Here is a 114,227-nt window from a genome sequence, read left to right as displayed (position 1 = left end):
GCGACAATACCCAGCGGCACGTTAATCAAGAACAGCCATTGCCACGACGCCACGGAGAGTATGGCTGCAGCAACAGTTGGACCTGCAGCAGATGAAACCGCCACAATGAAGGAGTTGATTCCCATCCCACGGCCTAGCTGCCGCTGGGGATAGATAAGCCTTATCAGCGCCGTGTTGACGCTCATTAACGCAGCGCCACCAAACCCCTGCGCAATACGCGCAATAGTCAGCGTATGCAACGAATCTGATAGTGCGCAAAAGAGAGACGTCAGGGTGAAGACGGCGAGCCCGCACTGATAAATGCGGCGATAACCGAACATATCGCCCAGGAAAGAGAAAGACAGCAAAGAAATAACAATGGCTATTTGGTAGGCATTAACGATCCAGATTGAACTCGCGGGTGATGCGTGAAGATCGCTAGCAATCGTCGGCAGCGCAACGTTGGCAATTGCGCCATCAAGAACGGCCATCGAAATACCAATAATAATGGTGGCAATCGCGCCATAACGTTGCGGCAACGGCAAGCCGTCAGAGGGAATTTTTTCCATAGGAAATGAAACGCTCAGGATGTAATATTTGTTAGTGTCACTATTTTAGCACCGATATTTCGGTTTTATGTCGCAGATTTGTAACGAAGTAAACGCAGAACGATTGCAGCAAGGCAAAGGCGAATTTATAATAAAAACCGGTTCTGATTTTTATAAAACACTCGCAATGAGGTGATAAATGGCAATCGCAGATTTGGACAAGCAGCCAGATTCTGTTTCTTCCGTGCTGAAGGTGTTTGGCATCTTACAGGCGCTGGGTGAAGAGCGCGAAATTGGTATTACAGAGTTGTCGCAACGTGTGATGATGTCAAAAAGCACTGTTTATCGCTTTCTGCAAACCATGAAATCCCTGGGTTATGTTGCTCAGGAAGGCGAGTCTGAGAAATATTCTCTGACGCTGAAGCTCTTTGAGCTGGGCGCTCGCGCACTACAAAATGTCGATCTTATTCGCAGTGCTGATATCCAGATGCGCGAACTTTCTCGTTTGACGAAAGAAACCGTTCACCTTGGGGCTCTCGATGAAGACAGCATAGTTTATATCCATAAAATAGATTCTATGTATAACCTGCGCATGTATTCGCGCATTGGTCGTCGTAACCCGCTTTACAGTACTGCTATTGGTAAGGTACTGCTGGCGTGGCGTGACCGTGAGGAAGTTAAAGAAATCCTCCAGGATGTCGAGTACAAACGTAGCACCGAGCGCACCATCACCAGCACAGAAGAACTCCTGACAGTGCTTGATAAAGTGCGTGAACAGGGTTATGGCGAAGATAATCAGGAACAGGAAGAGGGGCTGCGCTGCATTGGCGTCCCGGTATTTGACCGTTTTGGTGTAGTCATCGCAGGGTTAAGTATTTCTTTCCCGACGCTTCGATTCTCGGAAGAGCGTCTGCACGAGTATGTTGAAATGCTGCATACTGCTGCGCGTAAAATTTCTGAACAGATGGGTTATAACGACTATCCATTCTAGCGTGTGAATCATATGAAACGCCGCATCACTGCGGCGTTTTTATTTGTTGTAAGGGCTATTAAGCGGTGCTTAATTAACCGTTATCCACCACCACCTGGCTTTTGCGCAGAATCGGGCAGTTAGACAAACCAATCACACCGCTGTCAGTGTGTAAATATTGCGCAGTGCTGGTGCCTCTGGCGGTGAGGTACTTACACTGAATACCCAAGCCGGCGGCGTTCTCTTTGCTTCCCACCAGTACGCCATAGCCTGATAATAATAAGCCGATCCAAACAATGGCAAGGACAACAATTGTCCGAATGATTAACCGCATTGCTGCCTCTTTTTTTTACTAATAATAGTATTCAGCCTAATAGTTTCGCTATATAAAACAAGTGCATAATTCTTAAAAAAATTTGATGAACGTAGAGTTAGTCCTTGTTTAAGGTAGCCGTGATAACCTGGACACATCAGGTCAAAAAACGGAGTGTGGAGTGAAAAAAATACGCTGGGTAATTCTGATTATAGTCCTGATTGCCTGTGTCATTCTATGGACGCAGACAATCAATGTGATGTGCGATCAGGATGTACAGTTCTTTAGTGGCATTTGCGCGATCAATCAATTCATCCCTTGGTAGAACACTTTTTCTATAGATCGTTACCTTCCTCTGCGTCAGTGTTAAAATAGATGTTTTTATTGAGGTGGTAGAATGGGTGAGTTACAAAATTCGGGGCTACTGAACGTAGCCTCACTGGCGATCTCTGCAATCATTATGGTCATTGGTCTGGTTTTGTGGTTCTTTGTGAATCGCACCAGCTCACGTACCAATGAGCAGATCGAGCTTCTGGAAGCGCTGCTTGATCAGCAGAAACGCCAAAATGCGTTGCTTCGCCGTTTGTGCGAAGCCAATGAGCCTGAAGAAAAACCGGTGGCAAAAGCCCCTGAAGCCGTGGCCGAAGAAGACGAGGATGATTTTATCCGTCTGGTTGCTGAGCGTTAATCTGCAAAATTAGGGAGGCGGCTGTATCCCGTTATGACCCCTCCCTTAATGCCTATCCAACGATTTCAAACAAATACTTTCGATGCCAGCCGCCTGTGCATTACTCAAACCTTTCCCACTTCTGCACCAGGATGGTTCAAATCCCTCTATTACGCTTTCAGCTGTTCCATGGGCGCAGGGACAGGAGTTACTTCTCCGATGCTACTGTAGCTGATGAGACGTACGAGAATTCCTACGGCAGGCTTCATGAAGCGCAAAAGAGTTTAGCGGTAATGAATAAACATTTTAGAATATAAAAAATTGGTTACTATTTGCGCTTTTGACGTCATGCCATGCCGTAACTATATATTCTGTATTTTTCACGTACCTCTATAGTTTTATTTTTATCGAAACGTTTTGCTTGCCTTGTTATGAAGCAAAGTCACAAAAAGTTCATTATTTTGGTGCAAAGCCACTTTTTCCCATGCGTATTCATTATGCGAGAACTGCGGCGCGAATAAGCATTGTTATTTCAATGTAAACATTTTATCGCTGAGTTGATTTGAGCATAACTTTTCACAAATTGTTCTAACTGTAACAGTGAACCTAATAAACATTATCGGCTTTCTGTCACACCTTAAGTATAGGGAAAACGCTAAAAAATCCTTAAATTACAGTGGCTATGAATTGGATGGCGATACTGAGTGTCTTATTCAGAGTGATATAATGATAACGTTGAGTTGCTCAAAATTTAGCAAGGCGGCATCAGAGTTTGTGCGGCGGATCTTGTCATGTTTAAAAATGGCTTGCCATGATTAACGTTGTATGTGATAACACGGTTTGGGTCAAACGAGGTACAGTTCTGTTTATGTGTGGCATTTTCAGTAAAGAAGTTCTGAGTAAACACGTTGTCGTTGAATACCGCTTCTCTGCCGAACCTTATATTAGTGCCTCAAGCAGTAATGTCTCAGTTTTATCTAGGTCAATGCCTGCGGGCTAAGAAAACAATCTAAGGAATTTTGCAAATGGCAAAGATTAAAGGTCAAGTTAAGTGGTTCAACGAGTCTAAAGGTTTTGGTTTCATTACTCCTGCTGATGGCAGCAAAGATGTGTTCGTACACTTCTCTGCAATCCAGGGTAACGGCTTCAAAACTCTGGCTGAAGGCCAGAACGTTGAGTTCGAAATTCAGGACGGCCAGAAAGGTCCGGCTGCTGTTAACGTAACCGCTATCTGATCGAATCACTGCTGATTCAGAAGCGCTACGGCGCCTCATACTCTGACATCAAGCCTCGCATTTTGCGGGGCTTTTTTATGCACTATTTTTCAAAATGTAACCCTTTACTGTCTGGTTAGCAGTTTGTTGCAAAGCTGCGAGATTAGAATCATTGTTTTCTCCATGCTGATTCGTTTTTTACCGTTAAATCAGGGCGTTGTTTCATTGACCTGGAGCCAGGGTGAAAACGAAACCCTCTAGTTCTGCCGGTAATTTTACCCCGGCACGTTTTGCATTGCTTTGCCTTGCCATTTTTGTGAGCCTTGCGTTTCTTCTGGGACGCGTTGCATGGCTACAAATTATTAAGCCTGACAACCTGGTCAAACAGGAAGACATGCGCTCATTACGTGAAGTGTCGATTGACGCACCACGCGGGATGATTACCGACCGTGATGGCCGACCGTTAGCGGTCAGTGTACCGGTCAGGGCGGTGTGGGCCGATCCTAAAACCGTGTTGGCTAAGGGCGGCGTGGGCTTTGACGAACGCTGGCAAGCGCTCGCGTGTGCATTACATATTTCACTGACGTCGCTGGCTTCTCGCATTAATCACGATCCTAACGGGCGTTTTATCTATCTTGCGCGTCAGGTGGACCCCTCGCAGGCCAAATGGATTGATAAGCTCAACTTGCCAGGGATTAACCTGCGGGATGAGTCACGCCGTTTTTATCCGGCAGGACATGTGGCGGCAAATCTGCTTGGATTTACGAATATCGATGGGCAGGGGATTGAAGGGGTTGAAAAGAGTTTTAACGCGCAGTTGACCGGTCAAGCGGGGATCAGGCGAGTCAGAGAAGACCGCTACGGTCATGTGATTGAGAATTTAACAGAAGTCTCACCGGTTCCTGCTCATAACATTCAACTGAGTATTGATGAGCGGCTGCAGACGATCGCTGAAGATGCGTTAGATAATGCCGTCGCCTGGAACAAAGCAGAATCCGGCGCAGCGGTGTTAATCAATGTTCAAACCGGCGAGATACTTGCCATGGCCAGTTTCCCGGACTTTAACCCTAACAATCGGGATGGCGCCTCGCTCAACGACTTCCGCAATCGCGCCATCAGCGACACCTTTGAACCGGGGTCGACCGTCAAGCCGTTGGTTCTCATGACGGCGCTACATTATGGCATTGTTAAACCTGATAGCGTTCTCGATACCCATCCTTATACGCTAGATGGGCACCGAATCCGCGACGTGGGATATTATCCGGAATTATCGCTGACCGGCATTTTGCAGAAGTCGAGTGATACGGGGGTGTCACGTCTGTCGCTGGCCATGCCGATACAGCACTTGCTCGATACGTATAAGAGCTTTGGTTTTGGTACAACGACAGGTCTGGGTCTCACGGGCGAAAGCAGCGGGCTCCTTCCTCAGCGTAAATTTTGGAGCCAGCTCGATCGTGCCACCTTTGCGTTTGGTTACGGTCTGATGGCGACACCGCTCCAGCTGGCGCATGTTTACGCCACGATCGGAAGTTACGGCCTGGAGCGGCCCTTGTCGATAACGCGCATTGACCCGCCAGTTGTGGGTCATCAGGTTATGCCTGAAGAAATCGTTCATGAAGTTGAACACATGATGGAAAGCGTTGCTTTACCGGGCGGCGGTGGCACAAAGGCTGCCGTGCGCGATTATCGCGTGGCGGTCAAAACGGGCACGGCCAAAAAAATCGGTGATGACGGCAAATATGTCGACAAGTATGTGGCGTATACCGCGGGTGTGGCACCAGCAAGCCATCCGCAGTATGCATTGGCTGTGGTTATTAACGATCCGCAAAATGGTCGATACTATGGCGGGGCCGTTTCGGCACCGGTATTTAGCCAGATTATGGGTGACGTATTGCGGCTCGAGAACGTTGAACCTGATGGATTAGCACCCGATTCCAGCCATCTTGTCGTGATGCGCTAAGGCAGACGTTTTATACCAGAGCGAATAGGGGTACACTTTCGGCCTTTAATATTGCACGGAGTTACCATGTCATTCAGCTGTCCCTTATGCCACGCGCCGCTCACGCCGGCCGAAAATAGCTACATCTGTCCACAGGGGCACACGTTTGATAAGGCGAAAGAAGGGTATGTAAATTTGCTGCCCGTGCAACATAAACGCTCCCGCGATCCGGGCGATAGCGCGGAGATGATGCAGGCTCGACGCGCATTCCTCGACGCCGCGCATTATCAGCCGCTGAGGGACGCGGTTGCGCAGTGGTTAGCCACCGCGCTCAGTGAAAGCGCGACCTCGATTTTGGACATTGGCTGTGGCGAAGGCTATTACACGGCGGCGTTTGCCGAAGTAGCGGGGAGTGTCGGTGCAGCAACCGTAGGTCTCGATGTCTCGAAAGCGGCCATTCGCGCAGCCGCAAAACGTTATCCGCAGGTCACATTCTGCGTCGCTTCCAGCCATCGCCTTCCGTTTGCCGATGTGAGCCAGGACGCCATTATTCGCATCTACGCGCCGTGCAAAGCGCAAGAGCTGGCACGCGTGGTGAAACCGGGCGGCTGGGTCGTGACCGTTACGCCGGGTTCGCGGCATCTAATGGAAATGAAAGGGCTAATTTACGACGACGTGCGTTTGCATGCGCCGCATTCAGAGCAGTTGGCTGGGTTTACTCTCAAGCATGAACAGTCATTGGGTTACGACATGCAGCTGACAGGAAAAGAAGCGGTTGCGTTGTTACAGATGACGCCGTTCGCCTGGCGCACAAAACCAGACGTTTGGGAAGCGTTAGCAAACGAAAAAGAATTTCACTGCCAGACGGATTTCAGTATCCACTGCTGGCAGCGCGACGCGTTAACCGGCGAAATGCGACCAGAGAATTTGCCCACCAATCCCGATTAAAACAATCCCGCCCAGGATTTCGGCTCGCTTGCCTAGCAGCGGGCCGATGAAACGTCCAACCATCATCCCGATTGTTGACATAATTAGCGTGGCGCAACCAATCGCCAGTGCTGTAGCGATAATATTCACCTGAAGAAATGCCAGCCCGACGCCCACTGCCATCGCATCAAGACTGGTTGCAATAGCCGTGGTCACCAGTATCCAAAAGCCATGTCGATACTGCGGCGCATCGTCTTCATCGGGAGTATTGCGAAACCCTTCGATAACCATTCTTCCGCCCAGGAAAACCAGCAGCGTAAAGGCAATCCAGTGGTTCCATTCCAGAATGAACTGGCTCGCCAGCATGCCGAGTGACCAGCCGATAAGAGGCGTGAGTGTTTCGATTGCGCCGAAAATAAGACCGGTACGCAGCGCTTCAGAGAATTTGGGTTTGTGGAGCGTAGCACCTTTACCAATGGAAGCGGCGAACGCATCCATGGACATGCCGAAAGCGAGAAGGATCGTGGCGGAGATATTCATAACAGCGTCCAGACCGGGGATATCCATATGACACATCACTGCCCCCAGTAAACAGCAGTTGATGCGTCTATGGTCTCGCCTGATTTTTACGCACAAGGAATGTGCAGTAAGTAATCCGTACGCACCACGTTTTTCAACGAGTATGTTGACACGTACATTTCCTTAGACAGGAAATCGGCTACTCCCCAACGACGGCGCAACCTTAACATATTTTGAGAATATAAAACAACAACAGGGATGTATTATTCCGTTAACTTGTTGATAACGATTTTCATTTAGATTTATTGGTAAACTTAACGTTAATAAATATAAGGTAAATACAGAAGGGAATATAGCGATGGCTATATATTGCCCGCGCAAAATGGCGACAAAATATAGCCTCTGCTATAATTTCAACTCATTGAGTTTTAACCATTATTTTGTATATTTTTTCCAGGTCATCAATATTCTTCACCCGAACCAATAAACGACGTTGTTCCAGTTGTATGACCAGCACGCCGTCTTCAGATAAATTCATCTCTTTAATACGGTTATATTCTATCCATATGTTGGCGAAGAAAAAGCCATGGCTTTTGAAGATAATCTTAGGCGCTCGGATCCAAAACAGATAAAAAGCCATTAATGCCAGCACACATAATAACCATGTGGTTAATAAAGCACCTTGGCTCATGACGTTGTTATAAATCAGGATGGCTAACAGTCCGGCGAAGATGAAGGCATCAACGCGCCCACGGCGCAGAAGAGGAACGGCCAAAAGAGTCTCGCCGTTGCGGCGGGGCATAATGAATTCGTCATAGAAGGCATAAGCCAGAAGGGCAACAATAAACAAAACCAGTACGATATCCGTGACCGTCATTCATCCTCCAGATAAAAAAACCGGGGGCATGCCCCCGGTGTCGAACCACTAAACTTATAGACCCAGCAGACCGATCGCGTAACCGACGATACCGATGACGAAGAAGCCCACGATGATCCACAGCGCATTCACTTTCTTACGCAGCAGCCACATACAGGCGAAGGTCAGCAGCAGCGGCACCAAGCCTGGCATCAACTGATCAAGAATAGTTTGCACAGTGGTCACGCGAGTCTGACCATCCTGACCGGTGATGGTCGAGACCACCAGCGGGATGTTCACATGCGTCCACTTGTTCACCAGCGCCCCCATGACAAACAGGCCGAGGATAGAAGCCCCCTCAGTCAGTTTTTGCAGGAAGCCGCCGCCCATATCCTTAACGATATCGACACCTTTGCTGTAGCCGTAGGCAACGCCGTAATAACGGGTCAGCAGTCGGACTGCGTTGAACAGGATGAAGAACAGAAGAGGACCCAGCAGGCTGCCGCTCATGGCGATGCCCGCACCGAGTGCCGCAAATACCGGGCGCACCGTACCCCAGAAGATTGGGTCACCCACGCCTGCTAGCGGTCCCATCAGACCGACTTTGATGCCGTTAATAGCACCATCGTCGATCTCCGCGCCGTTCGCACGCTGCTCTTCCATCGCCAGCGTCACGCCCAGAACAGGTGCGGCGACGTAGGGATGCGTGTTGAAGAATTCCAGGTGACGTTTAATCGCCTGACGACGTGCTTCGTTGTTTTCCGGATACAGGCGTTTGATTGCCGGGACCATGGAGAAACAGAAGCCCAGCGCTTGCATACGTTCGAAGTTCCACGAACCCTGGAAGAGGTTTGAACGAAGGAACACGCCACGAATATCACCCGGAGTCAGTTTCTTCTCAGGGGTAGTTTTAGTCATATCAACCATTTCGCTCACCTGCTAGTCCAGTTCGTTATCGAGATCGTTGCTACCCGGAGCTTGCGCTGGGGCACCTGCGACGCGGTTATATTTCGGGCTCAACTGGATGTACAGAATCGCCATCACTGCACCAATCACACCCAGTGCAACCAGGTTGAAGTTGGTGAAGGCCGCAGTCACAAAACCGAGGTAGAAGAACGGCATCAGGTAGCCTGCGCGCATCATGTTGATGACCATCGCGTAACCGACCACAACAATCATGCCACCCGCGATATTCAGACCGCCGGTCACCACTTCAGGAATGGCGTTCAACAGACCCTGGACTTCGCTGGTACCCACAGAAATTGCCACGATAACCGCAGGAATCGCAATACGCATTGCCTGGAGGAACAGCGATGAAACGTGGATCCACGAAAGGGCCGTCAGATTTCCGCTATCCGCCGCTTTATCTGCCGCATGCTGGAAAGCAACGGTAATGGTACGAACGATAATGGTCAGAACCTGGCCCGCTGCGGCCAGTGGAATTGCCAGGGCGATACCCGCACCGATGTTTTGGTGTCCGGCAATAACCAGAACGGTAGAAATAATGGACGCCAGTGCGGCATCAGGCGCAACCGCCGCACCGATGTTCATCCAGCCCAGGGCGATCATTTCCAGCGTACCACCGATGATAATACCGGTTTTCATATCGCCAAGAACGGCGCCAATCAACGTACAGGCCACCAGAGGACGGTGGAACTGAAATTCATCAAGTACGGATTCCATACCCGCAATACACGCGACGATGAACACCAGCACAATCTGAAGAGTGGTAATCTCCATTGTACTTCTCCTATAACATAAGCTTTGTGTAAAAAATCAGCGCAGGGCTATTTCCCAACTTTGCCGATCAAATCCATCATTTTCAGTTTCTGATCGGTGGAAACCTTACGGGCTTCCAACTCAATACCGCGCGCATTCAATTTTTTGAATGCTTCGATATCTTTTTCGTCGACTGAAATCGCATTGTTGACCTGAGTTTTACCCTGACGGAAAGCGATCCCGCCAATGTTCACCGTGGTGATGTTCACGCCGCCTTCAACCACGCGTTCGACATCGGTCGGGTTGGTAAACAGCAGCATCACACGCTCGCCCGCATATTTCGGGTTGTTGTAAACGCGGATCATTTTGGCGACATCCACGACGTGCGCGGTAACGCCCGGAGGAGCAACCTGGGTAAGAAGTGTTTTACGTACGGTATCGGCGGCGACTTCATCACTGACAACAATGATGCGTTTGACGTTGGTTTCTTTCGTCCAACGCGTTGCGACCTGGCCGTGGATCAAACGGTCATCGATACGGGCAAGCCCGATAATCATGTAATCGTTCGGTCCCATCGGTTTAGCAGGGATGGCGGCTTTGACCGCGGCAGCGACCGGAGCGGGTTTCTCTACCGGTTGTGCTTTGAGAGCTTTTACGCCTTCACGGCCTGTTTCGACAGCCAGTGCGACCAGTTCGTCGAAACTCGGATTGTCATCACGGGCCATCAACGTTTCCACGAGCATGGGAATATTGACGCCTGCAACGACCTCATGATGCTCTTTATCGACGACAATGCGGCTGGCGGCATTGAACGGGCTGCCACCCCATGTATCGACGAGAAACAGCACGCCTGAGCGAGTATCCAGCTTCTCCAGTTGAGCCGTATATTTCTCGATTAGCGTTTCCGCGTTTTCACCTGGAACGAAATCGATCCAGCCCACGTTTTCCTGTTCACCCAACAGCATTTCTGCCGTTTTGAGTAACTGCTCTGCAGCCCAACCATGTGTGCCTATCACAATAGCAATGGTCACTTGCTACCTCCTTTATTATCATTAATACGCCTGCCAGGCAGTCGTACTGAGAATCTTCCCCGGCGAACCGAATCGATTCAGATAAGGGTTAGAGTTCAATTAAATAAGACTTCCGGGAATTATTTTAGACAGTGAAAAAATAATTTATGTGATGAAGATCCGTAATTTAGCGATGTAGAACAGATTTATCCCAAATCAAAATCGACTCTGTTACAGAACTTTGCAAAGGAAAGTAAATCTTTGCTAAAAACCTATTGTCTCTGATATGTTTAGCCTCCGTTTAATTGACAGGAGTAAAGGGCTTAGCCCACTGTATGGACCGTCACCGACGTCAGTCATCTACCAGGCCATTTAGCGCCTCGCTCGCCGGCGATTCTCGCCACACGTTGAACATGTCTACCGCCATTTCGCCCACTTCTTCCGTGGCGCCGTTTTGTCATTCCTTTAGCAGGAGCTTGTCATGGAATTCTTAATGGACCCGTCAATCTGGGTGGGATTACTCACGCTGGTTGTGCTCGAAATTGTTCTCGGTATCGACAACCTGGTGTTCATCGCCATCCTCGCGGATAAGCTGCCGCCAAAACAGCGCGACAAAGCGCGTTTAATCGGTCTTTCGCTTGCGCTGATCATGCGTCTTGCGCTGCTATCCGTTATTTCGTGGATGGTCACGCTGACCAAGCCGCTGTTCACCGTCTGGGATTTCACTTTCTCCGGTCGCGACCTGATCATGCTGGTGGGGGGCCTTTTCCTGCTTTTCAAAGCGACGACGGAGTTGCATGAGCGGCTGGAAAACCGGCAACACGACGATGGTCACGGCAAGGGCTATGCGAGTTTTTGGGTCGTCGTCATGCAGATTGTGGTGCTTGATGCCGTCTTCTCACTGGATGCGGTGATTACCGCGGTCGGCATGGTTAACCATCTGCCGGTGATGATGGCTGCGGTCATTATCGCGATGGCCGTGATGCTGCTGGCTTCTAAGCCGCTGACGCGTTTTGTGAACGAACATCCAACAGTGGTTGTCCTGTGTTTAAGCTTCCTGTTGATGATTGGCCTGAGTCTGGTCGCTGAAGGTTTTGGCTTCCATATTCCGAAAGGCTACCTGTACGCTGCAATTGGTTTCTCGATTATCATCGAGCTGTTCAACCAGATTGCGAGCCGTAACTTCATCAAGCAGCAGTCTAACCAACCGCTGCGCGCCCGCACCGCCGACGCCATTTTGCGTCTGATGGGGGGCCGTCGTCAGTCTGTGCAGCCTGAATCTGCGGGTAATGCCCCGGTTCCTGTGCCGGTTGGCGCTTTTGTCGAACAAGAACGTTACATGATTAACGGCGTGCTTTCGCTGGCGTCCCGTTCACTGCGCGGCATCATGACGCCACGAGGTGAAATCAGCTGGGTTGACGCCAATCTGAGCGTGGACGAAATCCGTCAGCAACTGCTGTCGTCACCACACAGCCTGTTCCCGGTGTGTCGTGGCGAACTGGACGAAATCATCGGCGTGGTTCGCGCTAAAGAGATGCTGGTCGGTCTGGAAGAGGGCGCGAACGTTGAAGCGATTGCCGCCGCAACGCCAGCGATTGTGGTTCCGGAAACGCTGGACCCTATCAACCTGCTTAGCGTTCTGCGTCGTGCTCGCGGTAGCTTTGTTATCGTGACCAACGAATTTGGTGTGGTGCAAGGTCTGGTTACGCCGCTGGACGTGCTCGAAGCGATCGCGGGTGAGTTCCCGGATGCCGATGAAACGCCAGAAATCGTTGCGGATGGCGACGGTTGGCTGGTTAAAGGCGCGACGGACCTGCATGCGCTGCAGCACACGTTGGGTCTTGATAACATCATTAATGATGAAGAAGACATCGCTACGGTTGCGGGTTTGGTCATTGCCATCAATGGGCAGATCCCGCGTACGGGCGATATCCTTGAGCTTCCACCGCTACAAATCACGATCGTGGAAGCGAATGATTATCGCGTTGACCTGGTGCGTATTGTTAAAGAACAGTCTGCCCACGACGACGAAGAGTAAACGGACTTAACGTAACGGCATAATTCTCAAAAAAGGCTTGTTACGCTGTGCTGGCGGAGGTGAACTCTCCGCCAGCCATTTCGGAAAATCCTTGAGCGGCATCGGCCGCGCATACAAAAATCCCTGTAATGTATTCACACCGTGATGGCGCAAATAACGTGCCTGTTCCTGTGTTTCCACGCCTTCCGCCACCAGCTCAATATTTAGCCGTTGACCCAATGCGATAATAATATCCGTCACCGTGGAATTCACCGCGTCCGTTCCCAATGCCATCGTGAAAGACTTATCAATTTTGAGCACGTCAGGGCGCAATTTCTCTAACCAAGACAGGGAGCTGTTTCCCGTACCAAAATCATCGATGGCAAGTTTCACCTCTTTGCGATGCAACTCGCGCACCAGGCGATAATCCCCGTCCAGCAGGGCATCGCGCTCGGTAAGTTCAACGATTAACTGTTGTTTTGGATGCGCGCTGAACCAATAACGATTCAGATCACGCAGCAAGGTACCGTTGCGAAAATGGCTGGCCGCTACGTTAATGCCAATATGAAACCCTTTGTTGGCAGGGAAATAGCCAATCTGGCGGACCGTTTCGGTCATCACGTAGCGCGTCAGGGGAACAATCAAATGATGTTCTTCCGCCAGCGGAATAAACACGTCCGGGGATATCCAGCCCTGACGGGGATTATTCCAGCGCAAAAGGATCTCCACGCCGACGCATTTTTGCGTGCGGGCATTGAGTAACGGTTGGCAAAAAAGCTCAAATTCCCGCGCGGCTAATCCGAGATTGATCTCCCAGGTAAAGCTCATCCGGCTGGCGGTGGCAAGCCAGGCTATATAGCCCAGCAGCAGGCTTATCAATACCGCCAGCGGAAGCTCTGAGGGCAAGTTTTTCAACGCCAGCTCACTGGCGCCAGGGCCACTGACCAGGATAGTAAAAGGGAAATGCGCAGAGGTCTGGCGCAAAATCATGGTGTCTTCTGGCACGTTCAGCATATCGGTGACGCTTTGACCATCGCGAAGAAATTTATCTCCCACTTTCAGGCTGACGTCGGTGATCAGCGGATTCTGCGGCTCAAGTATCATTTTGGTGATGAGATCGATATTCACTACCTGCATGACGCCGTCTTCTCCGGCGTCAGACACGGGATACCATTGAATTAAAATGGGGCTGCCTTTGAGCAACGACTGGTCGGTAGATAAGATGAGCTGAGGCTGACTGGAAGGCAACGCGGGTTGAGTCAGGCGTATCTGGACGTTACGGTCGCCAAAAATACTGGAGCAATACAGAACGCCCTCTTTAACGAGCGTAATCGAACGCACCGTTTGCAACGTCGCCGCCCGTTTACGCAGCATTAGATGAGCCTCAGAACAGGGGACACCGACCAACGATTGCAGCTCATCGCGCCCGTTTTGTAAGGGAAGCAGAATCTTATCCAGCGCAGTCACGGAATGGGTCGCAAAGGCCTGGATGCGTTCCTGATTTAAATTGCGCTGCGAAATAAAGCGGATGCCCAACGTCAAAATGAGCGTAAGGAGTGCCACCATCACACAGACGATAACGCGTTTTTGGCGATATTTTTTTATGATCCTTTGTGCAGTTTGCATGAAAGGCCGCCCGATACGCCGCCGGCACCCAATGCCAGAGGCAACAAAGCAAGTGTAGTGGGGAAATATTACGCTGACGAGAAAGGCGAAAAATATCGCCCATCCGTTGCAGATGGGCGAGGGGAGATATCAGGCGCTGCGCTTAGTCACACTGCACTTTGATCGCCAAACCACCGCGAGAGGTTTCACGGTATTTAGCGTTCATGTCTTTACCGGTTTCGTACATGGTTTCGATCACTTTATCCAGCGAAACGCGGGGCTCACTGGTACGGCGCATCGCCATACGTGTGGCGTTGATCGCCTTGACGGACGCAATCGCGTTACGCTCGATACAAGGAACCTGTACCTGTCCGGCAACCGGGTCGCACGTCAGACCCAGGTTATGCTCCATGCCGATCTCAGCTGCCACACAAACCTGTTCCGGGCTTGCGCCTAGCAGCTCAGCCAGACCTGCCGCCGCCATTGAACATGCCACACCCACTTCACCCTGACAGCCTACTTCAGCACCAGAGATAGACGCGTTCATTTTATACAGCGCGCCAACTGCACCCGCTGCGAGGAAGTAGCGGATGTAAATATCTGCGGTGACCGGTTCGATAAAGTGATCGTAATAAGCCAGAACTGCCGGGACGATACCGCATGCGCCGTTTGTTGGCGCGGTGACCACACGGCCGCCTGCAGCGTTTTCTTCGTTTACCGCCAACGCAAACATATTCACCCAATCGATCACATTCATCGGATCGTTGGAGAATTTGTCCGTGGTGACTAGCATACGACGCAGCGCTGACGCACGTCGTGGAACGCGCAGCGGACCTGGCAACACGCCTTCGGTGTTAATTCCCCGGTCGATACACGCCTGCATGGTTGTCCAGACGTTGCCGAAATAGGCTTCAATTTCGCTTTTGCTGTGCAATGCCAGTTCGTTTTGCATCACCATTCCGGAAAGGGACAAGCCGGTTTCGTGGCAATAATCCAGCATCTCTTTGGCGGATTTGAACGGATACGGCACGTTAACGTCGCCCGTAGCGTCTTTCCCAAAGTGCTCTTCATCGACGATAAAACCGCCGCCGATAGAGTAATAGGTTTTGCTGTAAACCACTTTGTCGCCGTTAAAGGCGTGGATCTGCATTCCGTTCTCATGCAGTGACAGGTTATCACTGCGAAAACGCATACCGTCGTCCTGCGGGAAATCCACTTCGTGCTGACCTTTTGCCAGCAGCAGGCGACCGCGTGTTTCTACGTCTCGAATGAACGCCGGAATGGCGTCAATATCAACGGTGTCCGGCATATTTCCAGCCAGACCCATAATAATGGCGATATCGGTGTGGTGGCCTTTACCCGTCAATGACAGCGAACCGTAAACATCTACAGCTACACGGGTAACGCTTTCCAGTAATCCTTTTTCGACCAGATCATCGACGAACTGTTTACCGGCCTTCATCGGCCCTACAGTGTGGGAAGAAGATGGACCAATCCCCACTTTGAACATGTCGAATATACTAATCACTTTCTCACTCCTGACAGGGTTACTGGGGTTCCAGTAACGATGTTATAACTGCGCATAGTGTAAGAGGGAACCCCGGGATCGGCTGAACTATTCACATGAATAAAACTAATGATAATGAGTGAATTTACTAATGCCGAGACCGCTACGGTAAACTTGTGTCAGCAATCATTGAGTAAAGTATATATGCTCATGATTTCGGCAGGCAGGAGAAGGATGCGCGTCACAAAGTTCGCGCACCCGGCGTAGAAATGCGTAACGGAGAATTAAGGCTTCATTCCAATTTGCAGGGCCAGTTCGCGAATAATTCCCGCCGTCATGCCCCAAACAAAATAATGCTGATACCAGGATAACCACACGCGGTGATCGTGCCCACGACGTTGAATATCCAGCGGATGATAGCGGCTCAAACGCAGCGCTTCGCTGAGGGGCATTTCGAATACGGCGGCGACTTCTTCTTCACTCGCGTGATAATGCAGGTCGGGGGGAATAATGCCTACGACTGGCGTGACTTGAAATCCGGTCACGCTATCCACGGGCGGTAGCACGCCAATAATTTCAACCACTTCCGGTGGAATGGCGACCTCTTCGTGAGCTTCTCGCAGCGCGGCGGCAATCAACGATGCGTCAGTGGAATCCACAGCACCACCGGGAAACGCCACCTGACCCGGGTGCTTACGCATGTGGGATGCGCGTTTGGTGAGTAACAGGCCTGGCTGTTCGCGACGCACCACAGGGATCAACACCGCGGCTTGTCGGCGGTTCAACACGTCGCGACTCATCTTCGGGCGCAAGAGCTGAAAACGCGACAAAAAATCATCCAGAGTTAAATCGTGAGTCTCCATCCGTTAGCTCTCCAGTTGTTGCAGGATGCGGTTTACTTTATCAAACGTTTCCTGATATTCAGCATCGACCTGACTGTCGGCCACGATGCCGCCCCCTGCGGAACAATAGAGTTGTCCGTCGCAGGCCGTCAGGGTACGAATGGTAATGCTAGTGTCCATGGTGCCGCACACGCTCACATAACCAATGCTTCCGCACCAGGCGTTACGACGATGCGGCTCCAGTTCGTCGATAATTTGCATCGCACGGACTTTTGGGGCACCGGTGATTGATCCGCCAGGAAACGCCGCGCGCAGCAGATCGCAGGCGGAACGGCTGGCAGGAAGCTGGGCTGTAATGGTGCTGACCAGATGATGAACCGCCGGGAACGGCTCCACGACAAACAGTTCCGGGACGCGTACGCTCCCCGGCACCGCAACACGCCCAATATCATTACGCATTAAATCGACAATCATCAGATTCTCGGCACGATCTTTCGGTGATGCGGCCAGTTTTTCGGCCTGCTCGCGATCGGCTTCGGGGTCTGACAGACGCGGAAGCGTGCCCTTAATCGGGCGCGTCTGAATAGTTCCATCAGCCAGATGTATAAACCGTTCAGGCGACAGGCTCAAGATTGCGCCCTGTTCCAGGCGCAGAAACGCGCTGAACGGCGCACGATTGTTCGCGTTTAAATGCGTAAACGCCTGCCACTCATCACCGCGATACGTAGCCTGGAATCGTTGGGCGAGATTTACCTGATAGCAGTCACCGCTGTGTAAATACGCCTGAACCTGCCCGAACTTTTCAGCATAGTCCTCGGCGCTCATATTTGAGCGCCACGCAGGCGTCAGCGAAAACTCAGCCGTCTCGGGCACGGGTTGTGCGTCAAGCCATGCCAGTCGGGCATTCACGTCCGAATGGCTGAGAAGCGAAACCACTTTTTTGTGGTGATCGACAATGATTGCCCAGTCATACAACCCCACCGCCATATCCGGCAGCGAAATATCATTCTGCGCCATATTAGGCAGCGTTTCGAACCGACGACCCAAATCGTAACCAAAAAGGCCCAGCGCCCCGCCCTGAAAAGGCAGGTCAGGATGGGAATCCGTAGACAGTGCCAGCGCGTGGATCTCGTGTTCAAGTAACGTCAGCGGATCTTCATGAGACAAACGAGAGCGCGCAGAGGTAATGCGCGTGGTATCGCCCTCGGTGACCAGCGTCGTCAGCGGGTCAGCCACCAGAATATCAAAGCGGCTATAAGGATGATCCGCGTACCCGGAATGCAGCAGCATTGCCCAAGGGAGAGGGCTTAAGCGCGTGAACCAGAATTCGGCGGCGTCATGGCGCCACGGCAATGTAATGACAGTGGGGGGTAATGTCTTCATGTGTGGCATACTACCGGGCAGCGTGAAATAATGAGCGCAGATAATTTAGCAGGAGTTGACAATGTTTGCAGGTTTACCTTCCCTGAGCCACGAACAGCAGCAAAAAGCGGTAGAGCGAATTCAGGAACTCATGACCCAGGGCATGAGCAGCGGAGAGGCCATTACAACGGTGGCTCAGGAAATTCGCGCCACCCACACCGGCGAGCGGATTGTGGCGCTTTTTGATGATGAAGACGACGAAGAGTAATCGGGCTTAAACCGCCGCGATGATTTTGATCTCGACCTTGTATTCCGGCTTCATCAGCGTGGCCTGTACGGTACAACGTACAGGCGCGTGACCCGCCACAACCCACGCATCCCAGGCTTTGTTCATCGCCGCAAAATCGTCTTTGTTTGCCAGGAAAATCGTCGCATCCAAAATCCGCGACTTTTCGCTGCCCAGTTTTTCCAGCATGGCATCAATTTGTGCCAGTGTATTGGCGGTTTGCTCAAATGCGTCTGCGTCCAGATTTTCCGGTACGCCAGTGTAGTAAATGGTTTGGTTATGTACGACGACGTCAGACCAGCGGGCTTCGGCATCAATGCGCAAAATTGTCATCACTTTTTCCTCATTATTTTCCATCGCAATGGGCAAGACTGCCACATTGTTCTGCACTCGTCACTATTTCGACTGGCACAGAAGAGAGCAGGCTGACATAATCCCTGTGCAAAAATACAGTGAGAGAGAAACGTGGCAGACGATTTTGCAGCAGAAGGCCAGTTAGCGCAGGCGATTCCCGGTTTCAAGCCGCGTGAGCCACAACGGCACATGGCGGAAGCGGTAACCCGCGCCATTCAAAACACCCAGCCCCTGGTAGTTGAGGCGGGAACCGGCACGGGCAAAACGTATGCCTATCTCGCGCCGGCGTTGCGTGCAAAAAAGAAAGTGATCATCTCTACCGGCTCGAAAGCGTTGCAGGATCAGCTCTACAGTCGCGATTTGCCGACGGTGGCCAAGGCCCTGAAATACAAAGGCCGTCTGGCGCTGCTAAAAGGCCGCTCAAACTATCTCTGTCTGGAGCGCCTCGAAGCGCAAGCTCTTGCTGGCGGTGACCTGCCGGTACAAACCCTCAGCGACGTGATTATTCTGCGCGCGTGGGCGAATCAAACCACCGACGGGGACATCAGCACTTGTGCGAGCGTCGCGGAAGATTCTCAGGCGTGGCCGTTGGTCACCAGCACCAACGATAACTGCCTTGGCAGCGACTGCCCAGTGTATAAAGATTGTTTTGTCGTCAAAGCGCGTAAAACCGCGATGGACGCCGACGTGGTGGTGGTTAACCACCACTTATTCCTGGCGGATATGGTGGTTAAAGACAGCGGCTTTGGCGAGCTGATCCCCGAAGCGGAAGTGATGATCTTTGATGAAGCGCATCAGTTACCGGATATCGCCAGCCAGTATTTCGGTCAGTCGCTGTCCAGCCGTCAGTTGCAGGATCTGGCTAAAGATTTCACCATTGCCTACCGCACCGAATTACGGGATACCCAGCAGTTGCAGAAATGCGCCGATCGTCTCGCGCAAAGCGCGCAGGATTTCCGCCTGCAACTCGGTGAGCCGGGTTTTCGCGGTAATCTGCGGGAACTGCTGGCGGACAGCAATATTCAACGCGCGCTGTTGCTTCTCGATGACGCGCTGGAGTTGTGCTACGACGTGGCTAAACTATCGCTTGGCCGCAGCGCCTTGCTGGATGCGGCATTTGAACGCGCCACGCTCTATCGCACGCGTCTGAAACGCCTGAAAGAGACCAACCAGCCCGGTTTTAGCTACTGGTACGAATGCACCGCTCGCCAGTTCACGCTCGCTCTGACGCCGCTGACCGTGGCGGATAAATTCAAAGAAGTGATGGCCCAGAAACCGGGCAGCTGGATTTTCACCTCCGCCACGCTGTCGGTGAATGACGATCTCCATCACTTCACCGAACGTCTGGGCATTGAAAACACAGAATCACTGTTGCTGCCCAGCCCGTTTGATTACGAAACGCAGGCGTTGCTGTGCGTCCCACGTAATTTACCGCTGCCCAATCAACCGGGCGCAGCGCGGCATCTGGCGGCGATGCTTAAGCCGATGATCGAAGCCAACAACGGCCGCTGCTTTATGCTGTGCACGTCGCACGCGATGATGCGCGACCTGGCGGAACAGTTTCGCGCCACGATGACGCTGCCTGTCCTGTTACAGGGAGAAACCAGCAAAGGCCAACTTCTGCAGCAGTTCGTCACCGCCGGTAACGCATTGCTGGTGGCGACCAGCAGCTTCTGGGAAGGGGTGGACGTGCGCGGCGATGCGCTGTCGCTGGTCATTATCGACAAATTACCGTTCACCTCTCCTGACGACCCGCTGCTCAAAGCGCGCATGGAAGATTGCCGTCTACGTGGCGGCGACCCGTTTGATGACGTGCAGTTGCCGGATGCGGTGATCACCCTGAAACAGGGCGTTGGACGTCTGATTCGTGATATCGATGACCGCGGCGTGCTGGTTATTTGCGACAACCGTCTGGTGATGCGTCCATACGGCGCGACGTTTCTGGCGAGTTTGCCGCCCGCGCCACGCACCCGCGACATCAATCGTGCCGTGCGTTTCCTGGCGAATCCAACGGCGGAGTAATTCGCCGTGGAGTGTGCTAAGATGCGCGCCATTTTCTGACTGACCACTGCGAGAGCGCGAGACCCATGCGAATTCTGGCTATTGATACCGCAACAGAGGCGTGTTCTGCCGCCCTCTGGGATAACGGTAACCTCTTTGCCCATTTTGAAGAGTGCCCCCGGGAACATACCCAACGTATTCTGCCGCTGGTAAAAGACATTTTGAACCAGGGTAACACCTCCTTAACTGAACTTGACGCGCTGGCGTTTGGCCGTGGGCCAGGCAGCTTCACCGGCGTGCGCATCGGCATCGGCATTGCGCAGGGCCTGGCGCTGGGCGCGAATCTTCCGATGATCGGCGTATCAACGCTTGCCACTATGGCGCAAGGCGCTTTCCGAAAAACTGGCGCAACGCGTGTGCTGGCGGCTATTGACGCGCGCATGGGTGAAGTCTACTGGGCGGAATACACCCGCGATGAGCAGGGTATCTGGCACGGTGAAGAGACCGAATGCGTGCTCAAACCGGAAGCCGTTGGCGAGCGGTTGAAACTTCTTTCTGGCGATTGGGCTACTGTGGGAACGGGATGGCCAGCCTGGCCGGACATGGCCAACGAAAGTGGCCTGACGTTGGTCGATGGCAACATGTTGCTGCCTTCGGCAGAAGATATGCTGCCGATCGCGTGTCAGCACTTTGCTGCGGGAAAAACCGTTGCAGTTGAACAGGCTGAGCCAGTTTATTTGCGAAATGAAGTCGCCTGGAAGAAACTTCCAGGCAGAGCGTGAATCTCAGTAATAAGAGCTGAGAAAAGGGAGTCGCATCATGGCGGTTCAAAAGAAAGTTGTACGTCTGATTATGGCGAGCGCGATTGCCGTGGCGTTGAGTGGTTGTGTGACCGTCCCTGACGCGATCAAAGGAACCAGCCCAACGCCGCAGCAAGATCTGGTGCGAGTGATGAATGCCCCTGAACTGTACGTCGGGCAGGAAGCGCGTTTTGGCGGGAAAGTGGTTGAGATTATCAATCAGCAGGGCAAAACCCGGCTCGAGATTGCAACGGTTCCGCTGGATAGCGGCGCACGGCCCGTGCTGGGAGAAGCCTCCCGTGGGCGTATTTACGCTGATGTGAATGGTTTCCTCGATCCGGTTGATTTCCGTGGACAGCTGGTCACGGTTGTCGGGCCAATCACCGGCGCGGTTCAAGGCAAAATCGGCAGCACGCCGTACAAATTTATGACGATGCAGGCGAACGGCTATAAACGCTGGCGCGTCACGCAGCAGGTTATGCTGCCGCCGCAACCGATCGATCCCTGGTTCTGGGGTCCGCATCCCTACCGTTACGGCTACGGTGGATGGGGCTGGTATAACCCAGGTCCGGCGCAGGTACAGACCATCGTTACAGAATAACTCATTGTTATTATTAGATAAGAGACAGCGGCTCAGCCGCTGTCTCTGTTTTTTACGGCGATAACACAAAAAAAAGAGTGACGCGCTTCGCAACCTTAAATCTGAACAATTAATAAACTGGTACGCTGAGTTAATATAATGTTAACGAACTGTTTATTATCGGGGTTGTGATGACGACGAACGCTCATTTCAGAGGTGATGCATTGAAGAAGGTTTGGCTAAACCGTTATCCCGCAGATGTTCCTGCGGAGATCAATCCTGACCGTTATCAATCCCTGGTTGAATTATTTGAAAATTCCGTCACGCGCTACGCCGATCAGCCTGCGTTTGTGAACATGGGCGAAGTGATGACCTTCCGCAAACTGGAAGAACGTAGCCGGGCGTTTGCGGCTTACCTGCAGGAAGGCTTAGGGCTGAAGAAAGGGGATCGCGTCGCGTTGATGATGCCAAACCTGCTTCAGTATCCGGTGGCACTTTTTGGAATTCTGCGTGCGGGCATGATCGTGGTCAACGTCAACCCGCTCTATACACCACGCGAGCTGGAACACCAGTTGAACGACAGCGGTGCAGCGGCGATTGTCATTGTCTCCAACTTTGCCCACACCCTGGAAAAAGTGGTCGAAAAAACGCAGATCCGCCACGTTATCCTGACGCGCATGGGCGATCAGCTTTCGACGGCCAAAGGTACGCTGGTTAACTTCGTCGTCAAATACGTTAAGCGTCTGGTCCCGAAATACCATCTCCCGGACGCGATTTCTTTCCGCCGCGCGCTGCACAACGGCTACCGTATGCAGTACGTGAAGCCAGACGTGGTGCCAGAAGATCTGGCGTTCCTGCAATACACCGGCGGGACGACCGGCGTGGCGAAAGGTGCCATGCTGACGCATCGCAATATGCTGGCCAATCTTGAGCAGGTGAATGCGACCTATGGCCCGCTGCTGCATCGTGGCAAAGAGCTGGTGGTCACGGCATTGCCGCTGTATCACATTTTTGCGCTGACCATGAACTGCCTGCTGTTTATCGAACTGGGCGGACAAAACCTGTTAATCACCAACCCACGTGATATTCCAGGCCTGGTTAAAGAGCTGGCGAAATATCCGTTTACGGCGATGACGGGCGTGAATACGCTCTTTAATGCGCTATTAAATAATAAAGAGTTCCAGCAGCTCGATTTTTCTACCCTTCATCTTTCGGCGGGCGGCGGGATGCCGGTTCAGCAAGCCGTGGCCGAACGCTGGGTAAAACTCACGGGCCAATACCTGCTTGAAGGCTACGGCCTGACGGAATGCGCGCCATTAGTCAGCGTGAATCCGCATGATATTGATTACCACAGCGGAAGCATCGGTCTGCCGGTTCCCTCAACGGAAGCCAAGCTGGTCGATGACGAAGATAACGAAGTTGCGCACGGGGAACCGGGCGAACTGTGCGTCAAAGGTCCTCAGGTGATGCTGGGCTACTGGCAGCGACCTGACGCCACTGATGAAATCATGAAAGACGGCTGGCTACATACCGGTGATATTGCGGTGATGGATGACGATGGATTCTTACGTATCGTCGATCGTAAGAAAGACATGATTCTCGTCTCCGGCTTCAACGTCTATCCCAACGAAATTGAAGATGTCGTCATGCAGCACACCGGAGTGCTGGAAGTGGCTGCCGTTGGCGTTCCTGCGGGGAGCAGCGGCGAGACGGTGAAGATTTTCGTGGTTAAGAAAGAATCCTCACTGACCGAAGATGAACTCATCACCTTCTGCCGCCGTCAGCTCACCGGATATAAAGTGCCGAAGCTGGTCGAGTTCCGCGATGAACTACCAAAATCGAACGTCGGGAAGATATTACGACGAGAATTACGTGACGAAGCGCGCGCCAAAGTGGACAATAAAGCCTAAGCTTCGAGTAAGTCGCCATGAGACGCCGGTTTAGCCGGCGTTTTTTATGGGCGCAAACCTAAGAGAAACCGTTTTGAATTACCAGATGATCACAACCAACGACGCACTGGCAACGCTGTGCGATGTCACCCGCGACTTTCCCGCCATCGCTCTGGATACCGAGTTTGTCCGCACGCGGACCTACTATCCGCAGTTAGGTTTGATCCAGATGTACGATGGCAAGAATGTGTCTCTCATCGACCCTCTCGGCATCACCGACTGGTCGCCGATGCGTGAACTGCTGCTCAATACGGCCATCACCAAATATCTGCATGCGGGCAGTGAAGATCTGGAAGTGTTTCTCAACACCTTTGGCATCATGCCGGAACCCTTAATCGATACGCAAATTCTGGCCGCATTCTCGGGCCGCCCGCTCTCCTGGGGTTTTGCCGCGATGGTTGAAGAGTACACCGGCATTGCGCTCGACAAGAGCGAATCGCGCACCGACTGGCTGGCGCGCCCCCTGACTGAACGTCAGCTTGATTATGCTGCCGCCGACGTTTTCTATCTGCTGCCTATCGCCGGTCAGCTGATGAAAGAGGCTGAGGCCGCCGGTTGGCTTGATGCGGCGCTGAATGAGTGCCGAATGACTCAGCAGCGCCGTCAGGAAACGGTTGATCCGAAAGATGCCTGGCGCGATATCACCAACGCCTGGCAGCTGCGCACCCGTCAGCTTGCCTGTCTGCAACTGCTGGCCGACTGGCGTCTGCGTAAGGCGCGTGAGCGCGATTTGGCCGTGAACTTTGTGGTTCGCGAAGAGCACCTCTGGGCTGTGGCGCGCTATATGCCGGGCAGCATGGGTGAACTGGACAGCATTGGCTTGTCCGGAAGTGAGATCCGTTTCCACGGGAAAACCTTATTGGCGTTGGTCGCGCAAGCGCAACAGCTGCCAGAAGACCAACTGCCTGAACCGCTGTTAAATCTGATGGATGTGCCTGGCTATCGTAAGGCGTTCAAAGATATCAAAGCGCTGGTGCTGGAAGTGGGGACGGAAAAGAAAGTGAGTCCTGAACTGCTGGCGTCACGTCGTCAGATTAACCAACTGCTGAACTGGCACTGGAAGCTGAAAACGCAAAATGGCCTGCCGGAAATGATGGCGGGCTGGCGTGGTGATTTGATGGCCGATCGACTGAAAGTGCTGCTGGAAGGCTATCCGCGTTAAGAAATGATAACCCCGGCACGCGACGCGACGCCGGGGTTAATTATCCGTCACACGTCTAGGGACGCGACTCTTCTGCTTCTGGCAGCGTGACGTTCAACTCCAGAATCGAAATATCCCCGTCCTTTTGCTCAAGCTGCACGGTGACCATTTCCGGGTCGATCTGCACGTACTTACAAATCACTTCCAGAATGTCTTTGCGCAGCTGCGGCAAATAGTGCGGTTCTGCATCGCTACGGCGACGCTCCGCGACGATAATTTGCAGTCGCTCTTTTGCGATGTTAGCGGTGCTTTTTTTCCGCGAGAGAAAAAAGTCCAGTAATGCCATAACTTATCCTCCGAACAGGCGTTTGAGGAAACCTTTCTTCTCTTCTTCAATGAAGCGGAAAGGACGTTCTTCTCCCAACAGACGGTCAACGGTATCAGCGTAGGCTTTACCCGCGTCTGCCATGATGTCGAGGATCACAGGCTCACCCTGGTTAGAGGCGCGCAATACGGACTGATCTTCCGGAATCACGCCCAGCAGTTTGATACGCAGGATCTCGAGTACGTCTTCCATGCTAAGCATGTCACCTTTGTTGACACGACCCGGATTATAACGGGTCAGCAGCAGGTGTTCTTTGATGGGTTCCTGACCATTTTCCGCACGGCGGGATTTGGACGCCAGGATTCCCAGGATTCGGTCAGAGTCACGCACGGACGACACTTCAGGGTTAGTGGTGATGATCGCTTCATCAGCGAAGTAGAGCGCCATCAACGCACCGGTTTCGATACCTGCAGGGGAATCACAGACAACGAAATCGAATTCCATTTTCTTCAATTCTTCGAGGACTTTTTCAACGCCTTCGCGAGTCAGAGCGTCTTTATCACGCGTCTGAGAAGCAGGCAGGATAAAGAGGTTCTCGGTGCGCTTATCTTTAATCATCGCCTGATTTAACGTGGCGTCGCCTTGAATAACGTTGACGAAGTCATACACCACGCGACGCTCGCAGCCCATAATCAAATCCAGATTACGCAGGCCGATATCGAAATCGATAACAACGGTTTTCTTTCCCTTCTGGGCCAAACCAGTAGCGATGGCCGCGCTGGAGGTGGTCTTGCCAACGCCTCCTTTACCCGAAGTCACAACAATAATGCGTGCCATAGAAATTCCTTGTTAAAAGGGATCAATTCAACGGTTGAACAGTCAAAGCGTTCTCTGCCAGTAACAGACGGGCCGCTTTGCCATAAAATTCAGCTGGGATTTTATCGCTCAGCCAATATTCACCTGCGATGGAAACCAGTTCCGCCGTCAGATGGGTACAAAAAATTTGCGCATCCCGATCGCCACTGGCACCTGCCAGCGCGCGGCCTCGCATCATGCCGTAGACATGGATATTGCCATCGGCGATAAGCTCTGCGCCAGCGCTAACGTGGCTTGTCACAATCAGATCACAGTTTGGTGCATAAATGCGCTGACCGGAACGAACCGGCACATCAATCATTCGCGTTTTTGTGACTGAGGTTACAGTTTGCGTTTGCGGCGGGGGTGTTGGGGCTTCTTTTGGCGCAGAACGCGCCGTTTTTTCTTTCCCTTCATTCAGAAGGGGAAGGCCCGCGCGCTCAATTTCATTTTTTAATTGGGCATCTTTACAGCCACTGATGCCCACAATCCGCAGACCGGTGGATGAAACCGCCTGCTGAAGATGCTGCCAGTTTACCGGCGCATCCAGACCACTGACGTTCACCACCACGGGGGCGTGTTTTAGAAAAGCAGGGGCCTCTGCGATTTTGTCTTCTAACGCCTGACGAATAACCTCGGGTTTTGCATCATGCAAATGAACCACTGATAAGGTGAAGCTACTGCCTTTAAGCTCGATGGGCGTGTTTGACATCCTGGCCTTACTCAATTTGCTGTTAATCGCAGCACATTCGCCGCGATATTCCGAAGAGTATCAGGCATGTTATAGTCACTGGTATATTGAGGCAAGCAACCACCCGTTAATTCAGAGTAAAAACATGTTTTGTGTGATCTATCGAAGTGCTAAACGCGACCAGACCTATCTTTATGTCGAAAAGAGAGATGATTTTTCCCGTGTGCCTGAAGAATTAATGAAAGGGTTCGGCACGCCACAGTTGGCGATGCTGTTGCCGTTGGACGGGCGCAAGCAGCTGGTCAACGCCGATCTGGAAAAAGTCAAAACCGCATTGAAAGATCAGGGCTATTATTTACAGCTTCCGCCACCGCCTGAGAATTTATTAAAACAGCATCTCGAAGGCGAAGGGAAAAATTAACGCCGGAGAAATCCGAGGACGATATATCAACCGTTTAGGGGATGAGCATGTATCAGCATCATAACTGGCAAGGCGCATTACTGGATTATCCTGTGAGCAAAGTCGTTTGTGTTGGCAGTAATTATGCGAAGCACATTCAGGAAATGGGCAGTGCCGTGCCAGACGAACCGGTTTTATTTATTAAACCCGAAACCGCGCTGTGTGATATTCGCCAGCCGCTGGCGTTGCCGCAGGGACTGGGGTCGGTTCATCATGAAGTTGAACTGGCCGTGCTGATTGGCGCGACGCTGCGCCAGGCTTCAGAAGAGCATGTGCAGAAAGCGATTGCGGGATACGGCATTGCGCTGGATCTGACGCTTCGCGATGTGCAGGGCAAAATGAAGAAAGCCGGGCAGCCATGGGAAAAGGCCAAAGGATTTGATAATTCTTGCCCGATTTCCGGTTTTATCCCGACGGCTGACTTTAAAGCTGATCCGCAGAATACGTCGCTCAGCTTGAAAGTGAACGGCGATATCCGCCAGCAGGGTAATACGGCCGATATGATCCATAAAATCCTGCCGCTCATCGCCTACATGAGCCGCTACTTCACCCTTAAACCGGGCGATGTCATTCTCACCGGCACGCCGGAAGGGGTTGGTCCGCTTAGCAGTGGCGATGAACTCGACATCGAATTTAACGGCCAGTCTGTTAAAACCCGCGTGCTGTAAAATCCTTTTGCCGCCTTTAATCGGCGGCAAAACTTGCATCCACGTGCCAGACTCGTTATAAGGTGCGCTTTCTGTTGACGTGTGGACATCATCCTTATGAGCGAAATCCTTTTCTGGCAAAGCAAAACTCTCGACGAAATGACCGACGGGGAGTGGGAATCGCTGTGTGACGGCTGCGGACAATGCTGCCTACATAAGTTGATGGATGAAGACTCCGACGAAATCTATTTTACCAACGTCGCGTGCAAGCAGTTGAATATCAAAACCTGCCAGTGCCGTAACTATGAGCGTCGTTTTGAGTACGAGCCTGATTGTATCAAGCTGACGCGCGATAATCTCCCCACGTTTGAATGGTTGCCGCATACCTGCGCATATCGTCTGCTGGCCGAGGGGAAAGGGTTACCGACCTGGCATCCGCTGCTCACCGGTTCAAAAGTGGCGATGCATGGCGAGCGTATTTCGGTTCGACATATAGCGGTGAAAGAATCTGAAGTGCAGGACTGGGAAGATCATATTCTGAATCATCCCAAGCGGGCATAAAAAAACCCGCCGAGGCGGGTTATTTCAAACGACCGAACAAGTCTCGTTGTTTCGGCTTGAACGGTTGGGCAATCAGCACTAGCAGCGCTATGACGAAGTAGGCAACAAAAATACCCACCAGCCACTGCGGCATCTCCAGCGTCAGGAATTCCCACTGACGTACGGAGCAATCACCTGAAGCAACGAACACCTGCGGCAGCCATTTGTCCAGTGGCAGCCAGCTTGGGAAGCGAGCGGCAAAATCACAGGTCAAGAACGGCGAAGGATGCAGCTGCATTGCAGTGTGCTGCCACGCAAGCTCAATGCCTTTCCAGGCACTGTATAACCAGATAGCGATCCCGGCGTAGCGCAGCGGTGATTTCGGAGCAATTGCACCGACAAGCCCTGCACCCATAATGCCGAAAAGCGCACAACGTTCGTAAATACATAACACACATGGTTTCAGCAACATCACATGCTGGAACCAAAGCGCTACCATTTCCAGCGCAAAGGCGGTCAGGGCCATCAACAACCACGCCCCGCGACCGCGAGAGCACTGGTTCAAATATCGCAACATAATTATTTCCCTGGAACTTGCTTAGAAAGCGCAGTGTAAACCAAAACGTTTTATGCGCCACCTGCTCCTGGCAAAATAAAGCGTAATTGGATATTTATAATGCAGAAAGCCAAACCGGGCAGCGAACTGCCCGATATCAGGGACTTAATGCGCCGCCAGTATACCTATTTGCATGAGCCATTGCGTATAGGGAATTAGGGTAAATTTGACGCACAGCAAACCTACCAGCGTTAATACGACCGTATAAGGCAGCGCCATCCACACCATTCTTCCATAGGAAAGTCGAATGAGTGGTGCGAGAGCAGACGTTAACAGGAACAAAAAGGCCGCCTGACCATTCGGTGTCGCGACGGAAGGCAGGTTAGTCCCGGTATTAATCGCCACCGCCAGCAGCTCAAATTGGTTGATGCCAATCGCACCGCTCTCCAGAGCCGTCTTCGCTTCGTTGATATACACCGAACCGACAAACACGTTATCCGAGATCGACGACAGCAGACCATTAAACAGATAAAACAGCGACAGCTGCGAATCTGGCGAGGCCTGCAACACGAAGTGAATAATGGGCGTGAACAACTGCTGGTCGATAATCACCGCCACGATGGCAAAGAAGACGGCCAGCAGGGCGGTGAAGGGCAGCGCTTCGGTAAAGGCCTTGCCGATCGCGTGCTCATCAGTCACGCCCGTAAAGGACGTCGCCAGAATAATCACCGACAGGCCGATTAAACCCACCTCCGCCAGATGAAATGCCAGAGCGAAGATCAGCCATGCACCGATAATCCCTTGTGCGATTAAGGCCAGCTTTTCCTGACGGGTACGCTGGCTGCGGCTTTTCAGGTCGAACTCATGCAGCACATCGCGTACCGCTCCAGGAAGCTGCACGCCGTAGCCGAAGGTTTTTGTCCTTTCGAGCAGGAAACAGGTCAGCATTCCGCAGATAAAAACAGGCACGCTGACGGGCGCGACGCGCAAAAAGAACTCGGTGAAATTCCACCCAGCTGCTTTCGCAATAATCAGGTTTTGTGGCTCCCCGACTATCGTCATCACACCGCCCAGCGCAGTCCCCACACCTGCATGCATCATCAGGCTGCGCAAAAATGCGCGGAATTGTTCCAGAACGTCACGCTTGTTGATGTCGAGCTGGCTGTCATCCTGAAGATCGTTATCGCTGCTGGACGACGCGACGCGGTGGTAAATGCCGTAAAATCCGATTGCGACGCTAATCACCACAGCCACCACGGTCAGGGCGTCGAGGAACGCGGAGAGAAACGCAGCAGCCAGGCAGAACGAGAGAGAGAGCACCGTTTTGGAGCGAATACTCAGCAGCAGGCGGGTAAAGATGAAGAGTAATAACTGCTTCATGAAGTAAATCCCTGCCACCATAAACATCAATAGCAAGAGCACTTCAAGGTTGGTCGCCAGTTCGTCTTTCACCCGTTCGGCGCTGGTCATGCCGATGACAACGGCTTCAATCGCCAGCAGGCCGCCAGGCAGCAGCGGATAACACTTCAGTGCCATCGCCAGCGTAAAGATAAACTCGGCGACCAGCAGCCATCCGGCCATAAACGGCTGAAAGATGAACACCAGCGGGTTAATAATCAGAAAAGCAAGCAGCGTCAGCTTGTACCAGTCAGGAGACTGGCCTAAAAAATTGCGCCACAGGGCGCGCCCATAAGAAATTTCCACGACAGACTTCCTTCCCCGCCAAAGTTAAGCAAAACATTATTATACGCATAATCGGCGTGAATGCCCCACGCGGGCAGGGACGGGTATTTGATAAAAATGAAACAGTGATCCCTTTTTTCCGTCTTCGCTGCGCTACCTGCCTTAGCAAGCCTCTGGTATGATGAGTCCATTAGCTAAAGCTGTGTAATGGAAATCTCACTATGGTCATAAAGGCGCAAAGCCCGGCGGGTTTCGCTGAAGAGTACATCATTGAAAGCATCTGGAATAACCGTTTTGCGCCTGGAACGATTCTTCCCGCTGAACGCGAACTCTCTGAACTTATTGGCGTCACACGAACCACCTTACGCGAAGTGTTACAGCGTCTGGCACGTGATGGCTGGTTGACCATTCAGCACGGCAAACCCACCAAAGTGAACAACTTCTGGGAAACGTCGGGTCTGAATATTCTTGAAACGCTCGCACGCCTCGATCATGAAAGTGTTCCTCAGCTGATTGATAATCTGCTGTCAGTGCGCACCAACATCTCGACCATTTTTATTCGCACCGCCTTCCGCCAGCATCCCGATAAGGCACTGGAAGTATTGGCAACGGCGAATGCCATTGAAGATCATGCCGACGCCTTTGCGACGCTGGACTACAACATTTTCCGCGGTCTGGCGTTTGCCTCAGGTAACCCGATTTACGGGCTGATCATCAACGGCATGAAAGGGCTGTATACCCGCATTGGACGTCACTATTTCGCCAATCCTGAAGCCCGCAGCCTGGCGCTCGGCTTCTATCATAAGCTCAGCGAAATCTGTTCCGAGGGGATGCACGATCAGGTGTACGAAACGGTACGTCGTTACGGTCGTGATAGCGGGGAGATCTGGCACCGTATGCAGAAGAATCTGCCCGGCGATTTAGCGATTCACGGACATTAACAGTAAAAAGCCTCTCAAATGAGAGGCTTTTTTTAGCGGTATTTTAGAGAGAGTTAGTACGCGCCGGGCAACGTTCCAGTAATTCCACGCTACCATCTTCGTTTTGTTGCTCCATCATCACGTCAAAACCCCACAGGCGATGAACATGCTTGAGCACCTCTTTGCGCCCTTTATCCAGCGGGGCACGGTTATGCGGAATATACCGCAGCGTCAAGGAGCGGTCGCCGCGCAGATCCACATTCCAGACCTGGATATTCGGCTCCAGATTGCTCAAGTTATACTGAGAGGACAGGCGCGAGCGGATTTCACGGTAACCCTCTTCGTTGTGAATCGCTGAGATCTCGAGATAATTGTTGTGATCGTCATCCAGCACCGTAAAGAAGCGGAAATCACGCATAATCTTTGGCGACATAAACTGGCTGATAAAGCTCTCGTCTTTGAAGTCGCGCATCGCAAAATGCAGCGTTTCCAGCCAGTCTGATCCGGCAATATCCGGGAACCAGTATTTATCCTCTTCCGTCGGCGACTGACAAATGCGTTTGATGTCCTGGAACATCGCAAACCCGAGCGCATACGGGTTAATCCCGCTATACCACGGGCTGTTGTAAGGCGGCTGGAACACCACGTTGGTGTGGCTGTGCAGGAACTCCAGCATAAAGCGCTCGGTCACTTTCCCTTCGTCGTACAGATGATTGAGAATGGTGTAGTGCCAGAACGTCGCCCACCCCTCATTCATCACCTGCGTCTGTTTCTGCGGATAGAAATACTGGCTCACCTTACGCACGATGCGCAGGATTTCACGCTGCCAGGGTTCAAGCAGCGGCGCGTTTTTTTCCATAAAGTAGAGAATGTTCTCCTGCGGCTCGGAAGGATAACGCCGTGCTTCGGCAACGGTTTTTTCTTCTTCGCGTTTCGGCAGGGTGCGCCACAGCATATTTACCTGGCTTTGCAGATACTCTTCACGACTTTTCTGCCGTGCTTTTTCTTCCTGCAGAGAGATTTTTTGCGGGCGTTTGTAGCGATCAACGCCGTAATTCATCAGCGCATGACAGGAGTCGAGCAGTTTCTCCACTTCATCCACGCCGTAGCGTTCTTCGCACTCGGTAATGTATTTCCGTGCGAAAATCAGATAATCGACAATCGAACTGGCATCGGTCCAGCTGCGGAACAAATAGTTATTTTTGAAGAAGGAGTTGTGCCCGTAACAGGCATGCGCCATCACCAACGCCTGCATAGTGATGGTATTTTCTTCCATCAGATAGGCAATACACGGATTTGAGTTGATAACGATTTCATACGCCAGCCCTTGCTGACCATGTTTGTAGAGCCGCTCTGTCTCAATGAATTTTTTGCCGAATGACCAGTGAGGATAGTTGATAGGCATCCCGACGCTGGAATAGGCGTCCATCATCTGTTCGGAGGTAATCACTTCAATCTGGTGGGGGTAGGTATCCAGCCGATACAGTTTGGCTACCCGGTCAATCTCGGCCAGGTAAACATCGAGTAATTCAAAGGTCCAGTCGGGTCCATCGCTGAGACGTGTGCTGTCCTTGTTCATCGAATCAATGGTAGCCATTAGCGCGCCCTCGTTGTCGGTGCTCTCTCTGTCTGGAGAGCCTCCTTTCAAGCATAGAACAACGCTTTCAAAAACGTGCTGGCGCAGAAATGTTTTCTTTACGATTTCGCGTTTCTGATCTGATAGAAAACGTCACGTCGACAGAGCATTCTGCTGGTTAACGATAAAGCGTAGCACGAGATGCCAGATTACCCCTCACCCAGTCTGTCAGGGAAGGTGTGAGGTAAGTCACCATAAAAAAGTCGTATGTTGAATAATATTTTCAACTAGGTTATCAATCTGTAATTAGATGATTATTCTTTTGCACATAATGGAGCCGATATGCGTGTTGTCGTCCTGGGAAGTGGAGTCGTTGGCGTGACCAGCGCCTGGTATTTATGTCAGGCTGGACATGAGGTGACCGTCATTGATCGTGAGCCGGGATCAGCGCTTGAGACCAGTGCGGCGAATGCCGGGCAGATTTCCCCCGGTTACGCTGCGCCGTGGGCAGCACCCGGCGTTCCGTTAAAAGCCATTAAATGGATGTTCCAGCGCCATGCTCCGCTGGCGATCAGCCTCGATGGCACGCCGTCTCAGCTCAAGTGGATGTGGCAGATGTTGCGCAACTGCGACACTCGCCATTACATGGAAAACAAAGGCCGTATGGTGCGTCTGGCGGAGTACAGCCGCGACTGTCTGAAAACGCTGCGTGCGTCAACGGGTATAGAGTATGAAGGGCGTCAGGGCGGCACGCTGCAGCTGTTTCGCACCGCACAGCAGTATGAAAACGCCACCCGGGATATCGCAGTCCTGGAAGATGCCGGAGTGCCTTACCAACTTCTCGACGCGAGCCAACTGGCACAGGTTGAACCGGCGCTGGCCGAAGTGGCACACAAACTGACTGGCGGGCTGCGTTTGCCCAATGATGAAACTGGCGACTGTCAGCTTTTCACCCAGCGTCTGGCGAAGATGTGCGAGCAGGCTGGCGTCACGTTCCGCTACAACACCCCCGTCGATAAATTGCTGTCCGAAGGCGGAAAAATCTACGGCGTAAAATGTGGCGATGAAGTGATCAAAGCCGACAGTTACGTCATGGCGTTTGGCTCTTACTCCACAGCGATGCTGAAGGGACTGCTGGATATTCCGGTCTACCCCCTTAAGGGGTATTCGCTCACAATCCCGGTCAAAGAGGATAATGGCGCGCCAGTTTCAACTATCCTTGATGAAACTTACAAAATCGCCATCACCCGCTTTGATAACCGAATTCGCGTGGGCGGCATGGCTGAAATTGTCGGTTTTAATACGGAATTGCTGCAACCGCGCCGCGAAACCCTGGAGATGGTGGTGCGCGATCTCTTCCCTCGGGGAGGATTTGTCGAACAAGCCACTTTCTGGACCGGATTGCGTCCGATGACCCCGGACGGCACGCCTATTGTCGGGCGCACGCCGTTTAAGAATTTATGGACCAATACGGGCCACGGAACGCTGGGCTGGACGATGGCCTGCGGCTCGGGGCAGTTGCTCAGTGATTTGATTTCGGGCCGTACGCCGGCGATTCCGTTCGATGATTTAAGCGCTGCGCGCTATCAGTCGGGTTTTACACCCTCTCGCCCACAGCATTTGCACGGCGCGCATAATTAACAAGGAGTTGTCATGTCCCGTCCTATTCTGGCTCAGCTGGATTTGCAGGCCCTGAAAAACAACCTGCAGATTGTCCGCCGTGCTGCGCCAGGCTCCCGCGTTTGGTCGGTTGTAAAAGCCAACGGCTACGGCCATGGTATTGAATCCATCTGGAGCGCGCTAAGCGCCACTGATGGTTTTGCCTTACTGAATCTGGAAGAGGCGATCCTGCTGCGTGAGCGCGGCTGGAAAGGCCCGATTCTGCTGCTGGAAGGCTTCTTTCACGCCGACGAACTGCCGCTGCTGGATAAGTATCGTCTGACCACCAGCGTGCACAGCAACTGGCAAATCAAGGCGCTGCAAAATGCGAAACTGCATTCGCCGCTCGATATCTACCTCAAAATGAACAGCGGCATGAATCGCCTGGGCTTTCAGCCCGAACGCGTGAACACGGTCTGGCAACAGCTGCGTGCGATCAAAAACGTCGGTGAAATGACGCTGATGGCGCACTTCGCTGACGCGGAAAAGCCAGACGGCATTACGGATGCCATGGCGCGGATTGAGCAGGCGGCAGAGGGTCTAGACTGCGCACGTTCGCTGTCGAATTCCGCCGCGACGCTCTGGCACCCGGAAGCGCATTATCAATGGGTACGCCCGGGAATTGTGCTGTATGGCGCATCGCCGTCCGGTCAGTGGCAGGACATCGCCAACAGCGGGCTTAAACCGGTTATGACGTTGCGCAGCGAAATCATCGGCATCCAGACGCTGAAAGCGGGGGATACCGTGGGCTACGGCAGTCGCTACCGTTCAACGGGCGAACAGCGCATTGGGATTGTGGCAGGGGGCTACGCAGACGGCTATCCGCGTCTTGCGCCGAGCGGCACGCCCGTGTGGATTGACGGCGTGCGTACCGGCACCGTGGGTACGATTTCAATGGATATGATGGCGATAGACTTAACGCCGTGCCCGCAGGCAGGCATCGGTTCTCCGGTCGAACTGTGGGGCAACGAGGTGAAAGTCGATGACGTTGCGTCGGCGGCGGGCACCGTAGGATATGAACTGTTAACAGCGCTGGCCCCGCGCGTGCCTGTTGTGACGGTGTAACCACCAAAAACAAAGGCAACCGTAAGGTTGCCTTTTTAGTCTGTTCTAATCGGAATGCGCCGAGGTGACGTTACTCAGGCTCATCCTCTGTAGGGCGCACGCCCACTTTGCGCACCGCGTTATCTTCTTTCTCCGCGACGGTCCAGATCATCCCGGCAAATTCAACCTGATCGCCGACGACGGGTGCAGCGCCCAGAAGTTGCTGCACGATCTCGCCCAGCGTCTGCTGTTTATCGCGGTACTCCAGACCCTCATCCAGCCCGTAAATCAGAGCCACATCGGCAAATTTCGCGCTGGCCTCCAGTATAAAATCGCCGAAGAAACGCTGATCCAGCGCCACCGGTGGCGACTGGCTGAACAGCTTGCCGAGCGCCGGAAGGTCGGTTTCACGGCCGATTACGCAGAGAATATCCCCCTCGCGCAGGCGGGTACTGCCAGTCGGGTGCAGCAGGGCATTATCACGAAACAGCGCGGCAATACGCGTTTCGGTGGGCATATGCAGATCGCGAAGCGACGCGCCCACGCACCATTTATCAGCACTCAGCTGATAGACAAACTGCTCCCACGGATTTTCTGGATGAATATCGAGCCCTACGCGTGAAACCGGTAGACCGACAGGTGGAACCACCACTTTCGCTTTTTTGGCCGCCCATCCCAGAGACGTCCCCTGGAAGAGCAGCGACACCAAAACCACGAAGAATGCGACATTGAAGAACAGCCGCGCGTTATCCAGACCTGCCATCATCGGGAAAACGGCAAGAATGATCGGCACCGCGCCGCGCAGACCGACCCAACTGATGAAGATGCGTTCGCGCAGATTAAACCCGCGAAACGGCAGCAGTCCGGCAAAGACTGACAGCGGACGGGCAAAGAAAATCATCCACGCCGAAAGCAGCAGAGCCGGAATGGCAATCGGCAGCAGATCGGACGGCGTCACCAGCAGGCCGAGCACCAGGAACATGCCGATTTGCGCCAGCCACGCCAGGCCGTCAAAGTTTTGCAAAATCGCGTGGCGGTTGCGTATCGGGCGATTACCCAGCAGAAAACCGCAGAGATAAACAGCCAGAATGCCGCTGCCGTCTAGTGCGGTCGTCAGGGCGAAAATCAGAATACCGCCGCTCAGTGCGAGCAGAGGATACAGGCCAGCAGGCAGGGAAATACGGTTGATCATCTGTTGCAGCAGGTAGCCACCCGCTAAGCCGATGATAATCCCCAGTCCAAACTGCTGCAGAATATGCCAGGCGAACATCCAGCTCAGGCCGGTTTCATGCTGCTGAATCATCTCAATCAGCGTGATGGTCAGAAACACCGCCATCGGATCGTTGCTGCCGGATTCAATCTCCAGCGTTGAGCCAACACGTTCGTTCAGCCCTTTACCGCCGAGCAGGGAAAACACCGCGGCGGCATCGGTAGACCCGACGATCGCGCCGATCAGCAGCCCTTCCATGATATCCAGGTGGAACAGCCAGGCGGCCATCATGCCGGTCAGACCGGAAGTGATCAGGACACCGACCGTCGCCAGCGACAGCGCTGGACCGAGTGCCACGCGAAAGGAGCTGGCCTGCGTACGCATCCCGCCATCCAGCAATATCACCGCCAGCGCGAGGTTACTCACCATGTAGGCGAAGGGATAGTTATCGAAGGGAATACCGCCAATACCATCGATGCCAGCAAGCATGCCGATGGCGAGGAAGATAACAAGTATAGGTATGCCGAGACGCGACGAAAATGAACTTAATAAAATACTGCAGGTTACGAGGACTGAACCCAAAATGAAAAGACTGATTATCGCTGCGGCATCCAATGTTGTCTTACTCCCACCTCAATGTAGTGACTGTTACATAAACCCTAACATAATAACGGCCGAAACCGCGTTTTATTGGCCCGGTAAAAAGGCTTTTTTATGCCTTTATAACGGGATGACCGCTGATTGTTAATTCGCTGACAGCCCCGTCGTGCTTAAGGGCGGCCTGTGCGCCGAGCGGCAAGGTCACCGTCTGCTGTTCGTGACCAAAATCCAGCCCGCCGATTACCGGAATATTCACTCTTGAGCGAATGTAATCCATCATACTTTCCAGCGAATACCCGGCATCGTAATCATTCGGCGTGGAACCGCTAAAACTACCGAGCACGATGGCGCGCTGACGGGAGAGAATGCCCGCGTGCATGAGTTGCAACAGCATGCGCTCGACGCGGAACGGATGTTCGTTGATATCTTCCAGCACCAGAATGCCGTTTTCAATATTCGGCAGCCAGGGCGTGCCAATCAGCGACACCAGCATCGCCAGATTTCCGCCCCACAGTTGACCCTCACACTCGCACTGCGGGCCAGTGCCTTGCCATTCAATCGAGAAAACGGGATTTTGCAGCGCCCGCCAGAAATACGTTTGCGTGAAGGCGTCCAGATCCGGTGCGCCGAAATTCGCTGCCAGCATCGGGCCGCTAAAGGTGATGACGTTATGCCGCGCCAGCAAGCCCAACTGGATGACGGTGAAATCGCTGTGGCCACAAATCAGCAGGGGATCGTGCTGCTGGCGAGTGGCCAGTCCGTCCCAGTCGATGGTTTCCAGTAATCGGCTGGCACCGTACCCGCCACGCACCGCCAGCACGATGTTGTTCGCGCCTTCAACATTTACCAGATCGTTGATATCCGCCAGTCTTTGCGTCTCTGTTCCGGCAAAACGCTGCTGACGACGGGGGATAATTGTCTGATTTGTTACCGAATGGCCAGATTCCAGTAAGCGCTGAATACCGCGCTGTGCGGCGTCCTGGTTAATGCAATAACCGGAAGGGGCGATGAGATGAAATCGGGACATGGCAATTCCTTGCTGAATGAGAACTTAATTATCTATATCATGCCGCCTATAGGCCGCCTGCTTCAAGGGGGATAGCGTAATCGCGATGACCGGATATAAGGATAGATGACGTGAAATTGAGATGGTTTGCTTTTTTGATGGTATTGCTGGCGGGCTGTAGTTCCAAAAAGGATTACCAAAATCCGCCATGGAATCCGGAAGTGCCTGTGAAGCGTGCGATGCAGTGGATGCCTATCAGTGAAAAAGCCGGGAAGGCCTGGGGCGTGAGCCCACGGCTAATCACGGCGATTATCGCGGTGGAATCAGGGGGCAATCCTACGCTTGTGAGCAAATCGAACGCGGTCGGTTTAATGCAGCTTAAAGCCTCTACGGCAGGGCGCGAAGTGTACCGCTACATGGGCTGGAAAGGTCAGCCGTCGACCAGCGAGCTGAAAAACCCGGAACGTAATATCTCCATGGGTACGGCGTATTTGAGCATTCTGGAACATGGGGTTCTGAAAGGTATCGACGATCCGGAAGTGATGCAGTACGCGCTGGTGGTCTCTTACGTTAACGGTGCAGGCGCACTGCTACGTACTTTCTCATCGGATCGCAAAGAAGCGATTGAAGAGATCAACGGCATGGATAAAAACGAATTTGTTGACCATGTTGCGAAGAATCATCCGGCACCACAGGCTCCGCGCTATATCTGGAAAGTTCAGAAAGCCATGGACGCCATGTAATGCCATTGCCGGGCAGCGAAAGGCTGTCCGGCACCCATCAAATGACCTTATTCGCGCGTTCCCGCGCTTCTCGCTCCAGTGAGAAAATAATACGCTGAAGTTCGCGCTCGGCACCTGGGCCGACATTCAGAAAGCGGAAGCTCAGACGTGGCGTGGTAATAGTTTCGTTTTTGCTGTCCACGACTTTGCGTTCGCTAATGGCGATAAGCTGCGCGTCAAAGTAAAACCGTCCCCAGCCGCCCATATCCAGCTCAATCTGGGAAAACCGCATCCCTTCGACCAAACCCTCTGGTCGAGCCGTATCCATCAATGCGCCCATGCCGCCTAACGAAAGGTCAAACAGGCGGAAGCGGATCTCTTTTTTATCCGGCATTTTGGCTTTACAAAAATAGGACGGATGCAGCGGGGCGTTGATACGAAAATATTCGCGGCGCTGAACAAACCACACGCTATCGGGTAATGGCGCAAAAAAAGCAGGCAGGCCCTGATAGTCGCCCTGAATCAGCTGCGGTAGGACAAACTCGACTTTCGCGCCTTTCGTTTCCGCCATCACAGCGAGATTTTGCGCGCGCAAAGCCGCCCGATTTTCATATTCCTGACTACCGAGGTCGATGACCAGACGCTCAGGGGTCGCCTCAAGGATCTTGCTGATAAACTGATTTGTAGACCAACTGATGCGCAAAGGGACTTCGCCCTTATGCAGGTCGCGTAATACCCCTAAGACAGCCAGCGGATTTTGCTTCAGGAACTGCTCACTGTAATTACTCACGCCGAATGGCTCCTCGGTTGTCTGACAGACTGTCGATGAAGTATCGGCAGTAAACGAAAGAACTTAATACAAACCGGTGAATTTTTTTTTAAAATGAGACGTAATTAAGTCGGTGACAAAGAATGATTTTCGCGTGCTGTCCTATACTTAAGTCACTTGCGCGGAAGATTTCAGCGCATGCGTTTAATCTGCAAGAGGGCATCGTATGGGTATCATCGCGTGGATTGTGTTTGGTCTGATTGCCGGTATTATCGCAAAATTCATCATGCCTGGGCGTGATGGCGGCGGCTTTATCCTGACCTGTGTACTGGGTGTGATTGGTGCAGTTGTGGGAGGCTGGCTGGCGACAATGTTTGGCGTCGGCGGCAGCGTGAGTGGTTTCAATTTGCACAGTTTCCTGGTGGCTGTCGTGGGTGCCATCGTCGTGCTGGCGATATTCCGGTTACTCAGGCGTGCGTAAGCAGACATCAACGGCTCTCGATTGAGGGCCGTTTTTTTTTGGTCTTGATATTGCTTTGTAAATCGAAATGAGAATAATTGTCGTTTCTGGCTATTTCTAATAATAAGACGACAATATGAAAACCTCACGTTTTGCGATATGTGCGTTGGCAGGCGCGGTCACGCAGGCGTTACACACGCCTGCGTTTGCTCAGGAATCCACAATCGTGGTCAGCGGGGCGGAGCAAGATAGCGCGCTGCCCGGTTGGACCAACAGCGCTACAAAATCTGCGGTGGCTGAAAGTAAAACCCCGCAGGTGATAAACACGATATCGGCCACGGAGATCGCGCAGCGCCACGCGAATTCGGTCAACGAAATCCTGCGCTACGCGCCAGGCGTTTCCACCGAAGTACGTGGCAATACCTCGTATATGAGCGAATACAAAATTCGCGGCTTCACCGTTGAGCAAGAGTATTACAACGGTCTTCAACTTCCCTATAACGTGACCGGGAATACCAAAGCGCGGATCGATCCCTTGTTGATCGAGAGTGTAGATATTCTCAAAGGCCCCGCATCTGTTCTGTACGGCGGTGGCTCGCCCGGCGGGCTGGTGAATATTCAGGGCAAAAAACCGCAAAAAAACCAGCATACGGAAGTGGGCTTTACTACCGGCACGCGTAATCTGAAAGAGGGTTATCTGGATTCCACCGGGCAAATCGCCGACAGCGACTGGAATTACCGTCTGCTGGGTAAAGCGACCGAAGGTGACGATCAGCCGCACACCACGCGCACCGAAAACTATCTGGTCGCGCCGTCTGTCACCTGGCAGCCTGACAGCAAAACGCGCCTCACCCTTGACGCGCTGGCGCAAAACACCCCGAGCCTCTCGCCGTCGAACCCGTTGCCGTTATCGTATTTGCGGTCGAAATATGCTGATCGACGCGACTACGCGGGTGATGAGTGGAGCGGCTTCAAGCAGCGCCAGTGGATGTTGGGCTACAGCTTTGAACATGAATTTGACAGCGGCTGGGGCTTCAACCAAAAAGCGCGCTATTTTGACGTCGACACCCATCAGCGCAGCGTCTATTCAACGGGGGCGGGTAGCGAGCTTTACCAGCTCAATCGTTTTGCCTACACCACGGATGAAGATCTGCACAGTTTTAATATGGATAACCAGGTAACCAAAACCGTGACCCTGGGTGAATGGAAACATCACCTGCTGGCGGGCTTTGATTATCAGAAATTGAATTCCCATTTCCACTATCGCTACGCGTCGGCAACGCCGGGCATTGATATGCGTGACCCGGATTACACGCAAATCAGTGAAAGCGCGCTGGGCCTGTATACCGCGCAGAAAAACCGCCTGAGCTATCAGCAAAACGGTTACTACCTGCAGGATCAGGTAGAGTTTGGCGGCTTGAATCTCCTCGGCAGCTTGCGCTACGACGATTACCGTTCGGTCACCACCAACTATCTGCAGAATGGCGACAAGGCTTGGGTATCGCAGGATCGCGTAACCAAACGACTGGGCGCGCTGTATGCGTTTGAAAACGGAATTTCACCGTTCATCAGTTACTCAGAAGGCTTTGCCCCAGTTTCGCCGCAGGGCACGTTGATGGCGAAAGATGTCAAACCGACCACCAGCAAACAGGTGGAAGGCGGGGTCAAATATCTGTTGGAAGAGTACGCCACCACGCTGACCGCGTCAGTGTTCAATATTCGCCAGAAAAATGTCGTGACCACCGATCCCGGTTTCCTGAACTATCGTCAAACGGGTGAAGTGGAGTCGAAAGGGGCTGAGCTGTCCGTCGTCAGCCGTCCGACCGATAATCTGACGCTGATTGCAAACTACGCGTACACCCATGCGATCAACACCGAAGATGATAAGTATCAGGGCAAACGACCGACGCAGGTGCCGGAAAATGCCTTTAATCTTTGGGGTGATTACACCTTCGACAGCACGCTGCTGAAAGGCTTGAACCTGGGCGCGGGTGCGCGTTATACCGGGCCGATGGAAATTGCGCCAGCCAACGATCAGGGCAAGCTGGGCGGAACGACTCAGTACGATCTGGCCGCGTCGTATAGACTGGGTGAAGTTATGCCTTCTCTCGAAGGGCTGACCCTTAAGGCCAGCGCGCAGAACATCACCAACAAAGAAACCTTTACCTGTTATGACGCCACAAACTGCTGGATTGGGCGCGACCGTACTTATCAGGTCGGAGCGAGCTACAGTTTCTAATTAAGCACGGTGCACTGAGATAAAAAGGAAAACGGCAACTGATGTTGCCGTTTTTTTGCTATTCCCTTTTGGGATGTGAGCAATAAGATAACGTTCTGGCTACTGCGCCGCACTCTTCTGCGTTGACGATTGAGGAGCCACATCATCATTCGCCGCCGGTTGCGAGGCCGGTACGCTGTCGCACGGTTTCTCTTTCGGGCACACAAGATCCAGCATTTTTAAGGTCACGCCGTTGGTCCAGCCGAATCCATCCTGCAACGGATACTCGCCTCCGCCGCCGCCCGTCCCGGTGGTAGAAACGTCATATTTCTCGACCAGTTTTTGCTCGCGATCGTAGGTGTGCTGAACGTTGGTGAGGAAGCGCCAGGTGACATCCATCGCCACTTTTTCATGCCCGTAGTTTTGCAGCCCTTCAGCGGCAACCCATTGTAAAGGTGCCCAGCCGTTTGGCGCATCCCACTGCTGGCCGCTATTGATGGTGGTCGTCGAGATCCCACCCGGTTTTAGCAAACGCGAGGCCGTCGCGCTGGCAACTTTCGCAGCACGGTCGTTTGATGCGGCGTTCACATACAGCGGGAACAGCGCGGCGGCAGTTAGCTGATTACGCACCTTTTTGCTTTTCAGATCGTAATCGGCGTACCAGCCCTCTTTTTCATTCCACAGATGGCTTTCCATGGCTTTTTGACGAGACGTCGCCAGGGTTTCATACTTGCTGGCCGCAGCAGCATCACCCGATTCCTGGCTGGCTTTTGCCAGCAGTTTTTCCATCTTGAACATCAGGGCGTTAAGATCGACAGGCACAATGCTGGTGGTGCGGATCGTCCCCAACTTTTGCGGATCGTCCATCCAGCGGGAGCTAAAGTCCCAGCCGGACGCCGCCGCAGATCGCAGATCGCGATAGATCTCCGTCGCCGGACGGTTCGGGTTATTTTTAGCGGTGGTCACGTCATCCAGCCAGGATTCAGGGCGGGGCGTATCGCGGTCATCCCAGTAGCGGTTCAGAATCGAGCCATCATCCAGTTTCACCACCCGTTTGTTCGCCTGTCCCGGCTGCAATGTCTCCGCGCCCTCCATCCAGTAGGCGTACTCTTTTTCCATCTGCGGACGATAGGTTTTCAGCGCCTCTTTATCATGCGTCGCCAGCAGCTCAACCATCAGCGAGAAGAAAGGCGGCTGAGAGCGGCTCAGATAATAGCTGCGGTTCCCATTAGGAATGTGGCCCCACGAGTCGAGTTCGTAGCCAAAGTTCGCCACCATATCGCTGATCTTGTCCCAATGGCCGCTCTCGGCCAGGCCCAGCATAGTGAAGTAGCTGTCCCAGTAATAGACCTCACGGAAGCGCCCGCCGGGCACGACATAGGGTTTTGGCAACGGAAGCAGTGAATCCCATTTGCTGGCCTTGTCGGTGGTGCGCGTCAGCACCGGCCATAACCCGTCAATATGTTCGCGTAAGTTCTGTCCGGCGGGGGGAACATATTTTTCCCCTTCGCCCGGCAGGGTGAAGTTCATCTCGACAAAGTGGCGCAGGTCAAAGCCAGACTGTTTATGCTGCATCCGGTAATCCGCCAGGATCATCAAGGGATCGCTTTTTGGTACCGCGTCGGCAAAGGTTTTTTGATCAGGGAATAATTTTGCGCTCTGCACGTCGACGAACAGGGGACCGAGCAGAATATCCGGCGACTGCTTTTGCGTCGATTGTGCCTCTTCGGCATGGCTGAACGCAGCCACACCCAGCAGTGCGCCTCCCAATGCGACGCGCAGCGCCAGCGGTAAAGCCGCAGGACGGCGCAGATCAATTATCGTCATCGATTCTTCTCCTTTTTATTTGCGAGCAGCGTGAACGCTGTCGTCAATCACCTGAAAACCTTAGACGAATATCGCAGGCTTCGCGTGTTGAACATCCCACTTTAGGCAGAACCAGACGATTTACTGTTTAGATCTCCTCTGCAAGCGGGGTGGTTTCGCGTAAGGCACCCGGCGCCTGGCCCACAATGCGCTTAAAGGCGCGACTGAACGCCGCGAGTGAGCCATAACCCAGGCGCAGCGCGACCGTTTCAATCGGCTGATTTTCATGACGAATGTACTGAATCGCCAGCCGCATCCGCAGCTCGCTTAGGTATTTTGCCGGTGTCGTCCCGGTGGCCGATAAAAAGCGCTCGGCAAAAACGGATCGCGATGTCCCGGCCTCTTTTGCCAGCTCCGCCACGCTCCAGTTGACGCCCGGCTGCTGGTGCATGGCATAAATCGCGCGGCTGAGGCGCGGATCGCGCAAAACCTGTACCCAGCCGGTGGCCTTGCCGCAACCCGCTTCCACCCAGCCACGCACGATGAGGGCGGCGACTACATCCGCGAGGCGCGCCAGAATTCCGGCGAATCCCACCTGGCGCGTCATGGACTCGCGCTCCATTGCCGCCAGCAGCGGATGGATCTCGGGCCATGTCGACATCAGGCGACTCACCATCATCACTTCGGGCATCGCTTTGATCAGCGGCTGCATCCCGCCCAGCTCAAAGTCCATACATCCGCTGAATATCACCGTCTTGTCGCTCTGAGGGCACGGCTCGCAGGTAATGGCGCAGACAGAGTTGCAAATCGATTCGCTGGGATAGGCGGAAACCGGGATTACGGTGGCATTTTCATCAGAAAGCAAGGCGTGCGCATTGCCATTGGGGATAAACAGCGCGTCGCCGCTGTTGAGGGTAAAGCGCGCGCCGCTCTCCATGCGCAGCAGCGCAGTCCCCTGACTCACGAAATGAAACTGCGCTTTGCCGGCGACATAGGCAAACGACACGCCAAAGGGCGCGGTGGTTTCGATGCGACGGTATTTCACACCAGAAAGCCGCATTCCGCGCAAAAGCTCGCTGATCATATCGGGTGGCTGAACGGTCATGGAGACAACTCCGGACGAATAATCAATAAGTGGAGATTATATGTCATAGATCGTCCGTAGGGAACGCCCTATGATTCGTGACAGTTGTCACATTATTCTAACGGGAGAGCAACAGATGAGTTCATGTATCGCGGCGAGTGAGGCAATCGTGCCCGCAAAACCCGCCTGGCGAGCCGTCTATTCACTGGGACTGGGAGTATTTGGCCTGATTACGGCCGAGTTTTTACCCGCCAGTTTATTAACACCGATGGCGGCAAGTCTGGGGGTGACAGAAGGCATGGCCGGGCAGGCAGTCACCGCAACGGCGTTGGTTGCGCTGGTCACCGGCTTGCTGATCACGCCCGCAACGAAAAATATCGATCGCCGCTGGGTGCTGATGTTTTTCTCGGTGCTGCAAATTATCTCCAGTTTGCTGGTGGCATTTGCGCCCACGCTGAACGTGTTGCTGTTTGGCCGTTTACTGCTGGGAATTGCCATTGGCGGTTTCTGGGCGATGTCGACCGCGACCGCGATGCGGCTGGTGCCCGCGGATAAAGTGCCAAAAGCGCTGGCGGTGATTTTCTCCAGCGTGTCGGTCGCCACAGTGGTTGCCGCGCCGCTCGGCAGCTATCTCGGCAGCCTGATTGGCTGGCGCAACGTCTTTATCCTCTGCATTGTGCCGAGCATTGTGGCGCTGCTGTGGCAGCTCTGGGTACTGCCGTCGATGAAGCCGGAGAGCAGCGGCAGCATGGCGACGCTCCTGCGCGTGCTGCGCCGTCCGGGGATGATTGGCGGTTTACTGGCGACGGTACTGATTTTCAGCGGACATTTTGCCTTCTTCACCTATCTGCGTCCGTTCCTCGAAACCGTTGGACAGGCGAGCGTAGAGACCATTTCGTTGATCCTGCTGGGCTTCGGGCTGGCGAATTTTGTCGGCACGTCGATTGCCGGGATGTTGCTGGCGCGTAATTTGCGCCTGACGCTGGCGCTGGTTCCTTTCGTGATGGGCATTCTGGCGTTGATGATGGTGGCGTTTGGTCATCTGGCGATGCTGGACGGGCTGCTGGTGGCGCTGTGGGGATTTGCGTTTGGGCTGGTGCCTGTAGGCTGGTCAACCTGGCTTGCCACGACTGTTCCGGACGAGGCCGAAAGCGCGGGCGGTTTGCTGGTCGCCTCCATTCAGTTCGCCATTGGTGCTGGCGCGGCAGGTGGCGGGGCGATATTTGATCTTAACGGTGCCAGCGGCGTATTTGCTGGCAGCGGCCTGCTGCTGGTCTCCGCCATGGTGATTGTGCTGGCGGGCGTGCGGGTCAAGCCGGTGACGGCGGAATAAGAAAACGCCCCGAAAAGGGGCGTGTATTTCATACGGCTCGCGGCACTTTTCGGGCATGAGCATGTTTTGCTTCGTCATGTTGGCGATACGCAGTATGCCCAATTCCAGGAATACGGCGACCCTTAAGATCCCGGTGTTAGCGCTCCCTCTCACCGCTTTCTACGCGATATTTTGGCAAAGGTTAGCTATTTAAATTCTTTGTGATTTCCGGCCTTTTCTCAGATCGTCGTAGATAAATACAGACTGCGGAAATGGCGCTGGAACAGATGGGTAAAGGGTCGTCTTACTATTTACATGAAGAGCAGCGCGAAGCGATACGACGTCTTTCGCAAGGCTGGCTGTGGCGCAGTGAATTCCCGACGTGGATGCTGATTGCGGGAATCTACGGCGGTTGGTTTTCGACGCTGATTTTTTGGCAATCCATCGGGCTCATTCCTTCCACGCTGTTGCTTATTGGGTTCACCGCCTGGTATCTGTCGCTGCAGCATGAACTGATCCACGGCCATCCCACCCGCGTGGCGTGGTTTAATCAGCTGCTGGGCACGCTGCCGCTGGCGGTCTGGTATCCGTACGGGCTGTATCGTGATTCGCACCTGGCACATCATCACCACGATCGTCTGACGGTGCCGACGGACGATCCCGAATCATACTATTTCACCGACGCAACCTGGGCGCAGTTTTCACCCTGGCAGCGCAAAATCATTCATCTGCGCAATACCTTCCCGGGACGATTGCTGTTAGCGCCGCTGCTGGACATCGGCCAAACGCTGGCGAGTGCAGGACGGGCATTTCGGGATTTACACTACAAAGCCATGATGATGTGGCTGGTGCACGCCGCGCTGCTGGCAGGGCTGTTTGTCTGGATGGAAGGGCGCGGGTTTTCTGCGCTGTACTTTGTGCTGGCGGTGAGTTATCCCGCGCTGGCGCTGACTAAAATTCGCTCTTTCTACGAGCATCGTGCCGAAGACGATCCGCTGGCGCGGTCGGTGATCAACGAGGCGTCGCTGCTGTGGCGCGTGTTATTTCTGAATCTCAACTATCATTCTGTGCATCACGATCTCCCGGGCGTGCCCTGGTACGGCCTGCGAGACATTTATTTGCGTGATAAAGCGGACTATCAGCGGCGTAACCACACATTCGTGGTAGGTGGCTATGGCGAATGGTTACGTCAGTTTTGGGCAAAAACAGTGGATGTGACGGTCCATCCAGGGGTGAAGACAAGCGATACCCATGATTAATCTCCTCGCGTTCCCGATGTATGCCGTAAACCGTGCCGATAACGATGTGTTAACGTTTGCCGTGCGGACGTTGCTCGCTGAACACGGTGTGCCCGTAAGTCATCTCGATACCAGCGGGCCGGGGGACGATTTGCTGTCGCACTGGCGTCACCCGGATCTGCTGCTCAGCCAAACCTGCGGTTTCCCGCTGATGACGCAGCTACCGGACGTGCAAACGGTAGGGTGCTTTCATTACACCGCACCCGGCTGCGACGGGATTCATTACCGCAGTTTTTTAGTGGCGCGCGCGACGGACAAACACAAGACACTGGCGGATTTCCAGGGGAAACGCGTGGCGTGTAACGCGAGAGATTCGCAATCTGGCTACAACGTGCTGCTAAAAATGGTCGCGTCGCTCGACCACCCTGCGCCGTTTTTCAAATATGTCGTCATCAGCGGCAGCCATCGACAATCATTGATAGAAATTAAGCGCGGTGCGGCGGATATCGCGGCTATCGACTGCATCACCTGGGCGCTTTTGCTACGCCACGAACCCGACTTGATTGACGAATTGACGGTGATTGGCGAAAGCCCGTTAGCGCCGGGATTGCCGCTGATCGCTGCGAAGAACACCTCGCACGAGACGCTTTCCCGCATCCGTGCCGCGCTGAATGAACTGGTGAGCGAGGCAAAATACCGGCAGATTTGCGATGACATGTTTATCGGGGGATTTAGCGAGGTGACGCGCCAGCCCTATTCATTATTGCTGGACTGGCGCGATGCGGCGGCGCGAAAGAGCGTGACTCAGCTGTAAACTAGCCCATCAGAAAATAGCTCAATCCTGAAAACGCCACCATTCCGGCAATGACGGTCGCAAACAGGCTGCGCGTCACGATGCCTGCCAGTGTGGCGGCCAGCGCGGCGAGCAGCGACAGGCTGATCCCCGAGGGCGTGAGCGCCGGTTTGCCCACCAGTTCGGCGGTGACAATCGCGGCCATAATCGCGGAAGGGATAAAACTTAACCACTGCTGTAAAATGGGGGCCAGACGGAATCGGGACAGCAGTAGAATCGGCACCGTGCGCATCAACGCCGTGACGACCGCGCAGGCCATAATCGCCAGTAAAATATTCCGTTCCATCTTATTTTTCCCCCTTACTGAAGAGGCGCAATCCAAGTGTCGCCAGCGTGGCGGAAACGGACGCAGCCACAATCACCACCACGCTCATATCGGTATGGCTCGCCGTCAGCAGAGTGATCGTTACTGCGGCGGCGATGCTGAAAGATTCGAGCGTTTTTCGACGGCTGGCAAACCAGATCATCAAGACCAGGCCGATAAACATCGACACCAGGCTGAAGCTCAACCCCTCCATTAACGACGGTGGCAGGGCCGATGCCAGCCCTGCGCCGACGACGCAGGCGAGGATCCAGTTTATCCAGGCGGCCAGATTAAGCCCCAGCATCCACGCGAAGGGGACCTTATTCTGCTGACTACCTTGCTGCACGGCGACGCCAAAGGTTTCGTCGGTGAGCAGCAGTCCGCTGATGATTTTTTGCGTTGTGGTGTAATCACGAAAGAACAAGCTCATTGCGGAACTCATCAGCAGATACCGAAGATTCACCAGGAATACGCTTAAGACGACTGACGCGATTTCTGCGCCCGTCGCCCACAGAGAGTAAAACAGAAACTGCGCCGAACCGGCGTACAGAGCACTTGCCAGCAGGGCTGTCTGGACGGTCGTAAACCCCGACAGGGTTCCAATTGCACCGGCGGCAAAACCGATGCTCCAGTAACCGGGGATGGTGGGCAAGCAGGCGGTGACGCCTGCGCGAAATTCCGCTCGGGCGTCGTTCCGCTGAGAAGTCTTTGTATTCATCAACATCTATTTGTCTCGTTTATACGTCACTGAATGATAATCTTAATAATTGGCAAAATCGCTATAGTAAAATCCTGCTCAATGGCAGAAATAATCCGCTTCAGGGGTGAAAGGCATAAACGGAATAAGAGAATCGCGGGATGAAATCAAGCTCTGGCGCGATAAAGGGCTGCACGGCGGGATGGAGATCCTGCGCGCGTCCTGCTACGAGCACAGTTATCCGGCCCATTTCCATGATGAATTTGTTATTGCTGCCTTTGCGCGCGGGGCACAGCGCACGCGCATCTGCCGTGAGCGGGGAATTGCCGCGCCGGGCACAGTAATGATTATCGCCCCGGGCGAAGTGCATACTGGCGAAGCGGTACAGCGCGACGAAGGCTGGGACTATTGTGCCTTTTATCCCTCGCAAGCTCTGCTGGACGGTGTGGCTGAAACGGTGCTTCGCGGTAAGGGCGAGGTGAATTTTGGTTCCGAAGGCATGCGTCACGATCCCAAAATGGCGCGCAGTATGCTGCAGGCCGCGGCCGTGCTGAGCGAAAGTCGCGATCCGTTGGAAAAAGAGTGCGTGATGTATCAGGTGTTGAACCTGCTGGTGGGGCGCTACGGGGAACGATCTGCGCGCAGTGGACGGCAGGACGTTGTACGCGCGGATATCCGTCGTGCGGTCGATTTTCTGCAATGCGCGTACATGCATCCCGTTTCGGTGAAAGAGATTGCTGAGGTGGCGGGGTTAAGCGAGTTCTACTTTATGCGCACGTTTCAGAACATGACCGGGCTTTCTGTCCATCAATACCTGACGCAGCTTCGGTTGGTGCGCGCCAAAGCATTGCTCGCCAAAGGCGTGAGCGCCGCGCAGGTTGCCAGCGACGTGGGCTTTTTCGATCAAAGCCATTTGATTAAACACTTTCGCGCACATTTTGGCACGACGCCGGGCGTATTTGCCGCGGCGTCGGCGTAGCAATTAGAGCGCGCGGATCTCTTTTGAACGCAGGGTTACGGTAACAGGCACGGATTTATAGGACGGCGTTCCGCTCTCTTTATCCAGGTAATCCAGCGGGACTAACACGTTGGCTTCCGGGTAATACGCTCCGACCGTGCCGCTGGCAATGTGATACGCCACCACGGTGATATCGTTCAAACGCAGTTCGCTGTCCGGCAGCGCAGTGGTAATGTCCACGCGGTCGCCGTGCTCCAGCCCCAGCTGCGCCATATCCCCTTCGTTCATAAACAGCACATCTCGGCGGCCAAACACCCCACGATAGCGGTCATCGAGGGCATAAATCGTGGTGTTGTACTGATCGTGACTGCGTAGCGTGACCAGCCGCAGGACGTTCTCCCCGATGCCATTGATATTCTCATCAACGCCGTCAAACACGGAGAACATCGCTTTGCCCGATGGCGTGGGCCAGACTCGCTCCGTCGGCGGTAACGGCATGCGAAAGCCGCCCGGCGTTCTGATGCGATCGTTGTAGTGGTCGAAGCCCGGCAACGTTTTTTCAATCAAATCACGGATCAAATCGTAATTCGTCACCAGCTCCTGCCAGGCGACATTGCTGTCAGGCAGCGTTGCTTTGGCCATTCCCGCCACAATCGCCGGTTCAGAGAGCAGGTGAGGTGACGCGGGTTTGAGTTTTCCGGAGGAGGCGTGAACCATCGACATGGAGTCTTCAACGGTGATCGACTGCTTGCCTGTCAGCTGCATATCCAGCTCCGTACGCCCCAGGCAGGGGAAAATAAACGTCTCTTTGGCGGTGAGCAGATGCGTGCGATTCAGCTTGGTGCCGACGTGGATGCTCAAATCCAGTTTGCGCATCGCCGGGAAAACGCGTTCGTGCTCAGGCATCGCCACGGCAAAATTGCCGCCCAGGCAGATCAAGACTTTCGATTGCCCGGCGATCATGGCCTGCGTGGTTTGCACCGCATCATGTCCGTGTTTTGACGGCGGAGTGAAACCAAACACCTCTTCAATGCGCGACAAAAAGGCGGCAGAGGGTTTTTCGGTGATGCCTACCGTCCGGTTGCCTTGCACGTTTGAATGCCCGCGCAGGGGGCAAATCCCGGCGCCTGGCTTGCCGATATTGCCGCGCATCAGCAGCAGGTCGGCGATCAGACGCACGTTAGAGGTGCCTTTGTTGTGCTGAGTGATCCCCATACCATAGGTAATTATGGTGGCATTCGATTTGGCATAGGCGACTGCCACGGTTTCCAGATCGGCGCGGGTAAGACCCGATTCGCGTTCAATGGCTTCCCACGGGGTCGCGGTAATGTCAGCGGAAAATGCGTCAAAACCTTGCGTGTGTTGGGCAATAAAGTCGCTGTCCAGCACGTCGCTCTGTTGGACCTCAAGCGCCAGGAGATGTTTGGCGACGCCTTTCAGTGCGGCGGCGTCGCCTCCGGCTTTAACCTGAAAATAGGTCGAGGCGATATCCGTTGAGCCGTAGGTTGCCATCTCGATAACACTTTGCGGATCGGCAAACCGTTCCAGCGCTCTTTCACGCATCGGGTTGAGGACGATAATCGGCACCCCGCGCCGGGCCAGCTCATGCAGCGTGCCCATCATTCGCGGATGGTTGGTTCCCGGATTATGACCTATCGAAATGACAAGCTCGGTGTTGTCAAAATCATCCAGCGAAACCGTGCCTTTTCCAATGCCGATTGAGCGAGGCAAACCCACGCTGGTGGCTTCGTGGCACATATTGGAACAATCAGGAAAATTATTGGTGCCCAGCTCGCGCGCAAAAAGCTGAAACAGATACGCCGCTTCATTGGATGCGCGGCCAGAGGTATAAAACTCGACGGCGTCGGCAGGAAGGTCACGCAGCACTTCGCCGATCCGGGCGAAGGCGTGTTCCCATTCCACCGGGCGAAATGTGTCGCTCGCATGATGATACTCAAGCGGGTGCGTGAGTCGGCCGTAGCCTTCCAGTTCAAAATCGCTTTTTGCCAGCAGTGACGTGACGGTGTTTTCGGCAAAAAACGCTGGCGTGACGCGTTTGTTGGTGGCTTCCCACGTGACGGCTTTGGCCCCGTTTTCGCAGAACTGGAACGTTGATTTGTGTTCTTTATCCGGCCATGCGCAGCCAGGGCAGTCAAATCCATCGGGCTGGTTGGTATTGAGCAACGTGGCGGGTGCTTCGAAGGTATCCATTTGCGTGCGCACGGCAATGGCGGTGGCTTTTAAGGCTCCCCATCCGCCGGCTGGACCGTCATAGTGTCGGATTCCGGGTACTGAGCGTCGTTTGTTATTCATGGGAACTCCTGACTATGCGGATAGAAAAAGGCTTCATTTTCGTTTTAAGCCGATTATTAGCTAATCTTAGAAGATTTTTGTTAATGATAATTCAACGAATTAGTAACAGTATTTTATCTTTATCATGGTAAACCTTTCGTCTCGCACAACAAAAATACAGAGAGGGAAAGGGATGAAAACGTCAATTGCGAGCGTCGTGGCAGAATTGCCGCAAATCTGGCAGTCGCGTGTTTTAGGTGCGGTGGGAAACGCCAGAATCAAAATCATTAAAATGGGCGGAGAGGGCATTCCCTCGGAATCGCACAATGATTTTGAGGAGATGCTGCTGGTACTTGACGGTGAACTGCCGCTGGTGATTGAGGAGCAACATTTTACGCTCGCAGCGGGTGAGTTTTGCTTTGTGCCGAAGGGGGCGAATCACCATGTGCCGCCGGGGAGTTTTGGCACGTTGCTGCTGGTGAATTTGGGCGAATGACCTGCGACAGTGGAATCAAATTTTTGATAAAAAAATCCACGCCAATGCGTGGATTTTAATGTTTCAGGCACTCTTCGTGGGGTTTTGTGAAACTCCACGAGAAAGCAGAAAGAATTAGACGTTGAACCGTGATTTTGAATTTATTACATTGATTGAATTGATTATTTTAAATTATTTTTTTAATTATACTCATAATTGTACTCATTATGGAGTCGACTCGAATTCGTAATGCGAAGGCTGTAGTTTCGACTCCTCTTTGGGATCTTGGAAGAAATAATTTCAAACATCCAGGCTGTCGTTGATTCTGGCTACAACGTGGTGCAATTTCATTGCGGCGCCGAGCTGGTGGACCGATTACCAACCTGGTACTAGTATGAGAAAGCTATGAAGGTTGAAGACATTATTAATGATGTGTTGGTGGATGTAGGCAAGACGCCAGAAGAGCTGCTAAAAGCAACGATTTTCGATAGCATGCCAGACAGTATAAATGTGTTGGCAAAAGAGCAGGGATGGTGTGATATAGAAGTGCATGAAAAGGTGTACGCTGTGGCCTGGAAAATGTCAATCGTTAGCCAACAGATGCATCGCTTACAAGGAATCGCGAATGACTGATACAGCATACTCAAAAGCTCTGCAAAAAGAGGTAGACCCTGAGCAATATGTAGCACTATTGGGTTTAGATGACAGCACAGTACATGCCTTTGCTCGTGAAGATATAGTCTGTCCAATATGCGAGGCTAATGGTGGTTCTTATGTAAGAGCATCTGTAAACGGTGCTTATCGCAAAAAAGCTCATTTCAGGTTTGTGGGAGATAACGATATTAGCGCACATCACCCATCTTGTGATTTTTATGGCGATCGGCTTTCTAATGAAGTCAGACAACATCTTGTGCAGTTCACTACGGATCGCACGAAAATCACTCATGTGATTAGAAAGATGGTTTGCGCAGGTATTCAGGAAAAAATCTTCACGCAAGAAGCAATGCGCAATATGAGGCAATGGTTCTTTGCTAAACGGTGCGAGTCAACATTCGAAATCGCCTTGAGCGAAGAGCAAATCGATTGGTTAGCATATATTGTTGCGCTGCCTGTTTATCCGTATGCGTGGCATAGAGATGACCTTTTACCTTTCCACCCAATGCAGGCTATCGTGCCTGGTTTCGATTGGGATAAGGCTATTTCGAGAGAAACGGTAAGATTGCATCAACCGACGTTGAGGCGTCTGGATGAACTAAACCTTCACCGGAAGCACATTGAAGAACTGCAAAATTATATCTCTAAAACCCAACATACTACACTTTTGGACCCTGAGCTATTGAAAGAGGAGTATGCAAAGACCCTTCAGTTAAACTCTTTCATTATCAATAACTATCTAGAATTCCAGAATAAGTCAGTTAAAGACAGAGCAAATGGAGAGGAAAAGTTACTCGCATTTTCCGCCTTGCTGTTGTTCGTTGCAAACTGGGATATTGATGAGGCAATTGCGAAGTTTTCGGTCATTGCCACGGTTCGGCATGTAGAGGATTTGCTCGCTGGCAATTTCATGGGGTTGAACCCATACTTTAAGTTTTCAATTGCCAACACAGCTAAAACACTACAGGACAACTGGCCGGTTGATTACCAGGAACTTGAAGGATGGCAGGTTGAACAGTCTATGAGAGAGTCTTATGTGAGTTATAGCCTTACGAGATCGCTTCCGCTTCCCCCTCTACTGCCTGATATTTACGTCACGAATCATTTAGAAAGAACTAGGAGAGAGGCAGAGATAAATCGCATGATAGAAAACGACATCATCGACTTTTAGTTACACATATCTACAGAAATAATACGCAACTCGTTGACATTGGCGGTCACAAATTGAGGATTTCTATAAGGATTCGGTGATCGCAACTTCCGCTACCCTTCAAGTTCACTCAAGCCTTGGCTTTTATTAGACACATAAGAAAAAATAAATATTGCGTTAACGTAAAATCAATGAGTTAGACTGATTGATCGAATTGTTGACAATTCCGCTAGGCATTTCATATACCCAAAACCAGCGCGCCAGTACTCATAGATAAACCACTACTGGCGGTATGTGTGGATGGAGGTTGTTTGGTGAGGCGTATCAAGTAGGAGTAGTCGATGGTGTAGTGGTTTACTGAATATGACCAGCCCAGAATAAGTTCTGACTATCCATCGATTGAAATTTAACAAGGTTCCTTGGCAGGCGATAAGAAGTAGTCGCGAGATAAATCTGGAACGCATGGAATCATCGTAATGTGATGCTTGGAACTGATTTTTTCGCAAAAATCCTCGCACGCGAAAAAAAACAGGTATAAAATCCTCATTAACGAAATGTGGATAGGGTGGCAAGATGCGTCAAAATATTCCAGGTACTTTAGTAAAAAACTTAACCAAGGATTTGGTTATGGGGATCAATGAGTCACTTTTTGCTGGCGCAGAGCGAGCCTATGTGCGTGCCAGGCATGATGCGACCGGTCATCGTTCATCTATCTTGGGGAATATGCGTCATTGGTGCATGAACGAAGAGTTTTACAAGTCCTTACTGGCAAATGGTTGTACTCCTAGCCCGTTGAAAGGTAATAATTTAGTAACTGGTAAAAGTGGGATTTTCAACATTGGGCGTATCAACGACAACAACGTGTCATGGAACAATCTAACACGTGCAAAAACCAGACAAAGACTAGCCGAGCATAATCGTTTCATTGAATCACTTGTACAGCCCAGCCTTTTTGGTGATCCAGATGATATCCCTACAGCTACAGTGTTTTTCCTAGCTCGCTTTTCAGGTAGTTTCTCCGAGCAACCAGAAGCACCTCTTTCAATAGAGATGGTTGTTCCAAGCCATGACATGCGGTCTTGGCTTTTCCGCGAGGACATAGCCTCGTTTCTAGCTAGGTATGAGCCGGCTATCGCGCAAAGTGATAAAGCATTGCCAAAACTGAAAAGCAACAAAATTAAAAAAGATGGAACAGAGGAATAAATTGAATGAGTAGAGGTATTGCAGAGTTCCAGCCAGACAGGCTAGTGCAGGTGCTCGCAGCCAGGAGACTCTCTCAAACTCAACTAGCTACAATGGTTGGGGTATCACCTGCAACTATTAGCAAATGGCGTTCGGCACAGCAAGCTCCTGAAGCGGAGGCTCTCCAGAGATTGGCTACTGTGGTTAATGTTGCCCCTGAATGGTTTACGCGCCCACTTCCTGCGAAAATGTCTAAGCCGCTTTTCCGTAGTAACGCGAGTGCACATGCCGCCGCACGAGCTATGCTGGAGGCCCGAATAGAATGGGCTAATGAAGTGGTGGTCAGGTTAGAAGAATATGTAGATTTACCTGAGATTTGTTTACCGGTTCGCTTTTTCTCCAACATTGATGAGATAAGCGATTCTGATATTGAGGATGCTGCGATTGAATGCCGCACTAAGTGGGGATTAGGAAAAAACGAGATCCCCGACCTAGCATTAGCTGCCGAGAGTAATGGCATAATTTTAATCCGAGAGGAGACTGGCATTGCTCAAATCGAAGGACTCTCAGCTTGGAGCTCTGAGCTTGAAAGGCCATTTGTTCTGCTCTCTTCTGATAAAGATAATGCTTTCAGGAGTCGCTTCGATCTTGCTCATGAGATAGGGCATCTGATCCTACATAAAAATGTGGGCAATGAACTCGACTCGGAACGCTATAAACTGAAAGAGAGCCAAGCTCATAAATTCGCAGGTGCCTTGTTACTACCAGCAGAGCCACTAGCAGAACAGGTTCGATTACCTGTAACGTTAGATAGTTTGTTGCTACTAAAACAGCGTTATGGTGTTTCTGTTGCAGCAATTATCATGCGCTTACACGCTTTGAATTTGATTTCTGATGAAGATAAATCAAATCTTTTCAAGCGGCGCTCTGCTAGATGGGGAGCAAAATTTGAACCAGGTGATGATTATAGACAACCCGAATTACCTCGATTGCTTAAGCGTACAATCGACTTATTAATCTCTTCAGGCCTGTTTACCTTGGACGGTATTACTGGCTTCTTTGGATTGTCAGCCACAGATCTCGAAATGCTATTGGGTTTGCCAAGTAACTACCTAAAAGGTCAAGCATCAGTTGTACATTTGGCAACTTTAAAAAATAAGATCCAGAAGGCACGAGAACAGTCTCAGCCAAATGAAAGTAGTGTGGTAGAATTTATTAGGCGTAAATAATAGAATGGATTTATTGAATCAAGGAATATAGAACTTAAAATATTCCTATTATTTAAGTTGTGTCCTTGATGTAAAGGCCATTTTGAAAGGGGAGCATTAGATACTGAATACTCTTTTGCTCTCTTTTTTATTCATTTCTGAATGAATGTTACTAGAGTGTATTAGTTTTTTTGGATATTACCTCAAGCAATTTTCTCAGATGCAGAAGTTAAAATAATTCGTGGTAGAACAAGAAGTGATTATGAATATTTTCACTTTAGAGTTAAGGGGGTGAAAATTGTTGATCTTACTCTTTACTTTTGGATAATGGTTGGTTTCTAACTTTCAGATGCCTCTAAATTAATAATAGTAATGGATTTTATTACGATAGATTGGATATGGCCCACGTGGGACAGAACAATATAAAAATCATACAAAACCAAAAGGGGGAAATAATGTTTGCTATAAATATAGGTCAAAGGTTCGAGCAACTTACAGCTGATATATTGGAGACAGTTGGATTTGCTATAAAGGATAAAGATTTTAAAGGGCCGGAATCAGGAAGAAGGGTTGATCTTATTGTTGAATGGAAAAACGTAGAATATATATGTGAAATAAAAGCATACAGGACCCATAGAGCACAATTGCCTTTATTGTTTTCTGCTGCTGCAACATTAAATTTATTGCGTGATGAGTTAAGGCTTCCAGGGCTGCTAATTGTTTCATGTAGAGTCGATGAAGTAAACAAAAAAAACATAATGAATAAATTCAATGTAGCGTTAATAGATATTGAAGATCTTTATCTATGGGCTGGGAAATCAGGGGAGTTTTCTGATTATCTAATTTCTCTTTTCGAAATAGATAAGGCCGAAGTCGATACTTTCATTGGAAGAGAAGTTGATGATATTATTTTTAATGATTATTTAGGACTTCAAGAAGAACCAACTAAAGAGATTTTGGCTGAAATAAAACGTCATGACGAAGGTGAGATGCTAATCACTTCTTTAATGGGGATAGAATCTGGCTCAGGCATGTGGCGTGAGTATGAAAAATCATGTCAAAATATCCTACAATATCTTTTTAAAGATGAATTAAAAGGTTGGCACCCACAAATATCAACCTCTGATGGATTAAATCGTTACGATTATATATGCCGAATAAGCGGCACTAAGGAGTTTTGGGCGTTTTTAGTCGGCCAACTGAACTCTAGATATGTTGTATTTGAGTTCAAAAATTACACGGACGAAATATCTCAATCACAAGTATTGACAACGGAAAAATATCTGCTAGAAAATGCTCTAAGAAAGGTCGCGATAATTATTTGCAGAACAGGTTGTGATAGCAATGCTAAGAAAATGATTGAAGGTGCTATGAGAGAATCAGGAAAATTAATAATGGTTCTTACGGACGAAGATATGAAAAAAATGATTCAATTAAGGATAGGTGGCGATGATGCATCGGATTACCTATCAACCAAGGTAGATGATTTTTTATTAAAATTACCTAGGTAGCAATATTATAGAAATACCCAAGGAAAATACTTTTAAATAATGTATTTACATTTTTTTACAAATCACTGTAAATTGTATTGTGTGAATCTTGGGTAACCTATTCATAAATGTGGTTTGCTGTGTGTTGTTTTTTAAGTAGGGAGATATCTTTCTGGTTTTGTTATTTTTTTGTGCTGAATCAACTAATCCCCATATTGACATAACGGTAAATGTGTTGCTTTTATTTATTTGGTTCCTTTTGGGATGTAACATGAACTACTTCACCCAAAAGGAACCCAATGTTATTCAGTGATTATAACCCTGATACGTTTATATAGAACTGACCTTTACCTTCATCAGTTTTTTGAATCCGGTAGGTGATTGGAAGGGAATTTTGCAAGTCTGGTTTTGTAAACGTTAAATCAGCAGCGCACTGATAAACATCCAGACCTGATTCATGGCTAATTGTTCTAACATTTTCTACAGAAATATGCACATCCTTATCCAGTATCATGCTTTTCTCGATGGTCTTTCTAGCAATATCCACGACCAGATTTTTTGCGTCAACACTACTACATTTGGGCGTTGTTTCGCCACAACCAGCCAGCAAACCAGCCGCTATTAATACCAGAAGCATTGTTCTTTTCATCTGTAGTTCCTTCGTAACTTAATGATACTTTTATTTCTTATTAAATAGACCATCCATTGTGCCTGCCGCAGAAGCCCCGCAGTATCCTGCGCAACCACGAGTCATAACGTTGGTCTTGCCGTTATTCAGTTCACTGATTATTGCGACACACTGGCTGACATTGTCATTCCAGACCCAGCGATGCTTCTGATTTTCTCCGGCAGCTATTTGCTGTGCCGTTCCCTCCATATTGCATACGCCTGAACCGTCTCCTGTTGAGGCATTAATGTTGAATTCAGCGTTATTCTGTCCCGGATGCAGGGTTAGTACTGCTCCGGGTTTTACGTACTGCGCTGCCGCAGTTGGAAGTGCTATGGCTACCATCAGCAAGACCAACAATTTTCTGTTCATTAAATAATCCCCTGTTAAGTGATACGGATGTTTTTGGTGATTTTCCCCAGTGCCAGCGGTCTGCGTTTTTCCACAAAGAAATAAACGACGTTGAATGCGGACTTGCGATGATTCCCTCAACCAAGAGAGGGCCAGTTGCGGAAAGATTCGCTCTGTTCTTCTGAGTAGGGGGTGTCAGAAAAGTCAAACAGCAAAAGCAAGGCTTTGCCGTCGTGCTTCATCAATTCCTTTACTTCTGTACTGTTGACGGTCGCGGAGACATTGGAACGTGCCGCAGTTGGTTTACGTACTGAAAACTCAACGGCTACATCATCAATGACAAAATCAATGTAACCGTGCCCGGATACAGTTCCTGGCAGCTTGCTTTTGACTTCCGGTGAGACATTATCTGCGAACCAACCCAGCAAATAGCAACGTACCAGAGGCAGTAATTCCCGCTCGCTACATTCGTTCAGACGCAGGGTTTTGACGAACTCCCTGCGATAAAGAGAACTGAAAAAATACTCAAAACATTTTGTTATTTCAGTGATGGTGGTTGCCATGACTACATCCTTTACCTGCTATTAGCTCCATTTTTAAGGGCATATCTTTCCGGCCACAATGTTTCCGGTGTGGTATCCAGAGCCCGGGCAATAATGCGTTCAGCTCTGGGATAATGACGCTCTAAGGCGTTATTTAATGTACGTGGCGCAAGGCCGTGACTGCGTGACAGTGACGCCAGCGTTAACCCTCGCTTGTGAAGTGCTGCCACAATATCGGCACGATGCCAGTTCCCTGAACTTCCTTTGCTTTGCTTTTTCTGCGATGCTGTTGAGTTACGCACAGTATTAACTCCATGGAATCAGTACATGGATATTAAATGCGAATAAAAGATACCTTTCAAGTTCTTTTGGTATCTATTTGTGAGTTTTCATATTAACGCATTGATATCTGGTGAAATTTATATGAGCAGTAAGAGATCAGTATCGGCTATACCGACCCATCCTGAAGCTTCTGTTGAAGAGGCTAAAGACTGGCTGACAGCAGAGGAATTCACTCATATTGAGGGAATGCCGGGCACACCTCGCGGTGCAAGAATGCGCCTGGAAAAGCTGGCATCCCTGCACCCGGAAATACGTCGTAAAAGGACTGCCGGGAAAGGTGTGGTTTACCATATCAGCGCAGCCACAATGTCTCTTGACGATGAGAGAAGCAGGGCTAAGGGCGAAGCGTTTGCTCTCACCGACAGCGATCGCCAGCTTAGTCTCTGGATACAGTTGTATCGCAATATGTCTCCAGCTTCGCGGTCGCAACTGATGGAACTGGCTCTGAAACGGGTAAAGGACGATCTGATGTCTCAGGGGCCTGATGTTTCTGAGCTGGCGGTACAAATCATGAAGCTGCCCGAAGATGAGCGTAAGCGCCTCTTTGAAAAGCTGAACGGGAAGGTGTGATAGCGTCAGTTTTCCGCCATGCCAGACAGAAGGAACCACCCCGGAATCCTGACCTGTCTGACATGGCAGAATGGAAAGTATGCCATTACTTAATAATGAATAAAAACCTATTGTCAGTTATTTCATTTCTGAACTATATATTAGTTTCTCATGTTACTATTTGCATTGAAATTATATTTTTGATATAATGATATTGCTGATGAACTATATTTTTCCCAGTCAGTACGTTGTTATGCACTTACCATTTATTAGGTGATTAAACCCCACCTGTGCTGGTGCAGACATAACGTCTTATCAGAATATGTTGAACAGGAAAATCACTGATGAATATTGTCCATCAGGAAGGGCTAGCTATGCCCGTCGATCAGGAATTAATAAATATCATAATAAATGAAGCGGGAAATCCACCACCGCATAAAGCCAAAATTACAGCCGTCAGTCTATTATTTAAAGACCTGAGTTACAGCGCTGAAAAGGGCGGTTACCATCCTGTCGAAATACGGATTATTTCACACCATGATGAATGGTATTTCGATTACATTACCGACTTCAGTTATATGGGTGTGGTTTACCCCGAACTGGAAAAGGAAATTGATTTTAGCTGGAGTCAGCAATATGTCTTTCTGGCTCATGTTGGTGACCTGCCTGTTAACGCCGGAAGGGAGTTATTTGAACTCTGGCAATCCAACTTTATTCAGTATCACGCCATGAACGTCTACACCATTACCGTCCTGTGGGAAAGCTAATCCCGCCGCACTAATTATCACTACTTTATGGGAAATTATCTGTGACGACTGACAGAGGGATACGTGCGTCTCAGCAGGGCGAACTGGACTGTCTATGCGGTGCTTACTGTGTGGTTAACATGCTGAGCTGGCTGTATGACGGCAGGGTGAAACGACGCCCTTTAATGAACCGGCTTATTCAGGTTTATCAGCAGCGCTGGCCTTTGCATGAATGGCTGACCGAAGGGATTGAAGAAGACCGTTTAGACTGGCTGATGGCTCAGGTGTTGCAAAAAGGGTACTACAGCCGTCAATTCCCGGTTCAAATCACCAGACCCTTTGCCGGGAAGCGGGGATTATCAGACGGGCGACTGTTCAGGGAAATGCAGCGGTTTCTGGACGTCACTGACTACTCCCGCCTGATTATACTCAGCGACCAGTTTCACTGGTCCCTTCTGGTCAAAATGGATGAGGAAACGCTCTGCTTCTTCGACAGTAACGGGCGAACCACCATGCCCCGTAAAGCTTTCTCCCTGCGAACTGGCGTAACCCGCCGCCAGCTGTTTCCCGGTGCCATTTACTTCATTGAACGGGAGTTCTGAAATGACCATGTTTACCCAGCGTGAAACTCGTATCCTCGACCAGGCGCGTGACATTATCAGCCGGTACTATCAGCGTGACATTATCAGCCGGTACTATCAGCGTGGGGTTCAGCTCTGCTCCCCTGATGATGTCCGACGGTGCGTGATGGTTGAGCTGGCACCGCTTGAACATGAAGAGTTTGGCATCATCCTGCTCGATAATCAGAATCAGCTGCTGCATCGCGAAATCCTGTTCAGGGGCACATTAAACTCGGTCAGCGTTCACCCCCGTGAAGTTATCAAGCGTGTGCTGAAACATAACGCCGCCGCCGTCATCCTTGTCCACAACCACCCCAGCGGCGAGCCTGAACCCAGCCGTTGCGATATTAAGTTGACTAAAAAACTTCAGGAGCTGCTGGAAATGCTGGATGTGCGGTTACTTGATCACTTTATCGTGGTGGGGACTGAAACGGTATCAATGGTTGAACGGGGGCTGGTGCGATGCTGAAAGTTACCTGGTTTAATGTACGTTATTGCGGGTTACGCGCATGAGCAGGACTACGTTACGTCAGGTCGTGCCTATGGTACAAACAACCGTATTTGATGCGTATATTAGCGGTCTGGCACCATCGGGACGGCGGGGCATCACCAGCCTGTTAAACCGCAGCGCCAGCATACTTAAACGCGGTGCGGATGCAGCAGACTATCCGTGGGAACAACTTAACTACGCCGCCGTCGCTAAAGTACGTGCGGCACTGCTGGATGACGGTTACGCCGTGTCATCTGTCAACATGGCGCTGTCAGCACTCCGGGGCGTGGCGCAGACGGCTTTTAACCTCAATGGCATGGATGCCGAAACGCTGGCACGTATCCGGTCAGTTAAGCGCGTAAGTGGCGATATCCAGCGTAAGGGAAGGGCGTTAGAAAAGTTGGAAATCCGGGCACTGATTCAGGCAGCAAAACAGCATCCGCAACCGGTACGTCGTTGTCGTGATGCCGCCATAGTGCTGACGCTTTGTGGAACGGGCCTGCGGGCCGGTGAACTGGTTAAACTTGAGCGTCGGGACTATGACAACGGTATCCTGACAGTGAGGCAAGGGAAGGGGCGTAAATACCGTGAAATTCACGTGGCGGATGCAGTGGATAAGGCTATCTGCGCATGGCTGAAAGTTGGCGCAGATGAAGCTGACAGCGCATTGTTCAACCGTATCCAGCGCAACGGTAAGGTCGCCAGCCAGCCGCTGACAACAACCGGGTTAACGGGTATCCTGGCTGAGTTACAGCAAACGGCAGGCATCGCACGTTTTACCCCGCATGACATGCGGCGGACCTTCATTACCCGCTTACTGGAGCAGGGCGTGGATATCAATACCGTCCGCCAGTTGGCAGGCCACAGCGACATATCCACGACGACGCGCTATGACTGTCGTGGTGATACTATGAAGATCAGTGCCAGCAAGCGCATCAGATGTTTTTAGCAGTTGAGGCGTTGCCAGACGCGGTTTCAGTTTCATCTTCAGCACTCAACCGCGCGTACTTTTGATTCTGGATGTTAATTTGTGCATTGATATTTTCAGGCTGAAGCATCCACGCAACATCCTCACGCGCCCATTCTTTACCGTCAGAGAGTCGTTTTAACCGGGGTTTCCATATTCCATACTCATTAAGTTTTTCTGCTACCGAAGCATATTTCTCACGATCTGACTCCCCCGTATGAAGCTTGTCAAAACGACCTTTTACAAGCTGGTAAACAGTATAGATTTCCAGTGCCTTAGGGGACCTGGCCGGGACTATCATGGGGTGTTCGTCCGGCCTATAAATCCCGTTTAGTTCTCCCTCATTGAGCAGGTCATTAAACATGTGGTTCACGCAGGCACTCAGCACATCCGCCGCTTTCTCCGCAGCGAATTTATCCGGGCTAAAACCCGCTCCCGTCAGTTTCCGGGCAATCAGTGCCAGCTTTTGCCGGGTATCCCGCCCCAGATAGAGCTTCTTCTCCAGAAATTCAAAGACCTCGTTACTGCTTTTCCGTTCCCGGTGGCATCTGGCGTCAGCCTTGTTGCTTTGGTTACCAATCATAGTCACCTCCATGACAGTGTTTTGTACAAAATATCATCATTGAGCCTCAGTGAAAATTGCTTCTTTATATGACCGTTCTGGAGACAGAAATAGATGATCTCGAATGACATCCACATTAAAGATGCCCTTAACGTGCTCAACGAAGGCATCGTTGAGTGAATCCTTGCGTTTTTTGGTGGTTGTAAATAACCCCGCTCCTGAAACAGCTCAAAGGAGCACAAGCATGAACACCAACCGTATTTTGCGTAAAAAAGAGGTACTTCATCTCACGGGGATCTCGTCAGCGACGTTGTACCGACTCATCTCGAAAGGATTCTTTCCTTTGTCAAAGAGGCTAACGGGCGACAATGGCCGGGCGGTAGGTTGGCTGGAGAGTGATATCAATAACTGGGTTAACAGCCGTATGCAGGCGGGAGAGTAAAATGAAAGAGATAAAATCGAACACCAGTGCTGCGAACAAAAAGTTAATTCCCTGGTTTAAAACCATGGGGAAACAAATTGGTTTATCACAATCTCAGATAGCTGCTGTGTTAAAGGAGCAGCGGATCCGGATACATGTGCTTAACGGTGCATCTGCTTACTGGGTTTCCATTGCCCTCACGCAGGATTTTGGAGAGAGCGATGGCCTGTGGAATGCCTACGGTAAACTGGCACTTATTCTTGAACGATGCAAATACATTCCATGCGGGAGCAGGGCGTGTGCATATTGTACTGCCGCTCAGCAATTGCATTATCAGGGGGTGGATATCGGCGGGAAGCGTAGTTTATATCAGGTGCCTGCAGTGTGTTTAGATTTTTTAAACCCAAACGACCCTAATTCTTCCTATTACTGGGATGCAAAAAATTTAGTCGAAAGGCATGGGGATGGCATGCTGAAGTAATCGGTAGATAGCCATTTCTGCATGGTGAAAAACTAACATATTACCCTGCCACTGCATTTTGCTGGCAGGGTAATCAATACAGCCTGGAATATTAAATGAACGAATCTTATTACTTCAGAACATCAGACCCGGATTACATTCGCCACGCACCCTCGACGCTTGAGATTTTAAGTAAAGCATTCCCCACTATTATTACGCAGCAAGAAAGTGAGCATGAATTGCAGCGTCTTATTCATTTACTAAATAAACTGAAAGGCAGCAATCGCGGCTATGACGTCATTGCTCAAAAACTCAGGCAGTGCAGAAACGAATCTCCATGCAACAGTCTTATATGCCCGCATTGCCAGCGGGAACGCATTCTGGCGCAACTGGCGATGTTGCCTGTCCTGCCGGGGAATTCAGCAGAATACGTGGGAGTGGTCCTGTTTTTCAACAAGGATACGCAAACTCCGCCGCCATGGAAGAACACCGATGCGCTCAGGGCACAAATCGGTCGTTATAAGCAGAGGATAAGCCGGGTACTTAACCGCCTCGGGTATGCCGGTCCGGCCAAAGGCACCTTTAGTATGATGCGCCATATGCCTGATGGCCCCGAAGCGCGTATTTTCTGGGTTCCACAATTATTTATGCTCCTGCCAAATGACAGTAGCTTGATTAAGGGGCTAAAAGCGCATATGTCGCGAAGTGGTGGGGTCTTCATTGATGCATCGACGTTTAACACACCAGTGATCGTGCTCAGGTATCGGGCCTTACTTAAAGTCATTGTGCCCATCGCGGTTGCAGCATTTATCATCTATTTCAAAACAATTGCAGAGTTTCTGAGCCTTCCGCCGTCCTGGACCGAGGTGTTTAATGCGCACTATATTATAAAAGGCATTATATTAGTTTTACTGGCCTTTACGGCACTGTACTTTATAACTGCCAGCGCATCTCGAATCGGTATTTTTGATAAGAAACTTAAGCTGAGCAAGATCGCCCTTTTAAGCGGGGATGTTGAGGCAAGCGAACAAGAGACGCCATCCTTATTGAATAACTGCCTTGACGAGATCGTGTATTTTTTTACCAGGCTGGAATATAAGGTGGTTATCTTTGAAGATCTTGACAGGCTAGGAACGCCTGAGATTTTCGTTAAGCTGCGTGAAATTAACAAAATAGTTAATAATAATATTGTTGATGGCAATCCGGTCAGGTTTGTTTATGCGGTAAGAGACGACTTATTCTTGGGCCCTGATGCCAGAACTAAATTCTTTGATTTCATTCTTCCCGTCATTCCATTTATGGACAGCAGAAACGCGTTTACCTTATTAAAGAGGAAAATGTCGCTCGACACGCATAACGATAAATATTTGAAAGATATTTCGGCATATATAAATGATATGCGCAGCCTGCAGAATTTGGTCAATGAGTACCATGTATTCAGCAATATCGTTGATAACGGCAAAGATAAAATCAAACTGTTATCGCTGGTGTTTTATAAAAATATCTATGCTTTAGACTATTTTCTTACCGATAAGAAAACTGGAGTTTTATATTCATTTATTCGCGACTATCGCACCCGCAAACTTCACCGTAATCATTTCGATTCTCTGGAAACAAAACTGGATCTTTTACAGGCTGAAATAGAACATCTTACTCATGAGCCTATGTATGACCATAGGGGGATCAGAGAGAATATAGTTTGTAGATATATTCCGCAAGTACTTTGGAATAAGATTTTTTTTGCGTTTCACACTAACCATGGTAACTTTAATAATCTTTCAGCTAAATTTCTAATTGAAGATGAAAATGGTTTTTTGGATTTTGTATCGCGCGATGATAATATCTTCATTGGTTATTCAAATTACCATGTAAATGAATTCTCAGTCTTCGATAAATCAATAAGGGATCAGTTAAAAGAAGAATACCTGAAACGAAAAGCAAAAATAAGCAAAGATAAAAACTCGGCTTTAAGTAAACTGCAAGTAAAAATAAAGAAACTTAAAGAGTCAATAAAATTAAAAAATGCCCTTTCGCTGCGAGAGCTTACGCTAATCATCGGGCGTGAAAAATTTGCAGAGATTGCGCAGGGGTATCTTGAGGCGATGGAGGGTCATGACTTCGTCTCTGAGCAGCAGCTCCATGCTTTGTGTGCCGATATGCGCAATGGCGGCTTAGACGCCTTGTATCTGCTGCTGTCCGATGGTCTGGTGATGCAGGACTTCATGGCCTACCGCTCTATTTTCCATGAAGGATCGATGACCGTAAATGATAACGACTTTCTGAAAGCCGTCGGTCAGGATCTGAGCTGCGCCACCTCAAACGGTGAATATTTTATTGATGACGAGAACAGAGTCATCAGCGAACTGGTTGAACATAACCGTATTTATGCCGATGGCGCGCTTCATCATCAACTGGTGACTCATCTGATTGATAACGCGGACGAACATCTGGCGGGCATGTTCGCTTCGCTATTCAGCCAGTCTGATGAACATATCCTTGCTGTTTTCTCTGAGCTTTATACACGATTTGGCAAACCTGAAACCTTCGATAAGTTAATCGTTACCGCGCTCCAAAAAAATGGTTATCTTGACAGAATGGTTGCCATTCTCGCGGGCCAGCTGGGTGAAAAATTCACCAACGATATTGCTATCAGCGTGATAGCCTGCGTATCGTCAGAACATGCGCTAGATAAACTGCAATACCGCCAGCTTATTCACTCGCTGGGGTGCCGCATCATCTCTCAGCTCACCGAAGAAAATCAGGAAGCGTTCATGCGTCATGTACAACAGGCGGATGCATGCTATGACGAGCTGTTCGAACCAATAACGCCAACGGAGCGATATTGCCTGCAGTTTATTGCGCAAAACAGCCTTTATCAGTTAACTCGACACAATGTTGGCATTGCCATTTCATGTCTTATTGACAACATAACGCCTGAAGAGGCGGAAAGGAAACCCTGGACGCTCGCCTATGAGCATAAACTCAGCACGGTTTCTGATTACTTCAGTCAAAACATCGATATATTCGTCAGGGATGTGTTTATCTCCTCCTCAGAGGATGCCGACTGTATCCGCTACGTTCTGACTCGCACCTCCCTAAGCGACGATTCTAAAGGTGATATTGTCAGAAACATGATCTTCTCGTTTGACGACCTGTCCGGGATATCGGCTAAAGCGGAATTTACCGAAGACCAGCTAACGATTTCCTATCACGACCTGTTTTACCGTTATGACCGCATCGCACCGGGATGGGGGGCGCTGATAGACTATATCTGCCAAGACTGTGACATGGAGATACTGACGACTTATGTGACAAAGCACGCGCCTGTATTGGGGCAGTCATCCCCGGAAGTTTATGATGGCGACCGCTATAACCTGCTGTATATGAAAATTATCTGCAACGATGACCTGGATGAATGGACTTATCAAAATCTTGTTTCACCGCTTGAGATTAACATGCGGGAAATTGATGCGCGGCTCAGCGCGCGTAATTTCTGCACCTTGATAGCCATGCTGAAACTGCGCCTTGATTCAGATGTGTATGAAAAAATTGCGGCTCAATACGCGGATCTGGATGAGAAAATCAGCGATGCCTTCGTCTATTGGTTCAGCGAGTATAAAAGCGAATTTTTGTCGCAGCCCGAGTTCTATCTAAGAAAAGAAAAAGACGCGCGCTTTTTTACAGTCATGCTCACAAAAGTCATGGCCTACTCGCGTTTTACTGTGCAAGAGAGAGCGGATCTGGTGTCGCTATTTATTGATTATTTCATTGCGTCTGATATAGCCGATCCTAATTTCCCTAATGATGTCCTCCTGCAGGTGTTTAACAGCACCAGTAATGAAGAATTCAAAGTCATGCTGTTTACGCGATTTATTGTAACAGGCCTGAATAAACATCAGCTGGCAGGGCTTTGTCATCAGCTGGGCGAAGATGAATTGAGGAATGTATTCATCAATCGAACCCAGGCGACAATTGCTGTTGCAAACAGGGAACGCGTGATATCAATTCTTGAGCATCTGCAGGCAGTACGCATCATCAGAAGTTTCCAGGAGCGTGAGGGTGGAAAAATCTCCGTTTTTATCGAACCCGATCTGGAGGATGACGATTAGCGATTTAGCTTTTTCAGGCTGGGGCCGGCAGGTCTCTGCTTGTCTTTGTTAATCTATTAACGACTCTATACATGTTAGATTCTTTCAGCAATATGTTGCTGAACAGTTCGCTCCTGGCACGAAGCAGACGAGTTAACTGAACTGAATGTCCACTGTGAGCGAGGAGCGGACTTAACAGGTCTACAGGTTTAACATTTGCCATGTGAAGTTGAACATGTCCTTGCTATGATGTTTACCATTATCTAAAGATCAATGCTGCGGTAAACATAGTAAGAAGCTAGATATAACTAAAGAATAGAGAATCTTTACCAAAACCTTGTCAAGGAGAGCGAGTCATGGATTCAGTAACGACAATATGCCCCATCATGAATGAGTTAAAAGCGAAGTGGGAGAAGGTACTGGTTTCTCGTTATGGAACTTCATTTATGCCAGTAATAGACGTTGCAATCATGGCTCTTGAGGAAATTACCTATAACTTCTATAGCCTTGGACTTAACGATGACCATTTTGATTCAGAGATACTGTCTGGTGATGAAGCGAAATACCACCATCGAATGTCAGAAATCTTGGTATCAGATCGATTGTTACGAGATGGTTTTGAATTATCAAGCGCAGAAAAAGGCCCCGATTTTAAAGCCGTAAAAGATGATAATACCATTTGGTTTGAGGTTATAACACCAACACCTGACACAGACCTATCAACTAGATTAGCAGATATAAATACAAGGTTACATCCAACACCTGAAAATAGTGCAAGTATAAATTCCCAGTTATTGTTGAAGATGACTGGCGCTGTCAAAGAGAAATATGAAAAGATAGAAGGTTATATACGTGACGGGATCATAAACCATAATGACAGAGTGATCATCGTCGTGAACGATTCACTACTATCTCCGCTGGATGTGTATATGGTTGGGGTTAACTATGAAATTGTTAAGGGAAATAGCGGATTACCATTGGTTGTTGAAGCACTCTTGGGGGTTGGCAATAGTTTGTGGATGGGGCCGGATGAAAAGGGTAATTATCAAATTGTCAGATCAGAGAGGAATACAATTTTAAATCATAATAACGCACCAATATCCACAAATTATTTCCTCAATGATCACTATAAGGACCTGACTGGGGTGTTTATTTTAACTCTCCGCGAAGATTATGGTATAAGTCGAGTTATCTATAACGACACTGAAAATAAGGGAGTGTTATTAATAAATGAAAACAGTCTTAGGCCATTATCTAAACAATTAATTTCTGCTAGATTCTGTGATCACGAAACCATTAAAAAACTGATGTCACCGTCGTCGGAAACACCTGTCAGGAATATAATAACCAAAACCTTAACAGGCTATTACTTCGACATGATGGCGAAGCTGAGAAACATGAAGTGACAGATAATAATTTCAACGCATAGGTTCAATGTCTAATGCACACATAGGTTTTGATTTTGAACTTAAAACCCAATTATTTTTTGGAAAACACTGTATTTTTTGATACAGAATCATGAAGCTATGGTGAAAGGCGATAGTATCAAATGATATCTTATATTTATTTAAAGTTGTGCTGACCAAAAATTTATTGAGTGTAAACCTAATCCCTAGGCAATAGGCAATAGGCAATAATATATCAAGTGCTTGCCATCTGCTGAATATCGAAAAACAATGTCTGTACTCAAAGGTAAAAGGCAGAATTCAGATGAGGTATTGGATTACAATTATGTTAATAAATTTAAACACAGCATCCCCACTGATGTGGAGTTATGGGATAACGATAAAATAATTACGTATGCTGAGCGAAATTACTAGCCAACATAAAACAACTGTGATATTAGTGGAAATCTTAGGAGTGTGGGAGGATTTTGAAGCGAGTCTAGGATGAAAGATGCATATTTAACTCAACGAAGACAGAAACATCAAAAATATTATACTTGATGTATTGAACATAGAGAACCCTATTAATGTTTTTACAGTAAAGATAAATTTTTGAAAATTTCAGCACTAAAATCAGACTTTACCATAAACGTTAAAGATAGTACTGCCTTTAAAAATTAAATTATTTGCATGATGCCTCATTGTTATTTTAGTTACTGCCTTGTTTACTGAATGATTTTTTTAGCTTCAGCATTTCCCTTTTATCTTCGATTGTCCAACTCATCATGACATCCTGTTGTTTCTTGAACTCAGAAATATGAGTCCAGAAATCTCGATGGTGTGTTTTATTAGGAGACTTAACGATATCTTCTACAATTCTGTAAACATGATTAACAGCAGCTTTGTATCGAATATAATCTAGAGCATTAAGGTTCGTTATCTTAATGCTAAAATCTGGAGTTTCTTTTGTGTTGGCCGCATTAAGAGTCCTGACCCATTGACCATGCGCAATTTTATTTCTTATTAAACTTGGCTCTGCTATATAACTATCTATCAGTCTATTTATTTTTTTGATTAAATTAGGTTTGTAATTTGAATGTGAAGCATCAATTCTTTTCACAGCAAGTAAAATGCACTTTTTCCAGGAATCCACAACCGATCGTTGTGATTTTATTTGCTGGATTTCAATTGATTTGAATTGACAGGGGGTATGAATCAATTTAGAAAACTGCGCTTCACAATAAGCGCAAAAAAGAAGGCCGAGAAAGCGAGTGTTCAGTTTAAGTGCTTCAGAATCATTCGTAACTAAAGCATGATTGATAGCAAGATTCACTTGCTTCCAAGATTTTTCTAACTCGCGGACATTTGCCGTTTGTGCTGAAAAAATAGATGCAACTTCGAGATCTGTCATTGAAATACCTTGTGGTCTAGGAAAAAAACACTATCAAAATGTTTTTTTCCTAGACCGGAATCGAACCGGCACCTCATTTGCTAATTAAAGCAAATGCGCTCTAACCATATTAAGCTATAGGACTTTCTAAGTTTCTCTCAAAAGCAGACTTAATGTCAATAGCTTATATATGAATTTTGTGAGGTCGCTTATTTTGCTTTTAAGATAGGGCAAATGATGGACCGGCTCACAGTTTCCTAACGCATTAAGCAGTTAGCAACGTCCGCTCCTGGCACGGAGCGGACCAGCTAACTAAGCTGAAGGTCCGCTGTGAGCGAAGAGCAGACGTCAGCAGTTGTTCTCACCACTATTGCAGAATTACTTAAATCGCGTGAGTTAACCAACGGGGGCAAGTACATTTCACTTCAATTCCGCCATCAAGTTTGTGTTGCCGTAGCCTTCCTCGTAACATAAATTCACAGAAGAACATTCCAGTTAATTTTTCTTAAAAAGGATTTAAAATGTCCCCAGCAGTCATGACCCTTTCAGATCTGAGTTATCAATTAGGCATTATCGGATTGATCGAATATCAGGAACGTCTTGAAATATACAGATGGCTTAAAGACAACAGCAACAGTGTTGCTGACCCACGTCACGCTCCCGGGGAAGATTATGCATCTTCTGAAAAAGAGAGAATGGATCATGGGGATGACTGGGATGGAAGTAACAGAATGGAAGGTCCACAGTTAAGTCATACTGGTACAAGAGGAGGTCAAAAAATCGAAGATGAAGATGATTCGATGCATTTCCTAGCCTTTAACAAATGGCTCTTTACAGTTGGTGACAAAGACTGTTTCCCTTCAGTTCCTCACGCCCATTACCAACGAAAAACCACCCCGTGGCCAAAGTTAAATCCCTATACCGGAGTGGTATATAGCAGCATGAATGCTGAAGATGTTTCTTCCAGGCTCACCAAAAGAGAGATGAAATTACTGTGGAATGATTCTAAGTTTATTGAAGAGTGCAGGAAGCAGATTATTTGGTATAGTGCTTTTGCACCTCATTACTCTTTTCCTAATGCACGATTTGGCAGGCATATTCTTCCACGGTGGTGATTACATGAAAAGAAGCCATAAAGAGGAATAAGTATTATTCGTACTTACATTGCTAACCTGCTCCCGTAAACTAACGTACCATGATGCAAGCAACTCCGCTCCTGGCACGAAGCGGAAAAGTTACCTGAGCTGAAGGTCCTCTGCGAGCGAAAATCGGAAGTAAGTGTCCTCATAATTTTGGTAGAATATTCAAACTTTTTCTTTTTAAGAAACTTGAGAAGTTATGAAAAAATCACTCCTGCTAGTTATGTTTCTTTTCTCTGCTTATGTTACTGCGAGTAATGACCTAGATCTTTATGATAATCAAGGCAACGCCGTCGTTTATATTTCACTTGATGACGAGTTGACTTTATATAGTTGGGAGGGAGAGCCAAACGCCTACCTAAAACGTAACCAGAACAATGAGTTTGATGTTTATGGCTTCAATGGGAATCATTTAGGCTGGTTTACTAAAGGTATGTTGATTGATCACGATGGCTATGTGGCCTGTGCAGTAAAAGACATGGTTACCACACCTAATTTGCCATCACTAAAATCACTTAAGAGCCTCAAGCCTCTAAAATCGCTAACGGAACTTCCCCCTCTTTTCCCGTTGCTAAAAAATGCTTTTGGTCAGACAAATTGTTCTTTGTTAGTAGCTTCAGGCGTTGCATAAATCCACAACGGATGCATTTCTTGAATGGAATGCCCCTCCAGAGGATAAAATGCTTCCTGTCCGCTCCTGGCACGAAGCGGACGAACTAACTGAGCTGAAGGTCCGCTGTGAGCGAAGAGCGGAAGTTCTTTTACAAAGCGTGGTCTCAGATTACAGTGAGATCATTGATTGATAAGTGAGTCGAATCAGAAAAGTAGCCAATGAAACAAAAACTTCGCAAACGTAACCAAGCCTGGATATCAAGGCAATTGCAACGTGCACAAAACGAGGGAATGCCGTTAAGTTTTTTTATTAACCTTCCCTCAATACGCGCATCTGCGTGTAATGGTGAGCGTCTTAAGCGGCGTGGTCGTCTCAAGCCGGACTGGAATCGCGCATTGTTTCATCAGGGTTGGGGAGAAGTGCCGATTGTTGGGCCAAGAGGCTTAGTTTATTGGTTTGAAGGGTTTGATAAGGAACAATTACCTAGAGAATTGATGCCTCAGTGGGAAGATGCCTGACTGTATTGACTTTGATTTAATCGCTTTTAGTGTAACGCTTAATCCACGCTATAGACGGCGAGAAGCAAAAGTGTAGTTATTTATTAAATTTGGCCACCTGAATAGATATATGAGACGTCTGCTTTTGGCACGGAGCGGGCAAACCAGTTAGTTGAAGGTCTGCTCTGAGCGAACAGCAGACGTTGACTGATGACTACTCAGTGAATTCATTATTATTGAACATACCCTCCCGGCAACGAACTCAATCTCAATCGTTCTCAGACAGCTAGCGCTAGTTGTTGATGACGCTCTATAAATTTCGCTTTGAGGGCGCTATAGCGATGAGCATCATTACTGCTGAGTAATACAGCTGCGTGTTTTATCTCAGTATACTCTTCTGCAATGTCTTTGTTTCTTCGAAGATAATCACGGAAAGCAAGATGTCTCAATACCTGCATATCTCCGACTGCAAACGCATGGACTTGATGACTACGCTGATCACCACCTTTAATGAAATATCTGCGCCCCGCAATCCCGTTCTCACCGCGAGCAACATACCCGGCGTGGGCCATTGCTGAATGGTACTTATCCAGTTCATAGATGTCGGAAACTTCAAGTAGCATATCAATTACGGGCTTTGCTGAGAGACCAGGAACTGACGTGCTTCCAATATGATGGACATCCTTAGCCATTCCACCGAGCAATGTTTTTATCAGTAAACTTTCAGCTTCAAACATCTCCGGCCATCTATCATCGTATGGCACAACAATAATCTTCCGCATAAACACATTCTCTCTGTCCTAAGTGTGCAACTCAACCCTGAACCCCGGCATTGCCTAAGGCCGGCGTTCCCTGGTGAAAAAACAGAGTCCACTGGCCCTCATCCGAACAAATCCAGCAAGAGGAACGTAATGCATGATGGCTGCCATCAGCGTAAAACGTCCGATAGTGAAGCAGAGCGTAACCGCAGCCCATCTCCGTAAGACGGAAATCGCTGCTGAGAATATACGGTGCAGCCTTTTCACTTAGCAGCGACGCAATGGTCTCTGACCGGTCGACCGTCACACCTGACCGGGTGATTTCACGGAATTCAGGATGAAGAATCAGTTCCAGCCACTCCGGATCATTGCGCCTGTCGCCGTGAAGTCTGCACTCAAGCAATCTGAGCTTCTCCAGAAGCATTCTGCTTATCCTCAAGTGATTAAGCCGGACGTTCAAATTTACCATAACAGTTCATGCGCTACTTCCGCTTCTGGCACGGAGCGGACCAGCTAACTAAGCTGAAGGTCCGCTGTGAGTGAGCAGCGGAAGTTCTGCATTTAGAGATTATTGTAACACTGGGACTCTCTGTGGCTGTTTAATACATCCTTAGGTTGCTAAGGATATATTGCTCAAATTCTGCTGTATGTATTCAATAAGCGCTCGTGTTTTAGCAGGCAAATAACGCCTGTCTGAATAAAGTGCGAACAATTGAAGTGGGGCTGGCGGTTGTTCAAACTTAATCTCGATCAGCCGTCCATCGTCGATATAGGGTTGGCAGGCCTGTTTTGAAAGAATAGCGAAACCGACACCCGCTACCGCCGCGCGTCCTGCCATCTCTCCGCTGTTTACCCGGTAATGACCTTTAACCTTAATCGTCTCGAATCCCCCCTTTTTATTCACAAACTGCCAGGGAGCACCTTTAAGTGCGTTTACCGTGGTAATACAGGGTAATGTTTCAAATTGCTGTATACGAGAAGGGATGCCATAACGCTGAATCACGGAGGGGGCTGCAACGATGGTGCAAGGAATAGTTACCAGATGACGGGCTATGTAATCACTGTCATCCAGTTGGCCGCGGCTCACAATAATGGCTAAATCCAGATCGTCTCGCAGGGATTCAAGACCAGACAAATTTGTGACACAGCTAATTTCTAGATCCGGGTGCTGGCAGGCGAAATCGGCAATCACAGAACCTAGCAGTGCAGGACCTATTTCATTGGGAATACAGATACGTAGTGGCCCCTTGAGCTGCATCTGCCGCAACGTTAATTCTGTTTCAGTTTGTTCAAGCGCTTCCAGTAATGGCTTCGCCCGGGTATAGAGCAGGTGACCCGCCTGGGTGAGCTTCATATGTCGGGTGCTGCGCTCAATGAGCTGAAGATTCAGTCTGTCTTCTAACTGAGAAATACAACGACTCACGTTCGATGTCGGCATCTCAAGGACTTTAGATGCCCCAACAAAACTGTCTCTTTCAACCACCGCAATGAAAACTTTCAGGGTATTAAAATCAAGAGCTGGCCGCATCAGCTATCCCATAAATGATAATAATAAGTGCCTGTTTTACCATCTACTGAACAACATTGATAGCAGTTAAACTCAGATATCTTTCATCCTCAGGTCGCTTGCTATGTCACTGGTCACACCAACGTTTAATTATAAAGCCCTCATCCGGATAGCGGTTGTGATGGCGTTTATCCAGTTCACAAATGCACTGGAATATATGATGTTCAACCCTGTTTTTGCTTTTATGGCAGCAGACTTCGCCGTTCCCGTATCATTCTCAGGCTACGTATCCGGCATGTATACCTTCGGGGCGGTCCTGTCGGGAATTATCGCCTTTTACTGGATTGGTCGTTTTAATAAGAAACGTTTTTTAATCGCCAATATGGCACTACTCGGCCTACTGACACTTTTGACGACATTTACCTCCAGCTTTAGCCTTCTGCTTGCATTACGATTCTGCGCAGGACTGGTAGGAGGCACAACAATGGGGGTGGGCATTAGTATATTGATAAATCTCGCCCCGGCTAACTTGCGAGGAAAAATGTTGGCGACGGTCATTGCATCATTTTCGATGGTAAGTATTGTCGGAATGCCCACGATACTATTTTTGTGTGCTCATTACGGCTGGCATGTCGCATTGTGGTTAATCAGTACGCTGTGTTTGTTGGCATTGCCACTGATTGTTTCCATCATCCCTCAGGATCCAGTCTCTTTCGACACACCCCACGCACTGCCTCTCGACGTTAATACTTTACTGTTCGCTTCCAGTAATGCGCTGGTACAGTTTAGCCCGATGCTGGTCATTCCTGTTCTGGTACCATTAATGACCCAGCAACTGGGGGCCTCTCAATACCTGCTGCCATGGCTGTTTTTCGCCGGGGGCGTTGCAGGATACCTGTCAACAAAAATGACAGGCGCGTTAACTCCGCATTTTTCTGCTGTGAGCCTGGCTACAGGGTCAACTTTCATTTTTTTACTCGCTTTGCTAATACCTGTTATGGGCTATTCGTATCCGGCGCTATTTATTATTTTATTTCTCGGTGCATCTTACAGTCGTCTGGTTTCCTCCTCGGCGGTGAGCATTCAGTTTCCTGATGACAGGCAACGAGCGGGATTCTCTTCATTGCAGTCATCAATAATGTACCTGATCACAACGGTCGCATTTTTTCTGTCTGCTTTTCTATTACCTGGGCACGCCATAGCACCACAAAATATGAACACGTTGCTGGTGGTATGTGCAATATCCGCCTCAGGATTCCCCATTATCGTTATCATTCTGCAAAAGAAACTGGCTAAGCGTACGCTCCAACCGAATCATCTCATTAATGATTAGCATAACGTCCGCTCCTGGCACAGGGCTGCTGTTGCAGCCCTGACAACCTTAGACTTCAATCGATTCAGAGATCTCTAACGCATCATCGACTTCAATGCCCAGATAACGGACTGTGCTTTCCAGTTTCTTATGACCCAACAGAAGTTGGATCACCCGAAGATTCTTGGTTTTCTTGTAGATCAGGTAAGGTTTTGTTCTTCTCATGGAATGTGTGCTGTAAAGTGAATCTTCGAGACCAAGCTTTTCTATCCACCCATGAAAGATTCGATTGTATTGGCGGGTTGAAATGTGCTGGTTAGTTCCGACCCTAGACCGAAACAAGAAGTCTTTACTATGCAAATTGCCAAGCTTTATCAATGCAGCAACAGCTTCTCTTGTCCCTTTGGTTATCTCAAACTGCACAGGGCTACCGGTTTTCTGCTGCAACACCGTAGCTCTGCTTGAAACAGAGCTACCATATGCAACATCAGATACTTTGAGTTTGACCAGATCACAGCCTCGTAGCTTACTGTCCAAGGCCATATTGAACAGAGCTAAATCGCGCGTTTTACCTTCCATTTCAAGCCGGATTCGGATCCCCCAGATATGAGATATCTGAAGTGGTCTTTTTTGGCCTATGATACGGTCTTTGTTCCACGGTGACATGTTCATACCCAAATCTCCTGCAATGTGGGAGATTTGAGTATGGTTGTCCCTTATGAGCGAACAGCGGAAGTTAGCAATTGTTCTCACAACTGATTAAGGCATTACTAACATCACGATGTATTAATTAACGGGTTTAAGGTCATTCATACCTCATGAGTGAGGGGCAGACGGATCATCAAAGAATGAGAAGGGGTTAGAGATGAGATAAATCTTCCAGAGACAAATCGCGTCTTAATGGATTATTGTACTGTTTTTACTACGTTGAAGGAGACAGATTACCTTCATGTGTGTAAATATTCCTTGTAAATTTTTATGATGGTACTGTGGTTATGTTTTCTGTCCCCTTTCCTGTTATTACTTTGCTTGCGCTATTAGTTTTAATAGTAATGGTGCTATTCCCTGAAAAAAATCGCCACAGCGGTACACTGCGTTTTCTTATTGCCTGCACAGTCCTTCTTTCTGTAAGCACTCTGCGCTGGGAATACGAGTCCGCCATGCTTAGGAACATTCAATCCGTCTTGGCAATACTTCTGCCCCCTCTCGCATGGCACAGTTTCATCTCAATGACTGAAATCAGTAAGCAGCGTCGCTGGATATTGCTGCTATTACCCCCAACCATTGCCTTATTGCTCAGGATGGTTTGGCCGGCGGCGACTGATTTCATTCTATTTATCATTTTTACAGGATACGGATGTGGCCTCTTTCGTATTGCATGGCAGGGGGAGCGTAACTTCACACTGAATCGGCTGGCGGAGTCAACACATACGATAAAGATGGCTTTTTTCGCAGGCTGCTTTCTGTGTATATCTGCAATGACAGATCTTGCGGTTACATTTGACTTCAGCATCGCCGGTGGAAAACAGGCTCCGGGTATGATTGTCATTTTCCAAATGACACTGCTTCCTCTCATCGCCGCGGCTGTTGTCAGTGCGGGAAGGACAGCTGTATCAGGAAATGATAAGCGGGAAGAAACGTCCCCCGAGAGTATTGTGGTACCCGCGGGAGAGTTTGAGGTGATTTATAGTAGACTCGAGAAACACGTTCGTGAAACAAAAATCTATCTTAATCCCGACCTGACACTGAGTATTCTGGCCAGAAAAGCAGGTATACCAGCACGACAACTTTCAAGTGCAGTCAATTCGGTAAGTCAATGCAATGTATCACAGTGGATCAATGGCTTCAGGATTGAATGGGCAAAGGAACGGCTGTTAAACACCCCATTGCCTGTGACGGATATAATGTTGGAGTCTGGATTCACTACTAAATCAAATTTTAATCGTGAATTTCTGCGAGTTTCTGGCGTATCACCTACCTTGTTCCGACAGAAGATGCAGCGTAATCAAGCGTAGAATTCAGGAATGCACTGATCTTACGAACCAGATTTTGATGAATATTCGATCTCTTTGCATGGAGGCCATCTTGGCAAACAACATCGTCACCGGGTGATTCTTCGTTTAGGATATTTTCAGCGCCGGGTTTACAAAGCTGCATGAAACTGAAATGTGTCGCGCCTTCAACGATCTCATATTGCCTCCTGTTTGGATCCATTTCGGCAGCAAGGTATCCGGACTCCTGCTCTGCGGGTAATTCTGCCAATCTGTCCGCCTGTGCAGCTAAAATCAGGACGGGAATATTAATAGCATTCAGACTTTTAGGGGTAAAACCAGGTGCTAATCCTAGATCAAGAGAGACGACAGCCCGGATCCTTGCATCCCTGTTATTTGCGGATATTTTTTCCAGAGAAAGCGTTTCATTTATGCCAAGTTTTTCTGTTAACCGGCAGTCGCCCCGTTTGGGATGGTTTTGACAATCGTGGATAAACAGGGAGGGTTTAAATCGCGCACCCGCTAGCGACATTACCGTCCATCCCCCAAGAGAATGCCCTAAAGCAGCAATACGTCCCTTGTCCGTTGCCCCGAAAAGTGCGGGAGAATCTATGACGAAATCAATAACCCGAGAAATATCGTGCGGACGTCGCCACAACTTTTTAGCATCTATCGGATTCTGATCAAAAGTGGTAGTGCCTGGATGATCCGGGGCGGCAACAATATATCCCTCTGCAGCCATCGCCGCAGCAATCCAGGACAAATTCCGCCAGTTTCCGTTATATCCGTGTGAAATAACCAGGAGAGGATGTACTCCAGGTAATGGGGGTGCATCGGGGTTCACCGTAACGCCAACGAAAGCGGGATTACTTCCTATATTAACTGTTCTTCCCTCAGAAGAAACTGGATACCACACAGTCAAATTTAGAGTTTCGGAATTTGGGTCTGATAGCGTTATCTGACGAAAGCCTGGAGATGCCTGCACTTGTATGCAGTAAAGGAACACAGACAATAAACAAAAAGCTCGTATGCACATCATAAATAACCCTGTAGAGATGAATTGTGCAACTTGTATATATCAGGTTCCGTATCCGGGCGTCCTGGAACACGATTGAGGTCGTGAATTAGGTTTTTTTTCGGAATTTTTCATGTACATCTCTGACATCAGAGTGCCTGAGTATCACTCCTATTTCGAATGACATGTTTACATATGGTGGCGGTGATAATGTCCGCTCATGGCACACAACGGACGAGTTACCTGATCTAAAGGTCCGCTGAGAGCGAGGAGCAGCCATTCTTGTAAAAAGCATGACGTCACTCTGACATACCTATTAGATCAGTGGCAATTCGCTCCAACTGAACACCAGAATGGAAAACGGACAAAAACTTTACGCCTGGTTATGCTCCACTGCGAATAAACTGCTGAAGGATATGGAAGCAGAAAACACATCATGCAGAGAAGTGAGGAGGCGGCCACGACAAGGTGTTTTGACCCATCTTAATACTATGGCTCACGATTGGGCTCGCTTAAATTTGGTTGTATGGCTGAGAGGATATAAAAATGAAACTGTATCATTTTACAGGTGTGGCAATGCTGCACAGCATATTGACGTCGGAAGGAATAAACAAAGGCTATTTCCATCTGAGTGATGGAAAAATGCTTTACGGCCATAGCTGGTACACTTCCTACCCATTGCCCTATGGTCATGGCTTAGTAGACGGCACAGAAGCACTCACCGAAAGTGATAAAGACTTTTTGAGAAAAGCAGGCGGTCAGGATGCTCATGGCCCGGTCAGAGGCACTCATAACAAACGACTCATCCGGCTCACAGTAGACTCAGCCTGGCTCAAGCAGCAAGACACGTTTTACTCTTTTAAAAAACTTTTGCGCAAATATGAGCAGCCGTCAGTGTGGGCCACGATACTGGGCATTCAGGGTTGGGTTAAAACCGAGAACCTCTCTGACAGTGAACTGAAGCGATGGACAAAAAGCCCCAAGCTCAAGCATGACACATGGTATGTTCATACAGAAACACTGCCTATCGAGCGTATCCTTTCCGTTGAATTCATGGAAAAACCTGATGTATACGTACCCTACGACTTCGAGTTGCACGGACGTTTAGAGCTTGAAAAATCAGGTCTGTACTCCATTACTGCCGAGCAGTTTAAAGAGCTGAACGAAATTTCACAGGAAGATGATTTTACCGGCGGAGAAGTTCTGGTTATATGCCCTAAACCTGACGCTGAACCGACCATTGTTTTCAGAAAACGGAACAGTGCGCATGTTTTTGCTATTAGTGATGGCAGACTCATGGGGAGCCAGGGTACAACATTCATTCTGGAGTCCCTGAAAATAATATCAGACTGGGTTAAGCAAAACTCTGGTCAGTTAATGAATTTATGGAACAGGAGTCGGGAAAATCTAATGAGATACGATTCCTGATATTCCTCTCTGGCCTGTTCGCTGCTGGAAGTACAGGTTGCGGTATATTCTCAGTGATTGAGAATTGCCCAGGTAATGCCGGCATATTGTAACTGCGATACAGGCCAGACAACGATGCGACCGTTCTGTACAGTCGCTCTCTGTCTGATCTGATATACATATCCGTAATACGCTTTTATTGAAGCAGGGCGTTCAGTTCAGAATGCTCCGTAGCGTTCCAGTACCACCAGTTGCCCTGACCGTATTCCGCATCGTAATAGGCCGTCTTCTGCTGCCAGAAGGAGATCATTAAAGTCTGCTTTTGGCACAAAGTGGACCCTGAGGAATGAGTTTTATCTCGTGGTTCACTAAGTGCAGTAAGTTCTACTCGGATCCTGCTACCCATTTGTCCAACATATCAGCCCATTCCTGCATCATCACTTTACGCTCATCAAGATAAGTTGCATGGTTGTATGTGCGACGAACATTGTTGGTATCAGCGTGCGCAAGTTGGGCCTCAATAGCATCAGGTCGATAGCCCATTTCGTTTAAACGCGTACTTCCTGTAGTTCGGGTAGCATGGGGACTATAAATGCCACTCCATCCGAGGCTTTTAAGTAGCTGGCGCAGGGAGTGCGATGTCATTGGACCTAGCGGATTATCTCTGCCCGGGAAAAGGTGCTGCCGATGCCCGGTTAATCCCTTTAGTGTTCTGAGCATTTTGACAGCTTGGAAGGGTAGGGGAATAACGTGTTCTCTGCGGGCTTTCATTCGCTCTGCCGGAATGGTCCATAGGGCGTTATCAAGATCGAATTCTCTCCATTCTGCTTCGGTGGCTTCTGCAGGACGCGCCAATGTCCACCACATAAGCCACATGCAATAGTTAACCTGATAAGAGCCACGACTATTATCAAAACAGCTTAGTAACTTTCCGATTTGCTGAGGATTTAGTGCCTGTTTGTGCTGTGTCTTATTAGCCGGAAGGGCCTTGCGCACAGGCCATACGGGATCGCTATCAGCTCTAAGCGTCGCGACTGCCAACTCAAAAACTGATGAAATGGTGCGACGGGCTTCAGCGGCAACAGTCGGAGCGCCGCGCTTAGCCGTTTCCTGAAGAATTTTAAGTATATGGTGTGGAGTGATCTCTCTGACTGGGAGCTTACCGATTGCGGGAAAAACCACACGTTCAAGCATATCCAGTCGCCGCGTTTTGGTGATCTCGGCCCAGTCTTTCATCTGCAACCACTCTTTGGCGATCAGCTCAAAGGTGTTGGATGCGTCATTGACCTTGCGGATCTTATCTAATTGACGAGCCTGTGTCGGGCTAACTCCATCTGCGACTTGCTTACGCGCTTGCTCGCATTTCTCGCGAGCTTCGGCAAGTTTGACCGTCGGGTACTCACCCAGCGCGAACATGCTGGATTTGCCGTTGAGTTTAAACCGATAGCGCCATGCCTTTTTGCCGTTGGGTTTCACTTCGAGGTAGAGACCATTGAAGTCATTGAGTCGATAGAGTTTTTCTTTCGGCTTAGCAGTGCGGCATTGCGTATCAGTGAGCATAGCGAGTCCTTGTTTATTTCTTATACTGCTATTGTACTCACCTAAAATGAAGATGGAAACTGATTGTACTCATTCCTATACTCATTTTTGGCTGCGCTATTATGAGATGAGCTGAGACGTTATGAAAAGAAAAATCCACGCAACCGCGTGGATTTTATGAGGTTTTATATTTTTATGCGATTCACTGAGATCGCATGAGACGACAGAAACGAATTAGACGTTGAACAGGAAGTTCATCACATCGCCATCTTTCACGATGTAGTCTTTACCTTCAGCACGCATTTTGCCGGCTTCTTTCGCGCCTTGCTCACCCTTGTAGGCGATGAAGTCTTCAAACGCGATGGTTTGAGCGCGGATAAAACCTTTTTCGAAATCGGTATGGATCTTACCTGCGGCCTGCGGAGCGGTAGCGCCAACAGGAATCGTCCATGCGCGAACTTCTTTCACGCCAGCGGTGAAGTAGGTTTGCAGATTCAGCAGCTCGTAACCCGCGCGAATCACGCGGTTCAGACCTGGCTCTTCAATACCCAGCTCGGCCATGAACTCTTCGCGATCGGCGTCGTCCAGTTCAGCAATGTCAGACTCAACGGCAGCACACACCGCCACGACCACGGAACCTTCGCCAGCGGCGATTTCGCGCACTTTGTCGAGGTACGGGTTGTTTTCAAAACCGTCTTCGTTAACGTTCGCGATGTACATGGTTGGCTTGAGCGTCAGGAAGCTCAGGTATTTGATCGCCGCTTTGTCTTCTTCGGTCAGCGCCAGTGAACGCAGCATGCCCGCGTTTTCGAGCTGAGGCAGACATTTTTCCAGCGCAGCCAGTTCTGCTTTCGCGTCTTTATCGCCGCCTTTAGCACGTTTCTGCACGCGGTGAATCGCGCGCTCGCAGGTGTCCAGGTCAGACAGTGCCAGCTCGGTATTAATGACCTCGATATCGTCAGCCGGATCCACTTTATTATTCACATGGATGATGTTGTCGTTTTCGAAGCAACGAACCACGTGACCGATCGCTTCGGTTTCACGGATGTTGGTCAGGAACTGGTTGCCCAGGCCTTCGCCTTTGGAAGCCCCTTTAACCAGACCGGCGATATCCACGAATTCCATGGTTGTCGGCAGAATACGCTGCGGTTTTACGATTTCCGCGAGCTGGTCCAGACGTGGATCGGGCATCGGTACGACACCGGTGTTCGGTTCAATAGTACAGAACGGGAAGTTTGCTGCTTCGATGCCCGCTTTGGTGAGCGCGTTAAACAGGGTGGATTTGCCAACGTTTGGCAGGCCAACGATACCGCATTTAAATCCCATCTTTAAATCACCTTAATGTCTTGGTATTCAACCCGTTATCGTTAACAGATTGAAGAAAAGTAAATAACTTTGCCTATTATACACGTAACCTGTGTCACGCGCGGTAAAAAAGGCTGTACGTCGGGATTATTGCGCTTTGAAAGCGTGCAGGCGATTGGTCGCTTTGGTTAGGCCATCCTGCAACCAGATTTCCGTACAGCGCACCGCTTCGTCTACGGCTTCGTCGATGAGCTTCTGTTCTGAGCTCGGCGGTTTGCCTAGCACAAAACCCACAACTTTATTTTTATCGCCTGGATGACCAATTCCCACGCGTAAGCGATGAAAGTTCGGGTTATTGCCGAGTTTGCTGATGATGTCCTTCAGGCCATTATGCCCGCCGTGACCGCCGCCCAGTTTGAATTTCGCCACGCCTGGCGGTAAGTCGAGTTCATCGTGAGCGACCAGAATTTCATCCGGATTAATGCGATAAAATGTCGCCATCGCGGCCACTGCTTTGCCGCTTAAATTCATGAACGTGGTTGGAACCAGCAAACGCACATCAGCACCCGCCAGGTTGATGCGCGAGGTATAGCCAAAGAATTTCGGCTCCTCACGTAGGGGGGCACGCAACCGCTCAGCCAGTAAATCAACATACCAGGCACCGGCGTTATGGCGGGTTGCCGCGTATTCCGCACCGGGGTTGGCAAGGCCGACAATCAATTTAATCGTCACGTTTCAATTCCTAAAGGTTCCAGATTTGGCGCGTAGTTTACTGTTTGCCGCGCCGATTGACAAAATTCTGCGAAAGGAAGGGGAATTTGCGAATAATGACGCACGTGAACCATTAGAATTTCATGTTGTTCAGGTGCTTATTTGTAAATTTTTGTTGTGACGAGAGTCATTAATGTGATCATTCACGCAACTCATGAAAGGGGTGTTGTCTATACTTTACACACAAGGATTAGGGACATTTTCCCTGCAACCCAGGCTGCGGAGGTGATATATGAAACGCAAAAACGCTTCACGACTCGGTAATGTGCTGATGGGATTGGGCCTGTTCGTGATGGTAGCCGGTGTGGGTTATTCAATTTTAAACCAGTTGCCTCAGATTGACCTGCCGCAGTATTTCGCCCATGGTGCGATTCTTAGCATCTTCGTTGGGGCGGTTCTATGGCTTGCGGGCGCACGTGTGAGCGGACATGAACAGGTCAGCGACAGATACTGGTGGGTGCGTCATTATGATAAACGCTGCCGCCGCGACCAGCACAAGCACAGCTAACGCGCTATGTGAATGTAAAAACGGCTCCTGAGAGAGCCGTTTTTTATGCCTGAAGAATGAGATAAATGCTTGTCAGCGGTATCAGGACAGATCCGCTAATGCCGCCTCGCGGTTGGGATAAAATGCCAGCCGTCCAGGAATCGGTTGCACAGCAGCGCGCGCCATCGTGCGCAACGGCTGGAATTCCAGATTACTGACGCGCAGCTCGCAGCCTTCCGGTAGACGTTCGACAAAGCGCTGGAAGGCATCCAGACCACCCGCATCGAGTACCGGAACCGCATCCCACTTCAACACCACAATACGTTTACCTTGAATCCGGGATTCCAGTTCGCTAAACAGACCTTCTGCCGCGGCAAAAAACAATGGGCCAATGACGCGCAGAACCAGTACATCCTCAGGGACTTCAACATTCACTGGGGCCAGACGCGTCATCTGCGCAATGCGTCGCATAAACAGCAGCGACGCCAGCACGATCCCAACGCTAATGGCGATCACCATGTCAAAAAGCACCGTAAGCGACATACAGATGAGCATCACAATAATGTCGTCTTTTGGCGCACGGCGCAGCAGATGAACCACTTTATGCGCTTCGCTCATGTTCCACGCGACCATCAACAGCAGGGCAGCCATCGCGGACAGCGGAAGCCAGGACAATAACGGGGCCAGGGCCAGCAGGGCGAGGATCACCAAAAGCGCGTGAATAATGGCGGAAACCGGTGAGGTTGCCCCTGCGCGCACGTTAGCGGCTGAGCGCGCAATCGCGGCCGTCGCGGTAATACCGCCAAAGAACGGGGCGATAATGTTGCCTAATCCCTGCCCAACCAGTTCGCCATTGGCATTGTGCTTGGTTCCGGTCATGCCATCGAGGACAACGGCGCAGAGGAGCGATTCTATCGCACCCAACATCGCCATGGAGAACGCGGCGGGAAGCAGCGCGCGTAGCGAATCCCAGCTCAACGTGAAGCTGGAACCCGGCAGATCCCAGGGCAGCACCAGCTGCGGCAGAAGCTGAGGGATGCCGCTACCCTGAGAACCATCCGCCAGAATATAGTGGAACTGCGAGCCGATGGTGGCAACGTGTCCACCCAACACATTGACCGCCCCCATGACTGCGCAACCCAATAACAGCGCGGGCAAATGACCCGGCAGACGAATGCCCAGTCGCGGCCAAAGAATTAACGTACCCAGCGTGACAATGCCAATCGCCGCATCACCCAGATTTGCCGTGGGGAGCGCCATAACCAACGCCCCGACTTTTTGCAGATAGTGTTCTGGAACATGCGCGAGTTGCAAACCCAGGAAATCCTTAATCTGCATGGTCCCGATGGTAATGCCGATCCCGGAGGTAAACCCCAGCGTCACCGAAAGCGGAATGTACTCAATCAGTCTGCCAAAACGTGCCAGCCCAAACAGGATCAAAAAAACGCCGGACATTAGCGTGGCAACCAGTAAACCACCCAGCCCAAACTGCTGTGAGACGGGATAGAGAATCACCACGAAGGCGGCGGTCGGGCCAGATACGCTGAAGCGCGACCCGCCGCTGAGGGCAATCACAATACCGGCAACTGCTGATGTATAAAGCCCGTACTGCGGGGCAACGCCGCTGGCAATAGCCAGTGCCATCGCCAGGGGAATGGCGATGATCCCAACCGTGATACCGGCAATCAGATCGCGGACGAATCGCGATGAGGTGTATTTCTCTTTCCAGCAGGCGTCGATGAGGGCGCGAAAGGGCAGAACATGTGAGGGGGCAATATTTTTCACAATTATCTTTCATCCGTGAGCGCATCATCTGTCATGTGAATGGCAGGTGAAGTTGGCATTGATCATACAAATGAATGTTACAGACAAAAAAACCCGCCGCAGCGGGTTTTTGCGCCGGGTTCGATTAATGCTCGAACATAGCAGAGATGGATTCTTCGTTGCTGATACGACGAATCGCTTCGGCCAACATTCCGGACAGGGTCAGAGTGCGCACGTTTGGCAGCGCCTTGATCTCTTCACTGAGTGGAATGGTATCGCAAACCACAACTTCGTCGATCACGGAGTTGCGCAGGTTATTGACCGCATTACCCGAGAAAATCGGGTGAGTTGCGTAAGCAAATACGCGTTTAGCACCACGTTCTTTCAGCGCTTCGGCGGCTTTGCACAGCGTGCCGCCGGTATCGATCATGTCATCAACCAGAACGCAGTCACGGCCAGCAACATCACCGATGATGTGCATCACCTGAGAAACGTTAGCGCGCGGACGGCGTTTATCGATGATAGCCATGTCGGTATCGTTGAGCAGTTTTGCAATTGCACGCGCACGAACTACGCCACCGATATCCGGGGAAACCACAATTGGGTTGTCCAGATTCAGCTGCAGCATATCTTCGAGCAGGATTGGGCTACCGAATACGTTATCAACAGGAACGTCGAAGAAGCCCTGGATCTGCTCTGCGTGCAGGTCAACTGTCAGAACGCGGTCTACACCAACGCTCGACAGGAAGTCAGCAACAACTTTAGCGGTAATGGGAACACGCGCTGAACGGACGCGACGGTCCTGGCGAGCATAACCAAAGTAAGGAATAACAGCCGTGATACGGCCTGCAGAAGCACGGCGCAGGGCATCGACCATAACAACCAATTCCATCAGGTTGTCGTTAGTTGGAGCACAGGTGGACTGGATGATGAAAATATCACCACCGCGTACATTTTCGTTAATTTGTACGCTGACTTCGCCGTCGCTAAAGCGACCTACAGCGGCGTCGCCGAGGGAAGTGTACAGGCGGTTGGCAATACGTTGTGCTAGTTCCGGGGTGGCGTTACCAGCAAAAAGCTTCATATCAGGCACGAGAAGAACCTCAGGCATGCGTCCAATGGGGATAACTTTCGCCACAAACTGTGCGGGCCAGGCGAACGCTATCCAGGCGGTGTATTAAAGAGCGCGATGCAACGTCTGGAACAGGGTGACGTTGTCACCGAAACTCAGTCTGCGCCAGAATGGTCTGCTGTAGGGGGGACGTGTTCATCCCACGAGCTACAAAACCGTGCAGCCATTCCGGAGCTTGCTCTAGCACCTGACGAGCGGCGGATTCGGTGTCAAATTCAGCAAAAACACACGAACCTGTGCCAGTCAGGCGCGACGGCGCATATTCTAACAGCCAGGAAAGCGCCGCATCAACCTTACGAAAACGTTTTCTTGCGATAACCTCGCAATCGTTGCCGAATTCACATTTTAGTAACGTCTCTATTGACCGCACTGGCGTGTTTCTCGGCAATTCCGGATCGTTAAAAATAACCGGAGTGGGAATGCTCACACCCGGGTGTGCGATAAGATACCATTTTTCTGGCGGATCGACGGGAGTAAGAATCTCGCCGACCCCTTCGGCAAAGGCGGCATGACCGCGAACAAATACCGGAACATCGGCTCCCAGCGTCAGCCCCAGCGTGGCCAGCTCGTCCTGAGAAAACCCGCAGCCCCACAGATGATTCAGCGCGACCAGTACCGTTGCCGCATTTGATGACCCGCCACCGAGTCCACCGCCCATCGGCAGGCGTTTCTCGACGCCAATATCAGCCCCGTAATGAGCAGGCAAGCGGCCTGAGCTTGTCGCCGCTTTAATTAAGAGCCGCGCGGCGCGCACGATCAGGTTGTCTTCGCTGGCGACGCCGTCAACCGGGGTCAGTAAATGGATTTCTCCGTCCTGACGCGGCTCGATGGAGATCGTGTCGCCATAATCAACAAACTGAAACAGCGTCTGTAGCGTGTGATATCCGTCAGCACGCTGGCCGGTAATGTACAAAAACAGGTTCAGTTTTGCCGGGGAGGGCCATTGGGTCATCATTTAACGATCCAGTTGTCCATTTTCAGCTTGATTCGCTGGCCACCTTCGGTCAGTTCCATACTGGATGGCAGCGCGGGCTTAGTAGCACTGTCGTAACCGCCGTAAACCACTTTCCAGGTTTTACCGTTCTGGCTGTAGTTGATTTGGCTAAGACGGTACTGGTCGTCAAGTTTGTAATCCGTCGCATCGCCCGGGAGACCGAGGATCCACTGACGCAGGCTGTTGATCGGAATCGGCATTCCCGTCAGCTTGCCAATCATCTCTTCAGCATCGGTTCCGGTGTATTGCTGGCCTTTATTATCGGTAATTTGTGCTTCACCCGGCTGCGCTTTGAGTTCTAATTCGGTGCTACCCAATGGGTTCAGCAGGAGCAGACGATAACGATCCTGTCCGGTTTGCTGCCAGAAAAAGCGTGCGTACACTTTTTGCTGATCGGAGAGATAAGCGAAAGCGCCGCGGGTCTGGTACTGGCTCAGATTGCGCACTTCCTGCTGGTGCTGACGCCACTGCGGTGCGTCAGGGCTTTTGCCGGGGCCCTTGGGCGGAGTAATCGAGCAAGCAGAGAGTACCAGTGCCGCCAGCGGTAACAAACGAGTCAATCGGGCCATAATAATGACAAATCCTTGAGATGCGTTGCAGTTATAACCCTTAATGCTAGCGCCCGGCGGTGGCAGCGTCTACGTTCATATTGTCTTAAATCATGAAATTAGCGGGTGAGGCCTATTACTCCGAAAGGGGGCAGTCTCTTTTATTGATCTCGCGCATCAGGTATGATGCGTCCTGCTAACCTTATTAACGCTGGTACTACTCCCGCTCACATGACCCTTTTAGCACTCGGTATCAACCACAAAACAGCCCCTGTTGCGTTGCGAGAACGTGTTACGTTTTCGCCGGATACGCTCGACCAGGCGCTGGACAGCCTGCTTGCGCAACCGATGGTGCAGGGCGGTGTGGTGCTCTCGACGTGTAACCGTACTGAGCTATATCTGAGCGTGGAAGAGCAAGATAACCTCCACGAAGCGCTGATTCGCTGGTTATGTGAATACCATAATCTGAACGAAGAAGAGCTGCGCACCAGCGTGTACTGGCATCAGGATAACGATGCGGTCAGTCATCTCATGCGCGTCGCCAGCGGTCTTGACTCCCTGGTACTCGGCGAGCCGCAAATTCTGGGTCAGGTGAAAAAAGCTTTCGCGGATTCGCAAAAGGGGCATTTAAAAGCCAGCGAGCTGGAACGCATGTTCCAGAAATCCTTCTCCGTCGCCAAGCGAGTGCGAACCGAAACCGACATTGGTGCCAGTGCGGTTTCGGTTGCTTTCGCGGCCTGTACGCTGGCGCGTCAGATCTTCGAATCCCTCTCAACCGTTACCGTGCTGCTCGTTGGCGCAGGGGAGACTATTGAGCTGGTGGCGCGTCATCTGCGTGAGCACAAGGTCAAGCACATGATTATCGCCAACCGTACGCGTGAACGCGCACAGGTTCTGGCTGATGAAGTGGGCGCAGAAGTTATCGCGCTGAGCGATATCGATGAACGCCTGAAAGACGCAGACATTATTATCAGTTCAACCGCCAGCCCGCTGCCGATCATCGGTAAAGGGATGGTGGAACGCGCGCTTAAATCGCGCCGTAATCAGCCGATGCTGCTGGTGGATATCGCCGTCCCGCGCGATGTCGAGCCAGAAGTGGGCAAGCTTGCGAACGCTTATTTGTACAGCGTTGACGATCTGCAAAGCATCATTTCGCACAACCTCGCGCAACGCAAAGCGGCCGCTGTTCAGGCCGAAACCATCGTTGAGCAGGAATCGGGCGAATTTATGGCCTGGCTGCGTGCGCAAAGCGCCAGCGAGACCATCCGTGAATACCGCGGTCAGGCGGAGCAAGTGCGCGACGATCTGACGGCAAAAGCGATGGCGGCCCTCGAACAGGGCGGCGATCCGCAGGTAATTATGCAGGACCTGGCGTGGAAACTGACCAACCGGTTAATTCATGCTCCAACCAAATCACTTCAACAGGCTGCCCGTAACGGGGATGATGAACGCCTGACTATTCTGCGCAACAGCCTCGGGCTGGAATAGCGCCACACACCCATTTTCTATTACAAGGTGCATTTTACGCCTATGAAGCCCTCTATCGTCGCTAAACTGGAAGCTCTGCACGAGCGCCACGAAGAAGTTCAGGCCTTGCTCGGCGATGCCGCGACTATTGCAGACCAGGATCGTTTTCGCGCGCTATCGCGTGAATATGCGCAGCTTAGCGATGTTTCGCGCTGCTTTACCGACTGGCAGCAGGTTCAGGAAGATATTGAAACCGCGCAGATGATGCTCGACGATCCTGAAATGCGCGAGATGGCGCAAGAAGAACTGCAGGAGGCGAAAGCCCGTGCAGAAGAGATGGAGCAGCAGCTTCAGGTTCTGCTGCTACCGAAAGATCCCGATGACGAGCGCAACGCGTTTGTCGAAGTCCGCGCCGGTACAGGCGGGGATGAAGCCGCGCTGTTCGCCGGCGATCTGTTCCGCATGTACAGCCGTTACGCAGAATCGCGCCGCTGGCGTGTCGAAATCATGAGTGCCAACGAAGGCGAGCATGGTGGATATAAAGAAGTGATCGCCAAAATCAGCGGCGAGGGCGTGTATGGTCGTCTGAAGTTTGAATCCGGCGGACACCGCGTACAGCGCGTTCCGGCAACGGAATCCCAGGGCCGTATCCATACCTCCGCGTGTACCGTGGCGGTGATGCCGGAAGTGCCAGAAGCCGAACTGCCGGATATTAATCCCGGCGATTTGCGTATCGATACTTTCCGTTCATCCGGTGCGGGCGGTCAGCACGTTAACACCACTGACTCTGCCATCCGTATTACCCACTTGCCGACCGGGATTGTGGTGGAATGTCAGGACGAACGCTCCCAGCACAAAAACAAAGCCAAAGCGCTGTCGGTATTGGGTTCGCGTATTCGCGCGGCAGAAATTGCCAAACGTCAGCAGGCCGAAGCTTCAACCCGCCGTAACCTGTTGGGCAGCGGCGATCGTAGCGACCGTAACCGCACCTATAACTTCCCGCAGGGGCGCGTGACCGACCACCGTATCAACCTGACTATTTACCGTCTGGACGAAATAATGGAAGGCAAACTCGATTCGCTGATTGAGCCCATCGTGCAGGAATACCAGGCCGATCAGCTGGCGGCCCTGGCAGATCAAGACTAATGGATTTTCAGCACTGGTTACGCGTTGCGATTAGCGAGCTTGGCGAAAGCGAAAGCCCGCGTCGTGACGCTGAAATCTTGCTTGAACATGTCACCGGCAAAGCGCGAACCTATCTTCTGGCGTTTGGTGAAACGGAACTGACGGCGGATCAGCACGCGCAGCTTTCCGATTTGTTGTCGCGTCGCAAAGCGGGTGAACCCGTGGCGCACCTGACGGGAGAACGCGAATTCTGGTCGCTGCCGCTGTATGTTTCTGCGGCCACGCTGATCCCGCGCCCGGATACCGAATGCCTGGTGGAACACGCTCTGGCTCGTCTTCCCGCCACGGCCTGTCGGATTCTCGATTTAGGGACAGGAACCGGTGCGATAGCGCTGGCGTTGGCGAGCGAGCGGCCGGATTGTCAGATCACGGCCGTTGACGTTATGCCCGATGCCGTCGCGCTCGCGTTGCGTAACGTGGCGCGTCTTGGTTTCAACAACGTAAAAATCCAACAAAGCAGCTGGTTTGACGCTCTCGTCGGCCAGCAGTTTGAGATGATTGTCAGTAATCCACCGTATATTGATGAACGCGATCCGCATCTGTCGCAGGGCGATGTGCGCTTTGAACCGCTCACGGCGTTAGTGGCGGCAGAAGAAGGCCTGGCGGATATTGCGCATATTGTGACGGTGTCACGCCAGCACTTAACCGCTGGGGGTTGGCTGTTGATTGAACACGGCTGGACGCAGGGCGAGGCGGTGCGTTCGCTGTTTACGCACGCTGGTTATGAACGGGTCGAAACCTGCCAGGACTACGGTGGCAATGACCGTTTAACGCTGGGAAGAATGGCATGAGCACGTTCAGCGTTTTGATTTATGTGCATATTGCCGCCGTTGCGCTAACCATCAGCTTTTTCGTTCTCCGCTACTGGTGGCGCTACAGCAACAATTCACTGATCGACGCCCGGTGGGTACGCGTGGCGCCCCACTGTATCGACACGGTGCTGTTCCTTTCCGGCGCGGGTTTAATGTGGGTCACGGGCTATCTGCCATTTACTGATAAAGGCACATGGCTGACTGAGAAGCTGTTTGGCGTTATCATCTACATCGTTTTGGGTTTTATCGCGCTTGGGCGTCGTCGTCCACGCAGCCAGCAGGCCGGATTTATTGCCTTTCTGCTGGGGCTGGTGGTGCTGTACATCATCATTAAACTCGCCACCACAAGAATACCGTTACTGGGGTAAGTCATGAAGTCCTTAGCCGATTTCGAATTTAATAAAGTCCCGCTTTGCGATGGGATGGTCCTGATATCGGAGATGATCCGCGACGATTTCACATCTGAGTGGGTCTACGATGAACTGGAAAGCCTGGTGAGCCTGGCACGCGAAGAGATCAATCAGGCTCGTTCTCAGGACTGGCAACTGGAAAAACTGATCGAGCTGTTTTATGGCGAATGGGGCTTTTGCGACACGCGTGGCGTGTACCGCCTTTCCGATGCGCTTTGGCTGGATGAAGTACTGAAACACCGTCAGGGCAGCGCAGTGGCTCTTGGGGCTGTTCTGCTTTGGGTCGCGAACCGTCTGGATATTCCGCTGGTTCCGGTTATTTTCCCGACGCAGCTGATTTTGCGCGCGGAATCGCTGGAAGGCGAGATGTGGTTAATCAACCCCTTCAACGGTGACACGCTGGACGAACACACGCTGGATGTCTGGCTGAAAGGCAATATCAGCCCGGTGGCTGAACTTTTCAACGAAGATCTTGATGAAGCGGACAACGCTGAAGTAGTGCGCAAGCTGCTCGATACGCTGAAATCGGCCCTCATGGAAGAGCGCCAGATGGAACTGGCCTTACGCGCCAGCGAGGTGCTGTTGCAGTTCAATCCAGAAGATCCGTATGAGATCCGCGACCGTGGGCTTATCTACGCACAACTGGATTGCGATCACGTTGCGCTGACGGATTTGAACTACTTCGTTGAGCAGTGCCCGGAAGACCCGATAAGCGAAATGATTCGCGCGCAGATCAACGCGATCGCGCACAAACAAATTACACTGCATTAATCTTAATTCCGATTCACACCTGAATAAGGCGATCCTATGAAACAAAAAGTGGTTAGCATTGGTGATATCAACGTGGCAAACGACCTGCCGTTCGTGCTGTTTGGCGGCATGAACGTTCTGGAATCCCGTGACCTCGCGATGCGCATCTGCGAACACTACGTGACCGTAACTCAGAAACTGGGTATCCCGTATGTGTTTAAAGCCTCTTTTGACAAAGCCAACCGTTCCTCAATCAACTCTTACCGTGGCCCAGGCCTGGAAGAGGGGATGAAGATTTTCCAGGAGCTGAAACAGACGTTTGGCGTGAAAGTGATCACCGACGTACACGAAGCGTCACAGGCGCAGCCTGTTTCGGAAGTGGTTGATGTGATCCAGCTTCCGGCATTCCTCGCACGCCAGACCGATCTGGTTGAAGCGATGGCGAAAACCGGTGCGGTGATCAACGTTAAAAAACCTCAGTTCGTCAGCCCAGGCCAGATGGGTAACATCGTTGATAAGTTTATCGAAGGTGGCAATGACCAAATAATCCTGTGTGACCGTGGCGCAAACTTTGGTTACGACAACCTGGTTGTGGACATGCTGGGCTTCAGCGTGATGAAGAAAGTGTCCAACAACTCACCGGTTATCTTCGACGTGACCCACGCCCTGCAATGCCGTGACCCGTTTGGCGCAGCATCCAGCGGTCGCCGTGGTCAGGTGACTGAACTGGCACGTGCGGGCATGGCAACGGGTATCGCAGGTCTGTTCATCGAAGCGCACCCGGATCCAGCCAACGCAAAATGCGACGGCCCGTCCGCGCTGCCGCTAGATAAACTGGAACCGTTCCTGAAGCAAATCAAAGCGATTGACGATCTGGTTAAAAGCTTCGACGAGCTGGACACCAGCAACTAAAGTGTCCCGTGATAGAAAGCAAAACGGCAACCCCTGGGTTGCCGTTTTTCGTTTTACACCTTCACGCATGCGAGAAGGCGGAGGTGAGTACCCGCCTCAGGCGAAGATCGTCATCAGATAGGCGATAAACAGCGCCATATGCGCTGCACCGTTGAGCACGTTCGTGCGTCCGGTCGAGAACGATATCTGACACAGTAACAATGACGCCATCATCACAATCATTTCTGGCGCACCCAGCGCAAACTGCAGCTCATTGCCGGTCATAAAGGCAATCATCGTCACGACAGGAACGGTCAATGAAATCGTTGCCAGCACGGAGCCAAAGAACAGATTCATTGCGCGCTGAACCTGGTTGTTGAGTACCGCTTTCAGCGCACCCAACCCTTCTGGGGAGAGAATCAACAGGGCCACCAGGAAGCCGGTAAAGGCGACAGGCGCATTCAATTCGGTCAACAGCGTTTCAAGCGGATTGGCGTTCATCTTGGTCACGGCAATCACCGCAATCAGATGCACGATCAGCCAAATGGTGTGCCACAGGCTGCTATGCGCGGATGGCTTGCCGTGATGCGGGTCATCGCCGTCATCTTCATGCTCGTAGACAAACAGGCTTTGGTGCGTCTTGGTTTGAATCAGCAGGAATACGCCGTACATGGCGGCAGAGATCAGCGCGACCAGCAGAGCCTGACCGGTGGTGAAATTCGCACCCGGTAGCGCCATCGGAAACACCAGAACGATAATCGCCAGCGGAAACAGGGCAATCAGATACTGTTTAATCCCAAACAAATTCATGTACTGGGTCGCAAATTTTTGTCCGCCCAGCAATAACGAAAAGCCGACCAGACCGCCGGTTACAATCATGATGATGGAATAAAGCGTATCGCGCATCAGCGTCGGCGCGGCATCGCCTGTCGCCATTAATGCAGAAATGAGACTGACTTCGAGGATAACGACGGAAAGGCTTAAAATCAGCGAGCCGTAAGGCTCTCCAAGACGGTGTGCCAGAACATCGGCGTGTCGTACTACGCTAAAGGCGCTAAATAAAATACCTACCAGAGCAAGAGCATTAATCCCAACGACCACTGGCAATGACTGACTGCTTCCTAAGAAGAAGAGCACAGCCAGTGCCACGACCGGGAAAATGAGTGACGTCTCCTTGTGGCGGGTTTTTACCGCCTCCTGTGTTGTTGTCATGCGATTCTCCGTCAATGCAGATGATTGTAATTATAGAGTGAAATTCAAGCCCACTAAACTAACAGAAAACAGGTAAATCAGCGTAATGTTTTACCTAATTTTACGTCAGGTATGATTTTTCAATCAAACAGCCCGTAATGACGTGTTAATGAAAAATATATCCTACTTAACAGCGTATTAAGTTGTTTGATTTAACACAAATGTCATAGTGCTGGCAGAGGTGCAATCTATCAACCACACTTATTATTTTAGTAAAAAGAGAGGTTAGCGATGCCTTATAAATTCAAAAGCGATTTACCCGATAGCGTGCAGCATGTGCTGCCAGCGCATGCGCAGGAGATTTACAAAGAAGCGTTTAACAGCGCCTGGGATCAATACAAAGACAAAGACGATCGCCGGGACGATGCCAGCCGCGAAGAGACCGCACATCGCGTTGCCTGGGCTGCGGTCAAACATGATTACGAAAAAGGTGAGGATGATAAGTGGCACAAAAAGAAATAGCAGCCAAATGATTAGCTGCCTCTGTTTGGACATTTCTGGCTGTTGAACTTTCGTTGTATTGCAACCGGCCCGTTATTTGCTTATCGTTTGTTAACTGCTGTCAAAATGAGCAGTCAATACAATGCCGGGAAGGCGCTAACAGTTGTCGCAAGGAAGCAAGCAGTGGCGGAGGTGTAAAGTGTTAACGCGTGATTTCTTGTTGAACGCAGATTGTAAAACGGCATTTGGTGACATAGAAGAATCGCTTCTCTGGTCAGCCGAACAGCGTGCAGCGTCGCTTGCGGCGACGATGGCCTGCCGTCCTGATAATGGCCCGGTCTGGATCTTTGGCTATGGCTCGCTGATGTGGAACCCCGCGCTGGAATACCGCGAATCCGCTACGGGTACGCTCCCTGGCTGGCATCGCGCGTTTTGTTTGCGCCTGACGGCTGGACGCGGCAGTGCCTGTCAGCCAGGCCGGATGCTTGCACTGAAAGAGGGCGGGCGCACCACGGGCGTGGCGTACCGTTTGCCGGACGACACGCTGGAAGACGAGCTGACCCTGCTGTGGAAGCGCGAAATGATCACCGGCTGCTATATGCCGAGCTGGTGCAAGCTGGAACTCGACGACGGACGCACCGTCAATGCGCTGGTATTTATCATGGACCCGCGTCATGCGCTCTACGAAGCGGACACCCGCACGCAGGTGATTGCGCCGTTGATTGCAGCGGCCAGCGGCCCGCTGGGCACCAACGCAGAGTATGTGTTCTCGCTTGATCAAGAACTGGCACGTTTGGGAATGAAAGATGACTGCCTGAACGAGCTGGTGTCGAAGGTCAAAACGTTGATGGACGGAGAATCTCAGGAAGGGCAGTTACGCCCAGGTTTCGCCTGATAAAAAAGCCCGGTCACGCCATGCGTTCCGGGCCGTATCCTTCGCTGTCACGCTGCTACATAACTCACGGAGTGTTCGAGCGACTGACTGTGGCTGTCGATCAACACATCCCATGTGCCGGTATAAGGCACCGTTAGCCACGCATTATCTTTGTTCTGCACGCTTAAAATATCCGCCTGCGACGACTTCTGCGCTTTTGTGCTCATCAAATGAATATGACAGCGCTCTGAGCAACGCACCACCACTGTATCCCCGCCAAACAGTTTCAAACTTGTTTTTACCAGTGCCATTATTTACCCCGTAGTCCGAAAACAACGCTCTCCCTGCGGTTAATCCTGAGCGTGATGTTGTTCACAATTCACTCATGGCATAACACCAAAGGGGAAGGGTCGGGATGCTGATTTTGATCAAAAAATGGCGTAACGATTAAACAAAAATGACAAAATGCCTGAAAGGGATTAACTGGCGCGTATTTGAACAGGCAAATACGCGCCGTCATAACATTAAATGCGGAAATGACCAGCCGTTTCAGCCAGGTCACCCGCCTGGCTCTGCAGAGCGCCTGCCGCGGCGGCGGATTCCACCACCAGCTCGGCGTTCTGCTGCACCATGCGATCGAGATGCGTCACGGCATGATTAATCTCATGAATGCCTTTCATCTGTTCGCTGGTCGCCACTGAAATTTCACGCATAATCCCCGACACGCTACCAATGCTCGCGCGAATCTCATCCATGCTTTCACCAGCAAGGTGAACATAGCGCGATCCGGTTGCCACGCTGTGAGCGGTCGAATCGATCAGCGTTTTGATCTCTTTCGCGGCCTGCGCACTGCGGCTCGCCAGACTGCGCACTTCGCCCGCAACCACCGCAAACCCGCGACCTTGTTCACCCGCACGAGCGGCTTCGACCGCTGCGTTAAGTGCCAGAATATTGGTCTGGAATGCGATCCCGTCGATAACGCTGGTGATGTCCCCGATCTTCGCAGAGGCCACTTCGATTGACTGCATGGTGGTGATGGCTTGTGAAACCACTTCTCCCCCGCGTGATGCGGCAGCGGAGGCAATGCTTGCCTGATCGTTGGCTTCAGCGGCGGACTCATTAGACTGCGTCACAGACGCGGTAATTTGCTCAACCGCACTGGCGGTTTCACGCAGGCTGGAGGCGGCTTGTTCGGTACGCCCGGAAAGATCCTGGTTGCCGGCCGCAATTTCACGCGCCGCATTTTTCACCGAGGCGCTGGCATCACGCAGTTGCACCATCACTGTCGAGAGCTTATCGCTAAAGGCGTTAAACGCGTGGGCGATTTCTGCCACTTCGTCCTGACCATTTTCTGGCAAGCGCTGAGACAAATCGTTGGTCCCGTTCGCGATGGCGTGCATGGCATCACGAACATCTGACAGGCGTTTCAGCAATCGGGCGATCACGAAGTGAATAATGGCCCCGCTGAGCAGCACCAGAATCACCAGCGACAGGCCAGAGGCTTTCAGCAGCGAACGCATTCCCGACGTGGCGTCGCTGTTGTCGAGTGCGACCACCAACATCCAGTGGGTGCCCGCGACCGGGGTGGCGATAAAGGTTTTCTCGACGCCCGCTAAGGTTCCGTCGATGGCTGCACCTTTTTTCAGCGCGTTCAAATCTACATTTTTGATGGCTTCGGAAAACGGCTTCATTGTTTGAGCCGGATCGTTTGCGGCAATCACCGTCCCGTCGCTGTCGATCAGCAACCCGCTGCTGGCAGGCGTAGGATGGATCCCGCGAACGTTCGCGACCACGCTGTCCATCGCCACGTCTCCGGCGACGACCGCTTTCAGCTCACCGTTCTCTTTCACCGGCACGGCAAACGTCACCACCAGTTTAGCCGTTCCGGCATCCACATAAGGCGCGGTCACGACGGGCGCATCGGCGGTGACAACCTGCTGATACCACGGGCGAACGGTCGGATCATAATCAGCCGGTACGCCCTCGGGATCGGAGAATTTCGCCGTTTTACTGGCGTAGCCGACGTAAACGTTGGTAAACCCACCCGCCTGAGCCAGCTGTTTAAACACCGGGACCGGATCGTCATTCAGGGCCACGGATTGCGCAGACGCAATCACCGTGAGCTTGCTATTCACCCAGTCGGCAATAGCCATATTGTGGCTGGCGCTGGTACTGGCCAGGATATCGCGCTGAGATTGTTGGTTATCCTGCCGTGTGACGTAGAAGTTGATAACGGTATTAAGAATAAGGGCAACGACCAGACAGCCTGTCGTTGCGGCGATGATACGAGCGCGAATTGACCTGAACATACGTTAATACCTGCTGAGTTGACTTAAGAATCGTATCGGCAACCCAGCCGGGAACTTGATGGTGCAACCGCTTCCATAAGAAAATAATATTTTCTGAGGTTTATTATTAAAAAGTTAATACTTTATCGGCGGCCAGCGTCCATTGGGCTAATTCGACCAACGTGCCAATTTCCACGCCCTCGATCAGCGGCAAAGAGGTGATCCCGCGTCCGTCAGTGCAGGTCTTGCACAGCTTTACCGGAACATCCTGCGCGGTCAGGATCTCCAGCATCTGCTGGATGTTATAGCCCTCGGCAGGTTTCTGTCCTTTTAGCCCGGCGGTCACCGCATCCGACATCAAAAAAAGCCGCAGTTCCAGAGCGCTCTCCTGATCGCGTAAAGCAATTGCCAGTCGCAGACTGTTAAAAAGAGATTCACTTCCGTAAGCCGCACCGTTGGCGACGATAACGATTTTCTGCATGTTGACTCCAGTTTCATAAAGGGGCACGGATATTGCTTAGCTCAAGGGATAAAACGATCCGGGAGAGTAAGCATGACGAACATCTATGGCAGTCCACCCGGCGCAACCGAATGGCTTCAGCGCGCAAAGCGGATGCGCAAACAACAGTTCAGCAACCTGGCGCAGCTCGGCGAACTGGTGAGCTGCATCAGCACGCTTGCCCACATGCTACAGTGCGAGCGCGGGGCGTCAAACATCTGGCTCTGCTCGCAGGGGAAGCTGTATGCCGCCGAATGTAAAGCCAGCCGGGCATTAGCCGATGAAAACCTGGCAGCATTTCACGTTGCGCTGGCGCAGCAGTCGCCTTTTTCAGGCAGCGCCGTCTGCGAGCGTATCGCCAGCGCGCTCCATCAGCTTGAGCAGTTGGGTCCATTGCGGGAGGCCGTCGTGTCGCGCAGCATCAAAGCGCATCTGGCGATGGAACAATACAGCCGTACGCTGCGCCATGTCCTCAGTATCATTCCTCAGCTCAATGACAGCATTGACGATCCGCAAATAGCCAGTCGTTTTGTGGCGCTGTATAGCCTGATGCAGGGCAAAGAGCTGGCGGGGCAGGAGCGCGCGCTGGGAGCGATTGGTTTTACCGAAGGCCATTTCAGCGATGACATGCGCCAGACGCTGGTCGATCGTATCGACGCTCAGCAAGCCTGTTTTGATGTTTTCCTGTCGCGCGTCCAGCCTGACGTGCAGACCACCTTTGATCGCCACTGCCTGCCCGGTGTCGAAACCGAACAGCTGCGCCGGATCGCCTGTACCCGCCAACCGTCTGCCGACCAGGGGGCGACTGCGCTCAACTGGTTTGCGCTGCAAACGGCGCGCCTTGAACATTTACGCGCCCTGGAAGAGGTGATGATTGCCGATCTGATGCACGCCGTCGAAGAGAGAATGCATTCAGATAATGAATCGTTTGGGCTCACTGACGAGACGGATGACCCGTTCACGCACTGGCCCGACAAACCGCTCCTGTCGCTGGTGCGTCAGCAGGCGCGCGAAATCGAACTATTGTCCCGCCAGCTTGCTTCGTTGCGCGACACGCTTGAGGAGCGCAAAACCATCGATAAAGCGAAAAGCGTGCTCATGACGCATCAAAATATGAGCGAAGAACAGGCGTGGTATGCCCTGCGCAAAATGGCGATGGATAAGAATCAACGCATGGTGGATATCGCCCGCGCGCTGCTCACGGTAAAGACGTTATGGCAGGTAATACCAAAGGGGTAGATGCACAATGGGCGGGCAAGGTTTGCATGATTGAGGTGCGAAAAGCGGGAGCAACAGCGTGAAAACTGCCTGATTGAGGCGTTAAAACCTGGCATCCGCTTTGCATTATCAGATTAACAAATTTTAACGACGCGCCAACGGCGGTGCGTTCGTTTTCAGGATAAAGGCGTCCAGCAATGCTTCGGCATTGGCGGGCGCTTTTTTTTGGCTTTTTTTCGGGAGTGAGCATGGTGAACTGGACGAGACGGCGATTTTTACAGGCAAGCGCAATAGCGAGCGGGGCGATGCTGCTTCCAGGCGTCATGCACTCTGCGTGGGCGGCAGGCTCGGATAAACCGGAGCTGGAGACAGTGCGCGTGGGCTTTATCCCGCTGACCGACTGCGCACCGCTGGTGATCGCCGCGCTAAAAGGCTTTGACAAAAAATACGGCATTACGATTGTGCCAACGAAAGAAGCCAGCTGGGCTGCGGTGCGCGACAAACTGGTCGCCGGTGAACTGGACGCGGCACACATTCTGTATGGCCTGCTGTACGGACTGGAGCTGGGTATCGCCGGTAAACCGCAGCCGATGGCCAATCTGATGACCCTGAACCACAACGGTCAGGCCATCACACTTTCAAACGATCTGCTGGATAAAGGCGTGCGCGACGTTGACGGGCTGAAAAAGCTGATTCAGCAGCAGGCCCCCGGCACTTACAGTTTCGCCCATACCTTCCCAACCGGCACGCACGCCATGTGGCTCTATTACTGGCTGGCGAGCGCGGGCATCAATCCGTTTGACGATGTGCGCACCGTAGTGGTTCCGCCGCCGCAGATGGTGATGAACATGCGCATCGGCAACATGGTTGGTTTTTGCGTTGGCGAACCGTGGAACGCCCGCGCCATCAACGACCGAATCGGCTTTACCGCTGCTACCTCACAATCCATCTGGCCGGAACATCCGGAGAAAATTCTCGGCACGCGCCGCGACTGGGTCGAGAAAAATCCGCACACCGCGCGCGCGCTGGTCTGCGCCGTGATGGAGGCCGCTCGCTGGATTGATGCCTCACCGGAAAACAAACGTGAAACGGCGCTCATTCTCTCGCGTCGCGCCTGGCTTAACACCAAAGAGCAGTACCTCACCGGCCGCATGCTGGGCGAATACGATAACGGCATCGGCCAGCGCTGGCAGGATGCCCATCCGATTCGTTTCTTCAACGACGGCGCGGTCAGCTATCCGTGGCACTCCGACGGCATGTGGTTCCTGACCCAATTCCGCCGCTGGGGGTTGCTGAAAACCGAACCGGATTACACCGGGATTGCACAACGCATTAATCAGACCGCCGTCTGGCAGGACGCCGCTACCGCCGTGGGCGGGATCAGCACGCCGTCGTCATCCATGCGCAGCAGCACACTTATGGACGGCACAGTCTGGAACGGCACCGATCCTGAAGGCTATGCCAGTCGCTTCGCCATTCACCGTAAAGGGGCATGAAATGAAACAGATGCAAACTACACAGATCGTGGCTGAAAAGTCCGTCAGCGGTGAAGTCATCACGCTGCCACCGGTTCAGGTTCGTCGCCGTGCACCGGCGTTTGCCCGCCGGATAAATGAATTTCTCCAGCGCGTGATCCCGGCGTTTCTGGGGTTGGGATTGCTGGTGGTGTTATGGCAACTGGCGGCGATCAACAGCAAAGGTTTCCCTACGCCGCTCAGTACGCTTGATTCCGCTATCACGCTGTTTGCCGATCCGTTTTACCGTGACGGACCGAACGACATGGGGATTGGCTGGAACATTCTCGCCTCGCTCCAGCGCGTGGCGATTGGATTCGGGCTGGCGGCGATTGTCGGCATTCCGCTCGGTTTTCTGATTGGGCGATTCACCTTTTTCTCGCGCATGTTCACGCCATTAATCGCGCTTCTGCGCCCGGTTAGCCCGCTGGCGTGGCTGCCTATCGGTCTGTTGCTTTTTCAGAAAGCGGAACCGGCCTCGAGCTGGACCATTTTCATCTGCTCCATCTGGCCGATGGTGATCAACACCGCCGAAGGGGTGCGCCGTATTCCGCAGGACTACCTCAACGTCGCGCGGGTATTGCAACTTTCTGAGTGGACCATCATGCGCCGCATTCTGTTTCCGGCCGTGTTGCCCGCTGTTTTGACGGGCGTGCGGCTCTCGATTGGCATTGCGTGGCTGGTGATTGTCGCCGCCGAAATGCTGACCGGGGGCCTGGGAATCGGCTTCTGGATCTGGAACGAGTGGAACAACCTCAACGTCGAAAACATTCTCATCGCCATCGTCATCATCGGCGTGGTCGGGTTGCTGCTGGAGCAGGGACTGATGCTGATCGCCCGCCGCTTTAGCTGGCAGGAAAAATAAGGAACGAACATGAAACCATTAATTCAGGTACAGGGCGTAAGCCAGCGTTTTTCCACCGCCAGCGGCGAATTTCTGGCGCTGCAAAACGTCTCTTTTGATATCCACGAAGGCGAAACCGTCAGTCTGATTGGCCACTCCGGCTGCGGCAAATCCACGCTGCTGAACCTTATCGCCGGGATCACGTTACCCACAGAAGGTGGGCTGATCTGCGATAACCGCGAAATCGCCGGGCCGGGCCCGGAACGCGCGGTGGTGTTCCAGAACCACTCGTTGCTGCCGTGGCTGACCTGTTTCGACAACGTGGCGCTGGCGGTGGATCAGGTTTTCCGCCGCACCATGAGCAAAGCGGAGCGTAAGGAGTGGATCGAACACAATCTCGACCGCGTGCAGATGGGTCATGCGCTGCATAAACGTCCGGGTGAAATCTCCGGCGGGATGAAGCAGCGCGTGGGCATCGCGCGGGCGCTGGCGATGAAGCCAAAAGTGCTGCTGATGGACGAACCTTTTGGTGCTCTGGATGCGCTAACACGCGCGCATCTGCAGGATTCGGTGATGAAAATCCAGCAGGAGCTGAACACCACCATCGTGCTGATCACCCACGATGTCGACGAAGCCGTGCTGCTCTCCGATCGCGTGCTGATGATGACCAACGGGCCGGCGGCCACGGTGGGCGAGATTTTGCAGGTCGATTTACCGCGTCCGCGCAATCGCGTGCAACTGGCGGAGGACAGCCGCTATCACCACATGCGCCAGCAAGTTCTGCGCTTCCTCTACGAAAAACAGCCGAAAGCGGCCTGAGGAGTTAACGATGCGACTGGTCATTATTGGCAACGGTATGGCGGCAACGCGGCTGATCGAGTCGCTGACCGAGCGTGCACCCGGTCGCTTCACCATTACCGTCATCGGCGAGGAGGCAGAGCCCGCGTACAACCGCATTCAGCTCTCCCCGGTGCTGGGCGGCGAAAAACAGGCGGCCGCCACGCGGTTTCATGATGACGCCTGGTATCAGGCGCGTGGCGTGACGGTGATGACGGGTGAAAGGGTGACAGCGGTGGATCTGGCCGCGCGGGAAATCCGCACGCAACAGCGGTGTTTGAGCTGGGATGAACTGGTGTTCGCCACCGGGTCGCAGCCGTTCATTCCGCCCGTGACTGGCAGCGGCGGGGCGAACGTGTTCACCTTTCGCACCCTGAACGACGTGAACGCCATTCTGGCTGCAACTGGCCCCGTTGTTGTACTCGGCGGCGGCGTGCTGGGCGTGGAGGCCGCTGCGGCACTACGCCAGTCATGTGACAACGTCACGATCGTGCATCGCGGACCGTGGCTGATGGAACAGCAGCTTGACCCGCAGACAGGTGCGTTGCTTGAACAGGCGTTGAGCGAGCGCGGAATTCACTGCGAACTGGCGACGGGGATTACCGACATCCCCCCCCACACCGTCACCCTGACTGACGGGCGCACGCTTCCCGCCACGCGTGTGGTGCTGGCGACCGGCGTATTACCCAACGCTGCACTGGCGAAAGCCAGCGGGCTGCTGTGTGCCAAAGGGATCGTGGTGGACCGCCTGATGCAAGCCTCGCACCCCGGCGTCAGTGCCATTGGCGAGTGCTGTGAAATTGACGGCCAAACGTGGGGGCTGGTCGCACCGTGTCTGGCGCAGGCCGATATTTTGGCCGCCAGATTGGCGGGTGAAACCTGCGCCGCATTTACTCCGTGCGATAGCGGTATGCACCTGAAAGTGACCGGCATTGAGCTGTTCAGCGCCGGTTGCGTGACGGCGCAGGCGGATGATGCCCTCTGGACGTCGAGGGATCCGCTGACGCGTCATTACCGCCGCTTATTGATTCGCAACGGCACGCTTGCGGGCGTGCTGATGTTTGGCGATTGCCGCAGTGCGGCGACGCTCACCGATTTACTGGCAAAGCCGGTGCCCGCGCAGGCGGAATGGCTGTTCGATCGATTCACTACGCAACCGCAGGTTGCAGGACAGAACGCTATGACAAAACCTACTCTGGTGGTGGTTGGACACGGTATGGTCGGCCACCATTTTCTCGAAGATTGTGTCAACCGCAATTTGCATCAGTACTATCAGATTGTCGTGTTTGGCGAAGAGCGCCATGCGGCGTACGACCGAGTGCATCTCTCGGCCTATTTTGACGATCGTAACGCCGATTCACTCTCGTTGGTGCAGGGCGATTTCTTTGCCGAGAATGGCATTGAGCTGCGTCTTTCACAGCAAATCGTCGATATCGACCGCGAGGCGCGGGTGGTGCGCACCGCCAGTGGTCATGAAACCCACTGGGACAAACTGGTGCTGGCAACGGGATCGTATCCGTTTGTGCCGCCCGTGCCGGGCCGCGATCTGGCTGGCTGCTTTGTGTATCGCACGCTGGACGACCTAGACAATATCGCGGCGCATGCCGCCCATGCTCGACGCGGCGTGGTGATCGGCGGCGGTCTGTTAGGGCTGGAAGCCGCGAATGCGCTTAAGCAGCTGGGGCTGGAAACGGACGTGGTCGAATTCGCCCCGAACCTGATGGCGGTTCAGCTTGATAACGACGGTGCGGCGATGCTGCGCCGCAAAATCGAGGCCCTCGGCGTTGGTGTACACACCAGCAAATCGACGACTGAAATCGCCCGTACCGATGACGGCCTGGTCCTGCGTTTTGCCGATGGCGGCGAGCTGAACACCGATATGGTGGTCTTTTCCGCCGGGATCCGCCCGCAGGACGCGCTGGCACGCAGCAGTGGACTCACCCTCGGTGAACGCGGCGGGATTTGCATCGATAACCGTTGCCGCACTTCGGATGAAGACGTGTTTGCCATCGGCGAATGCGCCCTGTGGGAAGGTAAAATCTTTGGCCTGGTGGCGCCTGGCTATCAGATGGCCCGCGTGGTGGCGGCACAGCTTGCTGGGGAAGAAAACGCGTTTGCGGGCGCGGATATGAGCACCAAACTGAAGCTGTTGGGCGTTGACGTCGCTTCTTTTGGCGATGCACATGGCCGCACCCCGGGCGCACAGAGTTATCAGTGGACGCACGGTCCGCAGCAAATCTACAAGAAAATCGTGGTCAGCGAAGACGGGAAAACCCTGCTCGGCGGCGTGCTGGTGGGCGATGCCGCCGAATACGCGACGCTGGTGCAGATGATGCTCAACGACATCAGCCTGCCGAAAGATCCGGAAACGCTGATTTTGCCGGCGGTTGCGGGGAGTGCGCCTAAAGTGCTGGGCGTTGCCGCGCTGCCGGATAGCGCGCAGATCTGCTCCTGTCATAACGTCAGTAAAAGTGATATCTGCAAGGCGGTGAGTGCCGGGGCGACGGACATCGGCGCGGTCAAACAGTGCACCAAAGCTGCCACCGGCTGCGGCGGGTGTAGCGCGCTGGTGAAACAGGTGATGGAGTTCCAGCTGGCGGCGCAGGGTGTGGAGGTGAAAAAGGATATCTGCGAACACTTCGCTTACTCGCGTCAGGAAATTTACCACCTGGTACGCGTCAATCGCATCCACACCTTCGAACAGCTGATTGCCCGCTACGGGCAGGGGCATGGCTGCGAAATCTGCAAGCCGTTGGTTGGGTCGGTACTGGCGTCATGCTGGAACGAATATCTGCTCAAACCCGCGCATCTGCCGCTCCAGGACACCAACGACCGCTATTTTGCCAACATTCAAAAAGACGGCACGTATTCGATTGTTCCGCGCATGCCTGCCGGTGAAGTCAGCGCTGACGGCCTGATCGCCATCGGGCAAATCGCCAAGCGTTATCAACTGTACAGCAAAATTACCGGCGGTCAGCGCATCGACCTGTTTGGCGCAACGCTGGAGCAACTGCCGGAGATCTGGCAGGCGATGGTCGAAGCCGGATTTGAGACCGGGCACGCCTACGGAAAATCGCTGCGTACCGTCAAATCCTGCGTCGGTTCGACGTGGTGTCGCTACGGCGTGCAGGATTCCACGGGCCTGGCCGTGACGCTGGAGCATCGTTACAAAGGTCTGCGCGCGCCGCATAAAATCAAAATGGCGGTGTCAGGCTGCACCCGCGAATGCGCCGAAGCGCAGAGTAAAGACGTCGGGGTGATTGCGACCGACAAGGGCTGGAACCTTTATCTGTGCGGTAACGGCGGCATGAAACCACGCCATGCGGATCTGTTTGCCAGCGATCTGGACGACGAAACCCTGCTGCGCACCGTGGACCGTTTCCTGATGTTTTACATCCGTACCGCCGACCGTCTGCAACGCACCAGCACCTGGATGGACAATCTGGAGGGCGGCATCGAGTATCTGCGCGACGTGATCATGAACGACAGTCTGGGGATTGCCTACGAACTGGAGCAGGAGATGGCGCGGATTGTCGACACGTATCAGTGCGAATGGCAAACCACGCTCGCCGATCCGAACCGTCTGGCGCTGTTCCGTACCCGCGTGAACGCGCCGGTGACGGAGGGCATCAAACGCTGGCAGGAAATTTGTGCACTAGACGAAATCCCGGAACATGCGGGCATTGGCGCGCATCTTGGCGAACAGCAAATCGCGCTGTTCCGTTTCGGCAAAGCCGTGTATGCGCTGGAAGATATCGAGCCGGGCAGCAGCGCCAGCGTGCTGTCGCGCGGGATTCTGGGGGATGCGAGCGGCGAGCCGATCGTTATCTCTCCGCTGTACAAACAGCGTATTCGCCTGCGCGACGGGCGTCAGGTGGAGACCGGCGAACCGACGGTGCGTGCCTGGCCGGTGAAAATCGAAGGCGACAAAGTGTGGGTGAGCAGCGAAGAACTGGTGATGCGCGCGGAGGCTTCATGACAGAAACCCGAACGACGTGCCCGTATTGCGGTGTCGGCTGTGGCGTGCTGGCAAGCGTAACGAATGGCGAAGTGCGCGTGCGCGGTGACGAAACGCATCCGGCAAATTACGGCAGATTGTGTGTTAAAGGCTCGGCGCTGGGGGAAACAACCGGCCTGGAAGGGCGGTTATTACGCCCGATGATCGACGATGTTGAGGTTGACTGGTCACAGGCGCTGGATATTGCGGGCGAGCGTTTACGGGAGATTATCGCGACTGACGGCCCGCAGGCCGTGGCGTTTTATGCCTCCGGACAACTCCTGACGGAAGATTACTACGCGGCCAATAAGCTGATGAAGGGATTCATTGGCTCGGCGAATATCGACACCAATTCGCGGCTGTGTATGTCCTCGGCCGTAACCGGCTATAAGCGCGCGTTTGGCGAAGATATCGTCCCGTGCAGCTACGACGATATCGAAAAGACCGATCTGGTGGTGCTGGTGGGCTCGAATGCCGCCTGGACGCATCCGGTGCTTTATCAACGGCTGGTGCAGGCGCGCGCCGCTAACCCGGCGTTAAAGGTGGTGGTTATCGATCCCCGCCAAACCGCGACCTGTGATATCGCCGATCTGCATCTCGCGTTGCTGCCGGGCAGCGATGCGGGATTATTTGTCGGACTGCTCAATCATATTCAGGGCGAAAATAGCTGGCCTGCGCCGCGCGTGGCGGAGTTTTGCGGATTAACGCTCGCGGACGTAGAGACGTTTTATCGCTGGTTCAGCGACGCGCCGCGCGCCGTCACGCTCTTCACCATGGGCATCAACCAGTCGATGAGCGGGAGCGACAAGTGCAACGCGATTATTAACGTCCATCTTGCCAGCGGGAAATTTGCCCGTGAAGGCTGCGGACCTTTTTCGTTGACCGGACAGCCTAATGCGATGGGCGGGCGAGAAGTGGGCGGGCTGGCCAATCAGTTGGCCGCACACATGAATTTTGAGCCAGACGATCTCGCGCGCGTGGCCCGTTTCTGGGGAACCGAGCGGCTGGCTCAGACGCCAGGGCTGATGGCGGTCGAACTGTTTGACGCCATTGCGCGCGGTGAAGTGAAAGCCGTGTGGATTATGGGCACCAATCCTGCCGTTTCGCTGCCTGATAGCCACGCCGTGTGTCAGGCGCTGGCGGCGTGTCCGCTGGTGATCGTCTCCGAAGTCATGCGCGATACGGACACCAGTCGCTTTGCGCATATCCGTTTTCCGGCGCTCGGTTGGGGGGAGAAAAATGGGACAGTCACCAACTCTGAACGTCGGATTTCGCGTCAGCGTGCGTTTTTGCCCGCGCCGGGCGAGGCAAAACCGGACTGGTGGATTATCGCTGAGATAGCCAAAAAACTGGGTTACGTTGATGCGTTTAACTGGCAGCATCCGCAGGAAATTTTCTGCGAACACGCCGCGCTGTCGGCGTTTGAAAACACGGGCGCGCGGGCATTTAACTTACGTGACCTTGTCACGTTAACGCGTCAGCAGTGGGATGATTTGGAGCCGTATCAATGGGCAACAGGTGAAATGTCGGTGCGGAGAATTATCCCGGTAGAGCCGGAACTTCATGGCGCGGTACCCGATGCGCTTTATCCGCTGATTCTGAACAGCGGTCGTATTCGCGATCAGTGGCACACCATGACCCGCACGGGATATGTTCCGCGACTGATGCAGCATATCGCCGAGCCACAGGTGGATGTCTCGACGGCCGATGCCGCGCGTTTTGCGTTGCAGGACGGCCAACTGGCTCGCCTGAGTTCGCCGCGCGGGGTGATGGTCGCGCGCGTCAATGTGAGTGCGGGGCAACGAGACGGTGAAGTGTTTACCCCGATGCACTGGAATAACCGTTTTGCGCGTCAGGGAAAGGTGAACGCGTTGGTGGAAGGGCGTTGCGATCCGCATTCCGGTCAGCCAGAGAGTAAACAAACGGCGATAAGGATCATGCCGTGGCAGCCTGGCTGGCAGGGTGAACTTTACGCTCGGGAGTTGCCGGAACTGCCCGCTTTTGCCCACTGGTGGCGCAAGGCTACGGTGGGTGTTGAACGTCTGACGCTGGCGAGTGACAAAGCGCTGTCAGAGGTGATTCTGGCGCACTGTAGTGCGAAGGGCTGGCAGTTACAGATTGCCCAGACCGGCGAGCGTAGCAGCATGCTGGCATGGCATAACGGCGATTTGATGCTGGGATTCTGGGAAGGAAAGGCGCGGCCAGCGCTGGCACATGATTTTATTGTGTCTGCGTTTCAGACGCCGCCGTCTGCGCTCTTTGAACGTCACGCGTTGTTGGATGGCCAAAGTCCTGGCGAACGCAAAGACCCAGGACGCATAATCTGTAGCTGCTTTGGCGTGGGAGAAAACACCCTCCGTGAGGCGATTGCGGGCGGGTGCGATTCAGCTGCGGCGCTAGGCGCAAAGCTGCGCTGTGGGACCAACTGCGGGTCATGCGTGCCGGAACTGAAAGGGTTAGTGGCTGAGGTTAATACAGTTGTATAAACCATTTCCAAAAATCCGTTATAGATTATACCGAGAATTGGATCTGAAAGCGGTGCCCTTTGGTCCGGCTGTAAATCGTCGAAGCGTTTCCGTTAGGCCGGGGCGACGCGCAGGGAAGCGCGGAGAGGGTGCGACCTGCAGGGATGCAGGATCGCGCCCGACCCGAAAGGCTGACGGAAAAAGCTGAGAGCACCGCGAAGCGGCGATTTTCTTGCCGGGAGCCGGGATTGTTAAGGGGGCGGCGATGTATGAACCGGTCACATGGGTAACACTTTAAACCGGGCACATGGGTAACAGGTTATAACGGTACGGTAAACAGCTGACGGAGGTTTGCCGTGCCCTGGACTGAGACTGT

Annotated in this window: 111 protein-coding genes and 2 pseudogenes (1 of these 113 running past the window's edge); 65 read left to right on the top strand and 48 right to left on the bottom strand. The window is 51.5% G+C overall.

Annotated elements, in window-relative coordinates; all coding sequences use genetic code 11:
* A protein-coding gene (locus AC07RN_RS16450; protein ID WP_478336841.1) for an MFS transporter crosses the window boundary here: on the bottom strand, positions 1 to 548 show its start. 826 nt of this gene lie to the left of the window's left edge; 548 of the gene's 1,374 nt are visible here — the first part of the coding sequence; its start codon is at positions 546 to 548; its stop codon lies beyond the left edge, outside the window.
* Positions 549 to 726: 178 nt separating this feature from the next.
* Here AC07RN_RS16450 and kdgR point away from each other — a divergent pair, with 178 nt between their 5' ends.
* Positions 727 to 1,518 (top strand): DNA-binding transcriptional regulator KdgR, encoded by a 792-nt coding sequence (kdgR, locus tag AC07RN_RS16445; RefSeq protein ID WP_015959399.1) that lies wholly within the window; start codon positions 727 to 729, stop codon positions 1,516 to 1,518.
* A gap of 73 nt (positions 1,519 to 1,591) precedes the next feature.
* On the opposite strand, the gene AC07RN_RS16440 is transcribed toward kdgR, so the two are convergent.
* Positions 1,592 to 1,831, bottom strand: a complete 240-nt coding sequence (locus AC07RN_RS16440; RefSeq protein WP_133630040.1) for a YobH family protein — start codon at positions 1,829 to 1,831, stop codon at positions 1,592 to 1,594.
* Between the two features lie 160 nt (positions 1,832 to 1,991).
* Between AC07RN_RS16440 and mgrB the strand changes: the two genes are divergently transcribed.
* From mgrB to rlmA, 6 genes and pseudogenes are all read left to right on the top strand, one after another.
* On the top strand, positions 1,992 to 2,135 hold the full coding sequence (gene mgrB / locus AC07RN_RS16435) for a PhoP/PhoQ regulatory lipoprotein MgrB (protein WP_015959397.1): 144 nt from the start codon (positions 1,992 to 1,994) through the stop codon (positions 2,133 to 2,135).
* A 72-nt stretch (positions 2,136 to 2,207) separates the two neighbouring features.
* On the top strand, positions 2,208 to 2,498 hold the full coding sequence (locus AC07RN_RS16430; protein WP_015959396.1) for a YebO family protein: 291 nt from the start codon (positions 2,208 to 2,210) through the stop codon (positions 2,496 to 2,498).
* 847 nt (positions 2,499 to 3,345) lie between these two features.
* Positions 3,346 to 3,490 (top strand): annotated as a pseudogene (locus tag AC07RN_RS16425) (DUF2627 domain-containing protein).
* Positions 3,491 to 3,502: 12 nt separating this feature from the next.
* Positions 3,503 to 3,712 carry a transcription antiterminator/RNA stability regulator CspE gene (cspE, locus tag AC07RN_RS16420; RefSeq protein WP_001062678.1) on the top strand — a complete coding sequence of 70 codons (210 nt, stop codon included), beginning with the start codon at positions 3,503 to 3,505 and terminating at the stop codon, positions 3,710 to 3,712.
* Positions 3,713 to 3,932: 220 nt separating this feature from the next.
* Positions 3,933 to 5,651, top strand: a complete 1,719-nt coding sequence (ftsI, locus tag AC07RN_RS16415; RefSeq protein ID WP_478336840.1) for a peptidoglycan glycosyltransferase FtsI — start codon at positions 3,933 to 3,935, stop codon at positions 5,649 to 5,651.
* A 66-nt stretch (positions 5,652 to 5,717) separates the two neighbouring features.
* Positions 5,718 to 6,578 carry a 23S rRNA (guanine(745)-N(1))-methyltransferase gene (gene rlmA / locus AC07RN_RS16410; protein WP_478336839.1) on the top strand — a complete coding sequence of 287 codons (861 nt, stop codon included), beginning with the start codon at positions 5,718 to 5,720 and terminating at the stop codon, positions 6,576 to 6,578.
* Here the strand turns inward: rlmA and mntP are convergent.
* The 5 genes from mntP to manX all read right to left on the bottom strand — a co-directional run bounded on the left by mntP (position 6,531) and on the right by manX (position 10,682).
* Positions 6,531 to 7,097, bottom strand: coding sequence for a manganese efflux pump MntP (gene mntP, locus AC07RN_RS16405; protein ID WP_041689678.1), 567 nt, complete (start codon positions 7,095 to 7,097; stop codon positions 6,531 to 6,533). The two genes, rlmA and mntP, sit on opposite strands and share 48 nt — an antisense overlap.
* Positions 7,098 to 7,494: 397 nt before the next feature.
* Positions 7,495 to 7,953 carry a DUF986 family protein gene (locus tag AC07RN_RS16400; protein ID WP_012017771.1) on the bottom strand — a complete coding sequence of 153 codons (459 nt, stop codon included), beginning with the start codon at positions 7,951 to 7,953 and terminating at the stop codon, positions 7,495 to 7,497.
* 54 nt (positions 7,954 to 8,007) lie between these two features.
* Positions 8,008 to 8,859, bottom strand: a complete 852-nt coding sequence (locus tag AC07RN_RS16395; RefSeq protein ID WP_012017770.1) for a PTS mannose transporter subunit IID — start codon at positions 8,857 to 8,859, stop codon at positions 8,008 to 8,010.
* A gap of 12 nt (positions 8,860 to 8,871) precedes the next feature.
* Positions 8,872 to 9,672 carry a PTS mannose/fructose/sorbose transporter subunit IIC gene (locus tag AC07RN_RS16390; protein WP_012017769.1) on the bottom strand — a complete coding sequence of 267 codons (801 nt, stop codon included), beginning with the start codon at positions 9,670 to 9,672 and terminating at the stop codon, positions 8,872 to 8,874.
* 47 nt (positions 9,673 to 9,719) lie between these two features.
* Positions 9,720 to 10,682, bottom strand: a complete 963-nt coding sequence (gene manX, locus AC07RN_RS16385) for a PTS mannose transporter subunit IIAB (RefSeq protein WP_478336838.1) — start codon at positions 10,680 to 10,682, stop codon at positions 9,720 to 9,722.
* A gap of 314 nt (positions 10,683 to 10,996) precedes the next feature.
* Between manX and AC07RN_RS16380 the strand changes: the two genes are divergently transcribed.
* Positions 10,997 to 11,155, top strand: a complete 159-nt coding sequence (locus tag AC07RN_RS16380) for a protein YoaL (RefSeq protein WP_394373373.1) — start codon at positions 10,997 to 10,999, stop codon at positions 11,153 to 11,155.
* Positions 11,143 to 12,699, top strand: a complete 1,557-nt coding sequence (gene yoaE, locus AC07RN_RS16375) for a CNNM family cation transport protein YoaE (RefSeq protein ID WP_407439851.1) — start codon at positions 11,143 to 11,145, stop codon at positions 12,697 to 12,699. The genes AC07RN_RS16380 and yoaE overlap by 13 nt, the downstream gene beginning before the upstream one ends.
* A 6-nt stretch (positions 12,700 to 12,705) precedes the next feature.
* On the opposite strand, the gene AC07RN_RS16370 is transcribed toward yoaE, so the two are convergent.
* From AC07RN_RS16370 to pabB, 4 genes are all read right to left on the bottom strand, one after another.
* Positions 12,706 to 14,304 (bottom strand): EAL domain-containing protein, encoded by a 1,599-nt coding sequence (locus AC07RN_RS16370; RefSeq protein ID WP_478336837.1) that lies wholly within the window; start codon positions 14,302 to 14,304, stop codon positions 12,706 to 12,708.
* A gap of 142 nt (positions 14,305 to 14,446) precedes the next feature.
* Positions 14,447 to 15,811, bottom strand: coding sequence for an L-serine ammonia-lyase (gene sdaA, locus AC07RN_RS16365; RefSeq protein WP_478336836.1), 1,365 nt, complete (start codon positions 15,809 to 15,811; stop codon positions 14,447 to 14,449).
* 263 nt (positions 15,812 to 16,074) lie between these two features.
* A complete protein-coding gene (locus tag AC07RN_RS16360) occupies positions 16,075 to 16,653 on the bottom strand; it encodes a CoA pyrophosphatase (RefSeq protein WP_449554129.1) in 579 nt (192 codons plus the stop codon).
* Positions 16,654 to 16,656: 3 nt separating this feature from the next.
* Positions 16,657 to 18,024, bottom strand: a complete 1,368-nt coding sequence (pabB, locus tag AC07RN_RS16355; protein WP_478336835.1) for an aminodeoxychorismate synthase component 1 — start codon at positions 18,022 to 18,024, stop codon at positions 16,657 to 16,659.
* Between the two features lie 52 nt (positions 18,025 to 18,076).
* Here pabB and AC07RN_RS16350 point away from each other — a divergent pair, with 52 nt between their 5' ends.
* Entirely contained in the window at positions 18,077 to 18,262 is a 186-nt protein-coding gene (locus AC07RN_RS16350) for a YoaH family protein (protein ID WP_012017762.1), read from the top strand.
* Between the two features lie 6 nt (positions 18,263 to 18,268).
* Here the strand turns inward: AC07RN_RS16350 and AC07RN_RS16345 are convergent, their stop codons facing one another.
* Complete coding sequence (locus AC07RN_RS16345) at positions 18,269 to 18,613, bottom strand: RidA family protein (protein WP_012017761.1); 345 nt, start codon at positions 18,611 to 18,613, stop codon at positions 18,269 to 18,271.
* A gap of 132 nt (positions 18,614 to 18,745) precedes the next feature.
* On the opposite strand from AC07RN_RS16345, the gene AC07RN_RS16340 reads away from it, so the two are divergent.
* From AC07RN_RS16340 to rnd, 5 genes are all read left to right on the top strand, one after another.
* The gene (locus tag AC07RN_RS16340) at positions 18,746 to 20,656 is read left to right on the top strand and encodes a DNA repair helicase YoaA (RefSeq protein WP_133630054.1); all 1,911 of its coding nucleotides are present in this window, start codon (positions 18,746 to 18,748) and stop codon (positions 20,654 to 20,656) included.
* Positions 20,657 to 20,721: 65 nt separating this feature from the next.
* Complete coding sequence (tsaB, locus tag AC07RN_RS16335) at positions 20,722 to 21,417, top strand: tRNA (adenosine(37)-N6)-threonylcarbamoyltransferase complex dimerization subunit type 1 TsaB (RefSeq protein ID WP_478336834.1); 696 nt, start codon at positions 20,722 to 20,724, stop codon at positions 21,415 to 21,417.
* 37 nt (positions 21,418 to 21,454) lie between these two features.
* Positions 21,455 to 22,036 carry a Slp family lipoprotein gene (locus AC07RN_RS16330; protein ID WP_478336833.1) on the top strand — a complete coding sequence of 194 codons (582 nt, stop codon included), beginning with the start codon at positions 21,455 to 21,457 and terminating at the stop codon, positions 22,034 to 22,036.
* A 203-nt stretch (positions 22,037 to 22,239) separates the two neighbouring features.
* Complete coding sequence (gene fadD, locus AC07RN_RS16325; protein ID WP_478336832.1) at positions 22,240 to 23,925, top strand: long-chain-fatty-acid--CoA ligase FadD; 1,686 nt, start codon at positions 22,240 to 22,242, stop codon at positions 23,923 to 23,925.
* A 73-nt stretch (positions 23,926 to 23,998) separates the two neighbouring features.
* Entirely contained in the window at positions 23,999 to 25,126 is a 1,128-nt protein-coding gene (gene rnd / locus AC07RN_RS16320; protein ID WP_478336875.1) for a ribonuclease D, read from the top strand.
* 55 nt (positions 25,127 to 25,181) lie between these two features.
* Here rnd and minE read toward each other — a convergent pair whose 3' ends face one another.
* From minE to minC, 3 genes are read right to left on the bottom strand one after another with little or no spacing between them, the layout of a single operon-like run.
* On the bottom strand, positions 25,182 to 25,451 hold the full coding sequence (minE, locus tag AC07RN_RS16315; RefSeq protein ID WP_010432714.1) for a cell division topological specificity factor MinE: 270 nt from the start codon (positions 25,449 to 25,451) through the stop codon (positions 25,182 to 25,184).
* Positions 25,452 to 25,454: 3 nt separating this feature from the next.
* Positions 25,455 to 26,267 carry a septum site-determining protein MinD gene (gene minD / locus AC07RN_RS16310; protein ID WP_012017755.1) on the bottom strand — a complete coding sequence of 271 codons (813 nt, stop codon included), beginning with the start codon at positions 26,265 to 26,267 and terminating at the stop codon, positions 25,455 to 25,457.
* Between the two features lie 22 nt (positions 26,268 to 26,289).
* On the bottom strand, positions 26,290 to 26,997 hold the full coding sequence (minC, locus tag AC07RN_RS16305) for a septum site-determining protein MinC (RefSeq protein ID WP_478336831.1): 708 nt from the start codon (positions 26,995 to 26,997) through the stop codon (positions 26,290 to 26,292).
* A gap of 124 nt (positions 26,998 to 27,121) precedes the next feature.
* Between minC and AC07RN_RS16300 the strand changes: the two genes are divergently transcribed.
* The 3 genes from AC07RN_RS16300 (at position 27,122) to AC07RN_RS16290 (ending at position 28,644) form a co-directional block, all read left to right on the top strand.
* Positions 27,122 to 27,397: a YcgL domain-containing protein gene (locus AC07RN_RS16300; RefSeq protein ID WP_049759449.1), complete on the top strand. Its 276-nt coding sequence runs from the start codon at positions 27,122 to 27,124 to the stop codon at positions 27,395 to 27,397.
* Positions 27,398 to 27,444: 47 nt separating this feature from the next.
* On the top strand, positions 27,445 to 28,104 hold the full coding sequence (locus tag AC07RN_RS16295; RefSeq protein ID WP_012017752.1) for a fumarylacetoacetate hydrolase family protein: 660 nt from the start codon (positions 27,445 to 27,447) through the stop codon (positions 28,102 to 28,104).
* Positions 28,105 to 28,200: 96 nt separating this feature from the next.
* A complete protein-coding gene (locus AC07RN_RS16290) occupies positions 28,201 to 28,644 on the top strand; it encodes a YcgN family cysteine cluster protein (protein ID WP_478336830.1) in 444 nt (147 codons plus the stop codon).
* Between the two features lie 19 nt (positions 28,645 to 28,663).
* On the opposite strand, the gene dsbB is transcribed toward AC07RN_RS16290, so the two are convergent.
* The gene (gene dsbB, locus AC07RN_RS16285) at positions 28,664 to 29,200 is read right to left on the bottom strand and encodes a disulfide bond formation protein DsbB (protein ID WP_012017750.1); all 537 of its coding nucleotides are present in this window, start codon (positions 29,198 to 29,200) and stop codon (positions 28,664 to 28,666) included.
* A gap of 144 nt (positions 29,201 to 29,344) precedes the next feature.
* Positions 29,345 to 30,883 (bottom strand): sodium/proton antiporter NhaB, encoded by a 1,539-nt coding sequence (gene nhaB, locus AC07RN_RS16280; RefSeq protein ID WP_478336829.1) that lies wholly within the window; start codon positions 30,881 to 30,883, stop codon positions 29,345 to 29,347.
* Positions 30,884 to 31,083: 200 nt separating this feature from the next.
* On the opposite strand from nhaB, the gene fadR reads away from it, so the two are divergent.
* Positions 31,084 to 31,803, top strand: a complete 720-nt coding sequence (gene fadR, locus AC07RN_RS16275) for a fatty acid metabolism transcriptional regulator FadR (RefSeq protein ID WP_012017748.1) — start codon at positions 31,084 to 31,086, stop codon at positions 31,801 to 31,803.
* A gap of 43 nt (positions 31,804 to 31,846) precedes the next feature.
* Here fadR and AC07RN_RS16270 read toward each other — a convergent pair whose 3' ends face one another.
* The gene (locus AC07RN_RS16270; protein WP_012017747.1) at positions 31,847 to 33,379 is read right to left on the bottom strand and encodes a SpoVR family protein; all 1,533 of its coding nucleotides are present in this window, start codon (positions 33,377 to 33,379) and stop codon (positions 31,847 to 31,849) included.
* Between the two features lie 321 nt (positions 33,380 to 33,700).
* Here AC07RN_RS16270 and AC07RN_RS16265 point away from each other — a divergent pair, with 321 nt between their 5' ends.
* Positions 33,701 to 34,999 (top strand): D-amino acid dehydrogenase, encoded by a 1,299-nt coding sequence (locus AC07RN_RS16265; protein WP_407439830.1) that lies wholly within the window; start codon positions 33,701 to 33,703, stop codon positions 34,997 to 34,999.
* A 12-nt stretch (positions 35,000 to 35,011) separates the two neighbouring features.
* Positions 35,012 to 36,082, top strand: a complete 1,071-nt coding sequence (gene dadX, locus AC07RN_RS16260; RefSeq protein ID WP_449554120.1) for a catabolic alanine racemase DadX — start codon at positions 35,012 to 35,014, stop codon at positions 36,080 to 36,082.
* A 70-nt stretch (positions 36,083 to 36,152) separates the two neighbouring features.
* Here dadX and AC07RN_RS16255 read toward each other — a convergent pair whose 3' ends face one another.
* A complete protein-coding gene (locus tag AC07RN_RS16255) occupies positions 36,153 to 37,886 on the bottom strand; it encodes a potassium/proton antiporter (RefSeq protein WP_012017744.1) in 1,734 nt (577 codons plus the stop codon).
* A 97-nt stretch (positions 37,887 to 37,983) separates the two neighbouring features.
* A complete protein-coding gene (gene ldcA, locus AC07RN_RS16250; RefSeq protein WP_478336828.1) occupies positions 37,984 to 38,898 on the bottom strand; it encodes a muramoyltetrapeptide carboxypeptidase in 915 nt (304 codons plus the stop codon).
* A gap of 110 nt (positions 38,899 to 39,008) precedes the next feature.
* On the opposite strand from ldcA, the gene emtA reads away from it, so the two are divergent.
* A complete protein-coding gene (emtA, locus tag AC07RN_RS16245) occupies positions 39,009 to 39,620 on the top strand; it encodes a membrane-bound lytic murein transglycosylase EmtA (protein ID WP_012017742.1) in 612 nt (203 codons plus the stop codon).
* Between the two features lie 37 nt (positions 39,621 to 39,657).
* Here emtA and ycgR read toward each other — a convergent pair whose 3' ends face one another.
* Positions 39,658 to 40,389, bottom strand: coding sequence for a flagellar brake protein YcgR (ycgR, locus tag AC07RN_RS16240; protein ID WP_012017741.1), 732 nt, complete (start codon positions 40,387 to 40,389; stop codon positions 39,658 to 39,660).
* A gap of 205 nt (positions 40,390 to 40,594) precedes the next feature.
* Here ycgR and AC07RN_RS16235 point away from each other — a divergent pair, with 205 nt between their 5' ends.
* Positions 40,595 to 40,849, top strand: a complete 255-nt coding sequence (locus AC07RN_RS16235) for a GlsB/YeaQ/YmgE family stress response membrane protein (RefSeq protein WP_012017740.1) — start codon at positions 40,595 to 40,597, stop codon at positions 40,847 to 40,849.
* A gap of 115 nt (positions 40,850 to 40,964) precedes the next feature.
* A complete protein-coding gene (locus AC07RN_RS16230; RefSeq protein WP_478336827.1) occupies positions 40,965 to 43,067 on the top strand; it encodes a TonB-dependent siderophore receptor in 2,103 nt (700 codons plus the stop codon).
* A gap of 99 nt (positions 43,068 to 43,166) precedes the next feature.
* On the opposite strand, the gene AC07RN_RS16225 is transcribed toward AC07RN_RS16230, so the two are convergent.
* The gene (locus tag AC07RN_RS16225; RefSeq protein ID WP_478336826.1) at positions 43,167 to 44,873 is read right to left on the bottom strand and encodes an alpha,alpha-trehalase; all 1,707 of its coding nucleotides are present in this window, start codon (positions 44,871 to 44,873) and stop codon (positions 43,167 to 43,169) included.
* Between the two features lie 127 nt (positions 44,874 to 45,000).
* On the bottom strand, positions 45,001 to 45,957 hold the full coding sequence (locus AC07RN_RS16220; protein WP_478336825.1) for a cupin domain-containing protein: 957 nt from the start codon (positions 45,955 to 45,957) through the stop codon (positions 45,001 to 45,003).
* Between the two features lie 115 nt (positions 45,958 to 46,072).
* Here AC07RN_RS16220 and AC07RN_RS16215 point away from each other — a divergent pair, with 115 nt between their 5' ends.
* From AC07RN_RS16215 to AC07RN_RS16205, 3 genes are all read left to right on the top strand, one after another.
* Positions 46,073 to 47,269, top strand: a complete 1,197-nt coding sequence (locus tag AC07RN_RS16215) for an MFS transporter (RefSeq protein WP_478336824.1) — start codon at positions 46,073 to 46,075, stop codon at positions 47,267 to 47,269.
* A 266-nt stretch (positions 47,270 to 47,535) separates the two neighbouring features.
* Positions 47,536 to 48,507, top strand: a complete 972-nt coding sequence (locus AC07RN_RS16210) for a fatty acid desaturase (protein ID WP_478336874.1) — start codon at positions 47,536 to 47,538, stop codon at positions 48,505 to 48,507.
* Positions 48,500 to 49,300 (top strand): phosphate/phosphite/phosphonate ABC transporter substrate-binding protein, encoded by an 801-nt coding sequence (locus AC07RN_RS16205; RefSeq protein ID WP_478336823.1) that lies wholly within the window; start codon positions 48,500 to 48,502, stop codon positions 49,298 to 49,300. The genes AC07RN_RS16210 and AC07RN_RS16205 overlap by 8 nt, the downstream gene beginning before the upstream one ends.
* 1 nt (position 49,301) lies before the next feature.
* Here AC07RN_RS16205 and AC07RN_RS16200 read toward each other — a convergent pair whose 3' ends face one another.
* Together AC07RN_RS16200 and AC07RN_RS16195 are read right to left on the bottom strand one after the other, a co-directional pair.
* Positions 49,302 to 49,625 carry an AzlD domain-containing protein gene (locus AC07RN_RS16200; RefSeq protein WP_478336822.1) on the bottom strand — a complete coding sequence of 108 codons (324 nt, stop codon included), beginning with the start codon at positions 49,623 to 49,625 and terminating at the stop codon, positions 49,302 to 49,304.
* 1 nt (position 49,626) lies between these two features.
* Positions 49,627 to 50,367: an AzlC family ABC transporter permease gene (locus tag AC07RN_RS16195; RefSeq protein WP_478336821.1), complete on the bottom strand. Its 741-nt coding sequence runs from the start codon at positions 50,365 to 50,367 to the stop codon at positions 49,627 to 49,629.
* A 175-nt stretch (positions 50,368 to 50,542) separates the two neighbouring features.
* Here AC07RN_RS16195 and AC07RN_RS16190 point away from each other — a divergent pair, with 175 nt between their 5' ends.
* Entirely contained in the window at positions 50,543 to 51,319 is a 777-nt protein-coding gene (locus tag AC07RN_RS16190) for an AraC family transcriptional regulator (protein ID WP_478336873.1), read from the top strand.
* A 3-nt stretch (positions 51,320 to 51,322) separates the two neighbouring features.
* Here AC07RN_RS16190 and AC07RN_RS16185 read toward each other — a convergent pair whose 3' ends face one another.
* On the bottom strand, positions 51,323 to 53,611 hold the full coding sequence (locus tag AC07RN_RS16185; protein WP_478336820.1) for an FdhF/YdeP family oxidoreductase: 2,289 nt from the start codon (positions 53,609 to 53,611) through the stop codon (positions 51,323 to 51,325).
* A 172-nt stretch (positions 53,612 to 53,783) separates the two neighbouring features.
* Here AC07RN_RS16185 and AC07RN_RS16180 point away from each other — a divergent pair, with 172 nt between their 5' ends.
* The 6 genes from AC07RN_RS16180 (at position 53,784) to AC07RN_RS16155 (ending at position 59,770) form a co-directional block, all read left to right on the top strand.
* Positions 53,784 to 54,086, top strand: coding sequence for a cupin domain-containing protein (locus AC07RN_RS16180; RefSeq protein ID WP_478336819.1), 303 nt, complete (start codon positions 53,784 to 53,786; stop codon positions 54,084 to 54,086).
* 384 nt (positions 54,087 to 54,470) lie between these two features.
* Complete coding sequence (locus AC07RN_RS16175; protein WP_130986905.1) at positions 54,471 to 54,698, top strand: hypothetical protein; 228 nt, start codon at positions 54,471 to 54,473, stop codon at positions 54,696 to 54,698.
* Positions 54,691 to 55,890: a hypothetical protein gene (locus tag AC07RN_RS16170; protein WP_060451485.1), complete on the top strand. Its 1,200-nt coding sequence runs from the start codon at positions 54,691 to 54,693 to the stop codon at positions 55,888 to 55,890. Before AC07RN_RS16175 ends, AC07RN_RS16170 begins: the two co-directional genes overlap by 8 nt.
* Positions 55,891 to 56,442: 552 nt before the next feature.
* On the top strand, positions 56,443 to 57,072 hold the full coding sequence (locus tag AC07RN_RS16165; protein ID WP_130986901.1) for a hypothetical protein: 630 nt from the start codon (positions 56,443 to 56,445) through the stop codon (positions 57,070 to 57,072).
* A 5-nt stretch (positions 57,073 to 57,077) separates the two neighbouring features.
* A complete protein-coding gene (locus AC07RN_RS16160) occupies positions 57,078 to 58,280 on the top strand; it encodes an XRE family transcriptional regulator (protein ID WP_130986899.1) in 1,203 nt (400 codons plus the stop codon).
* 434 nt (positions 58,281 to 58,714) lie between these two features.
* Entirely contained in the window at positions 58,715 to 59,770 is a 1,056-nt protein-coding gene (locus AC07RN_RS16155; protein WP_153188537.1) for a hypothetical protein, read from the top strand.
* 292 nt (positions 59,771 to 60,062) lie between these two features.
* Here AC07RN_RS16155 and AC07RN_RS16150 read toward each other — a convergent pair whose 3' ends face one another.
* The 4 genes and pseudogenes from AC07RN_RS16150 to AC07RN_RS16135 all read right to left on the bottom strand — a co-directional run bounded on the left by AC07RN_RS16150 (position 60,063) and on the right by AC07RN_RS16135 (position 61,539).
* Positions 60,063 to 60,398 carry a hypothetical protein gene (locus tag AC07RN_RS16150; protein ID WP_130986895.1) on the bottom strand — a complete coding sequence of 112 codons (336 nt, stop codon included), beginning with the start codon at positions 60,396 to 60,398 and terminating at the stop codon, positions 60,063 to 60,065.
* A 30-nt stretch (positions 60,399 to 60,428) separates the two neighbouring features.
* The gene (locus tag AC07RN_RS16145) at positions 60,429 to 60,788 is read right to left on the bottom strand and encodes an acyl-CoA dehydrogenase (RefSeq protein ID WP_478336818.1); all 360 of its coding nucleotides are present in this window, start codon (positions 60,786 to 60,788) and stop codon (positions 60,429 to 60,431) included.
* A gap of 14 nt (positions 60,789 to 60,802) precedes the next feature.
* Positions 60,803 to 61,330: pseudogene (locus AC07RN_RS16140) on the bottom strand (hypothetical protein).
* Between the two features lie 11 nt (positions 61,331 to 61,341).
* Positions 61,342 to 61,539: a helix-turn-helix domain-containing protein gene (locus tag AC07RN_RS16135; RefSeq protein WP_265332317.1), complete on the bottom strand. Its 198-nt coding sequence runs from the start codon at positions 61,537 to 61,539 to the stop codon at positions 61,342 to 61,344.
* On the opposite strand from AC07RN_RS16135, the gene AC07RN_RS16130 reads away from it, so the two are divergent.
* The 6 genes from AC07RN_RS16130 to AC07RN_RS16105 all read left to right on the top strand — a co-directional run bounded on the left by AC07RN_RS16130 (position 61,467) and on the right by AC07RN_RS16105 (position 65,005).
* Complete coding sequence (locus AC07RN_RS16130) at positions 61,467 to 61,619, top strand: hypothetical protein (RefSeq protein ID WP_227719256.1); 153 nt, start codon at positions 61,467 to 61,469, stop codon at positions 61,617 to 61,619. The genes AC07RN_RS16135 and AC07RN_RS16130 overlap by 73 nt on opposite strands.
* Before the next feature lie 113 nt (positions 61,620 to 61,732).
* Positions 61,733 to 62,221, top strand: a complete 489-nt coding sequence (locus AC07RN_RS16125) for a hypothetical protein (protein ID WP_478336872.1) — start codon at positions 61,733 to 61,735, stop codon at positions 62,219 to 62,221.
* A 353-nt stretch (positions 62,222 to 62,574) separates the two neighbouring features.
* Positions 62,575 to 62,967: a DUF2787 family protein gene (locus AC07RN_RS16120; protein WP_110123813.1), complete on the top strand. Its 393-nt coding sequence runs from the start codon at positions 62,575 to 62,577 to the stop codon at positions 62,965 to 62,967.
* Positions 62,968 to 63,086: 119 nt separating this feature from the next.
* Positions 63,087 to 63,548 (top strand): hypothetical protein, encoded by a 462-nt coding sequence (locus AC07RN_RS16115; RefSeq protein WP_130987089.1) that lies wholly within the window; start codon positions 63,087 to 63,089, stop codon positions 63,546 to 63,548.
* A 1-nt stretch (position 63,549) separates the two neighbouring features.
* Entirely contained in the window at positions 63,550 to 64,035 is a 486-nt protein-coding gene (gene radC / locus AC07RN_RS16110; protein WP_478336817.1) for a RadC family protein, read from the top strand.
* 40 nt (positions 64,036 to 64,075) lie between these two features.
* Positions 64,076 to 65,005, top strand: coding sequence for a tyrosine-type recombinase/integrase (locus AC07RN_RS16105; RefSeq protein ID WP_478336816.1), 930 nt, complete (start codon positions 64,076 to 64,078; stop codon positions 65,003 to 65,005).
* On the opposite strand, the gene AC07RN_RS16100 is transcribed toward AC07RN_RS16105, so the two are convergent.
* On the bottom strand, positions 64,992 to 65,606 hold the full coding sequence (locus tag AC07RN_RS16100; RefSeq protein ID WP_478336815.1) for a hypothetical protein: 615 nt from the start codon (positions 65,604 to 65,606) through the stop codon (positions 64,992 to 64,994). The genes AC07RN_RS16105 and AC07RN_RS16100 overlap by 14 nt on opposite strands.
* A gap of 223 nt (positions 65,607 to 65,829) precedes the next feature.
* On the opposite strand from AC07RN_RS16100, the gene AC07RN_RS16095 reads away from it, so the two are divergent.
* The 4 genes from AC07RN_RS16095 (at position 65,830) to AC07RN_RS16080 (ending at position 71,960) form a co-directional block, all read left to right on the top strand.
* Entirely contained in the window at positions 65,830 to 66,027 is a 198-nt protein-coding gene (locus AC07RN_RS16095) for a helix-turn-helix transcriptional regulator (RefSeq protein WP_001095670.1), read from the top strand.
* A gap of 1 nt (position 66,028) precedes the next feature.
* The gene (locus tag AC07RN_RS16090; protein WP_478336814.1) at positions 66,029 to 66,487 is read left to right on the top strand and encodes a hypothetical protein; all 459 of its coding nucleotides are present in this window, start codon (positions 66,029 to 66,031) and stop codon (positions 66,485 to 66,487) included.
* A gap of 95 nt (positions 66,488 to 66,582) precedes the next feature.
* Positions 66,583 to 70,575 carry a YobI family P-loop NTPase gene (locus tag AC07RN_RS16085; RefSeq protein ID WP_478336813.1) on the top strand — a complete coding sequence of 1,331 codons (3,993 nt, stop codon included), beginning with the start codon at positions 66,583 to 66,585 and terminating at the stop codon, positions 70,573 to 70,575.
* A gap of 335 nt (positions 70,576 to 70,910) precedes the next feature.
* Positions 70,911 to 71,960, top strand: a complete 1,050-nt coding sequence (locus AC07RN_RS16080) for a hypothetical protein (protein ID WP_478336812.1) — start codon at positions 70,911 to 70,913, stop codon at positions 71,958 to 71,960.
* A 688-nt stretch (positions 71,961 to 72,648) separates the two neighbouring features.
* On the opposite strand, the gene AC07RN_RS16075 is transcribed toward AC07RN_RS16080, so the two are convergent.
* Positions 72,649 to 73,350: a hypothetical protein gene (locus AC07RN_RS16075; RefSeq protein ID WP_478336811.1), complete on the bottom strand. Its 702-nt coding sequence runs from the start codon at positions 73,348 to 73,350 to the stop codon at positions 72,649 to 72,651.
* A 500-nt stretch (positions 73,351 to 73,850) separates the two neighbouring features.
* On the opposite strand from AC07RN_RS16075, the gene AC07RN_RS16070 reads away from it, so the two are divergent.
* From AC07RN_RS16070 to AC07RN_RS16060, 3 genes are all read left to right on the top strand, one after another.
* On the top strand, positions 73,851 to 74,444 hold the full coding sequence (locus AC07RN_RS16070) for a hypothetical protein (protein WP_478336810.1): 594 nt from the start codon (positions 73,851 to 73,853) through the stop codon (positions 74,442 to 74,444).
* A 223-nt stretch (positions 74,445 to 74,667) separates the two neighbouring features.
* A complete protein-coding gene (locus AC07RN_RS16065) occupies positions 74,668 to 75,099 on the top strand; it encodes a 4-fold beta flower protein (protein ID WP_478336809.1) in 432 nt (143 codons plus the stop codon).
* 200 nt (positions 75,100 to 75,299) lie between these two features.
* Positions 75,300 to 75,599, top strand: a complete 300-nt coding sequence (locus tag AC07RN_RS16060) for a hypothetical protein (protein ID WP_478336808.1) — start codon at positions 75,300 to 75,302, stop codon at positions 75,597 to 75,599.
* Positions 75,600 to 75,856: 257 nt separating this feature from the next.
* Here the strand turns inward: AC07RN_RS16060 and AC07RN_RS16055 are convergent, their stop codons facing one another.
* From AC07RN_RS16055 to AC07RN_RS16045, 3 genes are all read right to left on the bottom strand, one after another.
* Positions 75,857 to 76,360, bottom strand: coding sequence for a GrpB family protein (locus AC07RN_RS16055; RefSeq protein ID WP_279063554.1), 504 nt, complete (start codon positions 76,358 to 76,360; stop codon positions 75,857 to 75,859).
* A gap of 31 nt (positions 76,361 to 76,391) precedes the next feature.
* On the bottom strand, positions 76,392 to 76,760 hold the full coding sequence (locus tag AC07RN_RS16050; protein ID WP_279063557.1) for a nuclear transport factor 2 family protein: 369 nt from the start codon (positions 76,758 to 76,760) through the stop codon (positions 76,392 to 76,394).
* A 186-nt stretch (positions 76,761 to 76,946) separates the two neighbouring features.
* A complete protein-coding gene (locus tag AC07RN_RS16045; RefSeq protein ID WP_174343215.1) occupies positions 76,947 to 77,864 on the bottom strand; it encodes a LysR family transcriptional regulator in 918 nt (305 codons plus the stop codon).
* Between the two features lie 103 nt (positions 77,865 to 77,967).
* On the opposite strand from AC07RN_RS16045, the gene AC07RN_RS16040 reads away from it, so the two are divergent.
* Entirely contained in the window at positions 77,968 to 79,176 is a 1,209-nt protein-coding gene (locus AC07RN_RS16040) for an MFS transporter (RefSeq protein WP_235135820.1), read from the top strand.
* Positions 79,177 to 79,224: 48 nt separating this feature from the next.
* On the opposite strand, the gene AC07RN_RS16035 is transcribed toward AC07RN_RS16040, so the two are convergent.
* Entirely contained in the window at positions 79,225 to 79,827 is a 603-nt protein-coding gene (locus tag AC07RN_RS16035; RefSeq protein ID WP_235135821.1) for a site-specific integrase, read from the bottom strand.
* Between the two features lie 323 nt (positions 79,828 to 80,150).
* On the opposite strand from AC07RN_RS16035, the gene AC07RN_RS16030 reads away from it, so the two are divergent.
* A complete protein-coding gene (locus AC07RN_RS16030) occupies positions 80,151 to 81,170 on the top strand; it encodes a helix-turn-helix domain-containing protein (protein ID WP_159281640.1) in 1,020 nt (339 codons plus the stop codon).
* Here AC07RN_RS16030 and AC07RN_RS16025 read toward each other — a convergent pair.
* The gene (locus AC07RN_RS16025; RefSeq protein WP_310503050.1) at positions 81,130 to 82,182 is read right to left on the bottom strand and encodes an alpha/beta hydrolase family protein; all 1,053 of its coding nucleotides are present in this window, start codon (positions 82,180 to 82,182) and stop codon (positions 81,130 to 81,132) included. The two genes, AC07RN_RS16030 and AC07RN_RS16025, sit on opposite strands and share 41 nt — an antisense overlap.
* Positions 82,183 to 82,707: 525 nt before the next feature.
* On the opposite strand from AC07RN_RS16025, the gene AC07RN_RS16020 reads away from it, so the two are divergent.
* Positions 82,708 to 83,589: a hypothetical protein gene (locus AC07RN_RS16020; protein WP_478336807.1), complete on the top strand. Its 882-nt coding sequence runs from the start codon at positions 82,708 to 82,710 to the stop codon at positions 83,587 to 83,589.
* Positions 83,590 to 83,952: 363 nt separating this feature from the next.
* Here the strand turns inward: AC07RN_RS16020 and AC07RN_RS16015 are convergent, their stop codons facing one another.
* The 3 genes from AC07RN_RS16015 to pth form a co-directional block, all read right to left on the bottom strand.
* Positions 83,953 to 85,128, bottom strand: a complete 1,176-nt coding sequence (locus tag AC07RN_RS16015) for a tyrosine-type recombinase/integrase (protein WP_478336806.1) — start codon at positions 85,126 to 85,128, stop codon at positions 83,953 to 83,955.
* 213 nt (positions 85,129 to 85,341) lie between these two features.
* Positions 85,342 to 86,433 (bottom strand): redox-regulated ATPase YchF, encoded by a 1,092-nt coding sequence (gene ychF, locus AC07RN_RS16010; protein WP_235133462.1) that lies wholly within the window; start codon positions 86,431 to 86,433, stop codon positions 85,342 to 85,344.
* 126 nt (positions 86,434 to 86,559) lie between these two features.
* The gene (gene pth, locus AC07RN_RS16005; RefSeq protein ID WP_186752941.1) at positions 86,560 to 87,144 is read right to left on the bottom strand and encodes an aminoacyl-tRNA hydrolase; all 585 of its coding nucleotides are present in this window, start codon (positions 87,142 to 87,144) and stop codon (positions 86,560 to 86,562) included.
* A 271-nt stretch (positions 87,145 to 87,415) separates the two neighbouring features.
* On the opposite strand from pth, the gene ychH reads away from it, so the two are divergent.
* Positions 87,416 to 87,691, top strand: coding sequence for a stress-induced protein YchH (gene ychH / locus AC07RN_RS16000; protein ID WP_012017726.1), 276 nt, complete (start codon positions 87,416 to 87,418; stop codon positions 87,689 to 87,691).
* Positions 87,692 to 87,772: 81 nt separating this feature from the next.
* Here ychH and dauA read toward each other — a convergent pair whose 3' ends face one another.
* The 4 genes from dauA to lolB form a co-directional block, all read right to left on the bottom strand.
* Positions 87,773 to 89,455, bottom strand: a complete 1,683-nt coding sequence (gene dauA, locus AC07RN_RS15995) for a C4-dicarboxylic acid transporter DauA (RefSeq protein ID WP_478336805.1) — start codon at positions 89,453 to 89,455, stop codon at positions 87,773 to 87,775.
* Between the two features lie 124 nt (positions 89,456 to 89,579).
* Positions 89,580 to 90,527: a ribose-phosphate diphosphokinase gene (gene prs / locus AC07RN_RS15990; RefSeq protein WP_012017724.1), complete on the bottom strand. Its 948-nt coding sequence runs from the start codon at positions 90,525 to 90,527 to the stop codon at positions 89,580 to 89,582.
* A 124-nt stretch (positions 90,528 to 90,651) separates the two neighbouring features.
* Positions 90,652 to 91,521, bottom strand: a complete 870-nt coding sequence (gene ispE, locus AC07RN_RS15985) for a 4-(cytidine 5'-diphospho)-2-C-methyl-D-erythritol kinase (protein WP_478336804.1) — start codon at positions 91,519 to 91,521, stop codon at positions 90,652 to 90,654.
* Positions 91,518 to 92,129 (bottom strand): lipoprotein insertase outer membrane protein LolB, encoded by a 612-nt coding sequence (gene lolB / locus AC07RN_RS15980; RefSeq protein ID WP_235133457.1) that lies wholly within the window; start codon positions 92,127 to 92,129, stop codon positions 91,518 to 91,520. Before lolB ends, ispE begins: the two co-directional genes overlap by 4 nt.
* A 210-nt stretch (positions 92,130 to 92,339) precedes the next feature.
* Here lolB and hemA point away from each other — a divergent pair, with 210 nt between their 5' ends.
* From hemA to kdsA, 6 genes are read left to right on the top strand one after another with little or no spacing between them, the layout of a single operon-like run.
* Positions 92,340 to 93,596, top strand: coding sequence for a glutamyl-tRNA reductase (gene hemA, locus AC07RN_RS15975; protein WP_041689438.1), 1,257 nt, complete (start codon positions 92,340 to 92,342; stop codon positions 93,594 to 93,596).
* A 42-nt stretch (positions 93,597 to 93,638) separates the two neighbouring features.
* Positions 93,639 to 94,721, top strand: coding sequence for a peptide chain release factor 1 (prfA, locus tag AC07RN_RS15970; protein ID WP_012017720.1), 1,083 nt, complete (start codon positions 93,639 to 93,641; stop codon positions 94,719 to 94,721).
* Positions 94,721 to 95,551 (top strand): peptide chain release factor N(5)-glutamine methyltransferase, encoded by an 831-nt coding sequence (prmC, locus tag AC07RN_RS15965; RefSeq protein ID WP_478336803.1) that lies wholly within the window; start codon positions 94,721 to 94,723, stop codon positions 95,549 to 95,551. The genes prfA and prmC overlap by 1 nt, the downstream gene beginning before the upstream one ends.
* Complete coding sequence (gene sirB2, locus AC07RN_RS15960) at positions 95,548 to 95,940, top strand: invasion regulator SirB2 (RefSeq protein WP_012017718.1); 393 nt, start codon at positions 95,548 to 95,550, stop codon at positions 95,938 to 95,940. Before prmC ends, sirB2 begins: the two co-directional genes overlap by 4 nt.
* A 3-nt stretch (positions 95,941 to 95,943) precedes the next feature.
* Positions 95,944 to 96,753: an invasion regulator SirB1 gene (gene sirB1, locus AC07RN_RS15955; protein WP_012017717.1), complete on the top strand. Its 810-nt coding sequence runs from the start codon at positions 95,944 to 95,946 to the stop codon at positions 96,751 to 96,753.
* Between the two features lie 36 nt (positions 96,754 to 96,789).
* A complete protein-coding gene (gene kdsA / locus AC07RN_RS15950) occupies positions 96,790 to 97,644 on the top strand; it encodes a 3-deoxy-8-phosphooctulonate synthase (RefSeq protein ID WP_219346464.1) in 855 nt (284 codons plus the stop codon).
* A gap of 96 nt (positions 97,645 to 97,740) precedes the next feature.
* Here the strand turns inward: kdsA and chaA are convergent, their stop codons facing one another.
* Positions 97,741 to 98,835, bottom strand: a complete 1,095-nt coding sequence (chaA, locus tag AC07RN_RS15945) for a sodium-potassium/proton antiporter ChaA (protein ID WP_449554105.1) — start codon at positions 98,833 to 98,835, stop codon at positions 97,741 to 97,743.
* A gap of 270 nt (positions 98,836 to 99,105) precedes the next feature.
* Here chaA and chaB point away from each other — a divergent pair, with 270 nt between their 5' ends.
* Entirely contained in the window at positions 99,106 to 99,336 is a 231-nt protein-coding gene (gene chaB, locus AC07RN_RS15940) for a putative cation transport regulator ChaB (protein WP_478336802.1), read from the top strand.
* A 178-nt stretch (positions 99,337 to 99,514) separates the two neighbouring features.
* Positions 99,515 to 100,210 carry a gamma-glutamylcyclotransferase gene (locus AC07RN_RS15935; RefSeq protein WP_012017713.1) on the top strand — a complete coding sequence of 232 codons (696 nt, stop codon included), beginning with the start codon at positions 99,515 to 99,517 and terminating at the stop codon, positions 100,208 to 100,210.
* 47 nt (positions 100,211 to 100,257) lie between these two features.
* On the opposite strand, the gene AC07RN_RS15930 is transcribed toward AC07RN_RS15935, so the two are convergent.
* From AC07RN_RS15930 to AC07RN_RS15920, 3 genes are all read right to left on the bottom strand, one after another.
* Positions 100,258 to 100,500 carry a DUF1883 domain-containing protein gene (locus AC07RN_RS15930; protein ID WP_012017712.1) on the bottom strand — a complete coding sequence of 81 codons (243 nt, stop codon included), beginning with the start codon at positions 100,498 to 100,500 and terminating at the stop codon, positions 100,258 to 100,260.
* 213 nt (positions 100,501 to 100,713) lie between these two features.
* On the bottom strand, positions 100,714 to 102,498 hold the full coding sequence (locus tag AC07RN_RS15925) for a methyl-accepting chemotaxis protein (RefSeq protein WP_478336801.1): 1,785 nt from the start codon (positions 102,496 to 102,498) through the stop codon (positions 100,714 to 100,716).
* Between the two features lie 106 nt (positions 102,499 to 102,604).
* Positions 102,605 to 102,958, bottom strand: a complete 354-nt coding sequence (locus AC07RN_RS15920) for a DsrE/DsrF/TusD sulfur relay family protein (RefSeq protein ID WP_012017710.1) — start codon at positions 102,956 to 102,958, stop codon at positions 102,605 to 102,607.
* Positions 102,959 to 103,030: 72 nt separating this feature from the next.
* On the opposite strand from AC07RN_RS15920, the gene nasR reads away from it, so the two are divergent.
* From nasR to AC07RN_RS15890, 6 genes are all read left to right on the top strand, one after another.
* Positions 103,031 to 104,215: a nitrate regulatory protein NasR gene (nasR, locus tag AC07RN_RS15915; protein WP_235133449.1), complete on the top strand. Its 1,185-nt coding sequence runs from the start codon at positions 103,031 to 103,033 to the stop codon at positions 104,213 to 104,215.
* A gap of 227 nt (positions 104,216 to 104,442) precedes the next feature.
* Positions 104,443 to 105,690, top strand: a complete 1,248-nt coding sequence (locus tag AC07RN_RS15910) for a CmpA/NrtA family ABC transporter substrate-binding protein (RefSeq protein WP_478336800.1) — start codon at positions 104,443 to 104,445, stop codon at positions 105,688 to 105,690.
* Between the two features lies 1 nt (position 105,691).
* Positions 105,692 to 106,573 (top strand): nitrate ABC transporter permease, encoded by an 882-nt coding sequence (gene ntrB / locus AC07RN_RS15905; protein WP_449554101.1) that lies wholly within the window; start codon positions 105,692 to 105,694, stop codon positions 106,571 to 106,573.
* 9 nt (positions 106,574 to 106,582) lie between these two features.
* Positions 106,583 to 107,371 carry an ABC transporter ATP-binding protein gene (locus AC07RN_RS15900; RefSeq protein ID WP_012017706.1) on the top strand — a complete coding sequence of 263 codons (789 nt, stop codon included), beginning with the start codon at positions 106,583 to 106,585 and terminating at the stop codon, positions 107,369 to 107,371.
* A gap of 10 nt (positions 107,372 to 107,381) precedes the next feature.
* Positions 107,382 to 111,368, top strand: a complete 3,987-nt coding sequence (nirB, locus tag AC07RN_RS15895) for a nitrite reductase large subunit NirB (RefSeq protein ID WP_478336799.1) — start codon at positions 107,382 to 107,384, stop codon at positions 111,366 to 111,368.
* Positions 111,365 to 113,872, top strand: coding sequence for a nitrate reductase (locus tag AC07RN_RS15890; protein WP_478336798.1), 2,508 nt, complete (start codon positions 111,365 to 111,367; stop codon positions 113,870 to 113,872). Before nirB ends, AC07RN_RS15890 begins: the two co-directional genes overlap by 4 nt.
* Positions 113,873 to 114,227 lie beyond the last annotated feature (355 nt).

It is taken from the genome of Lelliottia sp. GFLA7 (assembly GCF_056490165.1).
This window is presented reverse-complemented; position numbering and strand designations above follow the sequence as displayed.

Excerpts from the sequence above, each read along its gene's own strand:
- AC07RN_RS16100 (WP_478336815.1), bottom strand. The coding sequence starts at position 65,606 with ATGATTGGTAACCAAAGCAACAAGGCTGACGCCAGATGCCACCGGGAA.
- AC07RN_RS16120 (WP_110123813.1), top strand. The coding sequence starts at position 62,575 with ATGCCCGTCGATCAGGAATTAATAAATATCATAATAAATGAAGCGGGA.
- AC07RN_RS16185 (WP_478336820.1), bottom strand. The coding sequence starts at position 53,611 with ATGAATAACAAACGACGCTCAGTACCCGGAATCCGACACTATGACGGT.
- AC07RN_RS16430 (WP_015959396.1), top strand. The coding sequence starts at position 2,208 with ATGGGTGAGTTACAAAATTCGGGGCTACTGAACGTAGCCTCACTGGCG.
- AC07RN_RS15925 (WP_478336801.1), bottom strand. The coding sequence starts at position 102,498 with ATGTTCAGGTCAATTCGCGCTCGTATCATCGCCGCAACGACAGGCTGT.
- dsbB (WP_012017750.1), bottom strand. The coding sequence starts at position 29,200 with ATGTTGCGATATTTGAACCAGTGCTCTCGCGGTCGCGGGGCGTGGTTG.
- ntrB (WP_449554101.1), top strand. The coding sequence starts at position 105,692 with ATGAAACAGATGCAAACTACACAGATCGTGGCTGAAAAGTCCGTCAGC.
- AC07RN_RS16395 (WP_012017770.1), bottom strand. The coding sequence starts at position 8,859 with ATGGTTGATATGACTAAAACTACCCCTGAGAAGAAACTGACTCCGGGT.
- AC07RN_RS15920 (WP_012017710.1), bottom strand. The coding sequence starts at position 102,958 with ATGCAGAAAATCGTTATCGTCGCCAACGGTGCGGCTTACGGAAGTGAA.
- dadX (WP_449554120.1), top strand. The coding sequence starts at position 35,012 with ATGTCCCGTCCTATTCTGGCTCAGCTGGATTTGCAGGCCCTGAAAAAC.
- AC07RN_RS16380 (WP_394373373.1), top strand. The coding sequence starts at position 10,997 with ATGGACCGTCACCGACGTCAGTCATCTACCAGGCCATTTAGCGCCTCG.
- AC07RN_RS16130 (WP_227719256.1), top strand. The coding sequence starts at position 61,467 with ATGTACGTGGCGCAAGGCCGTGACTGCGTGACAGTGACGCCAGCGTTA.
- AC07RN_RS16105 (WP_478336816.1), top strand. The coding sequence starts at position 64,076 with ATGAGCAGGACTACGTTACGTCAGGTCGTGCCTATGGTACAAACAACC.
- AC07RN_RS16180 (WP_478336819.1), top strand. The coding sequence starts at position 53,784 with ATGAAAACGTCAATTGCGAGCGTCGTGGCAGAATTGCCGCAAATCTGG.
- AC07RN_RS16215 (WP_478336824.1), top strand. The coding sequence starts at position 46,073 with ATGAGTTCATGTATCGCGGCGAGTGAGGCAATCGTGCCCGCAAAACCC.
- AC07RN_RS16035 (WP_235135821.1), bottom strand. The coding sequence starts at position 79,827 with ATGAACATGTCACCGTGGAACAAAGACCGTATCATAGGCCAAAAAAGA.
- AC07RN_RS16265 (WP_407439830.1), top strand. The coding sequence starts at position 33,701 with ATGCGTGTTGTCGTCCTGGGAAGTGGAGTCGTTGGCGTGACCAGCGCC.
- AC07RN_RS16075 (WP_478336811.1), bottom strand. The coding sequence starts at position 73,350 with ATGACAGATCTCGAAGTTGCATCTATTTTTTCAGCACAAACGGCAAAT.
- AC07RN_RS16220 (WP_478336825.1), bottom strand. The coding sequence starts at position 45,957 with ATGACCGTTCAGCCACCCGATATGATCAGCGAGCTTTTGCGCGGAATG.
- nirB (WP_478336799.1), top strand. The coding sequence starts at position 107,382 with ATGCGACTGGTCATTATTGGCAACGGTATGGCGGCAACGCGGCTGATC.
- AC07RN_RS15890 (WP_478336798.1), top strand. The coding sequence starts at position 111,365 with ATGACAGAAACCCGAACGACGTGCCCGTATTGCGGTGTCGGCTGTGGC.
- AC07RN_RS16440 (WP_133630040.1), bottom strand. The coding sequence starts at position 1,831 with ATGCGGTTAATCATTCGGACAATTGTTGTCCTTGCCATTGTTTGGATC.
- AC07RN_RS16115 (WP_130987089.1), top strand. The coding sequence starts at position 63,087 with ATGCTGAGCTGGCTGTATGACGGCAGGGTGAAACGACGCCCTTTAATG.
- AC07RN_RS16080 (WP_478336812.1), top strand. The coding sequence starts at position 70,911 with ATGGATTCAGTAACGACAATATGCCCCATCATGAATGAGTTAAAAGCG.
- AC07RN_RS16155 (WP_153188537.1), top strand. The coding sequence starts at position 58,715 with ATGTTTGCTATAAATATAGGTCAAAGGTTCGAGCAACTTACAGCTGAT.
- AC07RN_RS16055 (WP_279063554.1), bottom strand. The coding sequence starts at position 76,360 with ATGCGGAAGATTATTGTTGTGCCATACGATGATAGATGGCCGGAGATG.
- AC07RN_RS16040 (WP_235135820.1), top strand. The coding sequence starts at position 77,968 with ATGTCACTGGTCACACCAACGTTTAATTATAAAGCCCTCATCCGGATA.
- AC07RN_RS16050 (WP_279063557.1), bottom strand. The coding sequence starts at position 76,760 with ATGCTTCTGGAGAAGCTCAGATTGCTTGAGTGCAGACTTCACGGCGAC.
- AC07RN_RS16200 (WP_478336822.1), bottom strand. The coding sequence starts at position 49,625 with ATGGAACGGAATATTTTACTGGCGATTATGGCCTGCGCGGTCGTCACG.
- AC07RN_RS16235 (WP_012017740.1), top strand. The coding sequence starts at position 40,595 with ATGGGTATCATCGCGTGGATTGTGTTTGGTCTGATTGCCGGTATTATC.
- kdgR (WP_015959399.1), top strand. The coding sequence starts at position 727 with ATGGCAATCGCAGATTTGGACAAGCAGCCAGATTCTGTTTCTTCCGTG.
- AC07RN_RS15900 (WP_012017706.1), top strand. The coding sequence starts at position 106,583 with ATGAAACCATTAATTCAGGTACAGGGCGTAAGCCAGCGTTTTTCCACC.
- lolB (WP_235133457.1), bottom strand. The coding sequence starts at position 92,129 with ATGGCCCGATTGACTCGTTTGTTACCGCTGGCGGCACTGGTACTCTCT.
- AC07RN_RS16145 (WP_478336818.1), bottom strand. The coding sequence starts at position 60,788 with ATGAACAGAAAATTGTTGGTCTTGCTGATGGTAGCCATAGCACTTCCA.
- AC07RN_RS16345 (WP_012017761.1), bottom strand. The coding sequence starts at position 18,613 with ATGACAATTTTGCGCATTGATGCCGAAGCCCGCTGGTCTGACGTCGTC.
- AC07RN_RS16095 (WP_001095670.1), top strand. The coding sequence starts at position 65,830 with ATGAACACCAACCGTATTTTGCGTAAAAAAGAGGTACTTCATCTCACG.
- pabB (WP_478336835.1), bottom strand. The coding sequence starts at position 18,024 with ATGCCACACATGAAGACATTACCCCCCACTGTCATTACATTGCCGTGG.
- AC07RN_RS16290 (WP_478336830.1), top strand. The coding sequence starts at position 28,201 with ATGAGCGAAATCCTTTTCTGGCAAAGCAAAACTCTCGACGAAATGACC.
- prmC (WP_478336803.1), top strand. The coding sequence starts at position 94,721 with ATGGATTTTCAGCACTGGTTACGCGTTGCGATTAGCGAGCTTGGCGAA.
- AC07RN_RS16045 (WP_174343215.1), bottom strand. The coding sequence starts at position 77,864 with ATGCGGCCAGCTCTTGATTTTAATACCCTGAAAGTTTTCATTGCGGTG.
- AC07RN_RS16360 (WP_449554129.1), bottom strand. The coding sequence starts at position 16,653 with ATGGAGACTCACGATTTAACTCTGGATGATTTTTTGTCGCGTTTTCAG.
- AC07RN_RS16270 (WP_012017747.1), bottom strand. The coding sequence starts at position 33,379 with ATGGCTACCATTGATTCGATGAACAAGGACAGCACACGTCTCAGCGAT.
- fadR (WP_012017748.1), top strand. The coding sequence starts at position 31,084 with ATGGTCATAAAGGCGCAAAGCCCGGCGGGTTTCGCTGAAGAGTACATC.
- AC07RN_RS16350 (WP_012017762.1), top strand. The coding sequence starts at position 18,077 with ATGTTTGCAGGTTTACCTTCCCTGAGCCACGAACAGCAGCAAAAAGCG.
- ldcA (WP_478336828.1), bottom strand. The coding sequence starts at position 38,898 with ATGTCCCGATTTCATCTCATCGCCCCTTCCGGTTATTGCATTAACCAG.
- AC07RN_RS16400 (WP_012017771.1), bottom strand. The coding sequence starts at position 7,953 with ATGACGGTCACGGATATCGTACTGGTTTTGTTTATTGTTGCCCTTCTG.
- AC07RN_RS16170 (WP_060451485.1), top strand. The coding sequence starts at position 54,691 with ATGACTGATACAGCATACTCAAAAGCTCTGCAAAAAGAGGTAGACCCT.
- AC07RN_RS15910 (WP_478336800.1), top strand. The coding sequence starts at position 104,443 with ATGGTGAACTGGACGAGACGGCGATTTTTACAGGCAAGCGCAATAGCG.
- ychH (WP_012017726.1), top strand. The coding sequence starts at position 87,416 with ATGAAACGCAAAAACGCTTCACGACTCGGTAATGTGCTGATGGGATTG.
- chaB (WP_478336802.1), top strand. The coding sequence starts at position 99,106 with ATGCCTTATAAATTCAAAAGCGATTTACCCGATAGCGTGCAGCATGTG.
- AC07RN_RS16205 (WP_478336823.1), top strand. The coding sequence starts at position 48,500 with ATGATTAATCTCCTCGCGTTCCCGATGTATGCCGTAAACCGTGCCGAT.
- radC (WP_478336817.1), top strand. The coding sequence starts at position 63,550 with ATGACCATGTTTACCCAGCGTGAAACTCGTATCCTCGACCAGGCGCGT.
- kdsA (WP_219346464.1), top strand. The coding sequence starts at position 96,790 with ATGAAACAAAAAGTGGTTAGCATTGGTGATATCAACGTGGCAAACGAC.
- AC07RN_RS16195 (WP_478336821.1), bottom strand. The coding sequence starts at position 50,367 with ATGTTGATGAATACAAAGACTTCTCAGCGGAACGACGCCCGAGCGGAA.
- minD (WP_012017755.1), bottom strand. The coding sequence starts at position 26,267 with ATGGCACGCATTATTGTTGTGACTTCGGGTAAAGGAGGCGTTGGCAAG.
- AC07RN_RS16210 (WP_478336874.1), top strand. The coding sequence starts at position 47,536 with ATGGGTAAAGGGTCGTCTTACTATTTACATGAAGAGCAGCGCGAAGCG.
- AC07RN_RS16160 (WP_130986899.1), top strand. The coding sequence starts at position 57,078 with ATGAGTAGAGGTATTGCAGAGTTCCAGCCAGACAGGCTAGTGCAGGTG.
- hemA (WP_041689438.1), top strand. The coding sequence starts at position 92,340 with ATGACCCTTTTAGCACTCGGTATCAACCACAAAACAGCCCCTGTTGCG.
- ychF (WP_235133462.1), bottom strand. The coding sequence starts at position 86,433 with ATGGGATTTAAATGCGGTATCGTTGGCCTGCCAAACGTTGGCAAATCC.
- AC07RN_RS16025 (WP_310503050.1), bottom strand. The coding sequence starts at position 82,182 with ATGTGCATACGAGCTTTTTGTTTATTGTCTGTGTTCCTTTACTGCATA.
- sirB2 (WP_012017718.1), top strand. The coding sequence starts at position 95,548 with ATGAGCACGTTCAGCGTTTTGATTTATGTGCATATTGCCGCCGTTGCG.
- AC07RN_RS15930 (WP_012017712.1), bottom strand. The coding sequence starts at position 100,500 with ATGGCACTGGTAAAAACAAGTTTGAAACTGTTTGGCGGGGATACAGTG.
- AC07RN_RS16390 (WP_012017769.1), bottom strand. The coding sequence starts at position 9,672 with ATGGAGATTACCACTCTTCAGATTGTGCTGGTGTTCATCGTCGCGTGT.
- minC (WP_478336831.1), bottom strand. The coding sequence starts at position 26,997 with ATGTCAAACACGCCCATCGAGCTTAAAGGCAGTAGCTTCACCTTATCA.
- AC07RN_RS16165 (WP_130986901.1), top strand. The coding sequence starts at position 56,443 with ATGCGTCAAAATATTCCAGGTACTTTAGTAAAAAACTTAACCAAGGAT.
- AC07RN_RS16225 (WP_478336826.1), bottom strand. The coding sequence starts at position 44,873 with ATGACGATAATTGATCTGCGCCGTCCTGCGGCTTTACCGCTGGCGCTG.
- AC07RN_RS16060 (WP_478336808.1), top strand. The coding sequence starts at position 75,300 with ATGAAACAAAAACTTCGCAAACGTAACCAAGCCTGGATATCAAGGCAA.
- AC07RN_RS16230 (WP_478336827.1), top strand. The coding sequence starts at position 40,965 with ATGAAAACCTCACGTTTTGCGATATGTGCGTTGGCAGGCGCGGTCACG.
- mntP (WP_041689678.1), bottom strand. The coding sequence starts at position 7,097 with ATGAATATCTCCGCCACGATCCTTCTCGCTTTCGGCATGTCCATGGAT.
- AC07RN_RS16300 (WP_049759449.1), top strand. The coding sequence starts at position 27,122 with ATGTTTTGTGTGATCTATCGAAGTGCTAAACGCGACCAGACCTATCTT.
- AC07RN_RS16085 (WP_478336813.1), top strand. The coding sequence starts at position 66,583 with ATGAACGAATCTTATTACTTCAGAACATCAGACCCGGATTACATTCGC.
- AC07RN_RS16030 (WP_159281640.1), top strand. The coding sequence starts at position 80,151 with ATGTTTTCTGTCCCCTTTCCTGTTATTACTTTGCTTGCGCTATTAGTT.
- AC07RN_RS16190 (WP_478336873.1), top strand. The coding sequence starts at position 50,543 with ATGGAGATCCTGCGCGCGTCCTGCTACGAGCACAGTTATCCGGCCCAT.
- chaA (WP_449554105.1), bottom strand. The coding sequence starts at position 98,835 with ATGACAACAACACAGGAGGCGGTAAAAACCCGCCACAAGGAGACGTCA.
- AC07RN_RS16065 (WP_478336809.1), top strand. The coding sequence starts at position 74,668 with ATGAAAAAATCACTCCTGCTAGTTATGTTTCTTTTCTCTGCTTATGTT.
- AC07RN_RS16070 (WP_478336810.1), top strand. The coding sequence starts at position 73,851 with ATGTCCCCAGCAGTCATGACCCTTTCAGATCTGAGTTATCAATTAGGC.
- prfA (WP_012017720.1), top strand. The coding sequence starts at position 93,639 with ATGAAGCCCTCTATCGTCGCTAAACTGGAAGCTCTGCACGAGCGCCAC.
- tsaB (WP_478336834.1), top strand. The coding sequence starts at position 20,722 with ATGCGAATTCTGGCTATTGATACCGCAACAGAGGCGTGTTCTGCCGCC.
- AC07RN_RS16015 (WP_478336806.1), bottom strand. The coding sequence starts at position 85,128 with ATGCTCACTGATACGCAATGCCGCACTGCTAAGCCGAAAGAAAAACTC.
- minE (WP_010432714.1), bottom strand. The coding sequence starts at position 25,451 with ATGGCATTACTGGACTTTTTTCTCTCGCGGAAAAAAAGCACCGCTAAC.
- AC07RN_RS16125 (WP_478336872.1), top strand. The coding sequence starts at position 61,733 with ATGAGCAGTAAGAGATCAGTATCGGCTATACCGACCCATCCTGAAGCT.
- AC07RN_RS16330 (WP_478336833.1), top strand. The coding sequence starts at position 21,455 with ATGGCGGTTCAAAAGAAAGTTGTACGTCTGATTATGGCGAGCGCGATT.
- AC07RN_RS16370 (WP_478336837.1), bottom strand. The coding sequence starts at position 14,304 with ATGCAAACTGCACAAAGGATCATAAAAAAATATCGCCAAAAACGCGTT.
- cspE (WP_001062678.1), top strand. The coding sequence starts at position 3,503 with ATGGCAAAGATTAAAGGTCAAGTTAAGTGGTTCAACGAGTCTAAAGGT.
- rlmA (WP_478336839.1), top strand. The coding sequence starts at position 5,718 with ATGTCATTCAGCTGTCCCTTATGCCACGCGCCGCTCACGCCGGCCGAA.
- sirB1 (WP_012017717.1), top strand. The coding sequence starts at position 95,944 with ATGAAGTCCTTAGCCGATTTCGAATTTAATAAAGTCCCGCTTTGCGAT.
- AC07RN_RS16175 (WP_130986905.1), top strand. The coding sequence starts at position 54,471 with ATGAAGGTTGAAGACATTATTAATGATGTGTTGGTGGATGTAGGCAAG.
- nasR (WP_235133449.1), top strand. The coding sequence starts at position 103,031 with ATGACGAACATCTATGGCAGTCCACCCGGCGCAACCGAATGGCTTCAG.
- yoaE (WP_407439851.1), top strand. The coding sequence starts at position 11,143 with ATGGAATTCTTAATGGACCCGTCAATCTGGGTGGGATTACTCACGCTG.
- AC07RN_RS16295 (WP_012017752.1), top strand. The coding sequence starts at position 27,445 with ATGTATCAGCATCATAACTGGCAAGGCGCATTACTGGATTATCCTGTG.
- ispE (WP_478336804.1), bottom strand. The coding sequence starts at position 91,521 with ATGATGACCCAATGGCCCTCCCCGGCAAAACTGAACCTGTTTTTGTAC.
- AC07RN_RS16090 (WP_478336814.1), top strand. The coding sequence starts at position 66,029 with ATGAAAGAGATAAAATCGAACACCAGTGCTGCGAACAAAAAGTTAATT.
- AC07RN_RS16150 (WP_130986895.1), bottom strand. The coding sequence starts at position 60,398 with ATGAAAAGAACAATGCTTCTGGTATTAATAGCGGCTGGTTTGCTGGCT.
- AC07RN_RS16020 (WP_478336807.1), top strand. The coding sequence starts at position 82,708 with ATGAAACTGTATCATTTTACAGGTGTGGCAATGCTGCACAGCATATTG.